114 protein-coding genes, 2 tRNA genes and 1 pseudogene (1 of these 117 running past the window's edge) are annotated in these 115,343 nt (G+C 43.1%); 37 read left to right on the top strand and 80 right to left on the bottom strand.

The features are described 5' to 3' along the window. On the bottom strand, nucleotides 1-45 hold the 5' portion of the coding sequence (locus B3S93_RS10390; protein WP_292401885.1) for an EAL domain-containing protein. It extends 2,772 nt beyond the left edge of the window; 45 of the gene's 2,817 nt are visible here — the first part of the coding sequence; it begins with the start codon at nucleotides 43-45; the stop codon falls past the left edge of the window. 16 nt (nucleotides 46-61) lie between these two features. Then, entirely contained in the window at nucleotides 62-532 is a 471-nt protein-coding gene (locus B3S93_RS10385; protein ID WP_292401882.1) for a type IV pilin protein, read from the bottom strand. Between the two features lie 337 nt (nucleotides 533-869). On the opposite strand from B3S93_RS10385, the gene B3S93_RS10380 reads away from it, so the two are divergent. From B3S93_RS10380 to B3S93_RS10360, 5 genes are all read left to right on the top strand, one after another. After that, nucleotides 870-1,307, top strand: a complete 438-nt coding sequence (locus tag B3S93_RS10380) for a YybH family protein (protein WP_292358077.1) — start codon at nucleotides 870-872, stop codon at nucleotides 1,305-1,307. A 10-nt stretch (nucleotides 1,308-1,317) separates the two neighbouring features. Beyond that, nucleotides 1,318-2,160 carry a YciI family protein gene (locus tag B3S93_RS10375; protein WP_292401879.1) on the top strand — a complete coding sequence of 281 codons (843 nt, stop codon included), beginning with the start codon at nucleotides 1,318-1,320 and terminating at the stop codon, nucleotides 2,158-2,160. A 1-nt stretch (nucleotide 2,161) separates the two neighbouring features. Beyond that, nucleotides 2,162-2,554, top strand: a complete 393-nt coding sequence (locus B3S93_RS10370; protein ID WP_292401876.1) for a YciI family protein — start codon at nucleotides 2,162-2,164, stop codon at nucleotides 2,552-2,554. Further along, a complete protein-coding gene (locus B3S93_RS10365; RefSeq protein ID WP_292401873.1) occupies nucleotides 2,551-3,024 on the top strand; it encodes a VOC family protein in 474 nt (157 codons plus the stop codon). The genes B3S93_RS10370 and B3S93_RS10365 overlap by 4 nt, the downstream gene beginning before the upstream one ends. Before the next feature lie 129 nt (nucleotides 3,025-3,153). Next, entirely contained in the window at nucleotides 3,154-3,495 is a 342-nt protein-coding gene (locus B3S93_RS10360) for a zinc ribbon domain-containing protein YjdM (RefSeq protein ID WP_292358070.1), read from the top strand. A 54-nt stretch (nucleotides 3,496-3,549) separates the two neighbouring features. Here B3S93_RS10360 and B3S93_RS10355 read toward each other — a convergent pair. Next, a pseudogene (locus tag B3S93_RS10355) lies at nucleotides 3,550-4,774 on the bottom strand (IS3 family transposase). A 98-nt stretch (nucleotides 4,775-4,872) separates the two neighbouring features. Then, complete coding sequence (locus B3S93_RS10350) at nucleotides 4,873-5,115, bottom strand: DUF4282 domain-containing protein (protein ID WP_292401870.1); 243 nt, start codon at nucleotides 5,113-5,115, stop codon at nucleotides 4,873-4,875. 333 nt (nucleotides 5,116-5,448) lie between these two features. Between B3S93_RS10350 and B3S93_RS10345 the strand changes: the two genes are divergently transcribed. Genes B3S93_RS10345 through B3S93_RS10335 form a run of 3 tightly spaced genes read left to right on the top strand, consistent with a single transcriptional unit; the run spans nucleotide 5,449 to nucleotide 9,054 of the window. After that, on the top strand, nucleotides 5,449-6,783 hold the full coding sequence (locus tag B3S93_RS10345) for a paraquat-inducible protein A (protein WP_292401867.1): 1,335 nt from the start codon (nucleotides 5,449-5,451) through the stop codon (nucleotides 6,781-6,783). After that, entirely contained in the window at nucleotides 6,784-8,454 is a 1,671-nt protein-coding gene (gene pqiB, locus B3S93_RS10340) for an intermembrane transport protein PqiB (RefSeq protein ID WP_292401864.1), read from the top strand. It abuts the gene before it with no gap. Between the two features lie 12 nt (nucleotides 8,455-8,466). Next, a complete protein-coding gene (locus B3S93_RS10335) occupies nucleotides 8,467-9,054 on the top strand; it encodes a PqiC family protein (RefSeq protein WP_292401862.1) in 588 nt (195 codons plus the stop codon). Nucleotides 9,055-9,104: 50 nt separating this feature from the next. On the opposite strand, the gene B3S93_RS10330 is transcribed toward B3S93_RS10335, so the two are convergent. The 5 genes from B3S93_RS10330 to B3S93_RS10310 form a co-directional block, all read right to left on the bottom strand. After that, on the bottom strand, nucleotides 9,105-10,466 hold the full coding sequence (locus B3S93_RS10330) for an NAD-dependent succinate-semialdehyde dehydrogenase (protein ID WP_292401859.1): 1,362 nt from the start codon (nucleotides 10,464-10,466) through the stop codon (nucleotides 9,105-9,107). A 14-nt stretch (nucleotides 10,467-10,480) separates the two neighbouring features. After that, the gene (doeA, locus tag B3S93_RS10325) at nucleotides 10,481-11,740 is read right to left on the bottom strand and encodes an ectoine hydrolase (RefSeq protein ID WP_292401856.1); all 1,260 of its coding nucleotides are present in this window, start codon (nucleotides 11,738-11,740) and stop codon (nucleotides 10,481-10,483) included. Continuing rightward, nucleotides 11,737-13,017: an aspartate aminotransferase family protein gene (locus B3S93_RS10320; RefSeq protein WP_292401854.1), complete on the bottom strand. Its 1,281-nt coding sequence runs from the start codon at nucleotides 13,015-13,017 to the stop codon at nucleotides 11,737-11,739. The genes doeA and B3S93_RS10320 overlap by 4 nt, the downstream gene beginning before the upstream one ends. 34 nt (nucleotides 13,018-13,051) lie before the next feature. Further along, complete coding sequence (doeB2, locus tag B3S93_RS10315; protein ID WP_292401851.1) at nucleotides 13,052-14,230, bottom strand: N(2)-acetyl-L-2,4-diaminobutanoate deacetylase DoeB2; 1,179 nt, start codon at nucleotides 14,228-14,230, stop codon at nucleotides 13,052-13,054. Nucleotides 14,231-14,467: 237 nt separating this feature from the next. Next, nucleotides 14,468-15,208 carry a ferredoxin--NADP reductase gene (locus tag B3S93_RS10310; RefSeq protein WP_292401849.1) on the bottom strand — a complete coding sequence of 247 codons (741 nt, stop codon included), beginning with the start codon at nucleotides 15,206-15,208 and terminating at the stop codon, nucleotides 14,468-14,470. A 234-nt stretch (nucleotides 15,209-15,442) separates the two neighbouring features. Here B3S93_RS10310 and B3S93_RS10305 point away from each other — a divergent pair, with 234 nt between their 5' ends. From B3S93_RS10305 to B3S93_RS10270, 8 genes are all read left to right on the top strand, one after another. Beyond that, the gene (locus B3S93_RS10305) at nucleotides 15,443-16,084 is read left to right on the top strand and encodes a 2OG-Fe(II) oxygenase (protein ID WP_292401845.1); all 642 of its coding nucleotides are present in this window, start codon (nucleotides 15,443-15,445) and stop codon (nucleotides 16,082-16,084) included. 3 nt (nucleotides 16,085-16,087) lie between these two features. Then, on the top strand, nucleotides 16,088-16,456 hold the full coding sequence (locus tag B3S93_RS10300) for a YidH family protein (RefSeq protein WP_292401841.1): 369 nt from the start codon (nucleotides 16,088-16,090) through the stop codon (nucleotides 16,454-16,456). 10 nt (nucleotides 16,457-16,466) lie between these two features. After that, a complete protein-coding gene (locus B3S93_RS10295) occupies nucleotides 16,467-16,799 on the top strand; it encodes an SMR family transporter (RefSeq protein ID WP_292358054.1) in 333 nt (110 codons plus the stop codon). Between the two features lie 215 nt (nucleotides 16,800-17,014). Then, on the top strand, nucleotides 17,015-19,273 hold the full coding sequence (locus B3S93_RS10290) for a lipopolysaccharide kinase InaA family protein (RefSeq protein ID WP_292401837.1): 2,259 nt from the start codon (nucleotides 17,015-17,017) through the stop codon (nucleotides 19,271-19,273). Nucleotides 19,274-19,435: 162 nt separating this feature from the next. Beyond that, entirely contained in the window at nucleotides 19,436-19,681 is a 246-nt protein-coding gene (locus B3S93_RS10285; RefSeq protein WP_292401835.1) for a DUF6868 family protein, read from the top strand. A gap of 168 nt (nucleotides 19,682-19,849) precedes the next feature. Then, nucleotides 19,850-20,263 carry a nucleoside diphosphate kinase regulator gene (gene rnk, locus B3S93_RS10280; protein ID WP_292401831.1) on the top strand — a complete coding sequence of 138 codons (414 nt, stop codon included), beginning with the start codon at nucleotides 19,850-19,852 and terminating at the stop codon, nucleotides 20,261-20,263. Nucleotides 20,264-20,291: 28 nt separating this feature from the next. Beyond that, entirely contained in the window at nucleotides 20,292-21,338 is a 1,047-nt protein-coding gene (locus B3S93_RS10275; protein WP_292401828.1) for an META domain-containing protein, read from the top strand. 2 nt (nucleotides 21,339-21,340) lie between these two features. Further along, a complete protein-coding gene (locus B3S93_RS10270) occupies nucleotides 21,341-21,580 on the top strand; it encodes a DUF2007 domain-containing protein (RefSeq protein WP_292358049.1) in 240 nt (79 codons plus the stop codon). Between the two features lie 3 nt (nucleotides 21,581-21,583). On the opposite strand, the gene ribF is transcribed toward B3S93_RS10270, so the two are convergent. Beyond that, nucleotides 21,584-22,519 (bottom strand): bifunctional riboflavin kinase/FAD synthetase, encoded by a 936-nt coding sequence (ribF, locus tag B3S93_RS10265; RefSeq protein ID WP_292401825.1) that lies wholly within the window; start codon nucleotides 22,517-22,519, stop codon nucleotides 21,584-21,586. 124 nt (nucleotides 22,520-22,643) lie between these two features. Between ribF and B3S93_RS10260 the strand changes: the two genes are divergently transcribed. The 5 genes from B3S93_RS10260 to folE2 are packed head-to-tail and all read left to right on the top strand — an operon-like array spanning nucleotide 22,644 to nucleotide 26,867. Beyond that, a complete protein-coding gene (locus tag B3S93_RS10260) occupies nucleotides 22,644-22,889 on the top strand; it encodes an exodeoxyribonuclease VII small subunit (protein WP_292358047.1) in 246 nt (81 codons plus the stop codon). Nucleotides 22,890-22,915: 26 nt separating this feature from the next. Then, nucleotides 22,916-23,782, top strand: coding sequence for a (2E,6E)-farnesyl diphosphate synthase (gene ispA, locus B3S93_RS10255; RefSeq protein WP_292402380.1), 867 nt, complete (start codon nucleotides 22,916-22,918; stop codon nucleotides 23,780-23,782). A gap of 15 nt (nucleotides 23,783-23,797) precedes the next feature. Beyond that, the gene (dxs, locus tag B3S93_RS10250) at nucleotides 23,798-25,621 is read left to right on the top strand and encodes a 1-deoxy-D-xylulose-5-phosphate synthase (protein WP_292401822.1); all 1,824 of its coding nucleotides are present in this window, start codon (nucleotides 23,798-23,800) and stop codon (nucleotides 25,619-25,621) included. A gap of 47 nt (nucleotides 25,622-25,668) precedes the next feature. Then, nucleotides 25,669-26,049, top strand: coding sequence for a 6-carboxytetrahydropterin synthase QueD (queD, locus tag B3S93_RS10245; protein WP_292358045.1), 381 nt, complete (start codon nucleotides 25,669-25,671; stop codon nucleotides 26,047-26,049). Between the two features lie 8 nt (nucleotides 26,050-26,057). Continuing rightward, nucleotides 26,058-26,867 carry a GTP cyclohydrolase FolE2 gene (gene folE2 / locus B3S93_RS10240; RefSeq protein ID WP_292358044.1) on the top strand — a complete coding sequence of 270 codons (810 nt, stop codon included), beginning with the start codon at nucleotides 26,058-26,060 and terminating at the stop codon, nucleotides 26,865-26,867. A 62-nt stretch (nucleotides 26,868-26,929) separates the two neighbouring features. On the opposite strand, the gene B3S93_RS10235 is transcribed toward folE2, so the two are convergent. Then, nucleotides 26,930-27,553: a retropepsin-like aspartic protease family protein gene (locus B3S93_RS10235; RefSeq protein ID WP_292358043.1), complete on the bottom strand. Its 624-nt coding sequence runs from the start codon at nucleotides 27,551-27,553 to the stop codon at nucleotides 26,930-26,932. A 59-nt stretch (nucleotides 27,554-27,612) separates the two neighbouring features. On the opposite strand from B3S93_RS10235, the gene mobA reads away from it, so the two are divergent. Genes mobA through ttcA form a run of 3 tightly spaced genes read left to right on the top strand, consistent with a single transcriptional unit; the run spans nucleotide 27,613 to nucleotide 30,846 of the window. Continuing rightward, nucleotides 27,613-28,728, top strand: a complete 1,116-nt coding sequence (mobA, locus tag B3S93_RS10230; RefSeq protein WP_292401820.1) for a molybdenum cofactor guanylyltransferase MobA — start codon at nucleotides 27,613-27,615, stop codon at nucleotides 28,726-28,728. Then, complete coding sequence (locus tag B3S93_RS10225; protein WP_292401817.1) at nucleotides 28,721-29,980, top strand: bifunctional molybdopterin-guanine dinucleotide biosynthesis adaptor protein MobB/molybdopterin molybdotransferase MoeA; 1,260 nt, start codon at nucleotides 28,721-28,723, stop codon at nucleotides 29,978-29,980. Before mobA ends, B3S93_RS10225 begins: the two co-directional genes overlap by 8 nt. Continuing rightward, nucleotides 29,980-30,846, top strand: coding sequence for a tRNA 2-thiocytidine(32) synthetase TtcA (gene ttcA / locus B3S93_RS10220; protein WP_292401813.1), 867 nt, complete (start codon nucleotides 29,980-29,982; stop codon nucleotides 30,844-30,846). Before B3S93_RS10225 ends, ttcA begins: the two co-directional genes overlap by 1 nt. Nucleotides 30,847-31,516: 670 nt before the next feature. Here ttcA and B3S93_RS10215 read toward each other — a convergent pair. Both B3S93_RS10215 and B3S93_RS10210 read right to left on the bottom strand, forming a co-directional pair. Then, the gene (locus tag B3S93_RS10215) at nucleotides 31,517-31,903 is read right to left on the bottom strand and encodes a VOC family protein (RefSeq protein ID WP_292401811.1); all 387 of its coding nucleotides are present in this window, start codon (nucleotides 31,901-31,903) and stop codon (nucleotides 31,517-31,519) included. Between the two features lie 203 nt (nucleotides 31,904-32,106). Continuing rightward, nucleotides 32,107-32,991 (bottom strand): DMT family transporter, encoded by an 885-nt coding sequence (locus tag B3S93_RS10210; RefSeq protein WP_292401808.1) that lies wholly within the window; start codon nucleotides 32,989-32,991, stop codon nucleotides 32,107-32,109. Between the two features lie 74 nt (nucleotides 32,992-33,065). On the opposite strand from B3S93_RS10210, the gene dapC reads away from it, so the two are divergent. From dapC to B3S93_RS10175, 7 genes are all read left to right on the top strand, one after another. Beyond that, the gene (gene dapC, locus B3S93_RS10205) at nucleotides 33,066-34,262 is read left to right on the top strand and encodes a succinyldiaminopimelate transaminase (RefSeq protein ID WP_292401805.1); all 1,197 of its coding nucleotides are present in this window, start codon (nucleotides 33,066-33,068) and stop codon (nucleotides 34,260-34,262) included. 16 nt (nucleotides 34,263-34,278) lie between these two features. Beyond that, nucleotides 34,279-35,100, top strand: a complete 822-nt coding sequence (dapD, locus tag B3S93_RS10200; RefSeq protein WP_292748751.1) for a 2,3,4,5-tetrahydropyridine-2,6-dicarboxylate N-succinyltransferase — start codon at nucleotides 34,279-34,281, stop codon at nucleotides 35,098-35,100. Nucleotides 35,101-35,251: 151 nt separating this feature from the next. After that, nucleotides 35,252-35,596 (top strand): ArsC family reductase, encoded by a 345-nt coding sequence (locus B3S93_RS10195; RefSeq protein WP_292748749.1) that lies wholly within the window; start codon nucleotides 35,252-35,254, stop codon nucleotides 35,594-35,596. Continuing rightward, on the top strand, nucleotides 35,586-36,728 hold the full coding sequence (gene dapE, locus B3S93_RS10190) for a succinyl-diaminopimelate desuccinylase (RefSeq protein ID WP_292748747.1): 1,143 nt from the start codon (nucleotides 35,586-35,588) through the stop codon (nucleotides 36,726-36,728). The genes B3S93_RS10195 and dapE overlap by 11 nt, the downstream gene beginning before the upstream one ends. A 5-nt stretch (nucleotides 36,729-36,733) precedes the next feature. After that, the gene (locus B3S93_RS10185) at nucleotides 36,734-37,021 is read left to right on the top strand and encodes a hypothetical protein (protein WP_292748745.1); all 288 of its coding nucleotides are present in this window, start codon (nucleotides 36,734-36,736) and stop codon (nucleotides 37,019-37,021) included. Between the two features lie 74 nt (nucleotides 37,022-37,095). Beyond that, nucleotides 37,096-39,222 carry a TonB-dependent receptor gene (locus B3S93_RS10180; RefSeq protein ID WP_292748743.1) on the top strand — a complete coding sequence of 709 codons (2,127 nt, stop codon included), beginning with the start codon at nucleotides 37,096-37,098 and terminating at the stop codon, nucleotides 39,220-39,222. Between the two features lie 107 nt (nucleotides 39,223-39,329). Then, nucleotides 39,330-39,683, top strand: a complete 354-nt coding sequence (locus B3S93_RS10175) for a hypothetical protein (RefSeq protein ID WP_292401796.1) — start codon at nucleotides 39,330-39,332, stop codon at nucleotides 39,681-39,683. A 45-nt stretch (nucleotides 39,684-39,728) separates the two neighbouring features. Here the strand turns inward: B3S93_RS10175 and B3S93_RS10170 are convergent, their stop codons facing one another. The 4 genes from B3S93_RS10170 to B3S93_RS10155 form a co-directional block, all read right to left on the bottom strand. Continuing rightward, nucleotides 39,729-40,490 carry an SDR family oxidoreductase gene (locus tag B3S93_RS10170; protein WP_292401792.1) on the bottom strand — a complete coding sequence of 254 codons (762 nt, stop codon included), beginning with the start codon at nucleotides 40,488-40,490 and terminating at the stop codon, nucleotides 39,729-39,731. Between the two features lie 383 nt (nucleotides 40,491-40,873). Continuing rightward, complete coding sequence (purU, locus tag B3S93_RS10165) at nucleotides 40,874-41,731, bottom strand: formyltetrahydrofolate deformylase (RefSeq protein ID WP_292401789.1); 858 nt, start codon at nucleotides 41,729-41,731, stop codon at nucleotides 40,874-40,876. Nucleotides 41,732-41,791: 60 nt separating this feature from the next. Continuing rightward, nucleotides 41,792-42,142 carry a nucleotide pyrophosphohydrolase gene (locus tag B3S93_RS10160; protein WP_292401786.1) on the bottom strand — a complete coding sequence of 117 codons (351 nt, stop codon included), beginning with the start codon at nucleotides 42,140-42,142 and terminating at the stop codon, nucleotides 41,792-41,794. Continuing rightward, nucleotides 42,135-42,899: an alpha/beta fold hydrolase gene (locus tag B3S93_RS10155; RefSeq protein WP_292748740.1), complete on the bottom strand. Its 765-nt coding sequence runs from the start codon at nucleotides 42,897-42,899 to the stop codon at nucleotides 42,135-42,137. Before B3S93_RS10155 ends, B3S93_RS10160 begins: the two co-directional genes overlap by 8 nt. 56 nt (nucleotides 42,900-42,955) lie before the next feature. Between B3S93_RS10155 and B3S93_RS10150 the strand changes: the two genes are divergently transcribed. Then, the gene (locus B3S93_RS10150; RefSeq protein ID WP_292748738.1) at nucleotides 42,956-43,126 is read left to right on the top strand and encodes a hypothetical protein; all 171 of its coding nucleotides are present in this window, start codon (nucleotides 42,956-42,958) and stop codon (nucleotides 43,124-43,126) included. Nucleotides 43,127-43,171: 45 nt separating this feature from the next. On the opposite strand, the gene fabB is transcribed toward B3S93_RS10150, so the two are convergent. The 6 genes from fabB to B3S93_RS10120 all read right to left on the bottom strand — a co-directional run bounded on the left by fabB (nucleotide 43,172) and on the right by B3S93_RS10120 (nucleotide 50,704). Continuing rightward, on the bottom strand, nucleotides 43,172-44,389 hold the full coding sequence (gene fabB / locus B3S93_RS10145; RefSeq protein WP_292748736.1) for a beta-ketoacyl-ACP synthase I: 1,218 nt from the start codon (nucleotides 44,387-44,389) through the stop codon (nucleotides 43,172-43,174). 9 nt (nucleotides 44,390-44,398) lie between these two features. Further along, the gene (gene fabA / locus B3S93_RS10140; RefSeq protein WP_292361527.1) at nucleotides 44,399-44,914 is read right to left on the bottom strand and encodes a 3-hydroxyacyl-[acyl-carrier-protein] dehydratase FabA; all 516 of its coding nucleotides are present in this window, start codon (nucleotides 44,912-44,914) and stop codon (nucleotides 44,399-44,401) included. A 149-nt stretch (nucleotides 44,915-45,063) separates the two neighbouring features. Then, nucleotides 45,064-46,383 carry a TolC family outer membrane protein gene (locus B3S93_RS10135; RefSeq protein ID WP_292748734.1) on the bottom strand — a complete coding sequence of 440 codons (1,320 nt, stop codon included), beginning with the start codon at nucleotides 46,381-46,383 and terminating at the stop codon, nucleotides 45,064-45,066. A gap of 141 nt (nucleotides 46,384-46,524) precedes the next feature. Further along, nucleotides 46,525-47,175: a response regulator transcription factor gene (locus tag B3S93_RS10130; RefSeq protein ID WP_292748732.1), complete on the bottom strand. Its 651-nt coding sequence runs from the start codon at nucleotides 47,173-47,175 to the stop codon at nucleotides 46,525-46,527. Nucleotides 47,176-47,190: 15 nt separating this feature from the next. Further along, nucleotides 47,191-48,519 (bottom strand): HlyD family type I secretion periplasmic adaptor subunit, encoded by a 1,329-nt coding sequence (locus B3S93_RS10125; RefSeq protein ID WP_292748730.1) that lies wholly within the window; start codon nucleotides 48,517-48,519, stop codon nucleotides 47,191-47,193. Between the two features lie 4 nt (nucleotides 48,520-48,523). After that, nucleotides 48,524-50,704, bottom strand: coding sequence for a type I secretion system permease/ATPase (locus B3S93_RS10120; protein ID WP_292358013.1), 2,181 nt, complete (start codon nucleotides 50,702-50,704; stop codon nucleotides 48,524-48,526). Nucleotides 50,705-50,827: 123 nt separating this feature from the next. On the opposite strand from B3S93_RS10120, the gene B3S93_RS10115 reads away from it, so the two are divergent. Continuing rightward, on the top strand, nucleotides 50,828-51,166 hold the full coding sequence (locus tag B3S93_RS10115; RefSeq protein ID WP_292401770.1) for a hypothetical protein: 339 nt from the start codon (nucleotides 50,828-50,830) through the stop codon (nucleotides 51,164-51,166). 61 nt (nucleotides 51,167-51,227) lie between these two features. Here the strand turns inward: B3S93_RS10115 and der are convergent, their stop codons facing one another. Genes der through B3S93_RS10100 form a run of 3 tightly spaced genes read right to left on the bottom strand, consistent with a single transcriptional unit; the run spans nucleotide 51,228 to nucleotide 54,440 of the window. Beyond that, complete coding sequence (gene der, locus B3S93_RS10110) at nucleotides 51,228-52,637, bottom strand: ribosome biogenesis GTPase Der (RefSeq protein WP_292401767.1); 1,410 nt, start codon at nucleotides 52,635-52,637, stop codon at nucleotides 51,228-51,230. 2 nt (nucleotides 52,638-52,639) lie between these two features. Continuing rightward, complete coding sequence (gene bamB / locus B3S93_RS10105) at nucleotides 52,640-53,809, bottom strand: outer membrane protein assembly factor BamB (protein ID WP_292358008.1); 1,170 nt, start codon at nucleotides 53,807-53,809, stop codon at nucleotides 52,640-52,642. Continuing rightward, nucleotides 53,799-54,440: a YfgM family protein gene (locus B3S93_RS10100; protein ID WP_292358006.1), complete on the bottom strand. Its 642-nt coding sequence runs from the start codon at nucleotides 54,438-54,440 to the stop codon at nucleotides 53,799-53,801. Before B3S93_RS10100 ends, bamB begins: the two co-directional genes overlap by 11 nt. A 294-nt stretch (nucleotides 54,441-54,734) precedes the next feature. Here B3S93_RS10100 and B3S93_RS10095 point away from each other — a divergent pair, with 294 nt between their 5' ends. Continuing rightward, nucleotides 54,735-55,919, top strand: coding sequence for an ammonium transporter (locus B3S93_RS10095; RefSeq protein WP_292358004.1), 1,185 nt, complete (start codon nucleotides 54,735-54,737; stop codon nucleotides 55,917-55,919). Between the two features lie 35 nt (nucleotides 55,920-55,954). Here B3S93_RS10095 and lpxA read toward each other — a convergent pair whose 3' ends face one another. From lpxA to rpsB, 13 genes are all read right to left on the bottom strand, one after another. Then, complete coding sequence (gene lpxA, locus B3S93_RS10090; RefSeq protein ID WP_292401765.1) at nucleotides 55,955-56,725, bottom strand: acyl-ACP--UDP-N-acetylglucosamine O-acyltransferase; 771 nt, start codon at nucleotides 56,723-56,725, stop codon at nucleotides 55,955-55,957. Then, nucleotides 56,722-57,171, bottom strand: coding sequence for a 3-hydroxyacyl-ACP dehydratase FabZ (gene fabZ / locus B3S93_RS10085; RefSeq protein ID WP_292401762.1), 450 nt, complete (start codon nucleotides 57,169-57,171; stop codon nucleotides 56,722-56,724). The genes lpxA and fabZ overlap by 4 nt, the downstream gene beginning before the upstream one ends. 99 nt (nucleotides 57,172-57,270) lie before the next feature. Further along, nucleotides 57,271-58,284, bottom strand: coding sequence for a UDP-3-O-(3-hydroxymyristoyl)glucosamine N-acyltransferase (lpxD, locus tag B3S93_RS10080; RefSeq protein ID WP_349677836.1), 1,014 nt, complete (start codon nucleotides 58,282-58,284; stop codon nucleotides 57,271-57,273). Nucleotides 58,285-58,294: 10 nt separating this feature from the next. Next, nucleotides 58,295-58,795, bottom strand: a complete 501-nt coding sequence (locus B3S93_RS10075) for an OmpH family outer membrane protein (protein ID WP_292357999.1) — start codon at nucleotides 58,793-58,795, stop codon at nucleotides 58,295-58,297. Between the two features lie 20 nt (nucleotides 58,796-58,815). After that, complete coding sequence (gene bamA, locus B3S93_RS10070; protein ID WP_292401759.1) at nucleotides 58,816-61,092, bottom strand: outer membrane protein assembly factor BamA; 2,277 nt, start codon at nucleotides 61,090-61,092, stop codon at nucleotides 58,816-58,818. 56 nt (nucleotides 61,093-61,148) lie between these two features. After that, complete coding sequence (gene rseP, locus B3S93_RS10065; RefSeq protein ID WP_292401756.1) at nucleotides 61,149-62,486, bottom strand: RIP metalloprotease RseP; 1,338 nt, start codon at nucleotides 62,484-62,486, stop codon at nucleotides 61,149-61,151. Next, nucleotides 62,474-63,664, bottom strand: coding sequence for a 1-deoxy-D-xylulose-5-phosphate reductoisomerase (gene ispC / locus B3S93_RS10060; protein WP_292401753.1), 1,191 nt, complete (start codon nucleotides 63,662-63,664; stop codon nucleotides 62,474-62,476). The genes rseP and ispC overlap by 13 nt, the downstream gene beginning before the upstream one ends. After that, a complete protein-coding gene (locus tag B3S93_RS10055) occupies nucleotides 63,664-64,560 on the bottom strand; it encodes a phosphatidate cytidylyltransferase (protein WP_292401750.1) in 897 nt (298 codons plus the stop codon). The genes ispC and B3S93_RS10055 overlap by 1 nt, the downstream gene beginning before the upstream one ends. Then, entirely contained in the window at nucleotides 64,481-65,224 is a 744-nt protein-coding gene (locus B3S93_RS10050; protein WP_292401747.1) for an isoprenyl transferase, read from the bottom strand. Before B3S93_RS10050 ends, B3S93_RS10055 begins: the two co-directional genes overlap by 80 nt. A 23-nt stretch (nucleotides 65,225-65,247) precedes the next feature. Then, nucleotides 65,248-65,805, bottom strand: coding sequence for a ribosome recycling factor (gene frr / locus B3S93_RS10045; RefSeq protein ID WP_292357988.1), 558 nt, complete (start codon nucleotides 65,803-65,805; stop codon nucleotides 65,248-65,250). A gap of 8 nt (nucleotides 65,806-65,813) precedes the next feature. After that, nucleotides 65,814-66,539, bottom strand: a complete 726-nt coding sequence (pyrH, locus tag B3S93_RS10040) for a UMP kinase (RefSeq protein ID WP_292357986.1) — start codon at nucleotides 66,537-66,539, stop codon at nucleotides 65,814-65,816. Between the two features lie 2 nt (nucleotides 66,540-66,541). Continuing rightward, nucleotides 66,542-67,423, bottom strand: a complete 882-nt coding sequence (tsf, locus tag B3S93_RS10035) for a translation elongation factor Ts (RefSeq protein WP_292357984.1) — start codon at nucleotides 67,421-67,423, stop codon at nucleotides 66,542-66,544. 104 nt (nucleotides 67,424-67,527) lie between these two features. Beyond that, entirely contained in the window at nucleotides 67,528-68,280 is a 753-nt protein-coding gene (rpsB, locus tag B3S93_RS10030; RefSeq protein ID WP_292357983.1) for a 30S ribosomal protein S2, read from the bottom strand. Nucleotides 68,281-68,542: 262 nt separating this feature from the next. Between rpsB and map the strand changes: the two genes are divergently transcribed. Further along, complete coding sequence (gene map / locus B3S93_RS10025) at nucleotides 68,543-69,310, top strand: type I methionyl aminopeptidase (protein WP_292401745.1); 768 nt, start codon at nucleotides 68,543-68,545, stop codon at nucleotides 69,308-69,310. A gap of 12 nt (nucleotides 69,311-69,322) precedes the next feature. Continuing rightward, on the top strand, nucleotides 69,323-71,923 hold the full coding sequence (gene glnD / locus B3S93_RS10020) for a [protein-PII] uridylyltransferase (protein ID WP_292401742.1): 2,601 nt from the start codon (nucleotides 69,323-69,325) through the stop codon (nucleotides 71,921-71,923). A gap of 28 nt (nucleotides 71,924-71,951) precedes the next feature. On the opposite strand, the gene B3S93_RS10015 is transcribed toward glnD, so the two are convergent. The 37 genes from B3S93_RS10015 to B3S93_RS09835 all read right to left on the bottom strand — a co-directional run bounded on the left by B3S93_RS10015 (nucleotide 71,952) and on the right by B3S93_RS09835 (nucleotide 109,645). Continuing rightward, nucleotides 71,952-72,635, bottom strand: a complete 684-nt coding sequence (locus B3S93_RS10015; protein WP_292401739.1) for a hypothetical protein — start codon at nucleotides 72,633-72,635, stop codon at nucleotides 71,952-71,954. Between the two features lie 1,390 nt (nucleotides 72,636-74,025). Further along, nucleotides 74,026-75,516 (bottom strand): LAGLIDADG family homing endonuclease, encoded by a 1,491-nt coding sequence (locus tag B3S93_RS10010; protein WP_292401737.1) that lies wholly within the window; start codon nucleotides 75,514-75,516, stop codon nucleotides 74,026-74,028. A gap of 811 nt (nucleotides 75,517-76,327) precedes the next feature. Further along, entirely contained in the window at nucleotides 76,328-76,531 is a 204-nt protein-coding gene (locus B3S93_RS10005) for a hypothetical protein (protein ID WP_292401733.1), read from the bottom strand. Nucleotides 76,532-77,175: 644 nt separating this feature from the next. Beyond that, entirely contained in the window at nucleotides 77,176-77,931 is a 756-nt protein-coding gene (locus tag B3S93_RS10000) for a metallophosphoesterase (RefSeq protein ID WP_292401731.1), read from the bottom strand. 21 nt (nucleotides 77,932-77,952) lie between these two features. Then, nucleotides 77,953-78,366: a hypothetical protein gene (locus tag B3S93_RS09995; protein WP_292401728.1), complete on the bottom strand. Its 414-nt coding sequence runs from the start codon at nucleotides 78,364-78,366 to the stop codon at nucleotides 77,953-77,955. A 2-nt stretch (nucleotides 78,367-78,368) separates the two neighbouring features. Next, nucleotides 78,369-78,662 (bottom strand): hypothetical protein, encoded by a 294-nt coding sequence (locus B3S93_RS09990; RefSeq protein ID WP_292748726.1) that lies wholly within the window; start codon nucleotides 78,660-78,662, stop codon nucleotides 78,369-78,371. A 28-nt stretch (nucleotides 78,663-78,690) separates the two neighbouring features. After that, nucleotides 78,691-79,683 (bottom strand): AAA family ATPase, encoded by a 993-nt coding sequence (locus B3S93_RS09985; RefSeq protein WP_292401723.1) that lies wholly within the window; start codon nucleotides 79,681-79,683, stop codon nucleotides 78,691-78,693. Continuing rightward, nucleotides 79,676-80,620 carry a hypothetical protein gene (locus tag B3S93_RS09980; protein ID WP_292401720.1) on the bottom strand — a complete coding sequence of 315 codons (945 nt, stop codon included), beginning with the start codon at nucleotides 80,618-80,620 and terminating at the stop codon, nucleotides 79,676-79,678. The genes B3S93_RS09985 and B3S93_RS09980 overlap by 8 nt, the downstream gene beginning before the upstream one ends. Before the next feature lie 489 nt (nucleotides 80,621-81,109). After that, nucleotides 81,110-81,679 (bottom strand): sugar transferase, encoded by a 570-nt coding sequence (locus tag B3S93_RS09975; protein WP_292401717.1) that lies wholly within the window; start codon nucleotides 81,677-81,679, stop codon nucleotides 81,110-81,112. 15 nt (nucleotides 81,680-81,694) lie between these two features. After that, the gene (locus tag B3S93_RS09970) at nucleotides 81,695-82,684 is read right to left on the bottom strand and encodes an NAD-dependent epimerase/dehydratase family protein (protein WP_292401714.1); all 990 of its coding nucleotides are present in this window, start codon (nucleotides 82,682-82,684) and stop codon (nucleotides 81,695-81,697) included. Next, on the bottom strand, nucleotides 82,684-84,129 hold the full coding sequence (locus tag B3S93_RS09965) for a phosphomannomutase CpsG (RefSeq protein WP_292401710.1): 1,446 nt from the start codon (nucleotides 84,127-84,129) through the stop codon (nucleotides 82,684-82,686). The genes B3S93_RS09970 and B3S93_RS09965 overlap by 1 nt, the downstream gene beginning before the upstream one ends. A gap of 8 nt (nucleotides 84,130-84,137) precedes the next feature. Beyond that, nucleotides 84,138-85,154: an EpsG family protein gene (locus B3S93_RS09960; RefSeq protein ID WP_292401707.1), complete on the bottom strand. Its 1,017-nt coding sequence runs from the start codon at nucleotides 85,152-85,154 to the stop codon at nucleotides 84,138-84,140. Further along, nucleotides 85,151-86,413 carry a hypothetical protein gene (locus B3S93_RS09955; RefSeq protein ID WP_292401704.1) on the bottom strand — a complete coding sequence of 421 codons (1,263 nt, stop codon included), beginning with the start codon at nucleotides 86,411-86,413 and terminating at the stop codon, nucleotides 85,151-85,153. Before B3S93_RS09955 ends, B3S93_RS09960 begins: the two co-directional genes overlap by 4 nt. A 6-nt stretch (nucleotides 86,414-86,419) precedes the next feature. Continuing rightward, nucleotides 86,420-87,331, bottom strand: a complete 912-nt coding sequence (locus B3S93_RS09950; protein ID WP_292401701.1) for a glycosyltransferase — start codon at nucleotides 87,329-87,331, stop codon at nucleotides 86,420-86,422. 20 nt (nucleotides 87,332-87,351) lie between these two features. Then, nucleotides 87,352-88,113: a glycosyltransferase family 2 protein gene (locus tag B3S93_RS09945; RefSeq protein ID WP_292401698.1), complete on the bottom strand. Its 762-nt coding sequence runs from the start codon at nucleotides 88,111-88,113 to the stop codon at nucleotides 87,352-87,354. Further along, nucleotides 88,110-89,222: a glycosyltransferase family 4 protein gene (locus B3S93_RS09940; RefSeq protein ID WP_292401696.1), complete on the bottom strand. Its 1,113-nt coding sequence runs from the start codon at nucleotides 89,220-89,222 to the stop codon at nucleotides 88,110-88,112. The genes B3S93_RS09945 and B3S93_RS09940 overlap by 4 nt, the downstream gene beginning before the upstream one ends. Before the next feature lie 50 nt (nucleotides 89,223-89,272). Next, nucleotides 89,273-90,208 carry an NAD-dependent epimerase/dehydratase family protein gene (locus B3S93_RS09935; RefSeq protein WP_292401693.1) on the bottom strand — a complete coding sequence of 312 codons (936 nt, stop codon included), beginning with the start codon at nucleotides 90,206-90,208 and terminating at the stop codon, nucleotides 89,273-89,275. Beyond that, nucleotides 90,208-91,062, bottom strand: coding sequence for a class I SAM-dependent methyltransferase (locus B3S93_RS09930; protein ID WP_292401689.1), 855 nt, complete (start codon nucleotides 91,060-91,062; stop codon nucleotides 90,208-90,210). Before B3S93_RS09930 ends, B3S93_RS09935 begins: the two co-directional genes overlap by 1 nt. Further along, nucleotides 91,052-91,639 carry an acyltransferase gene (locus B3S93_RS09925; RefSeq protein WP_292401686.1) on the bottom strand — a complete coding sequence of 196 codons (588 nt, stop codon included), beginning with the start codon at nucleotides 91,637-91,639 and terminating at the stop codon, nucleotides 91,052-91,054. Before B3S93_RS09925 ends, B3S93_RS09930 begins: the two co-directional genes overlap by 11 nt. Beyond that, nucleotides 91,618-92,391 (bottom strand): methyltransferase domain-containing protein, encoded by a 774-nt coding sequence (locus tag B3S93_RS09920; protein ID WP_292401683.1) that lies wholly within the window; start codon nucleotides 92,389-92,391, stop codon nucleotides 91,618-91,620. The genes B3S93_RS09925 and B3S93_RS09920 overlap by 22 nt, the downstream gene beginning before the upstream one ends. Nucleotides 92,392-92,454: 63 nt before the next feature. Beyond that, a complete protein-coding gene (locus B3S93_RS09915; RefSeq protein ID WP_292401680.1) occupies nucleotides 92,455-93,351 on the bottom strand; it encodes a glycosyltransferase in 897 nt (298 codons plus the stop codon). A gap of 24 nt (nucleotides 93,352-93,375) precedes the next feature. Then, the gene (locus B3S93_RS09910) at nucleotides 93,376-94,200 is read right to left on the bottom strand and encodes a glycosyltransferase family 2 protein (protein WP_292401678.1); all 825 of its coding nucleotides are present in this window, start codon (nucleotides 94,198-94,200) and stop codon (nucleotides 93,376-93,378) included. After that, entirely contained in the window at nucleotides 94,197-95,153 is a 957-nt protein-coding gene (locus B3S93_RS09905; protein ID WP_292401675.1) for a class I SAM-dependent methyltransferase, read from the bottom strand. Before B3S93_RS09905 ends, B3S93_RS09910 begins: the two co-directional genes overlap by 4 nt. 28 nt (nucleotides 95,154-95,181) lie before the next feature. Beyond that, nucleotides 95,182-96,042, bottom strand: coding sequence for a class I SAM-dependent methyltransferase (locus B3S93_RS09900; protein WP_292401672.1), 861 nt, complete (start codon nucleotides 96,040-96,042; stop codon nucleotides 95,182-95,184). Nucleotides 96,043-96,046: 4 nt separating this feature from the next. Next, nucleotides 96,047-96,949 (bottom strand): FkbM family methyltransferase, encoded by a 903-nt coding sequence (locus tag B3S93_RS09895; RefSeq protein WP_292401669.1) that lies wholly within the window; start codon nucleotides 96,947-96,949, stop codon nucleotides 96,047-96,049. A gap of 20 nt (nucleotides 96,950-96,969) precedes the next feature. Further along, nucleotides 96,970-98,469 carry a lipopolysaccharide biosynthesis protein gene (locus B3S93_RS09890; protein ID WP_292401666.1) on the bottom strand — a complete coding sequence of 500 codons (1,500 nt, stop codon included), beginning with the start codon at nucleotides 98,467-98,469 and terminating at the stop codon, nucleotides 96,970-96,972. A 100-nt stretch (nucleotides 98,470-98,569) separates the two neighbouring features. Next, nucleotides 98,570-99,625, bottom strand: coding sequence for a GDP-L-fucose synthase family protein (locus tag B3S93_RS09885; RefSeq protein WP_292401662.1), 1,056 nt, complete (start codon nucleotides 99,623-99,625; stop codon nucleotides 98,570-98,572). Next, a complete protein-coding gene (gene gmd / locus B3S93_RS09880; protein ID WP_292401659.1) occupies nucleotides 99,618-100,703 on the bottom strand; it encodes a GDP-mannose 4,6-dehydratase in 1,086 nt (361 codons plus the stop codon). The genes B3S93_RS09885 and gmd overlap by 8 nt, the downstream gene beginning before the upstream one ends. A 40-nt stretch (nucleotides 100,704-100,743) precedes the next feature. Then, nucleotides 100,744-102,648 (bottom strand): glutamine--fructose-6-phosphate transaminase (isomerizing), encoded by a 1,905-nt coding sequence (glmS, locus tag B3S93_RS09875; RefSeq protein WP_292401654.1) that lies wholly within the window; start codon nucleotides 102,646-102,648, stop codon nucleotides 100,744-100,746. A gap of 114 nt (nucleotides 102,649-102,762) precedes the next feature. Continuing rightward, complete coding sequence (locus B3S93_RS09870; RefSeq protein WP_292401651.1) at nucleotides 102,763-103,941, bottom strand: nucleotide sugar dehydrogenase; 1,179 nt, start codon at nucleotides 103,939-103,941, stop codon at nucleotides 102,763-102,765. A gap of 35 nt (nucleotides 103,942-103,976) precedes the next feature. Further along, nucleotides 103,977-105,914, bottom strand: coding sequence for a polysaccharide biosynthesis protein (locus B3S93_RS09865; protein ID WP_292401648.1), 1,938 nt, complete (start codon nucleotides 105,912-105,914; stop codon nucleotides 103,977-103,979). Nucleotides 105,915-105,960: 46 nt separating this feature from the next. Next, the gene (gene rfbD, locus B3S93_RS09860; RefSeq protein ID WP_292401644.1) at nucleotides 105,961-106,833 is read right to left on the bottom strand and encodes a dTDP-4-dehydrorhamnose reductase; all 873 of its coding nucleotides are present in this window, start codon (nucleotides 106,831-106,833) and stop codon (nucleotides 105,961-105,963) included. Further along, a complete protein-coding gene (rfbC, locus tag B3S93_RS09855) occupies nucleotides 106,834-107,379 on the bottom strand; it encodes a dTDP-4-dehydrorhamnose 3,5-epimerase (protein WP_292401642.1) in 546 nt (181 codons plus the stop codon). It lies immediately after the preceding gene. Then, nucleotides 107,379-108,260, bottom strand: a complete 882-nt coding sequence (rfbA, locus tag B3S93_RS09850) for a glucose-1-phosphate thymidylyltransferase RfbA (RefSeq protein ID WP_292401639.1) — start codon at nucleotides 108,258-108,260, stop codon at nucleotides 107,379-107,381. Before rfbA ends, rfbC begins: the two co-directional genes overlap by 1 nt. Continuing rightward, a complete protein-coding gene (gene rfbB / locus B3S93_RS09845) occupies nucleotides 108,257-109,327 on the bottom strand; it encodes a dTDP-glucose 4,6-dehydratase (protein ID WP_292401637.1) in 1,071 nt (356 codons plus the stop codon). The genes rfbA and rfbB overlap by 4 nt, the downstream gene beginning before the upstream one ends. Nucleotides 109,328-109,452: 125 nt before the next feature. After that, a tRNA-Arg gene (locus B3S93_RS09840) sits at nucleotides 109,453-109,529 on the bottom strand. Nucleotides 109,530-109,568: 39 nt separating this feature from the next. Next, nucleotides 109,569-109,645, bottom strand: a tRNA-Pro gene (locus tag B3S93_RS09835). Between the two features lie 141 nt (nucleotides 109,646-109,786). On the opposite strand from B3S93_RS09835, the gene folD reads away from it, so the two are divergent. Next, on the top strand, nucleotides 109,787-110,641 hold the full coding sequence (folD, locus tag B3S93_RS09830) for a bifunctional methylenetetrahydrofolate dehydrogenase/methenyltetrahydrofolate cyclohydrolase FolD (RefSeq protein WP_292357934.1): 855 nt from the start codon (nucleotides 109,787-109,789) through the stop codon (nucleotides 110,639-110,641). Between the two features lie 59 nt (nucleotides 110,642-110,700). Here folD and B3S93_RS09825 read toward each other — a convergent pair whose 3' ends face one another. The 4 genes from B3S93_RS09825 to B3S93_RS09810 all read right to left on the bottom strand — a co-directional run. Then, complete coding sequence (locus B3S93_RS09825; protein ID WP_292748717.1) at nucleotides 110,701-113,082, bottom strand: phosphoketolase family protein; 2,382 nt, start codon at nucleotides 113,080-113,082, stop codon at nucleotides 110,701-110,703. 13 nt (nucleotides 113,083-113,095) lie between these two features. After that, nucleotides 113,096-113,962, bottom strand: a complete 867-nt coding sequence (locus B3S93_RS09820; RefSeq protein WP_292401630.1) for an acetate/propionate family kinase — start codon at nucleotides 113,960-113,962, stop codon at nucleotides 113,096-113,098. Nucleotides 113,963-114,219: 257 nt separating this feature from the next. Continuing rightward, nucleotides 114,220-114,603: a DUF6173 family protein gene (locus B3S93_RS09815; protein WP_289285362.1), complete on the bottom strand. Its 384-nt coding sequence runs from the start codon at nucleotides 114,601-114,603 to the stop codon at nucleotides 114,220-114,222. Nucleotides 114,604-114,708: 105 nt separating this feature from the next. Beyond that, nucleotides 114,709-115,343, bottom strand: a 635-nt coding sequence (locus B3S93_RS09810; RefSeq protein ID WP_289285360.1) for a TOPRIM nucleotidyl transferase/hydrolase domain-containing protein, incomplete at its 5' end; no start/stop codon positions are given.

The following is a 115,343-nucleotide window of genomic DNA, read 5'->3' as shown; positions in this document are numbered from 1 at the left end:
CCGGCGAGCAACTTTATTACGATGTGGTGACGTTTTTTTTATCATCAAGTATTTATCAAGCCTAAAAATCAGCCGCGAGGCCTATAAATCGTCCATCTCGGGCCAATATAACGTCATCCAGACTATCTTTTTGAGATACCTGTTTTTTGGTTTGACCATCTTTTCCCACGCTGTAGAGATCATATTGCGTATTAATTGGATTGATATTGCGATCTTTTCTGGAGGGCCCTCTTGATTGTGGCCAATCATCAGCAATATTTAAATAAATGTATTTGTTACCCCAAGGATCAACTCCATTGTCAGGTAAACTGCCAGCAATATCATCCAATTTGTCGGGATAACGCTGATTTTGCAGATAGTAACGTTCGATAACGGATTGGATAGTGACAATTTGCGAAACAGCCAATGCATTATTCGTTTTATCAATATAGTTTTGGTAGCTGGGTATCGCGATAGTCACGATGACCCCAAGGACAGCAATCACCAACATCAGTTCGATTAGCGTCATTGCCTTTTGTGAAGTTATATTCAACTTCTTTAGCCTCACAGGAAATCCTTCTTTAGATTGTCTTAGTAATTATCGAATTATCTTCCCTGATAGACTCAGTTAAATGCTAGCACCTATGCTACTTATATTTAGGTATTGGTTCACAAATCCGTTGTCTGTAAGCCTTCTGGCAGAGACAGTTTAACCAGGTAAAAAAAACCTGCTATAACCTGAATTAATACTTTTTGCCGATACATTACAATTAGCTAAGTTATCGGCTTGAAAAAAGAAATCTGTATTTTTTCTGACTGTCGATTTTACGTTTGCTTATTCGACTAGTTGATAAGACCACTATTCTGAGTCTTATAACAAGGAGAAATATATGAACGTAAAAAATGAAGTTGAACAACAACTGGAAAACTGGAAAAAAGCGGTTATCAGCCAGGATCTCGAACAAATCATGGCTTTTTATGCGGAAGACGTGCGAGCGTTTGATGCGATTGCCGAATTACAGTTTACCAATCGCAGAAAATACAAAGATCATTGGCAGCACTGTTTGGAATTGTGCACGATGACTAAATTTGAAATTGGCCAGCTTGATATCAACCAGGATGGTGAGCTGGCGGTATGTGCTTTTCTGAATCAATGTGGTGGCATGGATGAAAAAACTGGTGAAGAACAGGTTGGCTGGATTCGCGGTACTCAGGTTTATCAAAAACGTAACGGCCAATGGTTGATTATTCACGAACATTTTTCATTACCTTTTGATATGGCATCCGGCGCCGCTCTGTTTCATCTCACACCAGAATCAGCCTGGTAAGGAGCACACCATGAAATTTATGATTTTACGTAAAGCCGATGCCGATACTGAAAAAGGTGTGATGCCCAGTGAACAATTATTATCGGCCATGGGCGACTACAACATGCAAATGGCTCAGGCTGGAATATTAAGAACCGGGGAAGGCTTGAAACCGACCCGTGACGGAGCACGCATTAAATTTCAGCAGGGTAAGCCATTAATTACTGACGGCCCATTTACTGAAACCAAAGAATTACTCGCCGGTTACACTATTATTGAGGTCAACTCCATACAGGAAGCTCTGGATTGGGCCACACGCTGGCCAGTGGAAGATGCTGATGGCAACGTTGAACTGGAAGTCAGACAACTCTATGAAATGAGTGATTTTGCTGATGGGCCGGGTTTGCAAAAACATATCGAGCTTGATCAAAAAATCCGTAAACAACCACTTTCTACTAGTTCTTATCTGTTGTTTGATGGCAACTGCCGTGAAGCTTTTGCGTTTTATGCAGAGGTGTTAGGTGGCGATATTGTCATGATGATGACCGGAGGCGAATCACCGATGGCAGATGACATGCCTGCCGAGTTCGCTGACAAGGTTATGCATGTCTCTCTCCAAGTCGGCAATTGGATGTTAATGGGATCAGATTGCCCACCCGGCATGTTTGAAAAACCACAAGGTTTTCATGTACAGATTGCTTTTGAAGACGAGCCGCAAGCTGAAATCACCTTTAATCAACTGGCCGAAGGCGGCATGGCACATATGCCCTTTGAGCCAACATTCTGGGCCAGGCGTTTTGGCATGCTGGTGGATCGATTTGGCACGCCGTGGATGATTAATTGTGGCCAATGCTTACAAGGTGAGGAGGATTGAAATGAAATATCTGGCTTTGGTGTATTACCAGGAACAGATCATGAATCAAATGTCTCAGCAGGAATGGGACAGTCTGAATCAGGAATGTATGGCTTGTGGTGAAAAACTGCAAAGCACTGGTCATATGCTGGATGGTTCAGCGTTGCAGTCGGTCGAGACGGCCACCACTGTTCGTGTACGTAATGGAAAAGTGACGGTGACCGATGGACCTTTTGCCGAAACCAAAGAACAACTTGCCGGGTTTTATCTATTGGAAGCGCGCGATATTAACGAAGCTATTCAACTGGCGGGCAATATTCCACCAGCACGTTATGGCAGTATTGAAATTCGCCCGGTGCGTGAACTGCAAACCGAAGACAATAGCAGTGGCGGTAAAGGAGATTCATCACCATGACGCAAAAACTGCAAACCTGTCTGTGGTTTAACAGCAATGCCGAACAGGCGGTGAATTTTTATCTGTCAGTATTCGGTGGTCGCGAAATGGACCGGCTCTATTACAATAGTGCGGGCCCCGGACCTGATGGTTCAGTGCTGTCTATCACATTTGAACTCTGTGGCCAGAAATTGATCGCTCTCAATGGTGGCACGGATGTGGCATTTAATCATGCGATGTCATTGCTGGTCCGCTGCGATAATCAAAGCGAAATCGACCTGCTTTGGGATAAGTTACTGGTCAATGGCGGCAGGACATTGCAATGTGGTTGGGTTCAGGATCAGTTTGGTGTTTGCTGGCAGATTGTGCCCGCTATGCTGGATAAAATGCTGCAGGATAAGCTGGGTGCTCCGGCCGTCATGTCGGCATTACTGACCATGAATAAACTGGATATCTCTCAGTTGGAACAGGCCTACCAGCAAGACAACTAACATTGTGAAGCAATGACCTGACATCATTTGCTTAGAAAATGGTGTGAAGGTTTTACAGTTCATTTATCAGCAAAAAACTGTCTGCTGGCGTACTATAGCGCGCTATGCCAACGTAGCCTGAGGTTTGAAATGAGCGATTTACCTAATTGTCCGAAGTGTGATTCCGAATATGTCTATCAAGATGATCATATTCTGATTTGTCCGGAATGCTCTTATGAATGGTCAGCAGATACGGCAACTGACAAGGTCGAAACATCAGATGAGATCCTGGATGCCAATGGCAATGTGTTACAGGATGGCGATAGCGTGACTGTCATCAAGGATCTGAAAGTGAAAGGTTCTTCGCTGGTGGTAAAAGTCGGCACAAAGGTCAAAAACATCCGTCTGGTCGACGGCGATCACGATATTGATTGCAAGATTGATGGCATCGGTGCGATGAAACTTAAATCGCAGTTTGTGAAAAAAGTCTGACGCTTCGACAGCATCTTTGTGTCTTGTCCTGAAATAAGTTGACACTTATTTCGATTAAAACGCCCGATGCACCGCATCGGGCGTTTTGTATTGTAGGGCCATGTGCGGCCGCCTCTGATTATATAGCTGGATGGACTGTTTAACCATCATCGCCGCCTCGTTAAGATCTTTGGGTATTTGTAGAAGATATTCATTCTTCAAAATACCATTAACCTCTCTGCTAGGGCATTCTGATAGCAGTCGTATCCATCTGTCATCGAACAGGTGACGCTGTACTTCTGATGAATCGCCTGATAGTGCCCTGAGCAGTACTGGATACCTCTATCAGAGTGATGAATGAGAGGCTTGTCCGCGCATTGCCTTTGCTTCAAGGCCAAGACATACGCCTGTGACACCGCATCAGCGCGCAATGTGTCATGCACGTGATACCCGAGAATTTTTCGCGAGAACGCATCGGTGACAAGACTGAGGTAGGCTTCACCCTGGCGCACCGGCAAATAGGTTATATCCGCTACCCATAACTGTTCAGGGCGCTGCACAAGCGTCTGATCTGCGCCGGGTTTGGTCAAGTTAGGATGGCAACGAAAGCGATGATGACTTTGCGTGGTTTTATGGTAAGCCCGTTTTACCGGGACTAACAGCCGGTGTTCGCGAAGCAGGGCAAACAATCTGTCCCGCCCCGGGATGTAGTCGATTCCAGCCTGTTTCATCAAATGATGCAGTTTGCGTCCACCTAGGCGAGGCTGAAGCATCCGCTCTTCACTCACAAATGAGAGAATTGCCACATTGCGCTCAGCTACCTGTGCTGCACGGCTCCAGTAACGGTAATAGGCTTGGCGAGTGATCCCTAAAAATTGGCAGGCATGCGCAACCTTTAATTGGGCGACGATTTTTTGTTGGATGACCTGCCGAGCGGCTTTTTTACCACTTTCACTCCATAGTCTTTCTTCAAGACATCCACAACTGCTTCAAAAAATTGTGCTTTTTGCTGGCTAACTGCCAGCTCTCGTTCAAGCTCTTTAATCCGCTGCTCTGGTGTCAAAGTAGTTTTTTTATCAGACATAAGTACTCCTTGCCTTGCCTGATGGTTGGGAGTTCCGCCTGACCAATCTAACCGACCATGCTTACGAAGCCAAACTAAAACCGTACATTTGCCCTGGATGCCATAGCGAGTCTGAGCTTGTTTATAGGTCATCTCCCCCTTTTCGATCTGGTCAACAACGGCCAATTTAAAGGCTAGGGAGTAATCACGCTGGGTACGCTTTTTATCAGGATTCATAACACTCTCCAATTGTCTTTATTGAAAAGTGTCAACCTTATTTAGGACGGGTCATTGCAGCAATTTAAGGGCTCGATTAGAGCCCTTTTTTGTGGAGATTATTGATCGGCTAGTTTTTTCATATTTTCATTAATTTTGAATAATACGATCAACAGCTCACACCAGATGCGCGCACCAACAGCTCCCGCCAGCATGGTAAAGATTCCCATAAGAAAACTGCCAAAACCACCCGTAAACATCATACCTAAACCAGAAACCAGCGCGGCGCCTAATAACAACCAGTAAACCAGAGTAATGATTTTAGGCGTTAGCATTGAATCTAAAAACAGGATATCTCTCACTTAGTTTTCTCCTTAACATTTAATAATAAGTGGATGATCAACCAACATCCCTTTCAGTTTTTGTTTTACTCCAGAGCCTGAGGTGAGATACATGGATGTATCACAAACAGCTGTCATACTGCTTTAGTTGACGTCTTTTCAGCTCTTAACCGGCGAAGATAAAAGATCAACAAGCCCTAGTTTGGCAATAAATGAACATCATTTTCAATTCCGTGTCATACCAAATAGGATTGGAATTAACCTCTCTCTACTGATGCCCAACATATCTATTGCCAACGCGTATAATGCCAGTTCTCTGCTTACATTTCTTGGTCGACGTCACGGAAAAATGAATTGAAACAACCCGCAACTGTCGAAAACATGCCTGATGATATTGCTCCCTATTCACCGGAAAGCCGTGTTTCATTAAGAAGAATGCGTGCCTGTCATGAGTGTGATTGGGTGGTGGTATTACCTGCATTACGTCCTGGTGAGCATGCCACCTGTCCTCGTTGCGAACATATATTGGTACGTCGACATTTTCGACCAGCTCAGCGCAGTATGGCTTATGCCATCAGTGCATTAATTGCATTGATTCTGGCAATCTCGTTTCCTTTTGTGAGTTTTGAAGCCAGAGGCATAAGCAACAATATTGAGCTTACTCAAACCGCCACCAGTATGATTGGTTTCCATCAACCCATGGTTGCACTCATTGTGGCACTAACGATCATTGTATTGCCGGCAGTTTACCTATCAGGGGTGATTTGGTTGCAATTTGGTTTGCTCCGGGGAGATCCATTTCCATTTAGTCGTGGTATTGCCCGTTCACTAGCACATATGCATCCCTGGATGATGGCGGATGTATTTATCATTGCCGCCCTAGTCAGTTTGATAAAAATCGCTGGGATGGCACAGATTGAATTAGGAATTTCATTCTGGGCATTTTGTGCCTTTGCAATTTTACTGTTAATGACCACGCGCTCTATTGATGCCGACTGGATGTGGTTTTCACTTGCGGGTGAACCTCAGGCCCCAAAAGGTATTCGCACAGGCGAAACGGCAGCTTCACAAGGTTTGGCAGGTTGCTCAACCTGTGATTTGATAAATGAACTGTCCGAGTCCGGTCATGGACATTGCCGCCGCTGTGGCGAACCGCTGCATCTCCGTTTACCACATAGCCTGCAACGTACCTGGGCGCTTTTGGCGGCAGCAATTGTGATGTACATTCCTGCAAATGCCTATCCTATTATGACAACAACGGTGCTGGGCCAGACCCAACCGGCAACCATTATTGGTGGCATTATTGATTTGTGGCAAAAGGGCTCCTGGCCAATTGCAGCAGTAATCTTTTTTGCCAGTATTCTGGTTCCTGTCGGCAAGATGCTGGCGTTGATCTGGCTGTCATTTGTGGTACGTAAAAGTAGTGAACTCAGCGCTAATAGCCGAACCAATTTATATCGTATTACCGAATTTATTGGTCGCTGGTCCATGGTAGATTTATTTGTAGTCGCTATACTGGTGGCATTGATTCGGGCAGGAAACTTAATGTCTATAACCCCAGGTCCGGCAGCACTAGCATTTGGCGCTGTCGTTATTTTAACCATGTTAGCAGCGATGACATTTGATCCACGCCTGATATGGGATACACCTACTACAAGCAAAAAAAACAGCACTCCAAGGAAACCGTGAATGAGTGATTCCCCTGTCTCTAATGAAGACAATCTGACTGACCAGCATCGAGCAAAATCAGGCAGACAGTCTCGTCTTTCCCCCATCTGGATTGTGCCGATTGTCGCAGTCATGATTGGTTTATGGCTGATATATGACAACTACAGTCGTATAGGGCCCAGAATTACCTTAACGATGTCAAATGCAGAGGGGATAGAAGCTGGCAAAACCATGATCAAAACGCGCAATGTGGATATTGGTCAGGTTGAACAGGTGCGTCTATCAGAAGATTTAACCCATACATTAATCATTGCGCGTATTAATCCAGAGGCCGAACCGATGCTGGTCGATGACTCCCGCTTCTGGGTCGTAAAACCGCGTATAGGTCGAGAAGGGATCAGTGGCCTTAATACAGTTCTATCTGGCGCTTATATTCAATTACAACCCGGTGAAAGTAAGATCGAACAACGTGAATTTGAGGTGCTTGAACAACCGCCTATTTCAACTCTCGGTGTGCAAGGTTTACGCATTAATCTGATCAGTCAGCTGGGCAACTCACTACGAGTAGGTGACCCCGTGACTTATCAGGGGTTTAATGTGGGCAGGGTTGAAAGCGCTGAGTTTGATAGCGAAAAGCGTGAAATGCGCCACCAGTTATTTATTGAAAGCCCTTACGATGTTCTTGTCACCGAAGGAACCCGTTTCTGGTCTGCCAGTGGCGTCGATTTAAAATTGGATTCCGAAGGTTTCAAAATCAATATTGCCTCATTGGAAGCATTATTAGGCGGTGGCGTGACATTTGGAGTCCTTGAGGATTTACCAGTCGGTTCTCCTGCCCCACCCGATAGTATTTTTACCCTTTACGGTGATGAGGAGAGTGCACGTCAGGAAGCTTATACTCAATACCTTGAATATGTACTGTTAATCGAAGATACCGTCCGTGGCCTTTCCAAAGGGGCGCCGGTTGAATTTCGTGGCATTCGTATTGGTACCGTTTCGAGTGTACCCTGGAAATTCACCTCACCCGAACGCAATGCGCAGAGCGGCTTTGCTATTCCGGTGTTAATCCGCCTGGAACCTCAACGCTTAGGCGGTAGTGAAAAAGTTGATATCAAAGACTGGGCAGCTCGCTTCGACCGCATGTTGAATGCCGGATTAAGAGCCACACTCAAATCAGGTAATCTGTTGACCGGATCATTATTCGTTGATCTTAACTTCCAGCGTGATGATACCTATGAGTTTGTTGCCAGAACGTTTGAAGGGCATCAGGTTCTGCCAACCAGTTCAACAGGCTTGGCGCAAATCGAACTGAAAGTGTCGAATTTGCTGGATAAACTCAATCAACTGGAAGTTGAACCGATTCTAACCGGCATGGATCGTAATCTGGAAAGCTCCGAAACCATGTTGAACGAAATCAGGGTGTTAACCGCCAGCATTCAAACTTTGGTCAATGCTTCTGAAACGCAGCAAATCCCTGAAAATATTAATCAGACACTGACCGATATTCGAGCCACTTTGCAGGGACTCTCGCCTGATTCATCTGCTTATCAAGAGATGACGGGCACCCTGCAACGTTTGGAAAAACTGCTGCGTGATCTTCAGCCAGTCGCACGTACTTTGGGCGAACAACCCAACGCACTGATTTTTGATCGTCGTGAAAGCGACGATCCTCTACCACGAGCACCAAAATAATCGGGATTATTTATGTTGATAACAATCAATAAATTGTTTTTTAGCTTATTGCTGGTATTGAGTTTACTTGCTTGTGCCAATCAAGCAATTAATACACAACGATATACCCTGCCAGAAACCTTTCAATCCTCTGATCAGGCTTCAACGCCTGATGCACAAGTCCTTGTAATAGGCTCTATTAGCCTGGCTGAGTTTCTTGACAGCGAACAGATTGCGTTGCAAATGGATGACATTACTCTGCATCAAGCCAATGAGCATCTTTGGGCAGAAAACCTGGGCCAACAAATACGGCGTGGATTGCGTAGTCGATTGAGCAAACAACTCCCAGAGTTGCTGGTGCTGTCAGATAGTCGGGGATTAAAACAAACGGCGTGGAATTTACAATTGGATATTGAGCAGTTTCATGGGCATTTTACTGGCAAAGCGGTGACCAGCGGACAATGGCGTTTACGCGATCACACAGGCGAATTGATTGTCCTCTCACCCTTTCACATTGAAACAACTCTGGCAGCGGATGGTTATCCAGCTTTAGTGCGGGCATTAGGTAGCAACTTGGATAAATTAGCTGAAAAACTAGCTACTGAAATCACAAAATATTGATTTAAATTGGGTGAGATCAATATGATCTCACCCTCTGAACCTGATTGAAATTACTTAATCCACACCTGTTTGGCGTTCACAAATTCATGGATTCCATGTGGCCCGAGCTCTCGGCCAAAACCGGATCCCTTGATTCCACCGCTGGGCAATCGAGGATCGGTTTTCACAATGCCATTTATTGCAACCTGACCAGATTGAAGCTGCATGGCCAGATGCGAAGCCAATTCGGCATTTTTAGTCCAGATGCTTGCGCCTAAACCGTATTCCGTGTCATTGGCCATTTCCAGTGCGTGTTCGTGATCTTCTGCTTTAATCACCGCCATAATTGGCCCAAAGGTTTCCTCACGAAACGCACACATTGTGGGAGTCACTTCAGTCAGCAAGGTGACCGGGTAGAAAAAACCATCGGTATCCGGTAATTCGCCTCCTAATAAACATTTCGCACCTGCCGCAACGGTATCTTCCACCTGACGATGCAGATTCAGTTGCAAATCCTTGCGAGCAATCGGCCCGATATCGGTACTAGGTTGTAATGGATCGCCCATTTGCAATTTTTTGAGTCGATTTAATAGTAGTTCGACAAAATGGTCGTAGATTTCAGCCTCGACAATAATTCGTTTTGCGGCAATACAGGACTGTCCTGCATTAATGATTCGTGACAGAGTCACCACATCCGCGGCCGTTTCCAGATCAGCATCAGCCAGAATAATACTGGGATCCGAACCACCCAGTTCCAGAACACAGGGTTTGATTTCACTGCCTGCAATTTCAGCTACTTTCCGGCCTGCACCACCAGAACCGGTAAACGAAACAGCCATTATGCGTGGATCCCGAATCGCTAATTCTACTTCTGGGGTTTCCAGGGGCAAATTCACCATAATATTTTCCGGTGCGCCAGCTTTAACAAAGGCATTTGCGATTGCCTGGGCTGTTTGCGGCACATGGGGATCGTGTTTCATCACACAAGTATTGCCTGCCATCAGCGCGGGTGCCAGATAGCGGAATGCCAGCCATAATGGTGCATTCCAGGGCAGAATGCCCAGCAATGTGCCCAAAGGTTGATAACAGACATAACTAAGTGATGCATCCGATTCGATAGTGTCTCTGGCCAGAAACTTTTCGGCATTATCGGCATAGAATTCTGCACAAAAGGCTGCTTTTTCAACCTCTGGTACCCCTTCTCTTATTGGCTTACCCATTTCCAAAGCCATCAGTTGTGCCAGATCATGTTTTTCTGCACGTAACTGTCTGGCGACTGCACGCAACACTTCACCACGTTCCTCAAAACTGCGATCACTCCAGTCAGCATAAGCTGCACTGGCCTCACCGATTCGGGCATACATTTCATGTTTTGTGAGACAGGGGAAACTATCGATTTTTTTTCCGCTATACGGATTTGTTGCTGTTAGCATGTTGACCTCTTTAATTAGCTAGCGGATTTCTGAGAACGCTCAATTTGTTTGTCAGCTTTCACTTCGCTTTTTGGGCTTTTATCAACCGAGATGAGCTTTTGTTTGCCCTGATCGGCTTTCACCACAAAATCCCGATCCATGGTGAAAAAGGACTCGCAGCCATCTTCGGTAATATGAATGGTGTCAGAGATACCACAGGTTTTATCCCCATCAATGCCCCACATCCACGGGATAATGTGAAACGTCATGCCAGGTTTCAGCACAGCAGATTCACCTTGTTTGAGACTAACGATATACCCTTCATCCCAGCTGGGTGGAAAGGCGATACCAATTGAATAACCCGACCGGGTCACCAGCCGTGCACCAATATCATTTTTAGTAATGATATTACGAATCATATTGTCGGCATCGGATACGGTCATGCCAGGCTGAAAATTCTTATGTACTGCGTCCAGCGCCATTTTCATAATTTCCTGGGCTTTATACATTGATGGGCTTAATGCACCCAGAACAATTGTGCGCATCATTGCGGTGTGATACCGGCGATAACATCCCCCCACCTCAAGAAAAACATGTTCATTTGGTTGAACAATACGGCCTTCCCAAGTGGCATGACCAATCATGGTGCGTGGTCCGGAAGTCACATACGGCATCACCGCAGGTGGTTCACCTCCTGCTCTAAACATTGCTGCGCTGATTGCCGCACCAATTTCATTTTCAGTAACGCCTTCCTGCACAGCGTCAATACCGGCTTGCATACCTGCTTCAGTGGCTCTGGCAGCATTCTGCATCAAGGCAATTTCCATAGCTGATTTGCATACCCGCCCTTCCTCTACGATGCCAAAGCAATCCAGTAGTTTGCCATCGGTCAAAGTGGTATGAATGCAGTCCTGATGATAGGCAGGGAAAAAGTAGCTGTTACGTTCATATCCAATGCGTTTTTTATCCAGTCCAAACTCACGCAGTGCATCGACCAGCATCTGAATGGCATCGCCAGTATCAGGATACGGCCGGGTAATCTCTACCCAGGTCCGATGGATTACATTAGATTCTTCCAGTTTACGGGTAATCATGAACGGTTCATCTTCCAACGGCACTACCAATGCCTGAAAAAATGAATAGCCAGTCGTCTGATAATCCGTCAGATACATAATATTTTCAGGATCGGAAATGACCACAGCATCCATATGCCGTTCGGCAATACGTTCTCTTAACTCGCGTAGTCGTCGCTCGTATTCTTCAAACGGAAAAGTCATATCATCACGCTGTCTCATGCGGCTTCCTCCATTTGCATGACTCTGTCTGTTACTTCAACCAGAATATCCAGTCCCGTCTTTAAGTCAGATTGGGGCGTGGTTAATGGGGGGATCAATTTGACAACACGGCCACCGGTACCACAGCTGGCAATCAGTAACCCGGCATCAAAACACTGATTCACAATCGCTTTGGCTCTATCTCCATTGCCGACGTCCAACCCCAGAATCATGCCTTTACCGGTCACATTCACTTCCGGATACCGCTGCGCCAATGGTGCCAGTGCTTCAGCCATTTGCTGGCCGTTGGTTTTGACTTCTTTCATCAACTCATCATTGTCAAAATAAGTCAGTGCCTGATCACCAGCGACAAAGGAAATATCCTGGCCTCTGAAAGTGCCAGTATGTTCACCGGGCGACCAGTGTTCATCAAGTTCCGGCTTCACCAGATTCATCGCCATCGGTGTGCCCATGCCACCAATACCTTTGGCCAGGCAGATAATGTCAGGGTCAATACCCAGATCATCAAAACTGAAAAACGAACCGGTTCGGCCAACGCCCACCTGAATATCGTCGACGATTAATAATGCCCCGACTTCTTTGGCCAATTTTGCCAGGGCCTGCAACCATTCTTTTGATGCTACCTTCACACCGCCTTCTGCCTGTATCGTTTCAAGTAAAAATGCTGCGGGCGGAGCAATACCGCTGGAGCTGTCTTTATAGATTGCTGTTAACTGATCAATACTTTGCATTCCACAACCCAGTTCACAGCCCGGACATACCTCTTCACAGCCAAAGGCAAAATGTTTCACATGGTTCAGCGGCACACCGGCTGCATTACGGAAGTACTGATTTGCCGTGGCGCTCAGTGCCCCCAGTGTCATGCCATGAAAGCCATGACTGAAAGCCACGACATCCTGACGACCGGTAACTCTTCTTGCCAGTTTCATTGCGGCTTCCACCGCATTGGTTCCGGTAGGCCCCATAAATTGCATTTTATGCGGCATATTGCGAGGTTTCAGAATGGTATCGGTGAAGTGCTGCATAAACTGTCGTTTAGCAGTGGTGTGCATATCAAGGCTGTGCGTCACGCCATTTGATTGAATGTAATCGACTACCGCTTTGGTCATACGCTGATTGTTATGACCGAAATTTAACACACCGGCACCCGCAAAAAAATCAATATATTCCTTGCCGCTTTCATCAGTCTGGCGGGCATTAACCGCTTTATCGAATACCACCGGATATACTCGGCAATAAGCGCGGATCGCAGACTCTCTTTCTTCAAAAATACTCATTTAAATCTCCTCTTGAACACGTCACTGGGACGATTTAGGGCAGTTCCTCCGGAACAGGTACGCCAACTCCGACCAGGCGCGAAAACAATCGTGTGACCGCCGGTATCAGGCGATCGTTAAAGTCGTAATAAGGGCTGTGACATGGCACCTGGTGATCGGGGCCATCATCACTGCCAATCAACGCAAATGCGCCGGGAATATGCTGCAGGTAATAACTGAAATCTTCGGAGGCCATAATCGGTGTCGACGTAACAAAATCCAGTGAATCAGAACCGTTAATGTCCTGCCATAACCGCCGCATGTTTGTAGCCTGTACCGAATGATTAATGGTTGCGTCATAGCGGGGAAAATTTTCCACTTCAGCCACCACACCATAACTCGCGGCAGTTTGCTGGCTGATCTCAGTGATAAACCGATAGATTTCATCACGGGTTTTTCTGTCTGGGACCCGGATGCTGCCGCCGAGAACAGCATTTTGCGGAATCACGGTAGGCGCACTTGACGCTTCGATTGAAGTGACACTGATCACCGCAGCCTGCTGAGGCGCTAGCCGACGACTGATAATCTGTTGCAGGTTAAGGGTAATCGCACTGGCCGCTAACACTGGGTCACGGCACAGTTCCGGCTGGCTGGCATGGCCGCCTTGCCCGTGCAGCGTGATTTTAAATGTGCCATTTCCACACATCACCAAACTATCGGGACAAAGCATTTGACCAAATGAAATAGCCGGCCAGTTGTGCCAGCCATAAATTTCGTCAACCCCCTCAAGCGCGCCATCGTTGATCATTTCTCTGGCACCATGTCCCCCCTCTTCGGCGGGCTGAAAAATCAGGCTGACCGGTCCATTCAGTTGCGCTTCGTGATACTTAAGCCATTTTGCTGTCGCTAATAAGGTTGCAGTGTGACCATCATGACCACAGGCATGCATACACCCCTCATTCATTGAGCTCCAGGCTTTTAAAGTGGCTTCGTGAATAGGTAATGCATCCATATCACCGCGCAAGGCAATGTGCGGCCCAGCCGTTCCATTAGGATTCAGTACACCGACCGTGCCAGTGCCTGCACAGCTACGCCAGCTAATATTCAGTGAGCTGAGAATTTCGCGTACACGCTCAGCGGTGCGATGTTCCTGCCAGCCCATTTCCGGATGAGCATGGAGTTCGCGGCGGATTGTTTCAGCTGTGGTGATAGTGTCTTGCCAGACATCTGACATGAGCCCTCCCCTGTTTTGGACCGAGCAACAAAATTGTCGGGTGATCCGTTATAAAACCTTGTCTGTTAACAATGTGACTTTTTAGTGCAATTTGCAATGCAATATTATGGTTCTGCTGCAAAGCCAGCATTTTTTAAATGAAAGGCAATTGCTATGCCACTAGTGACTGGTTGAATAATATTTGGTTCAACTAACGTGTATTCTGGATCAATTGAATCTCACAACCACTTCATTTTACTACCAATACTTTTCTATGCTGATATGACCTGGTTCGCGTCGGCTATGCTTTGTGAGCCCGCGTTTTAACAGCACATTCATCGTATCCTGCACCATATCCGGGTTACCACAAAGCATGACATGACTCTCATTATCGATACGTCCGCCAGCACGTAACTCAAGTTTGGAGTCCATTATCGCTGCAGGAATCCGCCCCGGAATAGCGTAGTCACATGCCTCTCGACTGACCATTGGAATATAACTGAATTGATGGGTATGCTTTTCGGCGATGTTGCGGATCAGTTGTTGATAGGTCAACTCTTCCATATAGCGCACAGCATGGACCAGCGTTATCCGTTCAAATTGTTGCCACACCTCGGGTGTTTTAATAATGGATAAAAAAGGACCAATGCCGGTACCGGTCGCCAGTAAAAATAACTTTTTGGCTGGCGGCAGTTGTTTAAGGGTTAATAACCCTGTGGCCTTGGTAGCAACCTTGATGCTATCTCCAGGATTAAGCTTTGCCAGCTTTGTTGAGAATATTCCGCCTGGGACTTCAATAAAATAAAAATCCAGCGGTTGTTCGCCAGGTGCATTCACCAGCGAAAATGGTCGACTGACCTCTTCACCGTCAATGTCCAGTGCCAGTCGGGTAAATTGTCCGGCTTCAAACGATGCCAGGGGGGCCTCAACCCTCAGAGAATGTATAGTGGAGGTCCATTGTTTATTTTCTACCACCCGACCTTCTTGCCACTTTGACATGGATATCTCCTGATTAGCGTTTATTGAATGACCATATCAACTTCTACTAGGTTGCTGCAAAACAGAATCATTAATTTATTCATCGATTCAATTGCGTCGCAATTATCTTGATTCACTATTACCATTGCTAGTGAATAAAATAACGGATGTATTCCACTTCAGTAACCAGATTGTATGGCTATTTTGTACTATCATATGTAGTAATTACCTTTACATGCATTAATGAGAAATCCTATGAATTCAGTACTGGATATGCAGGCCTTAAAAGCTGCAACAGTTAACACCGTACCTTTCCCTTTTTTCAAGGTGGAGCGATCGATCCGTCAGGATGTGCTGGAGCGTGTGATTGGTGATTTCCCTGACATCGGTGACGGGGGCAGTTTCAACGTTGATGATGTGTCAGTAAATCCTGATTTCAAAGCGTTCCTTGACTCCATCGACAGTCCAGAATTCAGACAAGTTATCTGTGAAAAGTTTGATGTCAAAGTGATGGATCTACCGATGATGATGACCTTAAGAGGCTATTCACGACAAAAAGACGGGCGCATTCACACAGACTCCAAAACCAAGCTGGTCACCATTTTAATTTATCTGAATGAAAGCTGGGATGCTGCCACGGGACGCTTACGAATTTTAAATAATGCACAGGATATGCAAGATTATGTCGATGAAATTATTCCCGGTCCTGGCTCATTAGTCGCGTTTAAAGTGACTGATAACTGCTGGCATGGCTATCCTAGTTTTGAAGGTACACGCCGCTCTATCCAGATAAACTTTCTGACCAGCGAAGCCGCTGGCAACAAACATCGTTTTTTTCACAAATTAAGCGCCAAGCTTAAAAACTGGTTGAGAAAACGCAAAGTAAAGGCGGTTTAATCAATGTCCTATCTTCAGGATCCGCGAGTTTTATTCGCTGCAGAGCGCACATTACTCGCCTGGAATCGCACTGGATTGACGTTTATCATGTTTGGTTTTTTGATTGAACGTTCAGGTTTGTTGATTGAAGTATTAGCAAATGGTCAGGAACACTTGAACACCACCATGACTTTTGTCATAGGACTGGCGTTTATTCTACTTGGCAGTGTGACCACCTTGTATGCTGCCAGACAATTTCAGCGTGTGTTAAAAACACTTGGGGAATCTGAATTTCCCGAAGGGTATCGGACGCAATGGGGCGTCATTGTTAGTTTAATTGTTGCATTGCTGGGTAGTCTGTTGGCTATCAGCCTGTTCCTCACCTACAATTGAGTCCCATAATATGTCTAAATGGTTATTACTAAGTATTGCTATTATTGCCGAGGTCTTCGGAACCAGCTTTCTCAAAGCTTCTGAGGGGTTTACCCGATTCTGGCCATCTGTAGCTGTTATCGTAGGTTACATCGTCGCTTTTTACTTTTTAGCTTTATCATTAAAAGTCATTCCTGTCGGTATCGCCTACGCGATCTGGGCAGGTATTGGAGTGGTATTAATCGCTTTAATAGGTTGGATTGTGTTTAGTCAGAAGCTGGACACCCCTGCCATCATTGGCATTTCAATGATTTTAGGCGGCGTAGTGGTGTTAAATGTCTTTTCCAGTAGCTTGACGCATTAAACTCTTCAAGTCAGCCTTATTTCAGGAGATAGTTTCCAGCAGGATTCGGGGTATATCCGCCCTACTGCGTTAGAAATGACTTATGTAGAATACCAACACCTCACGCCCACTTGGACAAAATAAGCTTCCAGCAGTGATAGCTATGACACAAACCCAAGCATGATGTATTTCTGCTTTAAAAAGCCCAATGCAGGGCATCACTTTTCGGATTTTTTATGAGCTCGTCAGACCCATCGCAAAACAAAATTGAAAACGGCCCATTAATGGATGCAAATTCATTGGGTCATGCATTACGTTACGCATTTGCTGGCCGGCTGGCGTTGCCTGATGGACATTTACCAGAAGCCCAACATATCGTCCCGAACGATTTTGTTGGTGTGGGCGTCACCACCTCCGAGGATCCCGCTGTCGATGATTATATTCTGCAGCAACTTGCTGAGCTGCAGATTAAACAGGTCCGCCTCGATTACACATATGGTGATGAAGGTGGCCCGGTAACACGGTTACTGGAACGGTTACTGGCGACCGATATCAAAGTGCTATTACATCTGGTTCAGCCCTTTACTGAAGCGCAACAAATGAAAACCGGCAGCGCACAACTGCGCTGGCGTGAATTTGTGCAAACCGCCGCCAGCCGGTTTGGGTCACGAGTCACAGCGATTGAAGTGGGCTCAACCAGTAACCGTCGTCGCTGGGCGGGTTATGACACCGAAAGTTTTTTTAATGCCTGGCGGATTGCCTATGAAGAAATAAAATCCCGTCATATCAAGATTGCCGGACCGAATATTTCTGATTTTGAACCGTTGCATAACATTGCTGTATTAACCCGCTTACGCCGTGATAATCAATTACCCGATATCCACACCAATAATCTGTTCAGTGAGCGGGTGACCGAACCGGAACGCTTTGACCATCGTATTTTTGGCACTAAGCTCGCCATGCGTTTAAAAGTGAATCTGGTCAAAAAAGCTCGGATTCTGAAAAAGATCAGCAATGATTTTGGGGTAACTGAATTTATATCGCCAGCAGCTTTCTGGACATTACCGAGGATTCGGCGGGTTTTGGTCAATGGCGAAGAAAAACAAGCAGATTATTTAAGTCGTTACCTCACTTTACTCGCTGCTTCCGGTGCAATGCAGCAGGCTTATTGGGGACCATTCATTTGTCATCGAGAAGGACTAATTGATGACGGTTATGAGGTTTACCCTGAGCTGGAACGCATTACGCATTACCGCTCAGTACTGGGAAAACGCGAGGATTTCCGTCTGCGTCCGTCATTTTATGCGATGCAGAATTTTATTCGATTGATCCCTGGCAGTTTGTATGAAGGGCCATTAGCGACGGCCGAAGCCATTGAAGTTCATGCATTTCGAAACAACGATAAATTAATCCATGTGTTATGGACCGCAAATGGTCAGGCAATGCCAATGCATGCCTTATATGCTCCTGCACAACTGGAGGATGTTGAGATTATTTCCCGTGATGGAACGACTGTCAGTGAAAAACCCGAGTTTGTCACCGAAACTCCCGTATTCCTCTGCTGGTCATCTGATACAAAAATTCAGTTAAAAGCAAGTCCTAAGGCCCGGGAACGCATATCATTATATCGTCATGCCCCTGGTAAAAATTTGTACGGATTTGAGCAGGATGGCTGGAAAGGTGTACTGATTGCTGAAAATGCTTCACAGGCGGAAGAGCTGAAACTGAAGCTACACCCGGCCTATCTTCCCAAAGCAACCGAAGCAAACACCTTACGCAAAGCCCGAAATATTATCTGGCGTATCGATAATCTGCTGGATCAGACCGTTGTCGCAAAAAAACCATTACGTATGCCAGCACATAAACGGCTGCTTGATAAATTTAAACCGTGTAAGTCCAGACGCAGCTGGAATGCCGCAGCCGAATTATTACGCCGAGGAATTCCCACAGCTCTGCCTATCGCCTACTTTGAACAGGCAGATGATAAAACACTGACTGAAAACTATTATCTGTGCGACATGGTTGATCATGACTTTTCCGCCAGGGATATTTTGACGGCATTTAATGAAGGTGCAACCGAATACCAGGGTGTCAGAGAAGACGATTTATACGAGCAACTCAGTCAATTCCTGTTGGATTTGCATGGGCGTGGGGTGTTTTTCCGGGATTTGGCTGGCGGGAATATCCTGATAAAAAAACAAGCCGGGGATAAACTGGGCTTTACGCTTATCGATATCAACAGGGCGCGTTTTTTCAACCGTAATGCGACATTATCCGAGCGTTTGTCGGATCTCACGCGGATTTGCAACAAACTACACTGGTCAGGGCGGGAAAAACTGGTTGGACATTATCTTCAACATACCAAGTATAAATTGCTGTTTAACTTCCGTTGCCGTTTACCGTTTTACCTTTATGATTTTAAAGTTAAATTCAAACGTCGCTATGGACGCAAGGCTATTAAACGCCTGTTCACTAAACTGCGTGGCAACCATTAAAAGCCGGTGACTTTTATTCAGTAACAACTCGGCGTAGATTGAGGTCTGTTGATCATTAACGATAAATAGATCCTAGGGCTTGTTGAACTTTCATAGCCGCCTCTGTTGTGACTCTGAAAGATCAACAAGCCCTAGAGTTCTGCTAATTAAGGAGAACCTGCAATGACGCTGGAAAATGTTACTTTTGTTCTCGGCTGGACCACATTTCTAAACTATCTGGCATTGATATTCTGGTTTACGTTTTATGCTGTAGGCAGTGACAGAATTTACCGGTTACATAGTCGTTGGTTCGTCATGACTCGAGAGCAATTTTCACAACTGCATTATCTAGGCATGATGATTTATAAATTAGCCATTTTTTTGTTTTTGCTGGCACCTTATATTAGCTTGAAATTTGTGCCATCATAAGCTCGCCTGTTACGGGCTGTTGATCGTTCAACTTCAACAGCGGTGGTGACTCTGCAAGAGCAACAGGCCCAGATAACCAATTATTTTCCCCAACTTCACCTCAACTGATGCCGTCAAAACATGTCGGTAGCTTTTGTGCGTGAATAAACTTGTTTAATGGAGTTTATTGTGAATTCACAACCTGACATTATTATTTCTGAACTCGATTACAGCCGTATCGACAATTTATTGCGGGCTACACCAGGCATTGCGACAAATATCAAATCAGCATTGTTAACCGAACTCGAGCGTGCTGAGCTGGTTGCTCCAGAACAGATTCCGGCAAATGTGGTGACAATGAATTCTCAGGTAAAATTTTCAGTTATCTCTACCGGGGTAACTTTTACGCTGAAATTGGTCTATCCAAAAGATATGGATGACTCTGGTAACACCATCTCAATTTTAGCGCCGGTCGGCAGTGCCATGCTGGGATTGAAAGAAGGCGATGAAATTGACTGGCAGGATGGTCATGGTGGAATGTTGCAAGTCAGAATTGAAACCATAGAATACCAACCAGAGCGTGCAGGTGAATATCACCGATAACTCTGATCAAATGCATCTGGAGTTTACTATGTTTAAAAAGTGGCTGGCCCTGCTGTTGATTTTGTTTTTCAGTGCTTGCAGTACTGAAGAAGCTGATGAACGTCACGTGATTATTGACGATTTTCCGGCCAGCTACAGCGGCACTTTGCCCTGTGCTGATTGCCCGGGTATTGATTATCGTCTCAATTTATTCGCAGATAAAAGCTATTATCTGCAAATGCATTATCAGGATTCAGGCGAAAATTCGACCTTTTATCAACTGGGGCAATGGCAGCAAAATTCGGATCAGTTGAGGCTGCTTTCGGACGATCCACAGCAAACAGCTTTCCAGATTGAAAAAGATGGCAACATTCGTCTTATGGATCAGGAGTATGTTTTGATTAACAGCCCTTTGAATTATGAACTTCAACGGGACAATGACTTTTACGCGGTCTATCCGAACATGCAGTTTCACGGTATGTACAACTATATGGCGGATAGCGGAGTCTTTAAGGAATGCCTTACCGGTCAGCGTTGGTTTGTCGCCCAGGAAGCGGATAACGCAGCACTTGAATCGCTGTATCTGGAATATATCGAAGCGCCTAATCAACCAATATTAGTTGAAGCAACCGGTCACCTTGAACCAAGAGCCAACAGCAATACTGGAATATTGCAGCCAACGTTGATTGTCACAAAGGCCGATGATATATGGCCTGGAGAAACCTGCGGTCAATTAGGCTTCAATGAAAGTTTGCTGAATACATACTGGAAACTGACCCGATTGAATGATGAGCCCGTTGACGTTTATCAAGATCAGCATGAACCCTCGCTTATTTTAGCCACTGAAGATAATCGTCTATCGGGATCGGATGGCTGTAATCGAATCATGGGGACTTATCAACTTCGTGAAGACAAGCTGAAATTCAGTCGTATTGCCAGCACGATGATGGCGTGCCCTCAAGGTATGGAAACGGCTCAGGAAGTTCATTTTATGCTCGAAAAAGTGCGTTATTGGCAAATTGAAGGACAACATCTTGAGCTGGCTGATGTGGAAGGTAATGTGATGGCCCGATTTGAAGCAGTACATCTGCAATAACCATGAAGTTAATCTTTCGCGGATCTAATATTCTAGAAGCCCATATTGTTGCAGGCTTGCTGGATGCGCATGGCATAGAATCACATGTTGCAGGACATTATCTGCAAGGCGCTGTAGGCGACTTACCTGCCACTGATTTCGCCCATGTATTGGTAAATAATGACGATGTCGAAGCAGCAGAAAAACTGATTCGGGATTATGACGCCGGTAAATTTGCCAGTGGTGAAGACGATGGATCTTAATTCTTAATTAGGCTGAAAAAAGTTTTTAGCCTGCGCAGAATCGATATGGATCTGTTCAATCAGCTGTTCCAAACTGGCAAATTTCTGTTCTTCACGCAGTTTTTTCAGAAAATAAACCTGTACGTGCTCACCATAAATATCACGTTTAAAATCAAAGAGATGTACTTCAAGTAGTGCCTTATCGCTACCTGAAATAGTGGGTCTGACACCAATATTGGCCACACCATTTACCGGCTCTTCATCAATGCCATAAAGTTGTACCGCATAAACACCGTTTAACGGTACTTTTGCTCGATGCAAATGAATATTGGCTGTCGGATACCCCATTTTACGGCCACGTTTATCACCATGCGCGACTCTGCCACTCATCCGGTAAGGACGACCTAATAACTTCTCAGCCACTGCCAAGTCACCGTCCTGCAACGCTTCGCGAATTCTTGTACTACTAACTCTCATGTCATCAATGGCGAAAGTATGCATGTTAACAACCTGAAAACCATGCTGTTTCCCTACTTGTTGCAATAAGGCAAAGTCACCCTGTCGATCTTTACCAAAACGAAAATCATCACCAACAACCAGGTAACGAACATTCAGGCCTTCAACCAATAATTTCTGGATAAAGGTTTCGGCCTGCATTTCAGCTAATTGACGATTAAACCGCAACACACAAAGTTTCTGGATTGAGTAAGCTCGTAGCGCCTCAACCTTTTCACGAAACCGCGATAATCTGGCCGGTGCTTTTTCCGGCACAAAATATTCAAACGGTTGCGGTTCAAAGGTGATGACCACCGCGGGCAAATTAAGCATATCCGCTTTCATTGCCAATTGCGTCAGTACAGCCTGGTGCCCCAGATGTACACCATCAAAGTTACCAATCGTCGCCACGCATCCTTGTGCAGGATCGGGCAAATTGTGTAAGCCGCGGATGATTTTTGGCATGAATAGTTCAGTGTAAAAGGAAAACACAACAGACTAACGGGAAATTAGCAAACATTCCAGCGGGCATGTAAGCTTCGATTAACTTATAATGTGTCGTTAACGCGAGATTTGTACAGAGGCCAATATGGTGGCAAAACGCAAAAAACTTGAATATGAAGCGGCAGTCAGTGAGCTTGAATCACTGGTAGAACGCTTGGAAAAAGGCGATATCAGCCTTGAAGAATCATTAAAACTTTATGAACGCGGTGTATTACTTACCCGTGATTGTCAGGAAGCATTACAAGCTGCCGAGCAAAAAGTACAAATGTTATTACAGCAATCCGGCCAGTCTGCTTTAGTGGATTTTGATCCAGACTCCGAGGCATCGTGACAAAAACGTTTTCGCTTTCTGACTGGATGTCTTCGCACCAGCAACGTATCAGCCTGGCTTTGCAACAACGATTACCCAATCAAAACGTTATAGCCGCTGCACGGTTATCAGAAGCCATGCACTATGCAACGTTGAACGGAGGGAAACGTTTGCGGGCCATGTTGGTTTATGCAACAGGTGAGGCATTTAATGCCAATACTGATGCCCTGGACTCAGCGGCCTGCGCCGTTGAGATGATTCATGCCTATTCCCTGGTTCATGATGATATGCCAATGATGGATGATGATGATTTGCGCCGAGGTAAACCCACTTGCCATAAAGCCTATGATGAAGCAACTGCTTTATTAGTGGGTGATGCATTGCAAAGTCTGGCGTTTGAATGTCTGACCGAAAACGATTTGCCGGCAGATCAGCAAATCGCTATGGTTAAATGCCTGGCACAGGCTTCCGGTGTTATGGGAATGGCCGGGGGCCAAGCCATCGATCTGGCTTCGGTGGGTAAACAACTTAACCAAACAGATCTGGAAGCCATGCATTTATTGAAAACCGGCGCTTTGATCCAAGCCAGTGTTTTGCTGGGAGCTTACTGTGGTAAAAATTACAGTTCGATGGATTTAAAATATCTCAACAATTATGCCACAGCTATTGGCCTGGCATTTCAGGTGCAAGACGATGTATTGGATGTGATCGCGGATACTGCTACCTTGGGGAAACAACAAGGTGCAGATATTGCTCGAAACAAACCTACCTACCCCGCTTTAATGGGACTTGAAGCCGCCCAGCAAAAGGCGCAGATGCTGGTGAAAGAGGCATTGACAGCATTGAATAATCTCGGAAATGAATGTTTAGCTCTGCGGGCACTGGCAACGTTTGTCGTGCAACGAACCTTTTAATCACATTGATTTAACATGACAAGTTTACTTGCACAAATCGACTCCCCTGCCCAATTACGTCAATTAGAACGTAAACAATTGGATCAATTAGCGATCGAAATCCGCGAATTAATAATTGATCAGATTCAGCAAACGGGGGGACATATTTCGTCAAATTTGGGGGTTGTCGAGCTAACATTGGCTCTGCATTATGTGTTTAACACCCCTGAAGACCATTTGGTCTGGGATGTTGGTCACCAGAGTTATGCTCATAAAATCCTGACAGGACGTCGAGACCAACTGCATACCATGCGTCAACCCGGAGGACTTTCCGGTTTTCCCAAGCGCAGTGAAAGTGACTATGACAGCTTTGGTGTCGGTCATTCCAGTACATCAATCAGCGCCGCTTTAGGCATGGCGATTGCCGCTCGGGCCAGCGGCTTACCAAGTCGTTCTGTGGCCATTATCGGTGATGGTGCACTGACAGCAGGTCAGGCATACGAGGCGTTGGCTCATGCCGGTGATCTGAATGCTGACATGCTGGTCGTACTCAATGACAATGAAATGTCGATATCCAAAAATGTCGGTGGCATGGCTAATTATTTAGCCCGACTACTTTCTGGTCGTTTTTATCGCTCTGCCCGCGAAAGCAGCAAGAAAATGCTGGAAAAAATTCCGCCTGCGTGGGAGTTCGCAAGACGTACCGAAGAACACGTCAAAGGCATGATGGTGCCAGGTACGTTATTTGAAGAAATGGGGTTCAATTATATTGGCCCGATTGATGGCCATGATCTTGACACCTTGATTACCACGTTAAGCAATCTGCGCAACAGCAAAGGTGCTCAGTTCCTGCATATTGTGACCAAAAAAGGTAAAGGCTTCGAACCTGCTGAGCAGCAACCCTGTAAATATCATGGTGTAAGCCCTGCCAATAGCAATAAAAAATCCGGTCCAACCTTTACCCAAGTATTCAGTCAATGGCTGTGTGATATGGGAGCAGCTTCTGAAGATCTGATTGCGATTACACCCGCTATGTGTGAAGGCTCCGGTCTGAATGCTTTTGCTGAACGGTTTCCAGAAAGATATTTTGATGTCGGCATTGCAGAGCAACATGCCGTTACGTTAGCGGCAGGCATTGCTTGTGAAGGCAAAAAACCGGTAGTTGCCATTTATTCAACCTTTCTGCAGCGCGCTTATGATCAATTGATTCATGATGTGGCTCTGCAAAACCTGCCGGTGTTATTTGCTATTGATAGGGCGGGATTGGTAGGCGCTGATGGGCCAACACACGCCGGAAGTTTTGATTTAAGTTATCTGCGTTGTATTCCGAATATGCTGATAATGACACCCAGCGATGAGAACGAATGTCGGCAAATGTTAACCACCGGATATCATCATAATGGCCCTGCCGCAGTGCGGTATCCTCGCGGTTGTGGCAACGGTACGGCGATAGAACCACAACTGAATAGCTTGCCCATCTGTAAAGCACAAACCCGTCGGACAGGCAAAAAGACCGCCATTCTGGCTTTTGGCACCTTATTGCATACAGCACTTGACGCTGCAGAGCAAATTGATGCCACAGTGGTGAATATGCGTTTTGTTAAACCATTGGATACCACGCTACTGGATGAAATTGCTGCCAGTCATGAATTGATTATCACTATTGAAGAAAATGCACTGATGGGCGGAGCTGGTAGCGCGGTAAATGAATATTTTCAACAGCAGGGTATTGAGACACATTTGCGGATGATGGGCTTGCCTGACCACTTCATTGAGCATGGTGATCATGACCAGATGCTCAGTGCCTGTGGGTTGGATGCAAGTGGCATTATCGATACCATCAATCGTTATTTTGCGTAATAATAGCCTGTTCGATAGGTTAATTCCCGAGTATAATAGTCAACATTATGAGCGCCACCTATACCTTAAAAATTCTGGCTGATTTTGCCTCTGCACATACCCTTAGGGACTACCCTGGGGATTGTCGTCGCATGCATGGCCATAATTGGAAACTTGAAGTCGAAGTCACTGCCAATGCACTTAACCAGCATGGTATGGGCATGGATTTTAAAACCATTAAAACGGCGACTCGTGAGTTAGCAAAAACACTGGATCACCGTTATCTGAATGATATTCCCCCGTTTGATGAGATTAATCCTACGGCAGAAAATATCGCCCAGTTTTTTTACCAGCGCCTTAGCGATACGCTAAACACCGACACAGCCAGAGTCTCTGGTGTCACGGTATGGGAAACCGACCGTGCCTGTGTCAAATATAGTGAGGATTAACCCGAATCATGACCGATCAAAACAAGCCAATAGCTGCAGCAGAAATCGAAGACGTTCAGAATATCAAAGATAAACGTCACATTGCGATTGATAAAGTTGGCATAAAAGATATTCGCCATCCTGTTGTGGTCAGTGATCGCACTACCGGTGAACAGCACACTGTTGCCAATTTTAATATGTATGTGAATCTGCCACATCAGTTTAAAGGCACACATATGTCACGTTTTGTTGAGATTCTTAATCAACATGAACGTGAAATTACCGTTAAGTCATTTCATACCATGTTGGGCGAAATGACTGAACGTCTGGATGCTGAATCCGGCTACATTGAAATGAGCTTCCCCTATTTTGTAAATAAAGAAGCACCGATTTCAAAAGTCCGCAGTCTGATGGATTATCAAGTAAGTTTTATTGGTGAAATTGTTGCCAAGAAAACCAGCATGACTGTCAAAGTCATTGTGCCGGTTACCAGCTTGTGCCCATGTTCAAAAAATATTTCGGATTACGGTGCACATAATCAGCGTTCACATGTCACATTGACCGTGAAAACAGATAGCTTTATCTGGATTGAAGACTTGATTGATCTGGTAGAAGACGAAGCGTCATGCCAAATCTATGGTTTGTTGAAGCGTCCGGATGAAAAATATGTCACCGAGCATGCTTACGACAATCCGAAATTTGTTGAAGATATGGTTCGCGACGTTGCAGCGCGTTTAAATGCCGATAGCCGTATCAAAGCATATACAGTCGAATCAGAAAACTTTGAATCGATTCATAATCATTCAGCCTATGCGTTGATCACTCAGGGTTTTGATTGATTTACTGAAGATGCCTTTTACTAATTAAGCCAGTTGCACCCGCAACTGGCTTTTTTATTTGACTAGAATTTTTGGCGTAAATCCAGCCGTTCGCCTTTGCGTTCCATATCAAACGCATTTAGAAAACTCATTCCCAATAAAGCCCGTTGTGGTTCTGGACCATCAATCACGACAGCCGCAACATTTTCCAGTGAAATATCACCTAGTTGCACAGATTCCAGTTCGATACTGTAAGCAAGTTCAACACCAGAAGCGGTTCTGACACCAATCTGGTTCGCGTTAAGATAATCTAAGCCTAACCGTTTTGCAGTCTCACCATTTATAGCAATGACTGATGCTCCAGTATCCACCATAAAATCTACTGTATATCCATTAACTGAACCACTGGTCAAATACATCCCATTGGTCGGCCATATACTCACTACAGGCATTTCAACAGGGGCCGAATACATAGCACCAACCCGATTATTCAGTTCAAATACACCCTGCCTGCCTGCAATATCCAATATTGCCTGATTGCTGTTTGCGCTGATTAAGGTCACGCCTTCCGGAGTTCGCTGTCCAACAGATAAAAAATGTTGCTGCTGATTAATTTCCAACACGGCATGATCGCGATATAGTCCCATAACCAGAATCTGCAAATCCTGTGACCATACGTTCTGTGGAATACACAGTATAATGAACATTGATATTGTTAATTTATGCATTGTACCCACTCAACAAAAAGCCATTAACTGCAAACAGCATGACTGAATCAACTTACCCTACCGTGACCGGCATCATTCTCGCCGGTGGCGAAGCACGCCGTATGGGCGGTAATGACAAGGGCCTGATACCTTACGTAAATCAGCCGTTGATTGCGCATGTCATTCATCATCTTGCACCTCAGGTTGAGCAGTTGCTCATCAACGCTAATCGTAATATAGAGCGTTATCAACAATTTGGCTATCCTGTCATCAGCGATTCGCTTTCCGGCTTTCAAGGACCATTGGCTGGCATGCTGGCCGGAATGCAAATGGCAACCACCGATTATATTCTGACGGCTCCCTGTGACAGCCCCTCTCCCAGTCCGAAGTTACGACAACGCATGCTGGAGAGTTTATTATGCTCATGTAAAAAAATCGCTGTCGCCACCGATGGCAAGCGTATTCAACCAGTATTTTCATTATTACACTGTGAACTGGCAGAGGATTTACAGAAATATCTCGCTTCTGGGGAAAGAAAGATTGATCGCTGGTTTAAGCAACAGGGAATGATTGAAGTAGATTTTTCTGACCAACCTGAGAGTTTCACCAATTTCAATCATCCGGAAGACCTGCAATCACCTGCCTTGTCCTGTTCAGTACCTATATTGGGAATTGCCGCATTTAGTGGCACTGGCAAAACCACCTTACTCACCCAGTTGATTCCTAAACTTCGCTCTGCCGGAATACGCTTAGCGGTTATAAAACATGCGCATCATCTATTTGATATCGATCAGCCCGGTAAAGACAGTTACCGAATTCGTGAAGCAGGTGCCAGTCAGGTACTAGTGGCCTCCCGAAAACTGCTGGCACTGATGCAAACCAATGAAAATGGACAACAAGAACCACTTTTATCCGACTGTCTGGCGCGTCTGGATTTAGAGAATTTGGATTTGATTCTGGTCGAAGGCTTTAAACAGGAAGCAATACCGAAGCTGGAATTACATCGCGCAAGCATTGGTAAACCTCTGTTGTTTCCGGAGGATCCCAATATTATTGCCATTGCCACTGACTCCGAACTGACAATTGAACCTCAAATACCCGTATTGAATTTAAACGATTTTGGCGCCATCCTGAACTTTATAAACAACTATATTCGGCAATACCACCATGACTGACTTTACGCCCCAACCAAGCTGCGCCACTCCTGAACCCGTTAACACTCTGAGAGTGGAAGACGCCAGAGAGAAAATTCTGCAGCAGATATCAGCAATCAGCTGCTGGCGAAAAGTCGCATTGCGCGATGCGCTGGGACAGGTATTACATGAAGATGTGATTTCACCGCTATCCGTCCCTCCGCATGCTAATTCGGCAATGGATGGTTATGCGGTACGTGGCGAAGATTTGAAGCATCAATTAATCTCATTAAAACGGGTGGGCAGTGCCTTTGCTGGCAAACCTTTCGACAAAACCGTTCATACCGGTGAATGTGTAAGAATCATGACGGGTGCAATGATGCCCAAGGGTTGTGACACGGTCATCATGCAAGAACAAGCTGAAGTTAATAATGATCTGATAACGCTGCACGGAGAACATCATAGCGGCGAAAATGTGCGACTCGCCGGAGAAGATATTCAGACCGGCGCTGTGGTGCTTACTGCAGGACGTCGAATTACCTCAGCCGATTTAGGCTTACTGGCGTCATTGGGATTTGCAGAACTAAAGGTTCGTCGTCGAATTCGGGTGGCATTTTTTTCTACTGGTGATGAACTACGTTCGCTTGGCGAAACTTTGAACCCCGGCGATATTTATGACAGTAACCGTTATACCTTGTATGCCATGCTGACACGTCTGGATGCTGAGATCATCGATATGGGAGTCGTTACCGATAATCCCGACACATTACGTGAAGCTTTGCTGCAGGCCGCCAAGGAAGCCGATGTGGTGATTACCTCTGGTGGTGTGTCAGTGGGTGAAGCCGATTATGTTAAGCAATTGCTGGATGAACTCGGCGAAGTGCATTTCTGGAAAATCGCAATGAAACCCGGCAGGCCGCTTGCTTACGGCAAAATTGCAGATGCTCATTTTTTCGGTCTGCCCGGTAATCCGGTTTCGGTGATGGTAACTTTCTATCAGTTTGTACAACCTGCTTTACACAAGTTGGCGGGTGCCATTTATCACGCGCCAATGGTATTACAGGCGATTGCAGCTGAGAATATTCGTAAGCGCCCTGGGCGGTTCGAATTTCAACGGGGATTATTACGCAGCAATTCTGCCAATCAATTGGAAGTTACGATGACCGGCGAACAAGGCTCCGGCATTCTGCATTCCATGAGTCATGCCAACTGTTTTATTTTACTGGATGAAGATTGTGACGGTGTAGCTGCCGGTCAATCTGTCACCGTGCAACCCTTCGCAGGTCTGATCTAATGTCTGAAAATCAATTGAAACAACAACACGAATTCAACAAATTACATAAACGGCTACGCCGCCAGGTCGGCCAGGCAATTGCTGATTACGACATGATTCAGGATGGCGATAAAGTCATGGTATGCCTGTCAGGTGGTAAAGACAGCTACACCATGCTCGATATTTTGCTGAATTTACGCGATCACGCACCAATTGATTTTGAGTTGATTGCGGTCAATCTTGATCAAAAGCAACCCGGATTTCCAGAGCATGTATTGCCAGAATATCTCAGTAAAATCGGCGTGCCATTTCATATTATCGAAAAAGATACCTACAGCATTGTTAAGGAAGTGGTTCCTGAAGGCAAAACCACCTGTGGTATTTGTTCGAGACTACGTCGTGGATCGTTATACGGTTATGCGCGTCAGCATGGCATCACAAAAATCGCCTTAGGCCATCATCGTGACGATATTATTGAAACGCTTTTTTTAAATATGTTTTATGGCGGCAAGACCAAAGCCATGCCGCCCAAACTGCTGAGTGATGATAAAACCAATATTGTTATCCGACCACTCTGTTATGCCAAAGAGTCGGATATCACCCGCTATGCTGAAGCGAGAGCCTTCCCAATCATTCCATGTAATTTATGTGGCTCTCAGGAAAATCTGCAACGTCAGGTGATTAAGGAAATGCTGCAAACCTGGGAGAAACAGCATCCCGGTCGTGTTGAGAATATTTTCCGTAGCATCCAGAATGTGGCCCCCTCACAATTGGCAGATCAGCAATTATTTGATTTTAAGGGACTTGAGCAATTTCGCCTCGAACCAACAGGTGATGAAGATTCGGCCTTTGATGAGCAGATCATTCCTGCATTAGCACGAGTGTAATTTCTTAATACCAGCATAGTAAGTTATGCACTTTCCGATGGATTGTTACAGTGCTCTTACAACATACTTTGCTAAGTCATTGAATGTACACAAAACAACCATATGTTATTGATTTTAAATGAATTTTAAATATGGTTATTTTTTAACCATTTAGTGCAGCTCTGTTAAAGAATAATGACTTAGCGATTTTCAACAATGTTAACCACAGACTTATCCACAGAAATTGTGAGTAAGTCGCTAAGCCATTGATCATCACTTTTAACTAATTGACTAGCAGGCTATTACAACAACAAAAATGAATATTTCAAATATTAAACACTGAAAGAATCAAATAGCAGGATGATTTAAAGTTAGCTGTGTGAAAAGCAAAAATAAATTTTATGGCACAATCTTTGATTTTTAATGCTGCCAATCGCAGTAAGTTATTCACTTTTTCCTAAATTGTTACAGTGCTGTTACAACAAGTTTTGCTAAGTTGTTGAATATACAAAATTGTTACATAACCATTTGATTTTATTTATTTTTTGCAACTGGTTAAATTTTAACCATTTTGAACAGCACTTTTATAGATTAACGACTTAGCGTTTTTCACCATTGTTACACACAGACTTATCCACAGAAATTGTGAGTAAGTCGCTAAGCCATTGATTGTTTCTTTTAAATGCCTGAGTTACTTAACGGGCGGAGTAAAATCTTCTGCAAATTCCAGTGCATTTCCATCTGGATCACGGCAGAAAAAAGCAGCCCGACCGGACTTGCTGCGTGAAAATTCTACACCTGCCTGTTCCAGCCGTTCGGCAAGTGCCTCAAGATCTTCGACAAGCAATGCGACATGACGATCCCGCCCTCCATGTTCCGGACGACCATCTGTCGAGTCAGGATTGGGTAATACCATCAAATGTAATTGTTGTTTGTTATCCAAATCCAGCCATGCGCCGTCATAGGCAAATTTAGGGCGATTCGAATTGAGAGGGATTTGCAAGACATCACAGTAAAACTTCAGCGACGTAGCTAAATCAGCCACCAGAAAACTGGCATGCGCTATAGACTTAATCATAAACAATTCCTGCAAATTAAAATAAAAACCAAGGGCTATTGCTCTTTTAGAGTCTCCTCTGAGCAGAGTCGTTTCTTTCAACCAGGCCTATTGGCGTGGTGTAACCATTCTACATAAGTCATTTCCAACACAATAGCGCGGAAAACAGTCCAAGACTGAAAGGGTGAAACAAAGTGGTTAATCAAAATAAATTGGCCGCAGGCTTAGCGATTGGCTTTTTCTACCTGAGCAATTCCGAATGCAGCAACAAAAATAAATGCCCCACCCAGCCATTCCTGAACGGTCATCATTTCTGTAGTGAGTAAAGCTGAGGAAATCGCGGCAACAATCAATTCAAACAACATGATAACTGCTGCCAGATAAACCGGCATTCTGGCAAGTCCATATAGAACGGTCATTGTCATGGCGATGATAATTCCGCCCCCCACCAAAACAGCACTTAGCCATACAGATAGACCCACTGAGGGTAAGGAAGCCTGCTGTAATAGCAAAACGACTATTGATACCGCGACCACTCCCCATAAAATGATGGTAGTTTTTAAAGCCATTGGCACTGCCGCCAGCTTTCGACTCAACACATTGTTCACCGCAAAACACAGACTGGCAAACAAGGCCAGCCAATCTGCTAGCCCATGTGGCCATGGAAATCCCACTTCGGGTCGCCATAACATTAAGACCGTGCCCCCCATCGCCAGCACAAACATAATAATGGCTGCCAGAGACAACTTTTCACCTAGCCACCAGCGACCTAATATCACAGACCATAACGGCGATAAGTAAAACAACAACATCACCCGCATTACCTGACCTTCATTCAACGCGACTAAAAAAGCAAGATTGGTCATACCTGCCGCCAGGGCCAGCCAAAGCAGATCGGCAGGAATATGTTTCCAGCGATAACGGTTTTTGATAAAAATCGGCAGACTGGCGATGCCTGCTGTGAGGTACATAATCAACGTCACCCAGACCACCGACATGCCAGCCTGTTCGAACAGGCGCATCGGATACCAGATAATGCCCCACATTGTGGCAGCAAATAACAGACTAAGGATTGCAAGCTTGGATTCTATTGGATTAATAGTGTTCATAATGATGCTTATAACACGACAGTCAGTTGAAGCGTTATAATGGCCGAATTTTTGTTATCCGGCGATATGTATTAATGAATCCAGATCTGGCCCTATTACACCCTTATCCTTTTGAGAAATTAGCCGAACTGCAGCAAGGTTGCCAACCGCCGAGTGATCTGCCGCATATTTCGTTATCCATTGGTGAGCCAAAGCATCCTACTCCCGGTTTTATTACTGAAGCGGTCATTAGTCATTTGCATGGCTTATCGGCCTATCCAACAACGGCAGGTAGTATCGAATTACGCCATACCATTGCAAACTGGCTGGATCAACGATTTCAGTTAGCAGGACATATCGACCCTTTATCGCAGGTTCTGCCGGTTAATGGCACCCGAGAAGCATTATTTGCCTTTGCTCAGGCGATTATTGATCGTCGTAAAGATCCACTGATTGTCATGCCCAACCCGTTTTATCAGATCTATGAGGGTGCGGCATTTCTGGCAGGAGCAGAACCCTATCTGCTTAACTGCACTGAAGAAACCAGCTTTGTACCCGATTTTGATGCTGTTCCCGCAAGTGTCTGGTCTCGCTGTCAGTTGTTATATTTATGCAGCCCGGGCAACCCGACTGGTGCGATTGTTGATGCAGAAACGCTGACCAAACTGATTCAACTGGCCCATGAATACGATTTTATTATTGCGGCTGACGAATGTTATTCCGAAATCTACTTTGATGAAGCCTTACCACCAGTAGGTTTATTACAAGCAGCTGTAGCAGCTGGCTATAACGATTTAAGCCGCTGTGTCGTTTTTCACAGCTTATCCAAGCGCTCTAACGCGCCAGGATTAAGAAGTGGTTTTGTGGCAGGCGATGCCAGTGTTATGAAATCCTTTCTGCGTTACCGTACCTATCATGGCTGTGCGATGCCACCATCAACCCAGTCTGCTTCTATTGCTGCCTGGACAGATGAAGCGCATGTGGCACACAACCGGCACCTGTATAGAGAAAAATTCGCAGCCGTACTCGACATTCTGTCCCCGGTGATGAATGTCACCCAGCCCGAGGCAAGTTTTTATTTATGGGCAGAAACACCGATTGCCGATACCGATTTTGCTCGCGGCTTATTTGATCAATATAACGTCACCGTATTGCCGGGACGTTTTTTAGCCAGAGATACCAAACAGGGTAATCCTGGCGTTAACCGGATCCGCATGGCATTGGTTGCACCTCAAGATGAGTGCGTCGAAGCGGCTATGCGGATCCGTGACTATATTGAAACCTTATCTTAATAATTTGGAGAAACCGATGAGTGATATCCAGCAGATTATCGAAACGGCATTTGAACGCCGTGCAGAAATCACCCCAGCCAATGCTGATGCGCAAGTACGTAATGCCGTCAATGAAGTTCTGGGAATGCTCGACAGTGGTAAAGCCCGTGTCGCAGAAAAACAAAATGGTGATTGGGTCGTCAATCAATGGCTGAAAAAAGCCGTTTTATTGTCGTTCCGCCTGAATGATAACCGCCCGATGTCTGGCGGTGAAACACAGTATTTTGACAAGGTTGAACCAAAATTCGCCAACTTTACCGAAGCTGATTTCAATACTGCCGGTGTGCGTGTGGTTCCTCCTGCAGCAGCACGTCGTGGTTCATATATCGCACCAGGCGTTGTTTTAATGCCCTCTTACGTCAATATCGGTGCCTATGTTGATTCCGGCACCATGGTTGATACCTGGGCTACCGTTGGCAGCTGTGCACAAATCGGTAAAAACGTCCATTTATCGGGTGGTGTGGGTATTGGTGGCGTACTTGAACCTTTACAAGCCGGCCCGACTATCATTGAAGATAACTGCTTTATCGGTGCCCGTTCTGAAGTGGTTGAAGGCGTGATCGTTGAAGAAGGTTCAGTGATCTCAATGGGTGTTTACATTGGTCAAAGCACCAAGATTTTCAACCGTATGACCGGTGAAATCAGCTATGGTCGTATTCCGGCTGGTTCTGTAGTCGTTTCGGGTAACCTGCCTTCTAAAGATGGCACTTACAGCCTGTACTGCGCTGTTATTGTAAAACAGGTTGATGAAAAAACCCGTGGTAAAGTCGGTATTAACGAATTACTGCGTGATATCTAAATAGTTTTAATTGGCGGTAACAGCATAGAGCCGTTACCGCCTTTTCCACTGCTACATGCAGTGAAGCCAATGATGCAAAATGAATTGATATACTGTATCATTTACCATCAATTCGCCTACCCTGTGGGCTTTTTCAGGTGAAACGGCAACGATGAAATTGTTTGGCATTAAAAATTGTGACACGGTCAGAAAAGCCAGACGTTGGCTGGATGGTCACCAGATTACATACCACTTCCATGATTTTCGTACCGATGGTTTGGATCAATCCATCATCCAACAGTGGTTGAATTACGTCAGCTGGGAACAGCTTATCAACAAACGTGGCACCACTTGGCGCAAGCTTGAAGACCCGCGTAAAGATGAGCTTGATCAACAATCTGCTGTCGAGTTAATTCTCTCGCATCCCACACTTATTAAACGCCCGGTTATCGAAGATGCATCCGGTGTATCAATAGGTTTTAATGAATCTGATTTTCAGGCCCGATATGCAAAATAATCTTTCTGACACTGTTCAGCTCACCATTGACTTGATTCAACGTGACAGCGTGACACCTGTTGATAAAGGCTGTCAGATCATGCTGGCAGAACGGTTGGCGAATAGTGGCTTTAATGCTGAATACCTACGCTTTGGTGAAGTAGATAATCTGTGGTGCCGCCGTGGACATAATGGTCCATTATTTGTATTTGCCGGACATACCGATGTTGTGCCTACCGGACCGGTAGATAAATGGAGCCACGAACCGTTTGCCGCCAAAATTGAAGACGGCATTTTGTACGGCCGCGGTGCAGCAGATATGAAAGGCAGTATTGCCGCTATGGTGACGGCTTGCGAACGTTTTGTTACTGAGCACCCTCAGCATGCTGGCAGCATTGCTTTTTTACTGACTAGCGATGAAGAAGGTCCGGCCACTGATGGTACCGTTAAAGTTATTGAAACATTGCAGGCACGTCAGGATCATATCGACTGGTGTGTCGTCGGCGAACCCACCAGCACTGATAGAGTGGCAGATGTAGTTAAAAACGGTCGTCGTGGCTCGTTAAATGGCTATCTGACAGTTCAAGGCAAGCAGGGCCATATTGCCTATCCTCACCTGACTGATAACCCGGTACATAATCTGGCCCCGGCATTGGCTGAACTCTGTGCGGTGCAATGGGACCAAGGTAATGCTGATTTCCCGCCTACCAGCTTTCAGGTATCCAATCTGAACAGCGGCACTGGTGCGACCAATATTATTCCCGGCACAGCAGAAATGATTTTTAATTTCCGTTATTCCACGGAAGTGACCCACGATGAACTGCAACAAAAGGTCGAGGCGATTCTCGATAAACACGCTGTGGCATATCAATTAGATTGGGTGTTATCGGGTAAACCCTTCCGCACAGCAGGCGGTAAATTACTTGAAGCCGTACAGGTGGCAGTTAAAACCGTCACCGGTTATGAAACAACTCTATCTACTTCTGGTGGTACATCCGATGGTCGTTTTATCGCGCCAACTGGAGCACAGGTAATTGAACTGGGTCCGTTAAACGCGACCATTCACCAAATTGATGAACATGTGTCGGTTGCCGATCTGGATACATTGTCGGCTATTTATCAGCAGTTACTCACTGAATTGCTGGTGAACTAATCCCTATGCAAATTCGGCATACCAAACATCTGTTATGGCTCTTTGCAGCAGCATTATTGCTGATGCAATCCATAGCCGTTTGGCACGATGCCGAACATGCGTTTCATGATCATATAGCATTATGTGATCAGTTAAATGTTGTCAGTCATACCCCATCTACCGATAACCACAATCAGCTGAAAATTACTGTCTGGCAACAATATTTTCAATTTCAATCTTCTGTAAGCCTCCCTGCTCGTTTCGAAGATTTTTATCTTTCATTCGCGATTCGCGCTCCCCCCATTTTCTCATAGCGTTCAAATTTAACTGAATGCCATTTTTCTATTCAGAAAATGGCTACTGATTTCTGCTATGAGGATTATTCGTAATGAATAAAAAACCTATTGTATTGCTGCTTGCTGCCGCACTCTCCCCTATGGCTTCTGCCGTGTTAGCTGCTGAAGATACTGTTGATATCCCACGCCTGGTGGTCACTTCTGATCCATTAGGCAACCGTACCTCTGATGAATTGATCCAGCCTGTGACGGTTATTGCCGGTGATGAACTCAATAAAAAACGCTCCAGCACAATAGGCGAAACATTGGATGGCTTACCAGGCGTACATAATGCCGACTTTGGTCAGGGCGTAGGACGTCCTGTAGTTCGAGGTTTACAGGGATCCCGTGTAAAAGTGCTGGAAGATGGCTTAAGTACTTCCGATATTTCTGGTGAAGGTGCGGATCATGCTATCGGCATGGATGTAGGTCGCGCCGATCAAATTGAGGTTTTCCGGGGTCCGGCGACATTACTCTATGGCAGCGGTGCTGCTGGAGGGGTTATCAATGTTCGCAGTAATCGATTTAATCCTGAGTTTGGGGATGCTCCAAGAGTAGATGGTCAGATGTCATACGGCATCAATGGACATGATCGCCAGGGACGTTTGGGACTGGAACTACCACTGGGAGACAGTTTTGTATTGCGGACGGACTATGGGCTTCGTCGTACCAGTGATTTTGATATTGATGGTTATCAGCAAAAAGACCAGCAGGTCGGCCGTAAAGATAAATTACAAAACAGTGAAGTGGAAAATGATGTGTTCTCTATCACCGGCTTGTATAAAGGTGACTGGGGCTTTGCCGGTTTGGGCTACAGCACTTGGGAAACTCAATATGGCATTCCCGAAGTCTTTTTAGGTCAAGGTGAAGAAGAGCGAGAACAGATTCGCGCGAAAAACGATCGTTTTGATTTTCGCAGTGAAATGAATGATCCGTTACCAGGTTTCAGCGCTGCCAGGCTGAAAATGGCCTACACCAGCTACCGTCAACAGGAAATTGGTTCTGAGTTTGATAATGGTGCCTTCGTTGAAAGCGCAGTTGAGACACGTTTCAACAATAACGAAACTGAAATGCGTCTGGAAATGGTGCATAACCCGATTGGCGATTGGGAAGGTGTGGTCGGTCTGCAATTTAATGATCGTGACTTTGAAGCTGAGGGCGAAGGTCACGGCCACGGGGATGGTGATGAACACGGTGGTGGCTTTTATATCCGCGGTAATGACACACGCACTGTCGGTTTATTTGTCCTGGAAGAACTACCCACACATTTTGGTCGCTTTGAAGTCGCTGCACGGGTCGATCATGTGCGCTCCAGTACAGACGATCTGGATGAGGCCAGAGATATTGATTTGCCAAGTGGTGAAGAGCTACAACAATCCGCTGTATTAGGCAGTAATAGCTTTACTCCTTTCAGTTTATCTGCAGGAACGCTTGTTGAGGTAGATCCGGCCCATCATTTCAGAATGTCCGTTACCCGTTCGCAACGTGCTCCATCGGCAGAGCAACTCTATGCCTTTGGTAGTCATGCTGCGGCCGGAACAGTTGAAATTGGGGATCCTAACTTAGGCAAAGAAACCTATACCAATTTTGAAGTCGGTTTTGATCGTCATGTAGGGGCATTCCGCTATGAGCTGACTACTTTCTATAACTATGTCGATGACTTTATTTATTTAGCAGCACAAAATGATGGGACTGGCCAAGCCATTGAAATTGAGGGCGATACGCTGGTATTTAATGAACAACAAAATGCCAAGTTGTATGGTGCTGAATTTAGTGCCATAACTGACTTAATTGACGGGCCTATTCCACTGAGCATGCGTCTGTCTGCCGATCATGTACGCGGCAAACTCAGCAATGGTGAAAATATTCCTCGCATGAGTCCAACACGCTTAGGCATTGGATTTGATACATCTTATGCTGACTGGGATTTCAGTCTCGACTACCGTCGGGTCTTTAAACAAACCAAAACCGCTGTGACTGAAAGCAATACGGACGGTTATAACCTGGTTTCGTTTGATGCCAATTGGTCCCCAGCAAGTTTAAAAGGTGCTGAAATCTTTATTCAGGGACGTAATTTGCTGAATGAAGACGGTCGTCGGCATACCAGCTTCTTTAAAGATGAATCGCCTATTCTGGGACGAACCATATACACCGGTATTCGTTTCGACTTTGGCGGTTAACCGTTAACCTTATGCTCAAACTGAAAAGGCCCGCTTTGTCGGGCCTTTTTTGTGGAGCAAGAGTCAGTATTCTGCTAGATTGAGGTATTTTTTACGGATAAATCTACATGGCTTTAATTGAAACGGGTGATGACATCAGCAGCATTAAACTGATCTATATCTTTAATCTGGTGGGTTCGCTTATCTACCCCATGCTGGTGATGGGCGCTCTTGTCGCCTATGAAAAAAAAGGCAAAGCGCCAGATTGGCTACAATCGCATTATCTGTTTCAAATAAATGGTTTTTATATCAGCCTCATATTGCTGATGGTTTCCTGGGGACTTTTATATCTGGGAAATTTATACGGGTTAGCCGTGATGGTTGTTTGGATAATTTGGAATATCACTCGCAGCGTCAAAGGACTGAAAACATTAAAAGCCCAACGTCCTATATTGAGTCCTAAAAACGGTTTGCTGGGCTGATATTGGGGCTTTTTTATTTTTTTCATCCATTACGATAAATAAGTCTTAGCCACGATAAATCGCTAATGGTCCTGTTGCTTGTTGGGTGGGCATAATTTCCATTGTGGTGACATTCATATGCGCTGGCGTATTAACCAACCACCAGATGGTATCGGCAATATCCTGAGCCGTTAATGCAACCGTATTTTCATAGACTTTTTCAGCACGCTGCTCGTCGGCTTTAAAACGTACCATTGAGAACTCAGTTTCGGCATTACCTGGTTCAATATTAGTGACCCGGATCTGTGTGCCCAATAAATCTGCCCTCAATGCCAAAGAAAACTGTCTGACAAAAGCCTTGCTGGCACAATACACATTACCGCCTGGATAGGGCCAGTTTCCGGCGACAGAACCGATATTGATGATATAGCCCCTGTCTCTTGATTGCATGCCCGGCAAAACCAGTCTGGTGCAACGCATCAAACCTTTGATATTAGTATCGACCATACGTTCCCAATCTTCGGGATCAGTTGCGTAAGCGGGTTCTAGTCCTAACGCAAGGCCTGCATTATTGACTAGAACATCAATCTGTTGAAATTCCTCTGGTAGCTCGGCAAAAGCCTGTTCGGTCGCCTGCCGGTCACTGATATCAAAACAACTAATGCAGACTTGTGAGGCTCCACCTAACTCCGCTTGCAGGCTTTGCAAACGTTCCATGCGCCGCCCAGTAATAATCAGGCGCCACCCTGCTTTAGCAAATAACCTGGCGCACGCTTCACCAAATCCTGCGGTAGCGCCGGTAATCATAATGATTGGGGATGAATTCATTTTTTGCCTTTAATACTATTATTTGAAGCACAGAGACACAGAGTCATATGTATCCGCAGATGAACGCAGATTAAAAAATTTACAATAACATCCCTGTTGACTATGCGACTAAAAAATATGGGTTAGATAATGATATGTATGAAGTTCATTTAAATTTTAATCAACGTACTAGATCGCTTTTAATCATCTGCGAAAATCTGCGTAATCTGTGGATATCAACTATCAAAAACTCCGTTCGTTCTGTGTCTCTGTGGTTAACCCCACAAAAACTTAGTTGTTATAAACTTTATTAGCCGCTGACATGGATGAAAGATACCAGTAAATATTGATAATTTTGTCATGCCTCCACTCTTATTCTATTTATATCAATCGGAACAAGACTATCAGGCACCTTCAGCAAAAACGATAGTGCGGCGGCCACTTACAATAATGCGATGCTCGATATGTGCTTTCACAGCACGTGCCAAAACCAGACGTTCAATATCCTTACCGATCATCACTAGATCTGCCGGGCTATTATCATGACGAACCCGTTCGACATCCTGTTCGATGATTGGCCCTTCATCAAGTTCCGCTGTCGCGTAATGTGCGGTGGCACCGATTAGCTTCACTCCACGTTCGTATGCTTGATGATAAGGCTTGGCGCCCTGGAATGCGGGCAAAAACCCATGGTGAATATTGATGACCTTGCCGGCAAACTCTTTAACAAACTGCTCTGACAAAATTTGCATATAGCGCGCCATCACCACCAGATCAATCTGATACTCGGAGAGTAATGATTTAATCTGTGCTTCCTGTTGCTGTTTGGTGTCCTTGGTGATGGGCAGATGATAAAACGGTTTTTTGAACTGACGCGCCATATTCTCCAAATCGGGATGATTACCGATAATGACAGGAATGTCGCATTTCAACTCGCCTTCCAGCTCACGCAACAGCAAGTCATAGGGACAATGCGAAGCCCGGGTCACCAGCAAGGCTACGCGGTATGGCACATCGGTGAAATGCACTGACCAGGTCAGTTCCATGGCTGCTGCTAACGAGCTGAATTGTTGATGAAGTATTTCATGGGATAACTGAGCTTCATCTTCCACCTTGAGACGCATGAAATAACGACCGTGCTCGGTATCGGTATATTGCTGACAGTGCAGGATATTGTAACCACGCTCAGCAAAAAAACCGGTTATACCGGCCAGCAAACCTTTCTGGTCGGCACATTGAATCAGCAACACGATGGCTTTCATGAAGAAACGACCTCTACGGACAGAAAATCAAAGCGCAGATGCTAGCACTTTGTAGCAGCATTATGAATATTCATTATATTTGTCCGCCCGGCCTTTGACTTTATCCACCGGATATTTAGCCGCATTTTTCTGCATTTTACGTTGTATGGCCTGTTCAATATCGATATTCAGATCGTGACAAAGATAGCTCAGATATACAGCAACATCGGCTATTTCATCTTCCAGATCTTCACGTTTATCAGTCTCCAGCATTTGCTTAATTTCGGTCTTGTTACGCCATTGAAACCATTCCAGCAGCTCAGCCGCTTCGATGGATAATGAAATCGCTATATCTTTCGGATTATGAAACTGTTCCCAGTCTCGTTCACGACGAAATTCAATTAGCTGTTTTAATAAATCGGCATTAATCATCTGCAAGAAACCTGTTTACCTGCTGAATAAAAATATCGGGTTTTTCGGCATGCACCCAGTGTCCGGCACCATCGATCACCACATGTTCTGCCTGAGGATAAAGCGTCTTAATATGCTGCCAATCTTTATCAGTTACATAATCAGACTTTCCCCCACTGATAAACAGTGTCGGTGTTTCCACAGAAACATCTGGTTCTACACTTTGGAGCAAACCTAGATAACTGCAAAATAAAGCCTGCAAATTAATACGCCAGCTAAACCCTTGATCACCTTTTTGCATGTTCAGCAATAGAAACTGACGCACCATAGGATCAGGCAGTGTATTTGCCAAGGCTTCACTCGCTTCTGTTCGTGATGAAAATTTTGACAGATCTAATGCCATTAAAGCTTTAAAAATAATACTATGCTCATCAGGATATTGGCGAGGAGCAATATCAACAACGATAAGTCTGCGTACACGCTCAGCAAACGTCTGGACAAATTGCATCGCTGTTTTTCCACCCAGCGAATGTCCCATAAGATCGATTGTTGATAACGCTAATTCATCCAGTAAATTCAGCAGATCTTCTGCCATTAAATCAAAAGTTTGCTTTGGATGATGAAAGGATTGCCCATGATTACGCAGATCAACACTGATAACCTCTCGCTCTGCTGATAAAGCTGAGGCGATGCTACGCCAGTTATCTGATGAACCGAATAAACCATGCAGGATTACTAATGGCTCACCCTGCCCAATAGATTGATAGTGTAATCTCATAGTGACTCACGTTAACACGTTATAATGTGTGATTGAAAAATTTGGAGAGAGTGAACGTGGATGAAGCAATTTTGATGATTCTGGTCAAACAATATGCTGATCGATTTGGCATCACCTTCAGTTCAAAACATTTGGACGATGAGGTAAAAAAACAGCAATTAGTGAGTTTGATGCAGGAAGCATTAGCGGGTAAGCGTGGCCCTGTGACTGATGCGGACATAGGCTAAAAAAAACACCCTTAGCATTTTGCTAAGGGTGTTTTTGTATCCAGTTTAGATTTTTTCGAACACCAGACAGGCGTTGGTTCCGCCAAAGCCGAAACTATTCGACATCACGGCCTTAAGATCGGCATTATCTTTACGATCCAGCACAATTGGCATGCCCTGCGCCTGTTCATCCAGATTATCAATATTGGCAGAGGCAGCCACAAAATCATTTTCCATCATCAGTAGACTATAGATAGCTTCCTGAACGCCAGCCGCGCCTAAGGAATGTCCGGAAAGTGATTTAGTTGAACCAACCAGTGGTATCTGTGTTTCCGCAAACACTTTTTTAATCGCACCTAATTCAGCCAAATCACCGACCGGTGTACTGGTGCCATGCGCATTGATGTAGTCAACTTTGCTATTACGCATGGTCGACATGGCCATTTCCATGCAACGTTGCGCGCCTTCGCCAGAAGGAGCCACCATGTCATAACCATCAGAAGTGGCTGCATATCCTGTCAGTTCCGCGTAAATTTTGGCACCACGCGCTTTGGCATGTTCATATTCTTCCAGAACCAAAACACCTCCACCGCCAGCAATAACAAAACCATCACGATCGGTGTCGTATGCACGGGAAGCCTTTTCGGGCGTATCGTTATATTTGGTCGATAAAGCTCCCATCGCATCAAACAATGAACTCATGGTCCAGTGTTCCTCTTCCGCACCACCAGCAAACACAACATCCTGTTTGCCCAGCTGAATTTGCTCCATAGCATTACCGATGCAATGGGCACTGGTGGCACAGGCGGAAGACATCGAATAGTTAATGCCTTTGATTTTGAAAGGTGTTGCCAGACAGGCGGAAGTGGTACTTCCCATTACCTGAGTGACACGATAAGGACCCACCCGTTTCAGGCCTTTTTCGCGGAGAATATCCGCTGCTTCAACCTGATTGGAAGAGGATGCACCACCGGAGCCCATCACCAACCCTGTTTTCGGGTTGGAAACATCGCTTTCGCTTAAGCCTGCATCCTGAATCGCATGTTTCATTGCGATATAGGCATACGCTGCCGCATCCCCCATAAACCGCAACACTTTACGATCAATAAATTCTTTAAAATCAATATCAAAAAACCCCGCTACATGGCTTCGAAATCCCATATCAGCATATTGCTGCTTAAAGCGGATACCAGAACGACCGGTGCGAAGTGATTCAGTAACGGTGGCGAGATCCAACCCCAGACAAGAGGTGATCCCCATACCAGTAACAACTACACGTCTCATTGTCTTGTCCTAAAAGTTGTCAGTTGAAGTAAACAGACCAACTCGTAAATCTTTGGCAAAGTAGATATCGCGACCATCTACCGATACTGTGCCATCTGCAATGGCCAATACCAGCTTGCGTGAAATTACTCGTTTCAAATCAATACGGTAAGTCACTTTTTTGGCAGTAGGCAATACTTGTCCGGTGAATTTTACCTCACCTGAGCCCAGCGCTCTTCCTCTGCCGGGATTACCATCCCATGCCAGAAAAAAGCCCAGTAACTGCCACATGGCATCTAATCCCAGGCAACCCGGCATAACAGGATCTCCCGGAAAATGGCATTTAAAAAACCATAAATCCGGATGAATATCCAGTTCAGCAATGATTTCACCTTTCCCATAGGCGCCACCATCATTTGAAATATGACTGATGCGATCCATCATCAGCATATTCGGTACTGGCAGTTGGGCATTACCCGGGCCAAACATTTCTCCATGGCCACACTGCAAGAGTTCCTCGAAGGAAAAAGATGATTGCTTACTCATGAAATTTTAAAATAACCCTACAAATTAAGCACGACATAATAGCATGATAGTTTGAATGCAGAAAAAGATGCAGCTATCAACGCACTGGTTCTAAAAAAAAGCCACACCCTACGGCATGGCTTATCGATTTTATTGAGCTGTGGAGATGATTATTTACGATTATCAGCAACTGTGGTTGCTGCTGCCGGCGCAATTATCTCAAGACTTTCCAGTAATAATCCAATACTGTTGAGCACCCGATACATCGTAAAAATTTCATCATATTGAGCATTCGTCAGAGCAATCCGCGCCCGGAACAATTCATTCTCGGAATCCAGCAAATCCAGCAATGTGCGCTGTCCAAAGTTAAATTGTTGCTGATAGGCATCACGGGTTTTTTCAGCAGCTGCAGCATATTCTTCAAAGTATGACATTTGTCTCCGAACTGTTTCCAGAGCATTCCATGATAATCGGACACTCTGCTCGACCTGACGGTGTGTATTATTGCGAATTTCAGCCGCCTGATTAATCAGAAACGCCGTCTCCTCACGTCTTGCCTTATCTTTTCCACCATTCAGTAAATTGTAGCGTAGTCTGAACATGGCTGTGACGTCTTTATCAGTTCCTCGAACCCCATCAATATCATGGTCATTACGAGTGCCTAATTCAAAATCAACACGTGGTAAAAAAGCAGCTCTTGTAACGTCATGTTGTGCATTGGCCGAAGCGACATCAGCTTGAGCAGAACGTAAGGTCGGGTGATTCTGAATGGCGATATTGACCGCATCTTCAACTGTCAGTGGCAAAAGCGGTTCAGGTGACGGAGGCGGTGACAATGAGGATGGTGCTTCGCCAACGACACGTAAATAATTGGTTTCGGCATCCCGCAAATTGCTTTGCTCAGCCATTAAATTGGTTTCCGCTAATGCCAGACGGCCCAAGCTTTGATCCATATCTGCCCGGCGTCCTACGCCACGTTCACTGCGTAAGGTAATCTGATCATGGGTACGTAAATGAGATTCCAGATTGGTTTGCGCTAATTCCACCAGTTTCTGCCGGCGCAACACATTAAGATAAGCTTCCGTGGCCTCTAAAGCAGTGTTTTCAGCCACACTGTAAACTGAATGTGCTCGTGAATCGGTTCTGGCTTTTTGACGTTCAACCTCATTTTTAGTCAAGCTGCCATCGTAAAGCATTTGCCGTAAATTCAAGCTGGCTTCATCACGATTTAAATGAATCTCACCATCACCACGGTTGCGGGAAGCTGGATTATCGGTTGACTCCCAACCGGTTCCGAGCCCCAAATCAATTGTTGGGAAATAACCTGCCTGTGCCTGATCAATTTCTTTGGAAACCGCCTGACGCTCACTTATTGCAGCTAAGACATCCGGATTGGTTTTCAGCGTGGTATGAATTGCTTCCTGTAATGTTTCAGCTTGCACAAAGCTACAGCAAAGCAATGATGGGATTAAAAAAAGCGCTTTGTTCATATTCTTTTCCTAGTTCAAAGCAGTAATTAGTATTCTTTATTAAGGGTTAATACCGATTACAGCTTCTCCCCCCCCCAAATAATACTTACTAGTCCATTACCGGCCGATTGTAGTCAAAACAGTTCAAATACACAATCAACTCTATCGAAGATCCCTAAAGACGATGGCCAGAGAAAGGCGATCCGGTAAACTCATTTTCTGAAAAATGGTCGTTAAGTGGGCTTTCACTGTTCTTTCAGTGATATTCATATTTCGAGCGATCATTTTGTTGGTCGCACCATGACTAACCATCTTGGCCACTTCCAATTCTTTTGGAGAAAGTGTTTCTGCTGCTTTACGCTGTTTTTCACTCACTTCCGGAATATGACTGATTTCATCTATCAGACCAGATATCACATGACGCTCGACCCAAACTTCACCGTTCAAAATTAACAACAAAGCTTCCTGTAGTTTGCTCATCGGCAGATTTTGATTGAAATAGCCACGAGCGCCCTGCTTCAATGCGGCTATTTGTACCGGAATAGGACGTGGAGGACCAATCACCAGAATTCTGCTATCCGGGCAGAGCTTTTTGAGTTCACTGATAACCTGATCAGGATTGTCATCCAGCAGAAATTGATGACATAGTACAAATTCTGCTGTTTGTTGCTTTAATGCGTTGAATAAACCGTTAATATCCTTATAAAGGCAAACGTCGTACAAATCTGGCAAGGCATCGGTTATGACACGCGCCACATCCGCATCTGCGGTAGCCAGATAAAGACTTTTTTCAGTCTCTGTAATTACAGTCATTGTTCAACCTTAACCTCAACGCTCTCTCAACGCTTCATTTTTAGCTTTCAGTATGGGCTTTAATAAATAATCAAGTACGGTTTTTTCACCAGTCAAAATATCTACGGTCACCGTCATCCCCGGAATAATTCCTAATTCACCCATACTACTTTTTATAAAATTTTGTTCCGTGCGTAAATAGATAAGATAAAAACTTTCATCTTCTTCATTAGTGATCGTATCCGCACTGATTCGTACCAGCTTTGCATTTAGTCCACCATAAATTGAAAAGTCATACGCTGTAAACTTTATTATTGCTTCCTGGCCTGGTCTTAAAAAAGCAATATCTGCTGGTCGTATCTGAGCTTCGATAAGTAAATTATCTTCTAAAGGAACAATTTCTACCAGATCCATACCTGGCTGGATGACTCCACCTATAGTATTGATCATCAAGCGTTTGATGGTTCCTTTCATTGGTGAACGTACATTCGTCCGGGTTACCCGATCCTTTAATGCCGATACAGATTCTTCAGTGCGTTCCATTTCAGCGCGCACCTCACTGAGCTCTCTTGCTGCTTCTGACTCAAACCGGGTAACTGCTTCATTTATTTTCTGCTGAACTTCATCAATCGAAGAGCGAATACGGGGAATCGCCAGACGATTTGATTCCATTTCACCCCTCAAATCATTGACGGTACGTTTCAGTCGCAATATCTCAACTTCTGACATGACGCCGGCGGCCAGAAGAGGTTCGGACATTTGTAATTCCTGATTACTCAACTCAAAACTGCGACTGAGCTGCTGTTGCCTGGCCTGTTTTTCAACCAGTTCCTGCCTGCGTTGTTCAGCTTGTCTTTTTAAAACATCAATCGTGCTTTGCAATTGTAATTGTCGTGATTGATACAATCCCCGTTCTTCTGCTGCCAGCTCAGGCTGATTGATCATCAGTTCTTCGGGAAGCTCCAATGGCTTGCCCTCACTTTCTGCACTCAATCTGGCCGTTCTTGCCAACAGCTCCCAGTAAGTTAATTTAGATTCTCGAAATGAAGATGAAAAACGTGTGTCATCAATCTTTAACAGCACATCGCCTTTTTCAACCATTTGTCCTTCACTCACCAGAACATCCGCCAGAATGCCCCCTTCGAGATTTTGAATTATCTGAACTTTGCTGGAGGGAACTACTTTTCCCTGCCCGCGGGTAACTTCATCAATTTCTGCAACACTCGCCCACCATAAAGCAATGCCTATAAAAGCTGCGATCAGCAATAATAGGATATGGCCTCCCCAATGGGTTGAGGCCATCGTCGCTGCGCTGATTTCAGACATGAAATTGACATCGTCATTATTTTTTTTAAACCAGGCCATCCAATTACCCTTTCGAAACCCGGATATGTCCGCTTTTTAACGCAGCAAGAATTTGTTCACGTGGTCCATCGGCCACTAAATTACCCTGATCCATGACTAACACCCGATCTACCAGGCTCAATAAAGAAGCACGGTGTGTTACCAGAATAAGCGATTTATCTTTGATAATTTCACCCAGTTTGGTTTTAAAGCGTTCTTCACTACTGTTATCCATGGAATTGGTTGGCTCATCCAATACCAACACGGGAGGATCCAGTAATAAAGCCCGCGCCACGGCAATACTCTGACGCTGTCCACCTGACAGGCCTTCACCACGCTCACCGACAGGCATATCGAACCCTGATGGATGCCGATTGATAAATTCAGTTACGCCAGCTATTTCAGCCGCCCTTAATACCGCAGCATCATCAGCAAAGGGAGCACCCAAAGCGATATTGTCGCGCACGCTGCCATAGAACAGCATGACATCTTGAGGAACATAGCCGACAGAACGGCGTAAATCAATTGGATCAATCTGTCGCAGATCGGTCTCATCCAGAAGCACTGCACCCTCGGCAGGTTCATATAAACCTAGAATCAATTTCTCTATCGAACTTTTCCCGGAACCGATTCTGCCGATTATGGCAACTTTTTCACCCGGTTTAATTTTAAAGGAAATATCGCTTAATGCGTCTATGGCCTGCTCTGGGTAGCGGAAGCTGACTTGTTTGAATTCAATACCACCCTGGAATTTCTCACGATGCAGAAATTCCCGACCGCTGGGACGTTCAACCGGTAAATTCATCATATTGTTCAAAGAACTTAACGCGGCTTTTGAATGATGAAAACGCGTTAAAATGCCTGCCAGCTGCCCCATTGGTGCCAGCGCCCTGCCTGCCAGTATGGTGCTGGCAATCAAGGCACCCATGCTGATTTCGTTCTCACTGATTTTGTAGACCCCATAAACCACCACGGCAATAGTGGTCATTTGCTGAACAAAACTGGTTAAATTTACCGCTGCTGATGACAGCAGTTTGGCCCGTTGACTGTACTTGGAAATAGAGCCGGCAGTTTGCTCCCATTTACGTTGTAACGGGCTCTCTGCCCCCAGACTTTTGATCGTTTCGAGGCCGGTTAATGTTTCTATAAGTGTGGCGCTTTTTTGTCCAGCATGACGAAATAACTGCTTAATTGCCCGACCTAACGGTATCTGAATGATTAAACTAATCAAAATCGTAATGGGAATAACCGCCAACGGAATATAGGCTAAATCACCGGCAATCATCCAGATAACGGCTATAAACAAAAAGGTAAACGGTAAATCAATCAGCGTGGCAAGCGTGGCCGAAGTAAAAAAGTCACGAAATGACTCAAACTCTTGCATGCTATTAGCAAAGTTACCTACTGAATTGGGCCGAGCAGCCATTTTGATGCCCAGTACTTTTTCAAAAATCGTGGCGGATAAAATAACGTCTGCTTTTTTGCCGGCAACATCAATAAAGTAACCACGTAATGTGCGTAGTAACAAATCAAAGACAAACACAATCGCCAGACCAATCGCCAACACCCACAATGTAGCCAGCGCATTGTTGGGTACGACCCGGTCATAGACATTCATCACAAACAACGGTGAAGCTATGGCAAATAAGTTGACCAGAATTGAAGCCACGAATACTTCGCTGTAGATTGGCCAATAACGTGTCAGCGTTCCCCAGAACCAGTGTCTGGCCCGAGGGATGGCCGAGTTTTCACTGCGGTTATCAAAATGCTGAACTGCTCGTATGAAAATAGCGTAGCCAGTGTAATACTGCTGTAACTCGTTCAATTCCACGACAGTTTCAGCGTCGCCATTTTCAGGATAAATGACCGTAGCCTCTTTGCCGTTTAGCTTCAGTAAAATACAGGCATTGCCATCATTCAGAAGTAATACAGCTGGTAGCACCAACGGAGAAATTTTACGTAGTGGGCGTTTTATGACTTTTGAAGAAAGCCCTGCCCGTTCAGCCGCTCTGGAAAACAATTCTGGAGACAGTCGGTTATCCACTAAAGGAAGGCCTGCTACCATCGAATCAGGGCTATGTGGTTTTCGTAAAAGTTTGGTGAGAACCGTCAGACATGCTAATAGCGGATCATCATGAGTCAGATAAGCCGATTCAGCTTTCCATTGCCGATTCCGTTCTTGTTCAGTGGTTGCTTGATTTTCCATTTAATCCAACGACGCTACCCAACTCAAAATGTGATGAGTTTCACAGTTTTTTTCTTTACTGTAAACCTATGACCGCTTACTCTTTCCAAAGGTAGCATATCAAGAATAATCGGGAACAATAAGATGGTATACGTCGATCGCGATGAAAAGGGTCACATAATTGGAGTTTTTAATTCCCCACAGAGCGATGATAGTCACTACATCTCTCCACAAGCCCCCGAATTACTTGAGTTCCTTGGTCAATCCAACCGCCAGGAAGATATTCAAACGATACTTACAGCCTCAGACATGGCGATGGTAAGGGTTATTGAAGATCTGGTGAACACGCTGATAGACAAAGGGGTGATTTTATTTACTGACTTACCTGAGGCAGCGCAACAAAAATTAGTTCAGCGTGAAAAGATTCGCCATCATCTTAGTTCATTGGAAAATTTAATGAACGAAGATGAAGGCTTGCTATAGGGCTTGTTGATTTTTCATATCCACGACTGCTGGCAGCGATGGAAGATTAACACTCCCAAAGCTATTTCTTTTTAATCCGACTGGCTATTATTCGCTTGCGTTTTTCCTGTGGATTCTCTGCCGGCTTCTTCCGTTCTCTAAACGGATTATCACTGGTCTTAAACTCAATCATCACCGGTGTTCCCTGCAATTTGAGTGCAGTACGGAAATAATTTTCCAAATAACGTCGATAGCTGTTTGGCGTCGCTTCTGTCTGATTACCATGGATAATGATACGGGGAGGATTTTTACCGCCTAAATGGGCATAACGGTATTTAATCCGGCGTCCGTTAACCAATGGTGGTTGATGATCGGCAACAGCCTCTTCCAATACTCTGGTTAATTGTGGCGTAGGAATTTTAGCTAAGGCTGAGCCATACGCAGTTTTTACAGATTTAAGTAATAAGCCAACACCACTGCCATGCAAAGCCGAAATGAAATGCGTCTTGGCAAAACTCAAAAACGGCAAACGACGCTCAATATTGGTTGCAACCCATTCACGTTCCTGTTTCTCTAGACCATCCCATTTATTGACTGCGATAACCACAGCGCGGCCACTTTCGATAATCAGCCCAGCCAGATGCAGATCCTGATCCACAACACCCTGGTGCGCATCTAATACTAACAAAACCACATTAGCCGCCTCGATGGCTTGCAGGGTTTTTACAATGCTGAATTTCTCCAGCGCTTCGGAGACCTTGGAACGGCGTCTGACACCTGCTGTATCGATTAGGATGTAGTTCGTGCCATCCTTTTCAAATGGAATATAGATACTATCCCGGGTAGTGCCCGGTTCATCAAAAGCCACAACACGGTCTTCGCCGAGCAGACGATTGACCAGCGTTGATTTGCCTACATTTGGTCTACCCACAACGGCGAGACGAATATCACCTGACGTATCTTCTTCTTTTTCATCTTCTTCAGATTCAACAATACGAATAGCGGGTAAATCACGCATAAGGGTATTCATTAAATTACTGATGCCACGTCCTTGAGTCGCAGAAATGACTTCCGGTTCACCCAGCCCAAGCCGATAAAAATCTGCTGCCGCCAGCTCTTTTTGCTCGCTTTCAGTTTTATTGATAACCAGTAAAACCGGCTTACCAACATTGCGTAACTGTTTTGCTATCAATTCATCAGCGGGGACAACACCGGTTTTGCCATCAACTACAAATAGAATCAGATCGGCTTCCATAATCGCCAGTTCAGCCTGTTTGCGCATCAGGTCTGACATATCGTCACCCTGTATGGTCAAACCACCTGTATCGATAAGAATGAATTCCGCTTCATCATGACGCGCATTGCCGTATATCCGATCACGGGTCAAACCGGCATGATCTGCTACCAACGCATTGCGCGTCTTGGTCAGACGATTAAATAACGTGGATTTGCCAACATTCGGCCGCCCAACAAGAGCAATAACAGGTTTCACAGTTAGGGGATCCGAATGGCGGAAAGCTTGCCGCCTGTAGTCATGACGTAAAGCACACCATCACGAACGATGGGTTGGCTGCGAATAGGATCTTTATCCAGTCTTTGACGAGCAACAAAACGACCATCGGAACGTGCCACCCAGTGTAAATAACCTTCAAAGTCACCTACCACCACATATTCACCGGCAATGACTGGCGCGGTAATGTTTCGTCTTAGCAATAATGTCTGACGCCATAAAGAATCACCAGATCCGTCAGCGATTGACCATAGATAACTTTGATCATCACTCACATAAACAGCATCCGTTGACGCTACCGCAATACCGGTTGCAGAGGACATTTCTCGGTCCCATAGGGTTTGTCCGGTATCCGTATCCATTACTGCTAAATTACCCTGAAAAGCGACAACATAAATCATACCGTTTTGGATCACCGGGTCGGCATCGATATCGACCAATCGCTCTAACTCAGTACGACCACTTGGCACAGCGACACTTTTTTCCCAGATAACTTTGCCATCATTGAGAGAGAGTGCAACTAACTTACCATTATCATATCCAGCAAAAACTGTTTGTCCGTCAATCACAGGAGCGCTAACACCACGAAGACTCAAAAGTGGTACGGCGCGTTGATAATTCCACAGAATATTGCCGCTGCTTGCTGAAATCGCTGTTAAACGACCATCTGCTGTTCTCACAACAACGCTATCGCCACCGACTTTTGCCGGGGCAAGGACTTCACTGCTGAGACGCTGACGCCAGAGTTCATCACCGGTGCTGTCATCCAAAGCGACTACTTCCCCACTCTGAGAACCAACAACGATCAGACCTTCTCCGCCACCAACACCCGACGCAACAGGCATATCTAATTTGCTGCGCCATTCACGTCGGCCATTTTCAATATTATGGCTGCGAACATCTCCTTCATGATCCACGGTGACAATGGAGTCACCTTGAATCCAGGGCGCAAGATTTGAATACTCTGATCCAGCACCATCACCAGTACCCGTTGACCAGAGAGTTTTGGGTTCGAACTCTACTTGAAATTCAGTAAGTTCAGTTGGCGGAGCTTCGTAACTGTCAGCCGCAAAGAATTCTTTTACTGTTCCACAACCAGCAAGCGCCATCAGAGCAAAGCCAACAACGGTATTTCGGATTACATTAGCTTTCATTAATAACGGCCACATCATCACGCTTCATTTCCAGGAGAGTTTTACGAGGGTCATCAGCATCCATACTTGAAATAGATTCGACATAAGCTTCATAGGCTTCTGTTTTATTTTCCTGTGCAAGATAAATATCACCTTTGAGTTCAGCAAATAAAGAAACAAATCCTTCAGAAACAGTTTGTTGGGTCAATTCCAAAGCTTTTGCGTATTCGGCCTGATCAACCAATACACGAGCCATACGTAATCTGGCCAAATCTTTCTGGGCGTTCAGTTTTGCCTGATCAACAGTCCACTGTAAATATTCCAATGCCGCTACAGTTTGGTCATTGCGCACTTGTTCAGCAGCCAGCTCCAGCGAAGCAAATGCAGCATATGGAGTAGCAGAATGTGTTTGCATGAGTTCCTGGGTCAAGTCTTCAGCAGCTGTTAAATCAGCATTACTGATGTTCATCTGAACTTGTTGGTACATTGCTGCAGCCTGCTCAGTCTTGGCTTGTTGAAAATTAATCCAATAACGACCACCAAAAATTATTGCACCACCTAAAACCACACCGGTTACTACTGAACGGCCGTTTTCCCGCCACCAATTCTTTATCGCTTCGCCTTTTTCATCATCCGATGCGTAGATATCCATCGTTTTCTCCTTGCTTACAGCAATTTAAGGATAGTTAAGCCATCACTTTTTCGTAAGTGAATTAAAGTGCCAGATTATACGTGTTTATCCGCTGATTGTGCTAACCATGGCAGCACCAGCCAATCGCACCATATAAGTGCCATTAAATATAAAATCGCACCATAACAGTTCAATTTATAAGAATTCACTGAATAGCAAAAACTCTAGATGCTTGTTTTATATGATTTTGTCTAAATTGGTGCAAGTCTTGCTATTTTGGTGCTTGCTCAACACTAATTATAAGGAAAACTAATTGTGCAAAACGCAAGCGACGTACTTTTTATATTAATAGGCGCCATTATGGTGCTTGCCATGCATGCTGGCTTCGCCTTTCTTGAAGTCGGTACCGTAAGGAAAAAAAATCAGGTTAATGCTTTGGTCAAAATTATCACTGACTTTGGCGTTTCCACTATTGCTTACTTTTTTATCGGCTATGGAATTGCTTATGGTTTGAATTTTTTTGAACCTTCGCCATTACTCACCGAAAACAATGGCTATGCCTTAGTGAAATTTTTCTTTTTATTAACATTTGCCGCAGCAATACCTGCCATTGTCTCCGGTGGTATCGCCGAACGGGCAAAATTCAATCCTCAATTGATTGCCACATTTTTGATTGCAGGCTTTGTCTATCCAGTATTTGAAGGCATCAGCTGGAATGGCTTATTTGGTATTCAGAATTGGCTGGAAAATCAATTTGGCGCGGCGTTTCACGACTTTGCCGGTTCTATCGTAGTTCATGCTGTTGGTGGATGGATAGCCTTGGCAGCCGTTCTGTTGCTAGGTCCAAGACACGGACGTTATGGCAAGCAAGGCGAAATATATGCTCACCCACCATCAAATATTCCTTTTCTGGCGCTAGGCGCATGGATCCTGACCGTAGGCTGGTTTGGTTTTAATGTAATGTCGGCTCAGGAAGTTGAAGGCATCAGCGGGCTGGTAGCCATTAACTCATTAATGGCGATGGTTGGAGGTACTCTGGCAGCCTGTTTTATTGGTCGTAATGACCCAGGGTTTGTCCATAATGGTCCACTTGCCGGTTTAGTGGCAATTTGTGCTGGCTCAGACATCATGCACCCCCTTGGTGCATTGGTAACAGGTTCGCTTGCCGGAGCTATTTTTGTCATCACTTTTACTCTGGCACAGAATAAATGGAAAATTGATGACGTTTTAGGTGTATGGCCACTTCATGGGTTATGTGGCGTATGGGGGGCTATTGCTGCCGGTATTTTCGGAAAGGTCGCCCTGGGTGGAATGGGCGGGGTCAGCCTGGCTTCTCAGTTTATCGGAGCGGCCATTGGTGTAGGTATTGCGTTTATCGGTGGTCTTATTGTCTATGGCGGTTTGAAAGCCACTATGGGACTTAGATTAAGTACAGAAGATGAATTCAATGGGGCAGATTTGAGTATTCATAAAATCAGCTCAACCCCGGCAAACGATTAAGGTTGCTTATCAACTCATCGTCATCCGGTAGGAAACTACCGGATGATGCCACCTTGTTGCTTATCCAGAAACTCCATAAAGATTGTCAGTTCTTCAGCTTCCTGTTTAATACTATGCAAGCGTTCTCGTGCTTCTTCCATGCGCAAACCTGAACGGTAAACCAGTTTGTACGCCTGACGGATATTGCGAATCTGGTTATCAGTAAAAGCGCGTCTCCGCAGTCCTTCAACGTTAATTCCGACAGGTTCAGCCATGTGTCCGGAAACCAGAACATAAGGTGGAACATTGCGAGATATAACGCTGCCCATCGCACTGAAACTATGTGATCCAAGATGATTAAACTGACTCACCAGTGTAAACCCTCCAAGGATAACATGTTGATCAACAATGACATGTCCCGCCAGAGAGGCGTTATTAGCAAATATATTGTCATCGCCAATAATGCAGTCATGGGCAATATGCACATAGGCCATGATCCAGTTATTACTGCCGACTCTGGTAACTCCACCACCCTGCACTGTACCGCGATTGATGGTCACAGATTCCCGGATCAGATTATTATCACCGATTTCCAGTAGAGTTGGTTCTCCGTGATATTTCTTATCCTGAGGTTCTTCACCTATCGATGAGAACTGAAATATACGATTATTACGACCAATTCTGGTCGGACCATTTATTACCACATGTGAGGCTATTTCGGTACCTGAAGCGATTTCGACATTCGCTCCGATAATACTGTAAGCACCGATGATCACATCATCAGCAATTTTGGCACCAGGATCGATTAAGGCTGTTTGATGAATCACGAAGGCATTTCTTGGTTAACACACATAATATCAGCACTGACAACGACTTCGCCGCCAACAGTAGCCTGAGCGTAAAATTTCCATAAATTACGTTTATTTTTAATTAACTTTACTTCTAAACGCAACTGATCACCCGGTTCGACAGGTTTTTTAAAACGTGCGTTATCAATGCCTGCCAGATAATACAGGGCATCATCAGAACGAATTTGGTCTGCCGTTTTAAAGGCCAGTAATCCTGTAGCCTGAGCCAATGCTTCAAGAATTAACACACCAGGCATAATCACACGTTGTGGAAAATGTCCGGTGAAGTGTGGTTCGTTAAAGCTGACATTTTTGATACCAACCAGATGCTCACCTGGTGTAAATTCAATCACCCTGTCAATCAACAGGAAGGGGTATCGATGTGGCAGTAAGCGTTGAATCTCATGTATGTCAATGGTGTTCAATCTGATTATCCTTTAGGATTTATATTTTTGCGTGCAGTAATCTTACGTTGAGACACTGATGCGGTAAAGCCAAGCCAGCCATCCAGCAATGAAAATCCATTACTCCAGCTTGGCCTCCAATTGTTTTATTTTGTCATTTAATTTATCAAGTTGTCGGTATCGAATAACATTACGATGCCAATCTCTGGTCGGTTCTGCTGGAATACCTGATGAGTAGGAGCCTGCTGTCAGTATTGATTTAGTCACCATACTCATACCGGTTATTTGCACGCCATCTGTTATTTCGATATGTCCGGCAATCCCTGTTCCACCACCAATCGCACAATGCGATCCTACGTGCGTACTACCAGAAATACCGACACAACCTGCAATAACAGTATGCTCGCCAATAAAGACGTTGTGACCAATTTGGATTTGATTATCCAGCTTCACACCATTACTGATAATAGTGTCGTCAATTGCGCCACGATCAATCGTCGTGTTCGCCCCGATTTCGACATCATTACCGATAATTACTGACCCGACCTGAGGTATCTTCAGCCAGAGACCATTTTCATTCGCAATACCAAAACCATCTGCACCAATAACAACCCCAGGATGAATACGGACACGCTCACCAATATGTACTTTTCGGCATAAAGTCACATTGGCAATCAACCTGCTATCAGCGGCAATAGAAACATTGTTTTCGATAACACAGCCAGGACCGATATCGACATTGTCACCAATTTGAACGTTGTTGCCGATATAGACCTGTGCTGATATACGTGCCGATTCCGCTATTTGACAGTTTTCGCCAATGACAGCGCTCGGATGAATACCTATTGGAGACTGCTCTTCGGGATATAACAACGAGGCAGCTTTTGCATAAGCAACGTAAGGATCTTTGATGACCAATGCATTCGTCTGAAGTTCAGCCAAATCATCAGGTGACACAATCACACAACCTGCTGAAGTTGATTTAAGATACTGACGATATTTGGTATTTGCCAAAAAACTGATGTCAGTATCCTTTGCATTCTGCAGGGTACCGACACCGGTTATCACTTTGTCTGCATTGCCAACCAGTTTTGCACCAATTTCAGATGCAATTTTTGCTAAAGTCCACACCACATCCAGATTCTTATTTCGCTTTAAGTTTTTCCAGCACTTTAGAAGTTAAATCTGCCTTTTCACTGGCAAAAATGACACCTTGATAAAGCACCAAATCATAGGATTCTTTTTTGGCAAGCTCGACGATGGTTTCGGCGATCTCTTCTTCTAACTTGCGTAATTCTTCATTGCGACGAATAGACAAGTCTTCACTGTACTCATCCTGAAGGCGTTTCAGTTCACGTTGATCATTAATGATCTTGCGCTCCTGGACCTGGCGGTCCTCATTACTGAGAACAGCAGCGTCACGGTTTAGTTTTTCCTGAGCTGCACGTAATTCTTTGTGTTTGTTTTCGAGTGATTTGCTACGAGCTGAAAATTCTTTTTCCAAACGGGCTAAAGCACGTTCTTTTTGGGGCGATTGATCTAATACAACACTGGCATTAACCACGCCAATTTTCATTTCTTCAGCAAATACTGGGCTAACCATTAAAGAAGCCAATATAAGGCCAACAATCTTGATTTTTTTCACTCTTAACTCCGATAGTTAAATTAAAATGTCGATCCTAATGAAAACTGGAACACTTCCGTTTCATCATCCGGCTGATCACGCAAAGGAGCAGCAATACTAAACGACATTGCGCCAAATGGTGAAATCCAAATCGCTGATAAGCCGGTTGAATAGCGCAGCAAGTCAGCTTCAAAACTTTGATCGACATCATATACGTTACCCACATCCACGAATGTGCTCAAGCGGAAAGAGCGTAAAGCTTTTTTCATGAATGGGATGGGGAAAATAATCTCTGCACCGCCGGTGACCATTAAATTACCACCCAAAGGTTGGTCAGCTTCTCTGACGCCCAGTGTATTCGCTCTAAAACCTCTTACGCTACGAATACCACCGGCATAAAAGTTCTGGAAGAAAGGAAACTCGTTACTATCACCATAGGCTTTACCGTAGCCAAGGTCAGTCCGCAACGCAAATGTAAAGGTATCACTCAGTGGTGTATACCAGTTATTGCGATAGCGTAGTTTATAATACTGTAAGTCGCCGATAGGTGTGGCAACCTCAGCAGAAAGACTTTGTGATAACCCTTTTGTAGGTAATATTGCATTATCACGGGTATCGCTGGACCACCCCAGTGTTACCGGGAATGCATGGAAAGAATCACCTTCAGTTTCGATAAAATCATCATAACGGGTAATATCATTATTGCTAGGAACATCCAGCTGGGTATTTTCATAACCGAAGGCCAGATTAATGCGGTTGTTTTCCGAGATAGGAATACCAAAATTAATGTCACCACCGAATACGTCCGTGGTGTAATTTGCAATATTCGCTTCAAAGGCATCGGTTTCACGGTAAAACAGGTTAAAACCCTGACTGATACCATCTACTGTCGCAAATGGATTGGTGTAACCAAAGCTGTAAACAGTATTAACCCGGCTGTTGTTAAAACCGAAACGAATATGTTTACCACTACCCATAAAGTTCTTCTGGGTCACATTGGCATTAAAGATAATGCCGTCAGACTGCGAATAACCAATACCCGCTGACAAGCTGCCTGAGGCCATTTCGGTTACATTGAAATCCAGATCGACCTGATCAGATGTTCCGGCAACAGGCAGAGTTTCAACGTTTACATCTTCAAAATAGCCCAAACGTGAGATACGTTCTCTTGACCGTTCAACATCACCGGTAGAAATCCAGGCGGATTCCTGTTGACGCATTTCCTGACGCAGTACCTCATCACGGGTTTTACTGTTACCAGAAATATTGATACGGCGCACATAAGCCCGACGGCCGGGATCAACAAAGAAAGTCAGATTAACTTCGCGTGTTTCACGATCAATATCCGGGACTGCGTTAACGTTGGCAAAGGCATAACCATCATTTCCCAGTCGATCAGTCAGCCTTTCAGAACTTGAAGTAATGGCTTTTCTGGAAAACACTGAGTTTTTACGAATGGTGACCAGATCAAATAACTCTTCTTCCGGCACAATCAGATTGCCCGCCAATCTTACTTCATTGATTTTATAACGTTCACCTTCCGAAATATTTATCGTAATGAACATCTGTTTTTTATCATCAGAAATCGTTACCTGAGTGGACTCGACTGTAAAATCAACATAACCACGATCCAGATAAAAAGAACGCAAAGACTCAAGATCAGCTGATAACTTTTGCCGTGAGTACTGATTATCTTTGGTTAATGATGATAGCCAGCCCCCCGTTGTCGATTCCAACTCGTCCAGCAACTCGTCTTCATCGTATGATTTATTGCCGACAATGTTGATCTCACCAATCGTCGCAACCACGCCTTCAGCCATGTTAATACGGACGGCTACCCGATTACGCGATAGCGGAGTAACCTCAGAGCTAATATTCACACCATATTTACCACGACTGAAATACTGACGTTGTAACTCCAGCTCAACCCTTTCCAGCATCGCCTGCTCAAATACCTGACCTTCAGCAAAACCAATCTGACGCAATGATTTTAATAATTCATCACTGTCCAAATCTTTGTTACCAATAAACTCAATACTGGAAATCGCTGGGCGCTCAATTACTGTGATGACTAAAACGCCTTCATCGCGTTCAACCTGCACATCATTAAAGTATTTTGATTTAAACAGTGAGCGAATGATGCCTCTAACATCATTTTCAGTCAGTTCATCACCGACTTTAACCGGTAAAAAGTTGAAAACGGTACCTGCAGAGATTCTTTGCAACCCCTCCACCCGGATATCTTTGATAATAAATTCCTCGGCCCAAGCTGCGGAGGATAACAAGATGAGCGTCAATGCTGTGATGATTTGTTTCATTGTTGTTTTACAGTCAGTCAGCCGAAGAAATCGTAAGTGTACCTGCAATGTTTCGATTAGCCAATGAGTCGGGCGATGTCATTTGTAAAAGCGAATACCATTAGCAGAAGAATCAGGAATAATCCTATTTTTTGTCCCTGGATTTGTACTGATTCGGGCAAAGGCTTGCCACGAACCCATTCAAAAAAGTACATCAGCAAATGGCCACCATCAAGTACCGGAACTGGAAGTAAATTCAGAATCCCTAAACTGATGCTGATCATTGCCAGAAAACTGATAAAAGCAATTAAGCCCTGTTGCACAGAATCCCCGGCAAACTGGGCAATAGCAATAGGCCCGCCAAGATTGTCACTGGAAACCGTACCTATAAGCATGCCCCATAAGCCACTTAAGGTGGTGACACTGAACTGCCAGGTTTGGCTGAACGCCTGGGGGATCGCCGCCAATGGGCCATAACGTAATTCTGATCTTAATTCTGCGGGGATTTCATAGCCTTCGGTATTGACTGCCGCACCTATCCGACCGACATTATTTTCATCTGCGACAGGAGTAATATCGAGCTGTTCAACTTGTCCATCACGAAGAATTTCAATACTCATTTCTTCATCAGCACTGCTTTGAATGAGAGCGACCCAAGCCTGCCAGCTGGATAATTGTTTTCCATCAGCTGAAATTAATTCATCACCTGTTTGTAAGCCCGCCCTTTCCGCCGGGCTATCAGCCACAATTTCACCCAGAATCGGGGGCATATCGGGTTGCACGGTTTTGATACCTATCTGACTAAACAGTGATCCAGCATCATCCAGCCCAAGTTTTGGCAATGTTAGTTGTTTGGTACTTTCAATATCAGTAATGCGGGTAGTCAGGGTAACGGTTTCACCGGACAGCGCGAACTTCAACCATTGCTGAAACAAGCTGTTAACTGTCGGCGTTGCTTTGCCATTGACGGCTATAATTTCTTCACCAGGGATGAGCTGTGCCATCGCAGCTGGAGAATCAGCTGTTACATCATCAATGATCGGCTTTAAACCGGGCACACCGGTAACCATGATGACCCAATAGGCAAAGACGGCAAATAACAGGTTTGCGATCGGTCCGGCAGATACAATTGCAACCCGGTTTCGTAACGGTTGACGATTAAATGCCTGGTCAAGCTCTGCTTCCGCTACTGGTGCTTCTCGTTCATCCAGCATTTTGACATAGCCACCTAATGGCAATGCTGCGATGACAAATTCAGTGCCGTTTTTGAGTTGTTTTGACCAGAGTTTTTGTCCAAAGCCAACTGAAAAGCGTAGTACTTTCACGCCACATCTTCTTGCCACCCAATAATGGCCGAATTCATGGATGACCACCAGCAAGCTGAGGGCAATAATAAAAAAGATTAATGATTGCATAAAATCTTAGTCTGCTTTTGGGCAGCCTCTCTTGCCAGCTTATCGGCAGACAATATCTGTTCCAGTGAATCAGCTGATGTTGCAGGTATGCTTTCCAACACGTCCGCAATGACCCGGGCAATATCAGTAAATTTGATTTGCTGTTGCAGGAACGCTTCTACCGCCACTTCATTTGCCGCGTTAAGAATGGCGGTGCTGGTACCACCGATGTTCAATGCCTTATAGGCCAGTGCCAGACAGGGGAAACGTTCAAAATCTGCAAAGGCAAAATCAAGTCTCCCTGCTTTGACCAAATCCAATGGTTCAACACCTGAATCAATTCGTTCTGGCCAGGCCAGGGTATTGGCAATAGGTGTACGCATATCGGGATTGCCCATCTGCGCCAGCACTGAGCCATCTATATAATCTACCATTGAATGAATAATACTTTGACGATGCAATACAACTTCAATCTTGTCACTCGGCATACCAAACAGCCAATGCGCCTCAATAACTTCCAGCCCTTTATTCATCATGGTGGCTGAATCAACCGAGATTTTCTGCCCCATCGACCAGTTGGGATGGGCTACCGCTTGTTCGGGTGTTACTGCTTCCAAATCTGCAATATCCCAATCACGGAATGGACCACCTGACGCGGTCAAGATAATACGGCGAATACCTTTGTTATCAAACTGATACTGTTGGCTTTCGCCTACAGGCATACATTGCCATATGGCATTGTGCTCACTATCAACAGGAAGCAAAACAGCATTATTTTCCTGCACTTCGCGCATGAGTAATGCACCACTCATCACCAAGGCTTCTTTGTTTGCCAGCAGGATTCTTTTTCCTGTTTTGGCTGCTGCCAGAGTTGGCAATAACCCAGCAGCGCCCACAATAGCGGCGACCACGATATCCGTTTGGTCAGTACTGGATATTCTCTCCAAAGCCTGCATACCGCTTTGTACTTCAATGGCCACGCCAGCAGCATCGAGTTTGGTTTTAAGTTTTTCAGCAGAATCCGGGCATAGCATCACCGCGACTGCGGGCTGAAATCGCAGACATTGCTCAAGCAAAGCATCCACTGATTTATTCGCTGCCAGCGCATAGACCCGGTACTTTTCGGGATGGCGGTTTAACACGTCCAGGGTACTGATGCCAATGGAACCGGTCGATCCCAGAATAGTAACTTGCTGCATCAAAACTGCCCTGTCAACCATATTAACGCAGCAAAGAAAGGTACAGCAGCCAGCAGACTATCCACGCGGTCCAGCATTCCACCATGCCCCGGTAATAAATGGCCGCTGTCTTTTATCTGATAGCTTCGTTTAAACAAGCTTTCAAATAAATCACCACTAACGGAAATGAGGCCAGTTAAAACACTGATAAAAATCCATAATGGCAGTGATACAAACTTAGAAATGCCCATAAAATAGGACAATATGCTCCAAAGCATGACCAACACTATTGCCCCTATAAGCCCTTCAAGTGTCTTATTAGGACTGATCGCTTTAGCAAGGGCATGTTTACCCCAACGCTTACCCGCAAAATAACCACCCGTGTCTGCAAGCCATACACTGATTAATACATATAACACCAGCCATGGACCGTTGCCGGCAATACCGTGTAACCAGACGGCACTGTAAACAAATAACAAAGCAACTAGCATGCTGAGTAGATAAGTCACGAATTTATTATGAAAAAGCTGAGCGAGAGAGTTGGGTAATGGCCGGTGGGCAAATAAAACAATGATAAAACTGATCAGCATCCAAAAGACCAAACCAGTTAGCAGCATATAATTTATCCCTGCCATCGCCAATAGCGCCAACAGAGCGGCAATGAACGACAAACTGGCAAGCACTTTGATGAGCGGTTGCATCTGCGCCATGGAAAGCCATTCCCACATTGCCATCAAGGTCACCACCGTGAGCAAGCCAATCATCCCCATAGTCGGTAACAGCAAAATTGCCATCACAACTAAAGGAATCAACAAAGCGGCAGTTAATAAGCGCTGTTTAAGCATCTTCTTGCCCAGTGAGTTGCTCTGAGGTTCGACCAAACCGACGCTCCCGGCTGGAAAATGAGTCAATCGCATTATCCAGATCCTGAGCTTTAAACTCAGGCCATAGTTTGTCGGTAAAATAGAGTTCGGTGTAGGCCAGCTGCCACATCAGGAAGTTACTGATGCGCTGTTCTCCCCCCGTACGAATAAACAAATCCGGTTCGGGTAAATCTGCAGTAACCAGGTGGCTGGCAATGACACTTTCGTCAACCTGTTCAGGTTGCATTTCACCGGATTTAATTTTGAAAGCAATTTGTTGGACCGATTGGGTGATATCCCAGCGTCCACCATAGTTAGCTGCAATATTGAGAATCAAACCATCATTTTCTGCGGTTAATGCCGTCGCATCCACAATCCGCTGCTGTAATGCATCTGAGAACCGGCTCAAATCACCAATAATATTTAAACGGATATTATTTTTATGCAGCCGTTTAACCTGATTATCCAGTGCATGACTGAATAACTCCATCAATAAATTGACTTCTTTACCGGGCCGACGCCAGTTTTCGCTACTGAAGGCAAACAAACTGAGGACTTCTACTCCACTCGCCACACAGTGTTTAACAATACCTTCCACCGCTCTGACGCCAGCGCGATGCCCCATAAACCTGGGTTGTAACCGTTGTTTCGCCCATCGACCATTGCCATCCATAATGATAGCAATGTGTCTCGGAATGGAGCGATTAGAAGAATTCATCAGTTTGGCTAAACCATAATGGCTTAGACTGCCATCAAATCGGTTTCTTTTTCAGCCAGTACGTCATCAATCTGTTTGATAGTGCTATCGGTCAACTTCTGGATAGCTTCCTCAGCGCCACGTTGCTCATCTTCAGAAATAGCTTTTTCTTTCAACAAGTCCTTCAGACTGCCGTTTGCATCGCGTCGAATATTACGTACCGCAATACGTGCATTTTCAGCTTCAGACTTAGCCACTTTGACCAAATCCTTACGACGCTCTTCTGTTAACGGTGGGATTGGTATACGAATGGTCATGCCGGCGCTGTTTGGGTTGACCCCCAAATCAGAAGTCATGATGGCTTTTTCAATCACCGCCACCATGTTTTTTTCCCATGGCGCAACTGTGATCGTTCTTGAATCTTCAATGCCGACACTGGCCACCTGACTGAGTGGAACGTCGGAGCCGTAATATGGCACTGAGACATGATCTAATAAACTGGTATGTGCACGCCCTGCACGGATTTTCGCCAGTGCAGTACTCAGAGCGGCAACGCTTTTCTGCATCCGGTCTGCTGCATCTTTTTGAATATCATTAATCATGATTTGTCCTATTTCACCAATGTTCCAACATTTTTACCGTAAAGAATATCTGTCAGATTACCGTACTTATGCACATCGAATACTCGTAATGGCATCTTCTGTTCCTGACACATCACCACTGCTGTGGTGTCCATTACGCCGAGTCGATTATTGATCACTTCATCATACGATAAAGTGTCATAACGGACGGCATCTGGATTCTTACGCGGGTCTGCATCATAGACGCCATCAACCTGAGTAGCTTTCAGCATCAGTTCGGCACCAATTTCAACAGCACGTAAACTCGCCGCTGAATCGGTCGTAAAAAATGGATTACCAGTCCCGGCAGCAAAAATAACGACCCGACCTTTTTCCAAATGCCGAATAGCACGACGACGCAAATAATCTTCGCAAACTTCATGAATACGGATTGCAGACATGACACGACAGAATGTTCCATTACGCTCCAGAGCATCCTGCAGTGCCAGTGCATTTAATACTGTCGCTAACATACCCATATGATCAGCACTGACTCTATCCATACCGCTGGCAGCTAAACCTGCACCACGGAAAATATTGCCACCACCGATCACAATACCGAGCTGAACCCCTTGGGCATTCAGCTCGGTTATTTCTTGGGCAAATCGGGAAATCACTTCTGGTTGAATGCCATACTCAGCATTCCCCATTAAAGCCTCACCACTCAGTTTGAGTAAGACGCGCTTATAAACTGGCTGACTTCCCGTTTCTGTCATATTTAGTTTCCCCGTGCCTGAGCCATAACCTCTTCTGCAAAGTTATCGACTTTCTTTTCGATACCTTCACCGACTTCAAAACAGGCAAAACCTTCAACCGTTGCACCAGCTTGTTTAACCAGTTTTTCAACTGTGACATCAGGGTCTTTAACAAATGCTTGTCCGAGCAGACTGATTTCGTTAACAAACTTGCTCATACGACCTTCAATCATTTTTTCAACAATTGCTTCAGGCTTGCCGCTTTCGCGCGCCTGAGTTGCCACGATATCGCGTTCTTTCTGTAACAGATCTTCTGACAGTTCATCAGCTGATACGGCTTGAGGACGGCTGGCAGCAACATGCATTGCCAAATCTCTCGCCAGTTCTTCATTTCCACCGTTCAATTGAACCAGCGTACCGATACGATCACCGTGACGGTAAGCACCAATTACACCATTATCAGTATTCATCAAAGTAAAGCGACGGATTTGGATATTTTCACCAATTTTCGCAACCAATGACTGACGAACGGTATCAACACTTTCGCCATTGCTCAGAGGCAATTGCAATAATGTTTCCAGATCCGCTGGTTGAGCTTCCAGAACTTTTTGTGACACGGCACTAACGAAGTTGATAAAATCATCTGCCTTGGCAACAAAGTCAGTTTCAGAATTCACTTCCAACATAACCGCTTGTTTGTTATCTGCACTGGTTTCAATTGCGATAATACCTTCAGCAGCGATACGGTCAGATTTTTTATCGGCTTTGGCCAGACCAGATTTACGCATCGCTTCAATTGCGGCATCAATGTCACCGTTCGATTCAACCAATGCTTTTTTACATTCCATCATGCCGGAGCCAGTACGCTCACGCAGTTCTTTTACTAAAGCTGCAGTTATAGCCATTTTTTGTAACCCTTAAAATCAATTTTTGTGAACGGCCTGTTTTCAGACCATACATACAACACAGGCCCGCTTTACAGCGAGCCTGTTTAAGTCATTATCAGAGCTTATTCAGCTGCTGCTGGAGCATTTTCTTCCGCAACTTCAACAAACTCTTCTTCGGCATTACCCGTGGTGACCGATGCACGGCCTTCCAAAACGGTATCAGCAATGTTTGCTGTGTAAAGACGGATGGCACGCATTGAATCGTCGTTACCTGGGATGACATAGTCCACACCATCAGGATTACTGTTGGTATCGACAACAGCAATTACAGGAATACCCAGTTTGTTTGCTTCTTGAATCGCGATACGCTCATGATCAACGTCGATAACAAATAAAGCATCAGGCAGGTTACCCATTTTTCTGATACCACCGATACTTTTTTCCAGTTTTTCCTGTTCACGTGACAGGTTCAGAACTTCTTTCTTTTTCAAACCTTCGGTTTTACCTGATTCAATCATCGCCTGAATGGCTTCAAGACGTTTGATTGATTGGCGAACAGTTTGATAGTTTGTCAGCATGCCGCCTAACCAGCGACGGTTGACATAAGGCATACCACAACGTTCAGCATCTTCACGGATAGCATCCTGTGCAGCACGTTTGGTGCCGACGAATAGAATACGACCTTTTTTAGAAGCCAGTTTACTGACGTAGTTTAATGCATCGTTGAACATTGGCAGACTGTGCTCAAGGTTAACGATATGAATGTTGTTACGCTTACCAAAGATGAAAGGACCCATTTTCGGGTTCCAGTAACGTGTTTGGTGACCGAAGTGAACGCCTGCTTCAAGCATTTGGCGCATTGTAATTTTAGCCATGATTATACCTATATATATGGGGTTAAACCTCCACGTACCCCAGCTATCGACTGATCTGAATTTACAGACAGCACCCCGAAAACTGTGTCGGCACGTGTGTGATTTTGCCTTTGCTAAGGCGCGCATATTATTCCACAGTTACTGATTAAAACAAAGCATATACCGTCGACACAGTGGATTAAGCCAGTTTGCTGGCAGTTCAGCGGTTTTTGCGGCAAACTATGCTTTCTCTTTTTATCGTTAACAGTAATCAGGATCTGGCATGGGCGTGACCATTAAAACAGCCGAAGAAATCGAAAAAATGCGTGTGGCAGGAAAACTCGCCGCAGACGTTCTGACCATGATCGAACCACATGTGGTTGCGGGAATCACCACTGATGAATTGAACATTATTTGTCATGATTATATTGTTAATGAACAAAAAGCCATCCCTGCCCCACTAAACTATCATGGCTTCCCTAAGTCTATCTGCACCTCAGTCAATCATGTTATCTGTCACGGTATCCCCAGTGATAAAAAGCTCAAAGATGGCGACATCATTAATATCGATATAACGGTTATAAAAGATGGTTATCACGGCGATACCAGTAAAATGTTTCATGTGGGCAAGACCTCGATTCTGGCGCAACGCCTGTCTCGAGTAGCCCGTGAATGTATGCTGATAGGGATTGATATGGTTAAACCCGGCATCAAGCTGGGTGATATTGGTCATGCTATTCAGCAACACGCGGAGAATGAGCATTTTTCAGTTGTCAGAGAATATTGTGGACATGGCATTGGGCAGGTCTTTCATGAAGAGCCTCAAGTTTTGCATTACGGGATGCCGGATACCGGGATGACATTACAAACCGGCATGACATTTACCATTGAACCGATGATCAATGCAGGTAAACGACAGGTACGTCAGCTTCCGGATGGCTGGACCGTAGTGACCAAAGATCGTTCTTTGTCTGCACAGTGGGAGCACACTATTCTGGTGACTGATGATGGTCATGAAATTCTAACCCTTCGGGACGAAGAACGCTCATAGGAGCAATCAACCATGGCAATTGCTGCTCAATCTGTCTGGGAGTTTGGCCAGGCGGATAATGCGACAGGCTGTCGCGATATTCTCGCCAAAGCCTCACAACACCTAAAAAAATGTTTTTTTGAAGATCAGGCAGATATTGATTGGCTGGTACATCAGCAAGCGCATTTTGTAGATGAGGTCCTGCAGTTTCTATGGCAAAAACATCTGGCGACTGAAACGACTGTCAGTCTGATTGCCGTTGGCGGTTACGGACGAGGTGAATTACATCCACACTCGGATATCGACCTACTGGTATTACTGGATGATTCAGTGGCTGAAACACCTCCTGAAGCACTATCTGTATTCCTGACCCAACTGTGGGATATCGGTCTGGAGATTGGTCATAGTGTTCGTACCATTGGCGAATGCCGCCAGCAGGCAGAAGACGATATCACTATAGCCACCAATCTGCTTGAAGCACGGTTTTTATCCGGCAATCGGGTGTTGTTTGATCAATTACAGCAATTAACTGTTTCCAACAAAACCTGGGATAACCGGCTTTTTTATGAACGGAAAAAACAGGAACAGATCCAACGTCATCATAAATACAATGATACCGGTAATAACCTTGAACCCAATCTAAAAGAATCGCCAGGTGGTCTTCGGGATATTCAGGTTATTAACTGGGTGGCACAACAGCATTTTGATGTCCGAAACCTGCAAGGTCTTAAGTCCAAGGGATTTCTGGCAGAGAGTGAGTTCGAGGTACTGCAACAGTCACGGCGTTTTTTATGGCGTGTACGTTTTGCCCTGCATCATCAGGCTGGCCGTAAACAAGAAAAATTGATGATTGATCATCAGCGTGAACTGGCCAAGCAACTGGGCTATGTTGAAACCAACAGCCGTATGGCTGTTGAACATTTCATGAAAGATTATTATCGGACAGTCCGTGCAGTGGGTCAGATGAATGCCCTGCTGTTACAACTGTTTGAAGAGAATATTATTCTGGCGGATGAGCCTCGGGACATTGAACCGATAAATCGTCGTTTCCAATCCCATAATGGATATCTGGAAACCATTAACTCTGGTATTTTCGCTTACTATCCCTATGCTCTGCTCGAAGTGTTTTTGATTTTGCAGCAACATCCGCATATCAAAGGAATTCGTGCCTCGACCATTCGTCAGATACATGCCCATCTGCATTTAATTGATGGACGTTTTCGTGCCGATATCAGAAATCGCAGCCTGTTTATGGAAATCATCCGTCAACCAAAAGGGGTGACCCATGAATTCCGACGCATGAACCAGCTCGGGGTTCTAGGTGCGTATTTGCCTGAGTTTGGTCGAATTGTCGGGCAGATGCAGCATGATTTATTTCATGCTTACACCGTAGATGAACACACCCTGTTTCTGGTGGGAAATTTACGTCGATTTTCCTGCTCCGAATTCAAGGATGAATTTCCGCTTTGTTCAGAAGTCTTCTATCAACTGCCAAAACCTGAATTACTTTACATTGCCGGCATTTATCATGATATTGCCAAAGGTCGTGGTGGCGATCACAGTATTTTGGGGGTTCAGGATGTAGAGCGATTTTGTACCCAGCATAATCTGAGTGATTACGATACCAGCATTGTCACTTTTCTAGTTCGTCAACATCTTGCAATGTCGTCCACCGCCCAGAAGAAAGATCTGGAAGATCCAGAGGTCATTCAGGACTTTGCTGAATTAGTTGGCAGTGTGAACAGATTAAATTATCTGTATCTGCTGACGGTGGCAGACATTCGGGCAACCAATAATAATCTTTGGAATGGCTGGCGTGATTCGTTACTCAAGCAGCTTTATCACAGTACCCATCAATGGTTGGAACATACCGAAGCCCAGGCGAAAAGTACTCAGGAGAAAAGCCATAAAAAGTATCAGCTGGCATTAGATAAACTCACTGAAATGGGATGGCCACCACAAGACATTACGACTTTGTGGCACACCTACGAGCTAGATTATTTTCTTCGACATTCAGTTGAGGAAATCGTCTGGCAAACCAATGGCAGATTGGAAAATCCAGATCAAGAACCCTTGATTCTGATTCGTCCACACAACGATAAACTAACACTTGAATTATGTATATTCACGCATGATCGCCGAGGTCTGTTTGCAGCAATGACAGCCTGTCTGGAACAGTTGCAACTAAATATCTTGGATGCAAAAATCAACATCGGTAATGATGGCAATGCCTTAAATACCTTTATCGTTAATGGTGCACAACTACGTTATGAAGACATAACCAACGCCCTGCATAAACAACTGGCTCGTGACAAATTAACTTCAGGCTATAAACCGCAATTAATGCCACGAACCACAAAATTGTTTAAAACTGAGCCGGTCATTAAGTTTTCAGCAAATCCTCAAAAAACACATACTGTCATGGAGCTTTATACCCATGATCGACCTGGATTGTTATCCACTGTAGCTCAGGTTTTTTTGATGCATCAAACACAAGTTATTAATGCCAAAATGGTCACTCTGGGCGATCAGGTCGAAGATGTCTTTTTTATTACTAATTTTCACGATCAATCATTAAATGATAGCGAGCAAAGTAATCTATTAACTGATCTCAAAGAACAACTGTTACTATAATAACAACATAAAACACAATCTATCTAAACTAATGCTCATCGGGATAATAGTAGTCATTATCATTGAACTTCCGACTATCTACTTTGAAAGCTGAGGCTCTTAATAATTTAAACCCTAACGACTCTTTCTTACCCTTTACCACAGCATCGTTCGGAAAACGTTTCAATAATTTGTCAAGTCTATCGATCTCTTCTTGAATTATTTGTTGGTATCTTGCCCGAATATACGTCTGTACATTTAATTGATGATTACTTCCATCATGGAAAATGGTAATCCTAGGCTGCCAAGTATATTGAGCATATTTGTTAATACACTCTGCTTTATTAACTAAACTGACCTTCATCTCACAAAGTGCATGAAAAACACGGTGATGAAAAAAAATGTGGTTTCCTTTCCTGTGATAAAGATTAGGTTTAAATGTATATGTATCTATAAAAGCAGCAATAGAACGGTTTTCGTGAGGCACTAATGTTTCTGGCAAATCCTCAGTATTTTTGAATCCACTCCAGCTTTCGGGTATATAAGACAAATCCCATACTCCATCTTCATATATTTCTTCCGGCATATGGAATTCATCACATCCATCAATTAATGGAGAGACTCTGTATTCTTTTTTGAAAACTTCTTTATCTGGGATAATTTCATTTACAAGACCAATAAATAAATGATTTGCATAAAAAAATGCATTTCCTGCTGTGTCTAAACTTGTCATAAGCTTCTCCTAATGAAAAAACCTAGACTAGCTTATGAAAAGTAAATTGCAAGAATATTTTACAATACAAAATTTTGTATTTATAAGTTTGTATTTATATCACTGTCAATTATGTAAATTTAAAATGTTAAAGCGACATTTTATTGCTGGTATAAACTGCCTTTTTGTAAACGCGCAGGCGACATAATATTTTGTCGCATTAACGTAAGTAGTAATGTTAATACTTGCATAATTAGCATTTGCTTATACATTAATTTTTAGCAGTTAACGCTTGTAAGTGCCTTTTTGTGAAAAATATGAATAAATTTGCTTTTTTCAGTTAAATCTTCGTCAAAAAAATTTCTTCTTACGAGCATGAGATGAGATATTCTGAATTTTTTTGCGCAAAATTTGATTCGCGTATTTTTTTCGAGACAAAAATCTAAATTGTTATATTTTGATAATGTTCGGATAGGGGTTATATGTTCGATATGGGTTTCGATATAACTCAACGCATAAAAAATATCGATTCCTGTCTTAGGCTTGAGATCCTCGACTCGATTAATACATAGCTAACAAATAGCTAATTAAAATTTCCTACTTGAATATTCTTATTTTGGCCAACTGCTAATCAAGCCAGATTCCCATTGATAATAAAGTTAAGCGACGTTTTTACTGCCATGTTCGGGTGATCGACCAAGCGACATAATATTTTGTCGCATTAACGTAAGTAGTCGTTATATTTGATCACTAAAGAGGTTTTCAAAAATTATGACATGAACCCTTCTTTTTCTGTAGCTTGAATTTCCTGAAAAAAGTTTAACGATAGAGGATTAATGAGCTTAAGATAACATCAATGTACAACCAAGTTGACTGTGTGCTGTTATTAATAAGTTGATTAAAACTCACTCACAAAAATAGCTGCAAATGGTTTGGGCATTCTCTCACGAAAATACCCCTTTTGATTGCTAACAAGCCTATACCCGTTAATATCCATATCTTCATTTGCATGTGTATGGACAACACCAGACATCAGCATAGTTAAGTAAATCATCACAATCCGAAATAAATGCAGCCACCATCTCATCCATCTGAAAATCAGGATGATGGCACAACAAGCTTGGTGCATGATGCGTCACAACGTCCGTCTTACCATCAAATGGCTCTTTGAGCTGCTCATGCAGATATAATTTGGATTTCTGTTGAAGTAATAACGCATCTTTTTACCACTAGCTGTGACCTTCGAAGTCTTTCCATAAAGCTGAGGACTAGGATTTTGACGGGCTTAGGAAAATAGCGATCTTATAAACCAACATAAATGGATTCAATTTTTGCCCAGCTGGTAAAAGGTAAAAAATATGGTTGCTTTTAAGCCGGCCAATGGCATTCTGTCAGTGAGGGCGCCTTCAATTTAAAAATGATTATTATTAAGCGATAGAATTGAGCCAAGACAATGCCAATTTGACGTCGAGTTTCTTGAACCATTAACAATTCTATGAATGTAAGCTCTGCGGATTTTCGTTTGTTTTGCAAAAGCCCTTTTGGTTGAACATATGACATCGAACGTTGAAGTGTTGAAAAAAACGTACTTTTCATAATTATGCTTGAGCTTGCTTGTCAGCAAAGAACTTACCTTTTTGAAGTTGTCATCCTTAATGGTGCTATGTAATAAATCTATTGTTTCATTGAATATACCTTTGCTGTACTGATCCCACATCTCGAGCGCTTTTAGAAGTTTTCTCTTCATGATGGGGGTATTATCACAATTTCTGTATATATGAATGAGCAAAAGAAATGAAGAACTCCTTCCCGCTACCCCTGCCGAATATGTACTGCCTTTATCAAGAACTTTACTGACACTGAGTTTCAACCTTTTGGCTAATTGATCAATAAGTTCGTCGGCGACCTTTGACGTACAACTGAAACTAACAGAGGGGTGGTTCTTATTTTTCGTTATACAACCATCTCCCTCCATAAATCCTCTGAGAAATGAAAAGAAAATAGAATCATTTGCTTTCAGAATACATTCTGGCAAACCATGATTTACCTTTTCTTTATTTCTCGGAAGGCCAAGATTACGCTCTAAATATTGAACGAAATCTGTTCTGCAAATAGATAGCCCTACCTGATCATTTTTGCTGAAGCGACCATTGTCGAGTTTGCTTTTTATTGTATAAATTTTCGGATATTTAGAGCCCTCAAGGACAAGACTCTTCGAGATCGTCTCAAGATATTCTTGATCATTTTGATTTAGCCTGATACTTACATTGTGGCCGTTACTAATACTGCCATCAGACCAAATAATGCCCCAAAGGTGGGCATTGAGGAGATTAATTTCTTTGAGGTCTCTGTAGTCGAATATCGCGTTGTGAATAAAATTCAACTCATGATCCTTGTAACCACAAGTTCTCAAATCATGTAGTATTGTTGAGTTTTTAGTTTTTTCAGAATCAGCAATTTCAGGAACAGTGTATCCTCTATCAAACTTTTCCTTGACCCTTTTTCTTCTTTGTAGAGTTTCTTTACGCTGCTTTTTTTTTGAACAAAATCCTGCTCTTCTCAGCATCGCATTAATGGCATTTTTAGACCGCTTAACTATGTCAGCTACTTCTACTATGGCTTCATCTCGGTCAGCGCCTGCTTCCAATAGAAGACTATAAATACTGACCACTGTCTGTCTTAAGTATTTTCTCTGACTAACTAGCCTGCGACTTTTTAGTTGTGCAGACCATTGTTTATAAGAGATTAATGTTTCTCCTCTTCGCAGGTTGTATTTTATGATCAACTTTGGCACGTCAATTTCCGGGCCCAGTATGAGTGAGACATATTCTTTGTATGCTTCATCAAATTTAACGTCGAAAGCTTCCTTCTCAGAGATGACTGGTCTTCCAATGTTATTCATCAGTACTCCTAATATTTAAGTGAAACCGAGACGAGACTGGATGAGTCAAGCATGTCAAATATTAACTTAGCTTCTGGACATAATTTGCCTGGCTCATCAAGGAAGGAATATGTTGAGCCCGAAATCGTACTACCGGAGCTATTTGCTGAGTTGTAACTGGCAATTTGTGAGCTTATGCAATAAGTATTTCTCTGGTGGTCGTACCCTAAAAATTTCTAAATTATTTTGCCCTCCTTTTCAATAATGATAATGTTCCACTGGCTAATAGTAACTGCTGCCGAATCTAAAATTTCCATTGTTAACTTCCTCATAAAGTTTGAATTGCATTTTTATAAGGACATTATCGGAATCAGATTTCAAGCCCCTTTATTAAAATTGCAAGGTTAGATTTTCGAAAATAAAAGGGATTGATTCGATAGCTAAAATTAAAAATTATTTAAAATCAACCGGTTATCAAATGTGCTAATTGTGTAAGATATACACACCACAAAATATTCATAATAATCAGTGACTTACATTTTTCATCATTTTCGGGAAAGGTGTCAAAACTAGGTCTTTTTTGCGCAAAATTTTCCACATAAAATTCTGAAAATGATGTTACTTTTTTGATAAACGATAATAAAATTTTACACCTGTGGCCTTGCACTCCTGGTTTAACAATTTTAGTTGTTCGTGCAAATATGCCAGAGTGGCCAGTGATGCTGAAGACAAGCTCAAAGCGCTGGAATGAGAAAAACGCTAACTGAAGATCTTGCGTAAATCAGCTTTTTTGCTCAAGCGCAACTCGGCCGTAAACCGGAGTGATGGTCGACTATATCGACCAATAGCGAGAAATGTACATTTCTCTTGCGACAATTACCTTGTCCGAACTGGCCACCGTAGTTGACGCTTTATCAATACCATGCAGGTAATTGACGCTAAGGGCACGTGTGCCTTTGTTAGCGTAAACTCGATCAACCTCCAGAACAAAATCAGTGACGTAAAATAGCGCTAAACGATTATCGTAAAGACTCACCAGTAACCGGCTGTCAATGAGGCGTTATGGGATGGTGTATGTCACATGTTTGACAGAGATAGTGCTCGTGAGAGAGACCATCGCTCGGTGTAATTGACACTCATAGGCCTAGGGAGTGCTTGTAATTGCCGCATGTGGTTGATTGGATTTATCAATACGCCGGGCTGAGCGCTCGGAAATGCTTGCTTTCGCCGCAGTGACAACTTGGCTGTTTCGTTTTCTATGATTCATATAAATCTTGACCTGTTGATCCGTGATTCGTAGTCCCGGCACATTGAACTCCTCTGTTCTACTACACCAAACCTTAATCAGATCAACCGGCCAAGATAATTGCCGCTAGACCGGGCAACGTAATTGTCGCTTAATAGACTACTGCAACGTTCGCCACTCTCATATTGATATGAGGTTAAGCGGCGTTTTATTGTCATGTTCGGATGATCGCTCTGGAGACAAAATATTTTGTCGCATTAACGTAAGTACTAGTTCTACTTGATCATAAAAGACTTTTTCAAAAATTATTACGTTTTCGATTATATTTATGTATGTGGCTTTCACTTGAACAAGGTTGAATATGAAGGCTCTCAATGGAGAGAATTTGCCAACATCCCTCCCAAAATGTTGCTAGTGACTTTATCATTAGAGAATTAAATCTTAATCAGTAAGTCTGACTCGAATGGTTTAGGCATCCTTTCACGAGAGTACCCCTTTTGATTGCTCACAAGCCTGCATCCATAAATGTATCTATCCACATTTGCATGCGTATGGCCAAAGCACCAGACGTTGGCATATTGAAGTAAATCATCACAATCTGAAATAAATGCTGCAGCCATCTCGTCCATCTCAAAATCAGGGTGATGACAAATTAAGCTCGGCGCATGATGCGTCACAACAACCGTCTTACCCTCAAATGGTTCTTTGAGCTTTTCATGCAGGTATAACTTGGCTTTCTGATGAAGTAACAACGCATCTTGTGCAGTAAAACGGTTATCGCCGTATTTAATAAATCTATGGTCGTTTAAATAAAACGAAATAAAGTCCATCGTTTTCTGTTTATCGAAACGTCCATCAAGCGCATAGTCCGTCCATAACGTAGAACCTATAAACCGAACACCATTTAATGTTATCTCGTCATTATCCAACAGGTGCAACTTTGAATGAGATTGTGCGAATAACCGCATTTCCTTACGCAGCAACCCAATATCATAACGATAAAACTCATGATTACCCGGTACATAAATGACATCTTTATCAAACTTTTTAATAAGCTTTACGGCATACTGAAGCCCTTTCAATCCGGTGTTAATGTCCCCTGCCAGAATAATAAGATCAGCATCTGATTCAGACGGAATGAAGTAGTCTCCCATCTCAAGATGTAAATCCGAGAAAAGTTGAAATTTCATAAATGCCTTGACGTGTAACGATTAATTAGCGACGTGACCGATGTGATTGCTACAGCGCGTCATCACATAACCGTCCACAACCACCATCTTTCCCTCATCCCCACAACACTCACAGATTGATATAGAAGCCAGTTGAGCTTTTTCAATCAATGCATGTAACTCGGGGCTGCCATTTTTCATATAGACCCTCAGTCCGCCAAATTTTTCTTTCACCTGATTGATCATTGGTAGTTTACTGTCTGGTACGCCAGCCTGCTGTTGCAAACGAGCATTTTTTTCGAGTGAATCTGAGAGGTTTATGAGTAATTCGAACCAGCCTGAGCCACAGAGAAATCCCCAAACCATCAACGTTCGATTTTCAGTGTCTGCTGCATCTCGATAGCGGTAAATGATAGGACACTTTGAATAGAGTGCATCCGTTAACGTCTTATGCATGACTAAAACTCGTATTTTAATTTGATGTTCACTTCTTTCACTTTGCAGAAATCGTCATAGATCTTCTGAGCCTTCGGGTGAAGCTTTCCGGGCGGCGTCAGAAAGCAATATCGAGAACCCGTTGTCGTGATTCCTCTATTGGTATGGGGGTCATACTCTTTTATGGCAGAGCTAAAACGAAACTCTCCTGTATTTATGTCATAACCCAAAAACTTCTCGATAATGTCGCTCTCATACTCAATGATCAGAATATTCCAGTCTGTCATCACAATGCTTCCAGGAGGAACGTTAAACATATGATTGCCTCTGCTAAAATGTGACCGATTAATGAAGGTTTTTTTTCGGTTTGGGCTTTGTACTATCACCCTGTGTATGTTTAACGGCTTTCGTGATGTGAAATTCAGTTAACTGACGAGACTTATCTTGCACGCCATAAAACATAGCTAATCGCAATATCTCATTTAACTGACGAACGTTTATTTGTTGTAGCTGTAAGGCATTGAGTGCATCCGTACCTAGAGTCGCAGTCATAATAGGTTCAATTTCAGACTGCTTGATCAAACTATCAAGCGCATAAGGGGCAATTTGTCTCAATTGCTCTGGAGTTGGTTCAGAGACGGTGATCTTCTTAAATCGACTTAAAATCGGCTCTTCAATATGATTGACGTTATTGGCGGTGGCGATAACGCAAATATGTGAGGCATCCATCGGCACTTGCACAAACTCATCCTGAAACTCTCTTGCCGCTTCGGGCTCAAGTAGCGTCAACAAGGCATTAGTAGCATCACCCCCATTTGACGTTTTCTGACCTGCTTTATCAATTTCATCCAGAACTAATACAGGATTAGCCCTGTGATTTTGCAAAAGATGCGATGCAACGATACCGGGCTTGGAATTTCCCCATTGCGAAGATGAACCAGACAACACCATCACGGCGGTGACTGTCGACAGATCTATTTTTTCAAATCCCACGCCCAATAGCTTAGCCAGTTCTCTTGCATAAAGCGTTTTACCTATCCCTGGTGGGCCCAGCAATAATAAAGGCGAGAAATAGCTACCTTTTGAAGTGCTCGCAGCAGAGAGTATGAGTTGTTGATTAATGTAGTCTGTTGCTTCAGAAAAGTTGGGGAATTCACGCCGTAATTGAGACACAATTTCTTTTATTTGTTCGATACTGAGCTGCGACCGAATTCGGACCTCAGGTAATCGCTCAAACATCATTTTGGTCTGCTGGACAACATCCTTGGAGAGAGTTTCACGTCGCTTTAATAAGGCTTGTTTATCGTATAAACGGATAAATGGTGTTTTCTTAGTCATTTTCCTGCTCTCCTTTTAAGTCATAAATCGCCTGAACAGCCCGATAATGTCTATCCAATATGCTTAGAAGGTAATAATTGCTATTGAAAGTCTCGATTAGATCATCTTTAGCACTTTTTTTGGAGTGGAAAGATGTCCGGTTATCTAGTGCCCAACTTATCCTTGCCTCCTTGGTCGGCGGGGATAATGCTAATGGGGATGCGTTTTTCTGATTGGTTAAATCAACGAGTTTATTCATCATTACCGTCGATAGACGACACATTTCATCCCAAAGTGATCTTGAAAAAATAATGGGAAAATCAGAATCGATGACGACTTTTGAAAGCTCACCTCGTTCGAGATGCTGACTCGCTTTCTCAGTAGCTAAGAAGCGCTGATAGTTTTGTTGAGTGAAAATCTCTTCAACTTCTTGACTGCATGGATGACGCAAAGCAAATTCATTCCAAAGCGTAAATTCATCGTGGGATTTGCCAATGAATAGAAAATTATGACGACAAAAAGAAAGAACATGAAAACAATTAGATGTGCTTTTAAATTCCTTTCTTAACAATTTGCTCGCTTTACTCTGATAACGCGGATAGGGATTTTGTTGGAAAGTGTTAATAAGGCTTTTAGCTTGATGAAGAACAGATCCTATTGACGTATTACCACCGTCCTCACCCGGTAACATAAGAGTGAAGCGTCGATTTGCAAATCGTGTGGCTAAAATAATTTTGGCCAGACGATGTAAATCACCTGACGTTTCTCCAAGTTTATATCGCGAGCCCGATTGAGTCGTTGCTATATGCGTTTCTATATCTACTGCAACAACCGGGGTACTCACCCTGGCTTGTTCTTTTTCTACATCAAAGCCAGCAACAGACAACTCCGAACTGAACCTGACAAAAGCCCAATTTTCAAATTTTATGGCTTTCCCGACCGTCTCTTCTTCTTTCACTTCATTCTCCTAAACCACTCCAACTGGGAAAGAGAATAATGAGGGTTGAGCAGAAATGTCAAGGAATATTTATATATATATCATACACTTATTGTGTAACTCTAATATGTTACATTAGGTTTAATGGTGATTTATGTAACAACTATTGGTTACGTTTTCAATAGATTCTGATACTTCTTTCCTCCAATTGACCACTCTTGGCCTGCGCCTTTGAATCTGACCTTTCCCCCAAATCTAGGCACCTTTGGGTCAAAAGTTGACCAAATCTCATCAAAGGAGTGGTACTAATTCAGGGAGAAGGCCAGGCGCAAGTATTCACCACACAATGGCTTTGGACATACAATAATGAACAGCCTACTTCAGCAATTGGTCGAGTGCCACCAAGATATTTACTGAGTCCGGGTTAACTCTCTACTATTAACTGCGGTTATTAATGGGTGGATTACAGTAATCTTCACAGAGGGATGGATGCAATTAAGATCACCGCGATTATTTCTCTTTACGAACCCTATCGCCTTTACCCTTACCAAAAACTGTTTGAGTAATGAAATTTAGATAATTGGCGATAGTTATATGTTTAATCATCTGCGCATCAGTTTCTGAAAGCAATTTGGGTGTCGACATATCAATATTATTAATTTGAGCGAGTCCAGTAATGCCTGGCCTAACTTTAAACACTCCTTTCGCTTCGCGCTCTTCAATTAATTCAAGCTGGTTAAAAAGACATGGTCTGGGCCCAACCAGACTCATTTCCCCTTTCAACACATTCCATAACTGTGGCAACTCATCCAGCTTGGTTCGTCGCAGAAAACGACCAAAGGGAGTAATAGAAGAGGCTGAGGCCAGATGACTGGCGACATGCGCCGTATCTTGTTTCATAGTGCGGAATTTGACTAATGTAAAAGGCTTTTGATTTAGGCCCACACGCTGTTGCCTGAATATGGGGGAACCAGTATCAAACCAACCGATAATGATCAGAATTAATAAAATTGGCAAACCGATCAACAGGCCAACAACAGAAAAGATAATATCCAGTAAACGGATAACAACTCGGGTCATGAATTACTCGTTTTATTATTTGCGATTAAAGCGTTTATTTTTATCCAACTTAGCCATTTTTTTAAGCTGTTGATCCATTGTTGTAACGGGTTTCCAGCCAAGCAAATGTCGGGCTTTTCTGTTATCTACCTGCAAATCTGCGAACAAACGAATCGCTAAAGCGGATTTACCCAGTAATTTCGCAGTATTTTTCATCAATCCTACCGGCACGGGAATCAATTTTGCTGACATCCCTTGGGCAGCAGCAACTTTTTTAAGCAATTCACTCATAGAAACAGATTCATCATCGGCAATCACAAACGTTTGATTTCCCGCCGCTGGCGCATCAAGACACAACGTAATGAAATCCGCCAAATTATCCAGGGCGATCATTGAACGTTTGTTATGTACTGCACCAAAAGGCAACGGTACGCCCCTTTTCGTCCACTTGAGTAAACTTGCAAAGTTACCAGGCGCATCAGGTCCGTATACCAAAGGAGGCCTGATGATGACCCATTCCATCTGATTTGAAAATTGGTGATTTGTTATTAGTTGCTCAGATCGCCATTTTGAAACTGCATAAGGTTCCTGAGGGTTTGGAGTATCTTGCTCTGTGAATGGTGTCTGACTGGTTTGATTGCCATTGACACCAATCGAGCTAAGAAACAAAAACCGTTTAACATTGTATTTAGAAGCTAGTTTTGCCAGCTTGAAAGTTGCTGAAGCGTTAACTGCATCAAAAAGTGATTGATCGTTAATTGGGTCGTCACTTGTAATATGGGCTCGTCCAGCAAGGTGAACTAATACATCAGAAACTGATAAAAAAGTCGCTAATTTGGTCTCAAACTCATTATCGTCAGCCTCAGCGAACTCCGACAAATCGCCAATCACGACCTGGGTTACCGATGTTGGCAATTGCTTAGTTAATTTCCTAACCGCAGCAATAACATTATGTTGATCTGCCAGCAATGAATCTATTAGGGCTTTGCCGACAAACCCTGTTGCGCCTGTTACAAAAACCTTCATCAGCTATGAATTATCTGTTCGATTTCTGCCACTTTGGCTTTCATCAAAGCCTCATCAGCCCGAGTTTCAACATTTAGACGTAACAATGGTTCAGTATTAGATGAGCGTAAGTTAAATCGCCATCGGTCAAACTCGAGGCTTATTCCATCTGTTTTATCAATCAATGGATTTTCAGCAGAAAAATGTTGAAGAATTTTATCAAGAATGACATTAACATCTGCTACCCGATAATTAATTTCACCACTGCACGGGTATTTCGCCATTCGCTCATTAACCAGTTCAGATAAAGGCTTGCCTGCTACACTGATTAATTCAGCTACCAACAGCCAGGGAATCATGCCGCTATCACAATAGGCAAAATCCCTGAAATAATGGTGAGCGCTCATTTCACCACCATAAATCGCATTTTCCAGACGCATACGTTCTTTGATGAAAGCATGGCCAGTTTTGGATTGAATAGGTTTGCCACCCGCCGCTTCAACCTGATCGATGGTGTTCCATGTCAACCGTGGATCATGAATGATTTTTTCACCCGGTGACTTAAGCAAAAATGCTTCAGCCAATAAACCGACAATGTAATACCCTTCGATAAAGCGGCCATTTTCATCAAACAGAAAACACCGATCAAAATCCCCATCCCAGGCGATACCAATATCGGCTTTATTAGCAATGACTGCATCAGCAGTTGCTGCACGGTTTTCGGGTAATAAAGGGTTAGGAATACCATTCGGAAAATTGCCGTCAGCTTCATGATGCACCTTAATAAACTCCACTGGCACATTAGCGGGTTTAAAGTATTGTTCAATAGCATCAATTACATGTCCAGCGGCACCATTACCCGCGTTCACAACCAGCTTTAACGGTTTAAGTTTTGCCAGATCAATATAGCTCAGCAGATGCTCAACGTAGGGTTGAAGTATCGATTGCTGTTTGTATTTATTGGCATTATTCGTTCCACTGAAAACAGTGTTTTCAGATGTAATAGTGGCAGAAGTATTAACCTTATCAGAGACAACTGCTTTTGATGTGTTAAAAGGGGAATCAATACGTTTGGCCAAATCACGGATTTCATTTAAGCCACTATCACCACTTATCGGCAAAGCACCACGCCCCACCAGTTTCATGCCGTTATAGTCCATGGGATTATGGCTTGCCGTCACTTCAATACCACCATCAACATCCAGATAAAATGAGGCAAAATAAATCTCTTCTGTGCCTACCATACCGATATCAATAACTTCTGCTCCGGCGTCCATCAGGCCTTGAGCCACAGCCAGTTTTAATGGTTCACTGGTATGCCGAATATCGCCACCAACCACAACCCGTCTGGCATTTAAATTTTTAGCATAGGCATATCCAATTCGATAAGCGACATTGGGGTTAAGCTCTTCACCTAGTTTTCCTCGAATATCGTAGGCTTTGAAGCAACTTATATTTTGACTCATCAATTTTCTCATTCAAAAAAGTTTGGGAATAGGTAAAAGAATCTAGCTACAGCATAACTTGAGAAGACTACAATCATGCTGATTTGAATCAAAAGTTGTTGTTTAGCTCTAGCATTTAAATATACCCAACTAAGTAGTAAAACTGTACTGATTAAAAATAATTCACCTAGTCGTGCCCCCACAGCAACATTATCATGTAAAAGACACATAATAATTACTCCCAACATTGCGATTGAGGCCATCACACTTTTAAAAGGATCTGTCAAAATTTCATCCCTAAGGTAAAAATAAATACCTGCAACAAGCAAATAATAAAAGCCTATAAAATAAAAATACAAACCCGTTGAATTTTGCTGCTGAAGTAATTCAGGGCGTGCATAAAATTGGTATTTATCAGTAAAAATCATAGAAAATCTTATTAGCCAGTCAAAAGCTGAAAAGTCAATCCAAATCAATATTGGGGAAAGTATAAAAATCCCTAGCACCACAAAATTTAACTGTCTAACCCAATACAATGGATAAATAATCATGAAAGCAATAGTGGTCAGATGAATTTGACTTGCTAGTCCAACCAGTAAAAAACTTAACGAGATGCGTTTATGCTGCAAAAAATAAAATGCCGGAATAACCAATGCTGTTGCATAAGCCACGCGAAGAACTGTTGTATCAAAAAGGAAAAAATATAAACAAAAATAAAAAAAACATGCTGCAGGGACAGAATCCACTATTTTAGACAAATAATTTAATTTAATGACCAATGTTATTATAGTCACAATCCCCATGAATAATGAGAAACCAATTACTTCCCCACCAAGCTTTGATAAGACAAAATATGCTGGCTCTTTAAATATAGAGAACTCGGAAAGCATTTGTGTCCAACTCTTTTGATTATCAATAGAAAACAGCCACTGATAATTACTCCAGTCCTTTGAAGCTGATTGACATAAGTAAACCGCTATTAATCCTAATATGAAAAATAATATATATTTAAATCTAATCTCTGAAAAAAAATTATAATTTATCAATTTCGCATCATCCTATGAGCAACTAAATACAACATTGTCATTTCTATAAATAATCGTGTTGACCAAACTGCTGCGGCCCCATACACACCAAATTTTCCGTATATAAATGGAGCGAAAATAAGGTATAAAATTCCTTCACTCATGAAAATTAAACTCAAAAGCTTTGCTTTCCCCTGTGCGTATAAAAATACAAGTGGGAGCTGTGCAATAGAGGCAAAAACAACACCTAGAAGCAATATTAAAGAGATATTACTTACTAAACCGAGAAATTCAACATTAAGCAAAAATGGCAATATGCCATAAATTATACTCACTACTGCAAGTGCAAATAATAATGTAAGAATTGTAATTTTTTTCAAAGAAGTGAAATGGATGTTCTTAAAATCAATTGAAGAGAACTTCTCAGAGGCAAAGTATGGCGTAAGAACAATCGCTATAGACCATGGAATAATAAGATATCTACTCATGATATCCTGGCTAGCAATATATACCGATAACTCAGCTTGTGATACGAAACCCGCAACAAAAAATCTATCGGCATAAATAAATGCCGTTGAAAAAAAACCCGATATAGCAGCCCAAAATGCATAATTTTTGATTTTGGATACTAAAGAAAGGTCTACATGAACCCAACTTTTGAAGTTTATTATTCTTGTTAATTTTATATATATTACAAATGAGAGATAACGTGAAAAAGTAATAGCACAAGCTAACAAAACAATTGAGTCTTGGTTAAACGAAACTAATATTGGAAGCAAAAATAAACTTGTACCAGAGAATATTTTTGCTAAATTCGCCTCTTTGAATGCACCAGCACCCTCAAATCTTCCCCTTAATACGCTCATCATTACTGAGGGCAGGACTCCAAAACCTGCAATCTGAAAGGCAAGGATAATTTCTTTAGTTTCTGCTTTTGATACATGTAACCAATAGTCAACTAAATAAGGGCTAAGTAAAAATATAAATAATGATGTAGCACTTCCAATTACAAATGCTATAGCAAGGCTAGTACTTGTAAGTATTTTTACTTGTTGAGGGCATTGATATTTATCTTTTGGCACAAAAAAGTGCATTGCACGAGCTAAGCCAAAATCGTATACAAAGAAGAATAGGTTTAATGAAAGTAATAGTGATAAGATCGCAAATCTTTCAACACCTAGCAAATAAATAAAAACTGGAATTGATGCCAAAGCAGCTAAAGCTGGTATAGCTCCTCCGGCAAAACTCCAAATAGAGTTTTGGTTAAGTCGAGTCAACATACAGTGCTAAAACAGAAATAAACCACAAGCACAGTAGAGCATTACTCTATCCATTTTGGCTCTTCGTGCTTCAGGAAGTAACGCCATTAGTTTTAGTCGATTTGCAAAAGTATCTGAACTAACAATACGGCATACATTTAAGACTTCTTCATCTGATGTAATTTTCTCTACGATACGAGAAATTTTGATAACTTCCTGTCGATACCAACCGTCGTTTATTTTTGACAATCTATTCAACTTTGCCTGCCACCCCCGGTTTACCCCCATCACGTTGTTCTCATGTTGGCGATATTTAAGTGAGGGGACTGGGTCAATTGTCCAGTTTTTTTTATTTGCTCTGGCAACTGCATAAATAAACCAATCATGCAGATCTGGCCTATCTTCTTTCTTTAAATTTTCAAGCGAATTTTTTATAAGCGTAAATAGGCCGGGTGTAAATATATAGCTGCATCCAGGACCAGCCGATTCAAATAAAAAATCAAACTTTTTCATTTCATCAGACTTAATGATCCGTTCTTTTTTTCCATCAGGCCAAAATGCTATGACATCCGAAGAGACTCCATCAGAAGATGTTAACTTTAGAGATTGAATTTGATTATTTAATTTATCTTCGAACCATATATCGTCTTGATCGGCAAGTGCTATATAGTCAGCACTATCCATTTTAATGTTTTCAATTAAGTGATAGAAGTTTCCGGCAGCTCCTCGAGTAGAACTGTTATTGAAATGTAACTCAATGTTTTCATTAGTGCTTGCCAGTTCTTCTAACCATTCATAGGTTCCATCCGTCGAACCATCATCAGAAATAACTAAATTAACATGAACAGACTTTTGTAACTTAATACTTTCGATTTGTTCTTTGACCCAGCGTATTCCATTAAAAGTTGCCATTAAGACAGTTACTTTTGGTAATTCCATATAATCTTGATTACATAACATTAAAGTTTTTTTGGCCTTAGAAAAAATTGCTTAACCCTGTCAACGAGTTTGTTAAAAAAGAATTTTAAACGACTATTATGTTCATAATAGTCATCTAAAACGCTGAGAATTTCTTTATTTTGTTCTAAAATATTTTTAATACTTTTGTTTGTTGCGCCGCCCATTCGCATTTTTATTAATACGTTTGGTAAATAAACTGTATTAATTTTATGTTTTTCTAATAGTCGAAATAATAGCTGCATATCTGCAGCAAGCTGATAACGTAAATCAAATACACCATATTTTTTATATATGCTGCTTCTAACAAAAAAAGTCGGGTGTGCTGGCATCCAACCCAATTTGAAGGCTCCCGGCTGGAAGGGATTAGACTTCCAATATCTTATAATCTGGCTGGTATCATTCGTATCGACATAAACAAGATCAGCAAAGCAAGCATCTATCTGAGTGTCTAGGAAAGACTTTGCCACTGTATCAATCGCTGAAGGCGTTGCATAAAAATCATCAGCATTCAAAGTGCCGATAACATCACCTGTTGCCATAGCGATCCCTTTATTCATTGCATCATAGATACCTTTATCTGGTTCAGATACAAAACGTGTGACACTAGGTGCATTAGCAATAATGGTCAATGTCCCATCAGTAGAACCACCATCAACGACAATATGTTCAATATTAGGATAATCTTGACTGGCTACAGAATGAATTGTGTCAGATATTGTTTTAGCACTATTGAAGCAGACTGTGATTATTGATATTTTCATATTTTTTTTGCAGAAGCCTCAATTACAGTTGTAAATTTATCTGCAAAGCGTGACATAAATAATTCAGATCTTTCAGCAGCTCCTTTCAAGTTTCCAATACGCTCATCAATCGAAATACTTGGCAATCCGCTCATTTTTTTTGCTAACTGTGATGGCTTATCCTGTGCAAAAAAAAGGGCATTTTGTTCTGCTTGTTCACGATGAACATTTATATCCGATAAAAGCATTTCGACTCCAAGAGATTTGGCTTCCTCAACAGTTGTACTCCAGCCTTCAAATCGTGATGGATTAATAAGAGCCGCTGCACTCAACATTAAAGCCTGAACATCATCATAAGGAATCATGCCTAAAAGACGAAAATTTTCCTCGACTGATTCTGCAGCAATAAGTGATAACAATTTTGGAAAATAATCTGGATCACGTGAATCTTCATGGTTACCAGATACCGCAACGACAATATCTTTACCCTCACGTTTAGCAATACCAAGGGCTTTTATTACACACTCATGATTTTTATGCTGCCAGAACTGGTTGGGTAAATAGAAAAAATGTCTGGGTAGATTATATTTTGCTAATAAAGCTTCAACATCAAACTTTACAGGGCGAACTGGCACACTAAAATTAACCACATGTAGTCGCTCATCGGATAATTTGTAAAATCGTTGGAAATCTTTTGCTGCATCGTTACTACTAAGCATAATATGACGTTTCGCATATACTTGCATGCGAAAACCAATCTCTCTTTTCCAGAATGCAAAGAAACCAAAATAATGCCTAAGCATGCGATGTTGTAAATCTGGAATCCATGCAATTGTTGGTATATTAAAGCGCCACCCATAAAAATCAGCGGCCTCAAAGACCACATTGATCTTATGCATCTTAAATACTGCCAGTGCACCAGCATCACAACCAGTCACAATGGCTTTCAAAAGACGCCGTTTTTTTTGGGAACGATTGAACACCTGAGAATGAACAATTTTCAGCCCATCAACTGCATTAAATCTCTCAAGCACATCTATTGCAACATCATCACCAAGAAATAAAATCGGTTCGACTCGCTGGTTTTCGAATTCTAGCAATGCGCTGAGCAGATTTACTTGATAGTTCAACCCCCCCATCCACGCGTTCCCACCTATTAGCGTAAATGCTACACGATGTTTCAAGTCAATTTTCTCGCTTTGTACCAGGCCACTACTTCAGATATGCCTTGCTGTAATGATATCCTGGGCGAGAAACCCAATTCATTTGCAAGCGAAATATCACCAACTAAACTTTTAGGGTCACCTTTACGAGAAATGCCATTGAACTTAACCTTATGATTTTGTCCCCATTGCTCACAAACCATAGAAGCGATTTCAGCTATGGAGGTTCCGATCCCTGTCCCGCCATTGACCACAGTAAATTCATTTGATGATTTATGCACCAATAACCAAAGTAACTGCGTTGCATCGGAAATATGTAACCAATCACGAATTTCGTTTCCAGTCCCATTTAACGTTATATCAGTTGATTTAGACTTTTCAATTTTTTGGCATATATCCCACAAGAGCTGTTTCTCCAACCCCGGTCCATAAACAGAAAAGAATCTGGTAACAGTAACATCTAAACCAAAGCTATCACGATAAGAACTGAAAAGTGATTCAAGCATCCATTTATGGAAACCATAGGGAGAAAAGGGCTTACCGTTATCACCTTCACTAATGGGGCCATTGAAGGCCGAACCATATACCGCGGCGCTAGATACACCTATTACTCGACTCGCCGGAGAATTCTGTCTTACCCATTCCAAAAGACGAGCCGTTGTATCTACTGTTCGTTGAAAATCTTCGTAAGGATTTTGTATTGATGGGCCAACAGCTGAACCACCAGCGAGATGAAAAACAACATCTGGTTTTCCAAAATCAGCAACCAGCTGACTCATTCCTGCAAAGTCTATTTCTGCATTTAGCCAATGACTAAAGCCCCAAGCTCTATAATCATCATCCGTCCAAAACCCATGTCCAATTCCGTAAACTTTTGTATTTTGCTTCGCGATAAATTTGGCAAGATTACGACCTATAAATCCCTTCCCACCTGTAATCCAAACTGTAGTCATTACTGCTCCTCGGGCTTGAAGCAGACAAATGAATATAACCTGCCAGGTCGCCTATCTACAAAAGAGAGATAACGAAGCAGACTACGATAAAAAATATCAATATTAAGGATGCGTGATAGATTGCCAAACACTGGTATTTTACTGATCCTCTGTTGTATTTCAGCTTTCAGCGATGCTTCTGTGTAAGGGGCGAAATTAATAACACTATCGAAAGAACGGAGAACGTGTTTGACCTCAAACCCGGCTTTTTTCAGGGCTGCAAGATACTCTTGAGATGTGTAGGCATTCTCACCACCATACAATGAATGTAAAGGATGCACATCAAAAAACGCAGCTAAATCTTTTTTTGATGAAATTACATGGTCTCTAACAGCTATTAAACTGCCGCCAGGCTCTAAAACACGAAATAATTCTGCACATAACTGTTCAAGATCATTTGCATGGTGCAAAACTTGTCGGGCAAAAACCAGCCCAAATGTATTTGATTCAAAATTAATTCTCTCGCCAAATTCCTGAGAGACAGATATAGGCAAGTTATTATCCATAGCAAGAGTTTTGATTGCTCCAGCACCAACAAGCTCACTACTATCTGGTTCTAATGCGGCTACCTGCCAGCCATCACGAGCTAAAGCATAACTGGCAATCCCACGCCCTGCCCCAAGGTCCATTGCAAAACCTTTTGAATCTGGAACATACCGGCTTATAGCTTGCCACTCCGGGCTATTATAATATCTCTCCACAGCTTGCTGGACGGATGGATCATAGTAACAATCCCGAACTAATTGCTGTTTATCAGGCTGATTCATTAACCATGAAACTGCAGCCTCCCAGGAGACAAAGTTTTTATCGTTCATCGGGTCCTAACTCTCTGATTATTTTGGCTGGGTTGCCAGCAACAATAGTCCATGGTGGCACATCTTTAGTCACCACAGCCGCAGCCCCGACGATAGCACCTTCGCCAACGGTTACACCCTTTAAAATGGTTGCCATTGCACCAATCCAAACATCATCAGCTATCAAAATTGGAGACTCATTAAGGTCTATTGAAGATGGATGACCAACACTTGCAATATTCATGAACTGCTCATGCCTTTCTGAGGCGCGTATTGGGTGAGTATGACTATCAAAAATATTGACATTGTGTGAAATCAATACTCTGTTACCGATGGTGATATGGCCAGCCGACCAAATCTTAGAACCTTCTCCCACATAACAATCCTTTCCAACAACAATTTTTCCTCCATGAGCAAACACCAAAAGTTCACCCAGAATATGACTATTTGAACTAATTGAAATTAATTCTGATTTTCCTGGTATGTTAATAATTTTTGCAGAAGGGTAAAGCACAGCACTGGCTGCTCCAGTGAATCCTCTAAACTGTAGAAGCTTTCTGATAAACGCTTTAAAAGCTATTTTGTAAGTTCTAAACATACGATTGCACGTGAAGCGGCAGCATAGTCATTGCCGTAATCTTTCTCGGTGTGGATATCAAAATAAGTAGCATTACTGGCAAGTTCTCGTGAAGAATTTACCCAACCGCTTCCTTGGTACTGAAAATAGTTTTCTTTTATTTCCGTAGGAGAAAAAGTTGTCTTGATACTATCCACCATTTCACCATTAAATATCTGAAACCAGCCACGCACTTTATGCTCACCGAATGGTACGCTGAGGAACAATTTTCCACCTGGTTTGAGAATTCGATGAAACTCTTTTATTGCAGCAAGATAACCCTCTCCATCACTCTCACGCTTTGCTTCATCACTGGTATACAACATCGTATTATCCAGTCCTATATGTTCTACTGTCGAAAGACTGGTGATCCAATCAAAATAATCATTTCTAAAGCAAGTGTTTCTTAAATCTTCATAGATGTATGAAATCCCTTTATTCCAGAAAGCATCTTGCTCTGGTGCCAAAGTTGATATAAATAGATTCTTATTCTGAAGTTTATGGTGATCGAGAAGAAACGAATAGTTGAGAATCGAGCCAGCATCAAGGATTCTTCCTTCTGAATTTGGCAATGACTGGAAAAACCACAGATATTCAACAATCCTTTCATCAAGCCTAAAGCCGTATCCAATAGGTAATTTTGTTATATCCAGATGAGGATCAAGGATGGCCCTCCTAATATTTGAAAATTTGTACGGAACGTAGCCTAGTTTCCAAGGTTTTTTTCCAAACATTGGATACATCCAACTGCAAGTTGAATGATATATTTTTTTTATAAACTTTCGCATTTTTATACCTTAGAAGAGCTTTATTAATCGACTTAGAAACGCTTTAATACTGAATTTTGGCTTGGGAAGCTTTTCAATAAGTTCACTAAAAAAGGGAGATGTCACACTATTAGCAGGAAACGTTTTTACCTCAAATTTAGTATCTATAGGCGTATCATCAAAACCAGTAGCAACGCAATTTACACCACTACCATCAAACCCTGAGTTTTCCACTAAACTTTTTCTAGGGTATAACACCAGTCCTTTTTCTTTAAAAACACTCAAGTACCAACGTATTGCCCATGAATCAACCTTATCTTTTTTTTGTGCTTCTAGCATTTTAAAGTATGGATAGCGTCCATCCAAATCAAACTGCTTTTTTAGATCAGGATCATTTTTAATAGTTTTATAACCACTGGCTGTTTTATCAAATTTTTCCCATGAGCTTTGCCATGTTGCCCAGCCCCAAGAGGTTGTCATAGGCAGAAACAAAGCATCTTCTTTTATTTGAATTTCGACAGGAAACATATAACCAGATATCTGCATGACTTGTTCATCGTGCACATATCTCTCCAATCCTGCGTTCATATATGCCAGAAAATGCGGTGAAACATGCAAATCATCTTCCAAGACAACAACCTTGCCGAATTCATTACATATGCGGGTTACACCATCAATGACAGAATTTGCCAGGCCCCAGTTACTTTCCCGCTCATTAACCGTGACGGCTTTAAAACCGGAAATTTGACGAATGTATTCTCTTACTTGCTTAACGGCTTCTTCAGCACTTTTGTCCTTAGCTGCATCCGAAAAAACAAATAAATCAGACCTTGCGGCTTCAGGATTTTTTAATAACGAAGTTACAGTTCTAAGAGTATGTTCTGGTCGGTTGTAAACAAACAAGACTATTGGAGCGTATGCATTCATGAGTGGAAGTTGCAATATAAAAGTCTAATAAACATTACCGCCACCTTTAAGGCGATGCAAAATACCACGAGTTACATATTTTAAATCCCCACGAGCAACTAACTGCAGGAAACGTTTTATTTTATAAAACTTTTTTTTCCATTCAGGCATAAAAGCGTGATGGCGTGAACGAATCATATGGTGAATTTCTAAGTTCTGAACCGGCATTTTCTGTGTTTTTGCCAAACCATGTATTCTAAAAGCACCAAGGCATTGGTTAACACTAATTGCCTTTGTGTGTTTTGTTAATCGTAAAAACCAGTCAAAATCAAATCCCAAATGCAAAGACTCATCCATCATACCTAACGCATCATGCATATCCCTGCGCCAGAATGCGGCTTGATTGGAGAGAACCATACCCTCGGCCACCATTGCCTCGTAAGTTGGCGTTACGTAATGCATATCCCTAATCAACCTATCCTTTTCATCAATAAGGTTCACGTCCCCTATAATAAGTCCGACTTCTGGATGCGTTTGAGCGGCCACTGCAGCAGATTTGAATGCACCAGGGTAGTAAATATCATCTGAGTTCTGCCAGGAAACCCATTCTCCCGTTGCAATTTTCAATCCCTTATTAATTGCGTGAGATTGCCCATTATCCTTTTCACTAGCCCAAAACTTGAGGTATTTCTCATACTTCTGAATAATTTCAACACTACCATCAGTAGAGCCACCATCCATAATGATGTATTCTAAATTAGGATAGTTTTGATCCAAAACGGATTTAATCGTCCGCTCAAGAAATTCGGCTTGATTAAAGCTTGGGGTTATTACAGTGATTTTTGGATAGGTTTTTAGATAATTTTTCACAGCTGCTTCTTTTTCAAAATAATAAGGTAATTATCGCCAATACCAATTGAATCAAAGAGACGTGTAATCAACTGAGGAATACACAAGAACCAAGTTGCGAGAATAACCCTCTGTAGAAACTTCTTACTACGGGTAGATTTAACAGCAAAAGAAGCCCAAAATGCTGATGGTACACCTTGTTTTGGATAGTGGATTACATGAAGTAATTGATACATAAACCATTCAGAACGAGTTATAGTTTCAATACTCTCAACAGTAAAACCATACCTTTCACCTAAAAGATGCACCGAGTCAATTGACAAAAAATGTTGATGGTAAGGTGTATGCCAATTCAGCCATTTTTTTCTAAACAGCCGACTTCCCCATCCATTGGCATTAGGTGTACTCAGCACGCATCTTCCCCCAGGTTTGAGCACCTCGGATATCATGTTGAAAGTTTCATGTATATCTGGAACATGCTCTATGACCTGATTCATTGTCACAAAATCAAAGAAATTAGATGCGTAAAGGGATGAGTCAAATATACCCACGTGAATTTTAAAACCATACTTTTCTGCAATGATCTCAACATTACGGTCAGCATCGACTCCGTAAACGTCACATGACTTTTCATTTTGAAGGTACGCTAACGTTTCACCATAGCCACAGCCGATATCCAAAACTTTAGAGTTTGGTTCAACAGACTGACATGCAGACGCTCTGCCACCGACAAGCCAGTTGTATAATTTCCCACCTGCCTTGTATGCTCTGAAGTTATCGGGATTAAATGATTTTCTAGGATAGAAATCTGTGTACAAATCCCCAAGCTCATTGATTTTCGGAGCAGTTTTTAAGAATTGATGCTCACAGTTTTTACATTGCAAAAGCTCAAATAATCCCTTATGACCATACCGATCATCATAAAGCAGGTGTTTTTCTATAGTTTCAGCATGTTGACAAACAAGGCAATCCATATTTTTCCATTAGTTAAATTTCGATAAATTATGTTTTTGTAAGTACGTAAAGGAAATGATCTGGTCCCATAGAAGGTAAACCACGATATTTTCCAAAAGGATATTTAATCAACAAGCTAATGATTATTCTTAGGAAATTCCGCCTGTATGATTTAGAGGCATATGTTGGAAGAGCTAAGTCAAGCTTAAAGCCTTCAATATTTGATAGATATTTTTTTGAAACAAATGATATGTGCTCCGGATAACTGCAATACCACCATTTAGAACCAGATATAACAGCAGATATTGAATTTATATTACCAGTCAAAAGTATGAGGCTACCTGAATCTTTCAATTTTTTTCTACACAAATTTATAAATTCATTTGGATAATGTAAGTGCTCAATCAAATCAAATGCAGTAATTACATCTATTGATTGATTATCAAGATGCTCCAGACTCTCATAACTTTCATGCTCCTTTTGCTTTAAGGTTTCTCTGCTTTTTTTAGAAAGTTCGATTCCAATTGTTTTTGCACCTAAGGCTTTTGCAAAATCTAAAAGCTCACCGGTATTACAACCTACATCGACAATCTTGGAGTTTCTTGAAATATACGAATAAAGTACGTTAATAATCTCTGATGATTTATTTTTTTCCAACACTGCATTTGACCATCGATTACCACTATTTGAATTTGAGTAAAGATCAATCAAATCTATATTTTGGACAGCATATTGAGTAAAACCAGACCTACAATGTTTACATTTCATCAAAAAGGCTGGATAGAGAAGTTCAATAGTGTTTGACGAAAACAATACAGGTTTCCCATATTCAATTTCACCAACTTTTTCAATTATTTCGTTTCCGCAAAAGGGACAGAATTGGTAAACAAAGTCATTTGAAACTTTCATGATATTATTTTTTTAGTTCTGTTGCAGAAGCAATCACATTAATACCTGAGTCGGATTTTATTTTGCTTACACTATTTAGGATTTCTGGAACTTCCAAAAAGGTTGTCTCATCATAAAATTTGTAACCACATTTTATTAAGTAAGATAAAAGTTCTTCAATACTATCTCCTTTTTCTTTAAGCCAACTTGGAGCGAGCTCCATCAAAATGATTGGCTTAAAACTCTGCAGTATTCTTTCAGCACCCTTAAGAACTTTTACCTCAAAACCATCAACATCAAGCTTAATCACATCCACATGTGGAATGTTTTCTTTTACGATAAAGTTATCCAACGTATCGACTTTGACACTGACCTTTTCGCATGCACTCCACCAACTTTCACTAAGACCACCATTTTCATTAACCGGATTTTCGGATGTTGTTTTGAAGCTAGCTCTTAATGAAAACTCCGCATTTTCATCCGTGTAATCACTTAGCGCAATTGGATGTATCAGGACATTTGAGAAATGATTTAATGCCAAATTTTTTCTGAGTTTATCTAGCGCCCATGGCACTGGCTCAATTGCATAGACTTTACCTTTGTCACCCACTGAATTTGCAAGAGGTAAAGTGTGACTTCCTACGTTTGCCCCAATATCAATGACAATCATTCCAGGCTTACAAAGGAGCTTAAGTGCTTTAGTAGTATCCGGTTCCCTACTTTGATTAAAGTAAATTGCGGAATCTATGACTTCTGTTAAATCTAGCTCGTAGTTGATTCCATCAACATTTTTTATTACAGTTCTATTTTGAATGTCAGATCTAAGAAATTTGTAATAGGAGTTTTTCAATAATCCGCTCATGAGCTTATAAGGCAATTTTCGATAAAGCTTGACTAAATTAGTCACAATTTTTTGTTTATTAATCAATTTTATTTCCTGGTTTGGAATCAAGTTAATTTAGTAGTCAACGATGATGCTATTTTTTTTAGCATTTTCGTTGTCAAAGGCTCTCTAAAAAGTAATATCAAAAGAAACAGCAGAATTATGCTTTGGGTAATTACAAGCATCAAATCATCTCTAAATTGAATGTAAGAAATTAGTGATAGTGTGCTTAAAAATAATGTTAATAAAAGTCTCGGGATAAGAGCCCTCATCTCTTGATTCAGCTCAGGAATAGTACCGACCTTTTTGAGGTATCTTAGGTATTCCATAACAGCATTGTAAATTATTGCGGCCGTAAATCCGACAGCACATCCCATGACACCTATAATAGGGATAAACACAATAGATCCAATAATATTAAATATTGCTAATGTTAGGTTCATTCTAAATATAAACGCTAGGTCGCGCATGCCAATTAAGGCAAAATACAAAGGCGCAATGAAAATTATCACCATACTAGCTGGAATCATTAAGAATAAGAGTTCTGGTAGATTTTCCGTATCTTCATTAAGCCAGAAGTGGGTAAGAAAAACTATAAGTACACCGGCAATTGCATGCATTAAAGATGCTGGAATCAAACCAAAACGTAGAGATTTTATATATTCTTGTCCTGAATTAAGCCGCATTTCATTAGTAAGTTGAAGGAATGTACGAAAAGCGCCTCCAAATAAACCTTGTATACCTGTTATAACCTTCATTACCACTTCATAAACGGTAACACTTGCAGAGCCTACAAATATATTTAACAAGTATTTATTCAACGGATCGACGAATACCACTACAAGCCTTGAACCTTGCAGCGACAGACCTTCTTTCATTAAATTTGGCAATATTTTCACTATGTTTTTTTGTGGTAAATACGCTGATACAAACCCCATTTTTATTCGAAAATATGTTGAAAAGTAAGTATCAAGTAGTAATCCTGAAACAAAGATTAGTACCATACTGGAAATAGTTAGCTGTTCAGCCTCAAAAAATACAAACAAAAAAATTAGAAAAGCTAATATGGGACCAAACATTTGTGTTCTTGCAGCCAAATCAAAACGCCCAAGACTTTCGATTACTGCAATATTTGCCGCATTCACCATTTGCGAAATTAAAAGAATAAGAACAAATAACAACGCTCTGTTCAAATCATTAATAAGCTCTATATCATTTCCAAAATATACAAAGCTTTCAATAAAATCAGAGCCAAAAAGGATGACTAATAGCATGAAGAAAAAGCTTGCAAACACAGTAAATAACCATACTGCAGAAAATAGCTTTAACAGATGTTGATTTGAGTCTTTTTGTATTTTCAAATCTGCAGCATGTGTCACTACAATTGTGTGAATACTATTTACAAAGGTCAGGTAAATAGCTGATACCGCAAGCATCAGAGCAAAATAACCATAAAAGGCCGCTCCCACAATCTTGATCGCTAGGAATAGGTTTGCCATACCGAATATGAGTCTTATCCCAGCTGAGAAAGCCCCCCATGATGCATTGCTAAATAAACTAGGCATCAAGATTACTTTTTTTGCACAAGAAATTGATTGTGTGGGCAGGTATTAAATTGAGATTGAAGAGTTTCAAAAAATTTATACTTTTAAATTTGATTAAGTATTAATATTTGGAGTAAGCATCAGTAACACCTTGATGCAAACTCGTCCCGCACTGGCAGCCTAGCTCCTTTGCAAGATCAACACTTAAAAGCTTCCGCAAAGTACCATCGGGTTTAGAAACATCAAACTCAATCTCACCTTTAAATCCAATAGTTTCTTTGATCATTTCTGCTAATTTTTTAATCGTTATGTCTTCACCCACACCTATATTTACAACAGGTGCTACACCATCATTACGGTTGGTACCTAATAACGGCTGATACTGTTTATCATCAAGATTCATCAAGTGTACACAGGCATCAGCCATATCCTCATTGTGCATAAACTCACGCTTTGGTGTGCCTGTCCCCCAAATCATAACTGCTGGAGTTTGTTGTTTTTCACAAGCTGTTAATATTTCTGTTCTGTAAGGTTCAGGCAATTTTCCATATTTTTGTTCATCTTGCAGGATTGCGTTTTCATCGCCTTCGCCAGCCAATTTAGCCAAATGAAATTTACGGATAAGCGCCGGTAAAACATGTGAATTATTTAAATCATAATTATCGCCAGGCCCATAAAGATTGGTTGGCATGGCTGCAAGATATTGCGTTCCATATTGGCGATTATAACTCCAGCACATCTCAATGCCGGCAATTTTTGCCAATGCATAAGGTCGATTGGTTTCTTCAAGAGGTCCTGTTAATAAATATTCTTCTTTCAATGGCTGCGGTGCATTTTTAGGATAAATGCAGCTCGATCCCAAGAACAGTAAGCGCTTTACATTATTTAGGTACGCATGATGTATTACATTATTCTGAATGGCTAAGTTGTCTCGAATAAATTCAGCTGGATAAGTATTGTTAGCGTGGATACCACCTACTTTTGCTGCAGCAAGAAACACATAGTCTGGTTTTTCAGTCTTGAAGAATTCTGCTACTGCTTTTTCATCAGTTAAATCTAATTCGGTATGGGTTCTTTTGAGTATATTACTGTACCCCTTATCCTCAAGGTTTCGAACAAGTGCTGAACCGACTAAACCACGATGACCAGCAACATAGATTTTGTCTGAATTATTCATGGTAGTCATATGCGGTAAAACCATGTTTTTTGACTAATTCGTCACGTTGGGCAGATTTATAATCTTCAAGTACCATCTCTGCTACTAATTCTTCAAAACTAATTTTAGGTGTCCAGCCAAGTTTTTCTTTTGCTTTAGATGGGTCGCCTAATAAAGTTTCGACCTCTGTTGGACGGAAATAACGCGGGTCAACCTGAACAATAGATTTTCCTTCAGCGTCATAGCCCTTTTCATCAATGCCTTCCCCTTCCCAGCGAATAGAAATACCCAGTTCTTTCGCTGCGGTATTGACGAAATCACGAACGCTGTATTGCACGCCTGTAGCAATTACAAAATCTTCTGGCTTATCTTGTTGTAACATTAACCATTGCATCTCAACATAATCTTTGGCGTGTCCCCAGTCGCGTAACGCATCAAGGTTTCCCAGATACAAGCAATCCTGTAATCCAAGCTTGATACGGGCTAATGCGCGAGTGATTTTTCGGGTGACAAAGGTTTCTCCCCGGATTGGACTTTCATGATTAAACAAGATGCCATTACAGGCATAGATGCCATACGCTTCGCGATAGTTTACTGTGATCCAATAACCATACAATTTGGCAACTGCGTAAGGACTACGTGGATAGAAAGGTGTCGTTTCTTTCTGAGGGGTTTCCTGTACTAACCCGTATAGCTCAGAAGTGGAAGCCTGATAAAATTTGGTTTTCTTTTCGAGCCCCAATATTCGAATCGCTTCAAGAATTCGCAGCGTGCCAATACCATCGGCATTCGCTGTGTATTCCGGGGTTTCAAAACTGACCGCAACATGACTCATTGCGGCCAGATTATAGATTTCATCGGGCTGAACTTGCTGGATAATACGAATCAAATTAGTTGAATCAGTCAAGTCACCATAGTGCAGAATGAAATTTTTATTATCGACATGAGGATCCTGATACAGATGATCAACGCGGTCAGTATTAAACAACGAAGCTCGTCGCTTTATGCCGTGCACAATGTAGCCTTTTTCTAACAACAGCTCCGCTAGATAAGCACCATCCTGACCAGTGATACCAGTTATTAATGCAACTTTTTCCATTTAAATCTCTGCTTATTTTTTATTTGTTTACTAGATTAATTTATTCGACAGTAACAGACTTCGCTAGATTACGTGGTTGATCAACATCTGTGCCTTTTATTAAAGCAACGTGGTAACTTAACAGCTGCAGCAAGATGTTGTAGGTTATCGGGGCGGTAATGCGGCCTACATTCGTGGTCGCTTTAATAACCTTAAAACCCGACTCAGAACTGATATCTGAACGCTCATCTTCAAACACAATCATCTGACCACCACGGGCTTTTACTTCATGAAGATTGGATTTGAGCTTTTCCAGCAAATCGTCCAGAGGAGCAATAGCGATTACCGGCATATTTTCATCAATTAGTGCCAACGGACCATGTTTAAGCTCACCTGCAGGATAAGCTTCAGCATGAATGTAGCTTATTTCTTTAAGTTTTAAAGCCCCTTCCAACGCTATTGGATACATCGTACCTCGACCCAAAAAGAGTGCATGCTGTTTATCTGCAAAAGCCTGAGCAATATCCTGAATCTCCTGTTCATGCATCAACGCATTCTGGATCAGATTGGGTAATTTTTGCAGGCCTTGAGTAATGTGTTTCTCACGTTCTCGTGTAATACGTTTTTTGACTTTGCCAATACAGGTGAGCAATAAGGCTAGTGCCACTAACTGTGTGGTAAAAGACTTGGTGGAAGCAACACCGATTTCCGGGCCGGCATGGGTGAGATAACAAAGATCAGCTTCACGGGTCAGACTGCTTTCTGCCACATTGCAAATGGATAAAGTTTGAATATTTTTTACCGCGTAGGAATCAGGACAATCTACAGCATAGGCTTTAATTTGCTGTAATGCAGCCAAGGTGTCGGCCGTTTCGCCCGACTGGCTGATGGTGACAAAAAGCGTGTTATCTTCGATGACTGGATTTCGATAACGAAACTCACTGGCCACTTCAACTTGGCAAGGAAGACGAACAATATCTTCAGCCCAGTATTTTGCCACCATGCCCGCATGATAACTGGTACCGCAGGCAATAATATGCAGCCGTTCAATACTTTTGAAAATGGATTCGGCGCCGGGACCAAAAGTAGAAACCAGCACCTGTTCCTGCGTTACTCGTCCCTCAAGAGTGTCAATTACAGCTTGTGGCTGTTCGAAGATCTCTTTGTGCATGTAATGACGATGCTCGCCCAGCTCTACCGCAGTGATATTTAGCGAAGATTGTTTGATCGGGCGGTCAACTTTCTCACCGGTTACGGAGCTGTAAATTTCAATGCTCTCGCGTGTCAGTTTAGCAACATCGCCATCTTCCAGAAAAATGAAGTTCTGGGTAACGGGTAGTAAGGCAGATACATCAGAAGCAATAAAATGCTCACCGATCCCAATTCCAATCACTAATGGGCTGCCTTTGCGGGCAGCTATGAGGGTATTCGGCTCATCGGTGGCAATAACACCAAGCGCATAAGCCCCTTCAAAATCTTTAATAGCTTCCACCACGGCGTCAAACAGGGAAAGATTATTGCGGCTGGCAGTTGGAGAAGCATCACCGTATAAATATTGATAAATGGAGTGGGCGACCACTTCTGTATCGGTTTCAGAGGTGAAACGATACCCCTGGTTTGTCTGTAGCTGTTTTAAAACCTGATAGTTTTCAATGATGCCATTGTGGACAACAGCAACACGGTGATTGCATATATGGGGATGGGCATTATTTTCGGAGGGGATCCCATGAGTGGCCCAGCGAGTATGGGCGATGCCCATTTGACCGGAAAAACTGCTGTTTTCGCCATCGATCTTGGCTTCAAGCTGCTTAATTTTACCAAGCGAACGAACCCGATGAATATTGGCGTCAGCATCCATAAGCGCAACACCGGAAGAGTCGTAGCCTCGATACTCCAGCCGGCGTAGCCCTTCCATCAAGATTGGCGCTACATTTCGCTCAGCAATACCACCGACTATTCCACACACTGATTGCTGTCCTCCAAATAAGCAAAAAAGGATTATACATCAGCAACCTTATAAATAATGCTCTTCTATCATCAATAAAACGTATTAGCTGTTGAGTCTTTCAGACAAAAGGGATTAATCCTGGCCAAATAAATCGCGGGTATAAATCTTTTCTTTTACATCCTGAATATCATCAGTAATGCGATTGGCAATAATAAGAGAAGATTGTTGTTTGAATGCTGCCAAGTCATTGACTACTTTTGAACGGAAAAACTCGGCTTCTTCCAACACCGGTTCATAAACGATAACTTCTATACCCTTTGCCTTAATACGTTTCATAATGCCTTGTATAGCTGAAGCTCTGAAGTTATCTGACCCCTGTTTCATGACCAGTCGATAAATGCCCACAACTAGAGGATTTTTCTTAATAATCTGTTCGGCAATAAAGTCTTTGCGGGTGGTATTGGCATCCACAATAGCCCTAATCAAGCTATTGGGCACAGTGTCATAATTGGCCAACAGTTGTCTGGTATCTTTTGGCAGGCAGTACCCACCATAACCAAACGAAGGATTATTGTAGTGATCTCCAATGCGAGGATCCAAACCAACCCCTTCAATGATTTGTCGGCTGTTCAGGTTATGTGTTTCAGCATAACTGTCGAGTTCATTAAAATACGCGACCCGCATCGCCAGATAGGTATTGGAAAATAATTTGATCGCTTCGGCTTCGGTAGGATCAGTAAATAACACGGGCACATCTTTCTTAACTGCGCCTTGCAACAGTAAATCAGCAAACAAACGTGCACGATCGCTCTGTTCCCCTACGACAATGCGTGAAGGATATAGATTGTCATATAACGCTTTACCTTCGCGTAAAAACTCAGGCGAAAAGAAAATTTTATCTGTGCTAAATTTGGCTCGAACAGTTTGAGTGTAACCCACCGGAATAGTTGATTTTATTACCATAACAGCTGATGGATTTATCGCCAGCACATCCTGAATAACCGCTTCAACTGAATTGGTATTAAAGGTATTCGTTACCGTATCGTAATCAGTTGGCGTAGCAATAATGACAAAATCAGCTTTTTCATAAGCTTTTTGCTTATCCGTTGTGGCATTTAGATTGAGCGGTTTATTGGCCAGAAAATCTTCGATTTCTTTATCAACAATGGGTGATTTTTTAGCGTTAATCAGATCAACTTTTTCAGGGACGATGTCCAAAGCAGTTACATGATGATGCTGAGCCAGCAAAACGGCCAGTGATAAGCCAACATAACCTGTTCCAGCAACTGCAATATTGAGTGTTTTTTCCATAATACGTCTCTTAAAAGTTATAAAACTCGTGGATATTACTGATTGATAACCGCTTTATTGCTCAGCCAGTCCTCAATCCCGCATTGGGGCATAAATCCATCTACATATTTGCTGAGCAGTACCCGGACCTGCTCATAATCTGCAACGCTGACAGCATGCTGTAAATCAGTCAGAATTAACTGTAAATCCTGCCAGGCAATCACCCGCTCTTCGGCTCGCATAATTTTCTGGTGTGCCGTTTGGCTGACATTTTCACCAATTAGCAGCTCTTCAAATAACTTTTCGCCAGGACGCAGGCCGGTAAAGGTAATTTCAATATCACCGTTGGGATTTTCAGAATTCTTAACCGTAAAGCCACTGAGATGAATCATTCGTGTTGCCAGATCAACAATTTTTACTGCTGACCCCATATCCAACACAAACACATCACCTCCCTGCCCCATTGCACCAGCTTGTATTACCAGTTCGGCAGCTTCGGGAATGGTCATAAAATAGCGAATGATTTGCGAATCCGTAACCGTAACAGGGCCACCCTTGGCTATCTGTTCACGAAATAATGGCACAACTGAACCGGATGAACCCAGTACATTACCAAATCTTACCATTGTAAATCGGGTAATAGAGGTTTCTGCCAAAGCCTGCAAAACCAGCTCGGCCATCCGTTTGCTGGCTCCCATGGTATTGGTAGGTCTGACAGCTTTGTCCGTAGAAATCAACACAAATGTTTCAACGTTTGCCGCAATGGCGGCCTGGGCACAATGTAATGTACCGAAAACATTGTTACGGATTCCTTCACCCACATTTTTTTCAACCATTGGCACATGTTTATACGCTGCGGCATGGTAAATAGTTTGTACCGCAAAATGCTGACAGATTGATGTCAAACGAATCCGATCAACAACCGAGCCCAGTAAAGCAATTACTTCTACTCCGCTCTCCAAATTACAGAGCTCCTGTTCGATTTGATATAACGCAAATTCACTGATTTCGAACAATAACAATCGGCTGGGTTTGAGTTTGATGATTTGCCGTGTTAACTCGGAGCCAATCGAACCACCGGCACCGGTGACCATGACGCATTTACCGGTGATATTCGCTGTTAATAATTGCGGATCAGGGGCAACGGCTTCTCTACCCAGTAAATCTGCAATATCCACTTCCTGAATATCTGAAACTTCCAATTTACCTTCGGCGATATCGGTAAGATCTGGCAAGGTACGGATATGTACGGGTAATTCCTCGAGAGAACGCAGAATTTCACTTCGCCGACTTCTGGAAGCTGATGGCATGGCCAATAGCACATCACGTACATGAAATTTATCAATCAGTTTCACCAGATCACGAGGACGATATACAGTCAACCCGTTAATTTGCTGGCGATACAGCGTAGGGTCATCATCAATAAACGCAACTGGACGTAATTGCCGTCCCATTTTCAATAATGCTGACAGTTGAGCCCCTGCTCGTCCGGCCCCATATATTAAAACGGGAGGAATATATCGTTTGTTATCCAACTCTGCCAATGGACTGCGGGTTGTGGTGATAAACAACCAGCGTGCATATAAACGCAGTCCACCTACTGCCAAAAATAGTAATAGCGCATTGATAATATAAATTGTTCTGGGTACTAAGCCGGCATATGGTCCAGATAATACGACAACAGTGGCAAAAATGACGGTAAACAGGCCAATTGCCTTAAAAATTGTCCACAGGGCATCAAGACCAATATATCGAACAATTGCCCGATATAATCCCAATTTAATAAAAATCGGTATCGCAATAAATGGCGCGAGAAAAAATAACCATAACTGGGAAACTGGCGGTTGATACAGCGTACTAAGTCGCAACGAAAATGCCATCCATAACACCAGCATCACCACGATGTAGTCGATGAAAATACTCAGTATGCGTTTAGTGGTTCGCGGACGGCTTAAAAACCACTGCATTAATTTGTTATACGTGGTTTGTATCACTGACCTTTTCCTCGATTTTTCGTACTGGCAAATCTGAACTGAGTATTTATGACTGTAAAACCCATTGTAAGCTTACCTGCCAATCAGGTAACTGCAGACCAAAATGGCGTTTTAATTTTGTATTATCCATGCAGGAATTTAATGGTCGCTTGGCAGGGGTAGGATATTCTGCCGTGGGTATGCCGGTTACTTCTGGAACACGTCGACCATCAGCTTCTGCTATCTGAAAGATAGCCTCGGCAAATCCTTTCCAACTGGTTTGACCTGCTGCGCTTAAATGATAAACACCACTATTTTGCTTCCAAAATGCATCATCATTATGTGCCTGAGCCAATGCTTGAGCAGTGACATCAGCAATATGTCTACTCCACGTTGGAGTACCAATCTGATCATCTACAATATTCAATTGCTCACGTTCTTCAGCCAGTCTTAACATTGTATTCAAAAAGTTATGACCTCGCCGATCATATACCCAGCTGGTCCTGAAAATCAGATGATCACATCCAGTGGCAACAATTGCCTGCTCCCCTTCCAGTTTTGTCAGACCATAATGGCTTAATGGACCGGTAGCATCGGTCTCTACCCAGGGCGAAGCCTTACTGCCGTCAAACACATAATCCGTTGAAAAATGCACCATGGGAACCGATAAATTGTTGGCTTCTTCAGCCATCACAGCCGGGGCAATAGCATTAATTTTTTGGGCTAATTTAGTTTCCTGTTCGGCTTTATCTACTGCAGTATAGGCCGCAGCATTTACAATCAGATCCGGCTGAACAGCATGAATCGTCTCACGAATTGCGGTTATATCCGCCAAATCCAGTGATTGTCTTGTCGTAGTGTGTAATTCGCCCAGGCAGGCAAGACTACGCTGTAATTGAAAACCAACCTGTCCCTGTCCGCCAATCAGTAATATTTTCACTTAAAAGGCCTCAGCCAGTTTAAACGGGGTACCTTGTTGATCTTTAGTAGACAAAACCGGTGTTATGTCCTCTAACGGCCAGTCAATTGCCAGATCAGCATCATCCCAGGCTACCGTTCTTTCATATTCAGGTGCGTAATAATCGGTTGTTTTATAGAGAAAATCGGCACTGTCGCTTAACACCAGAAAACCATGGGCAAACCCGGCGGGCACCCAGAACTGTTCCTGACCCTCAGCAGTTAAAACCGCTCCGGTCCATTGACCATATGTCGGTGAATCACGACGCATATCAACGGCTACATCAAACACTTTTCCTGCTGTTACCCGAACCAATTTTCCTTGTGGTTGCTTGATTTGATAATGCAAACCACGTAACACGCCTTTCGCTGAACGCGAGTGATTATCCTGCACAAAATCAATATCCAAACCGAGTAAATCCTGAAAGGTTTTTTTGTTATAACTTTCCAGAAAAAAACCGCGTTCATCACCAAACTTTTTGGGTGTCAGTAATTTAACGTCAGGAATATTGGTCTCGGTGACTAACATTAGTAAATTGTCTCATTTATGATATTTAACAAATATTTACCATAACCACTTTTCAATAATGGCTGTGCCAATTGTTCCAGTTGTTCAGCATCAATATACCCCATGCGGTAGGCAATCTCTTCGGGACACATCACTTTTAACCCCTGCCGTTGCTCAAGGGTTTGAATGAACATTGAAGCATCCAATAAGGAATCATGGGTTCCGGTATCCAGCCAGGCCATACCACGGCCCATTACCTGTACATTAAGCTTGCCGTTATCCAGATAAGCCTGATTCACATCAGTAATCTCAAGTTCACCACGAGCGGAAGGTTTGAGATTGCGGGCAATCTCAACGACCTGATTATCATAAAAGTATAAACCTGTGATGGCATAGCGCGATTTAGGTTTAGTCGGTTTTTCTTCGATACTTAATGCTTTACCGTTTTCGTCAAACGCTACGACGCCATAACGTTCAGGGTCACTCACCGGGTAGGCAAAAACGGTCGCACCTTCTTTATTGTTATCAGCATCTCGCATCATATCGGCCAAATCATGACCGTAATAGACATTATCACCCAGTACTAAAGCGCAATCATCATCTCCGATAAAATCAGCGCCAAGAGTAAAAGCCTGGGCTATACCTTCCGGTTTATCCTGAACAATATACTGTAGATTCAAACCCCACTTACTGCCATCTCCGAGTAACTGTTCAAGGCGTGGCGTGTCTTGAGGGGTGGAAATAATACAGATGTCCCGCATACCAGCCAGCATCATGGTGGCCAGCGGATAATAAATCATCGGTTTGTCATACACCGGCAGCAGTTGTTTACAGATGGATTGGGTTACTGGATATAACCGTGTGCCGCTTCCCCCTGCCAGTACGATTCCCTTACGACTCATTTATTATCTCCCAGTCCAAGTCTTTGTTGCTGATAACTACCATCCATCACGTTTTCACACCATTGGCGATTATCCAGATACCACTGCACTGTTTTACGTAACCCCGTGGCAAATGTTTCCTGAGGTTTCCAGCCCAGTTCCCGTTCAATTTTGCTGGCATCAATGGCATAACGCGCATCATGACCAGGACGATCCGTAACAAATTCGATTAAATTTTTATGTGGCCGATGGGGTGAATCAGGCAATAGTTCATCCAGAATCTGACAAATCAGTTGTACCACTTCCAGATTGGTATGTTCATTAAAACCTCCGACATTATAGCTTTCGCATAACTTGCCTTCCGCCAGCACCAGTCTTAAGGCTCTTGCATGATCATCTACATATAACCAATCACGGATATTTTCGCCTTTACCGTAAATAGGCAATGGTTTACCAGCAAGCGCATTGTTAATTACTACTGGAATCAATTTTTCGGGGAACTGATACGGCCCGTAGTTATTGGAACAGTTAGTCATTAACACTGGCAAACCATATGTATGGTGCCAGGCACGAACCAAATGGTCACTGCCAGCTTTGGTGGCAGAGTATGGTGAATTGGGCTGGTAAGGAGTTGTTTCAGTAAACAGACCCGTTTCGCCTAATGTGCCATAGACTTCATCAGTTGAAATATGATGAAAGCGGAACTTCCCGGCATCATCAGCGGATAATGATTTCCAGTATTTTCTGGCCGCCTCAAGCAAAATATATGTACCAACCACATTGGTTTGCACAAAATCTGCGGGGCCATCTATCGAACGATCAACATGCGATTCGGCAGCAAGATGCATCATGGCACTGGGTTTATATTGGGTGAATATTCTATCCATTGCCTCAGCATCACAGATATCAGCTTGTTCAAAATAATAGTTTGGCGAAGCATCAATCTCGGTTAGTGATTCGAGATTGCCAGCATAGGTCAGTTTATCGATGTTAATAACGGTGATGTCGGTTTCGGTAATTAATTGACGAATCAATGCAGAGCCGATAAAACCGGCACCGCCAGTTACGAGCAGGGTATTTTTATTCACGTTGCTGAGTTCACTTTTCAATTTGAGAAATTCAGATATGCCGTCCTTGGTCACGTGAAAGTTAGCACCGACAAGGGCTAAAAATCAACTTGAAAGTTTGTCGCAGATTTTGAAATAGAGAGAGATGGTACGCCCGGCAGGACTCGAACCTGCTACCCTCGGCTTAGAAGGCCGATGCTCTATCCAGATGAGCTACGGGCGCATTAATAACTAAGTGAGGATAATTAAGCAGTCAATAAAGTGGTCGGGGCAGAGAGATTCGAACTCCCGACCCTCTGGTCCCAAACCAGATGCGCTACCAGACTGCGCTATGCCCCGACTTATCCAAGGACAGACATCCTCGAAGAAGGCGAAATAATACGCTGATGCCGATAGCGAGTCAACAGCACATTTATATTTTTTGCCGTGGCTAACGCAACGTGCGATCATAGCCGCTTTTGAAAGGCCGGAACCCACAGAATGACTGCTCAAATCATCGACGGAAAAACAATTGCTGCCGAGCTAAAACAGAAAATCAAAGCAGCAACCCAAATGCGTCTCGCTACCGGAAAACGCCGGCCTGGACTTGCTGTAGTCCTGATTGGCGACAATCCGGCGTCCCAAGTCTATGTGGGTAGCAAGCGTCGTAGTTGTGAAGAGGTGGGCTTCAAGTCCGAATCATTTGATTTACCTGAAACCACTACAGAACAAGAACTGCTAGACCTGATTACACAGCTGAATGAAGACGATGAGATTGATGGCATTCTGGTGCAACTGCCTTTGCCAGCACATTTCAATACTGATGTCATTATTGAACATATTGCACCGCACAAAGATGTGGATGGTTTTCATCCTTATAACATCGGTCGCTTGGCTCAACGTAATCCACTTTTACGTCCATGCACACCGAAAGGTGTGATTACCATGATGCAATCTGTTGGAATTGATCTTAGAGGTAAAGAAGCAGTAGTCGTTGGGGCTTCCAATATAGTGGGTCGTCCAATGGGACTTGAACTGTTACTGGCTGGATGCACGACTACCGTTTGTCATCGTATGACAAAAGATTTGGAATCCCATGTTCGTCGTGCAGAAGTGTTGGTTGTCGCGGTAGGCAAACCCAACTTTATTCCGGGTGACTGGATCCGCGAAGATGCCGTAGTGATTGATGTGGGTATTAACCGACTGGAAAACGGGAAGTTAACAGGCGACGTTGAGTTTGATAAAGCCAGCGAAAAAGCAGCCTGGATTACACCTGTTCCGGGTGGTGTCGGTCCTATGACTGTGGCTACATTGCTCGAAAACACATTATTTGCTGCCGATCAGTTACATCAATAACAGCTGAGGCCAGTCCTGATGCCCCTCCAACACTGGAGGGGCAAACTGTAAAACCCAATCTAACCATTCCATTGCCAATCACGGATCTCCGGTAAATCCTGTCCATGCTCCCGAATATAGTCATCATGTTCTGCGAGCTTCTGTTGAATAAATAACTCGATTTCTGACACTTTATCATCGGGCAGCTCTGTTAAATGTTTGACGGCATTTTCCAGTAGGTGAAAACGATCCAGACCATTAATAACTGCCATATCAAATGGCGTGGTGGTGGTCCCCTCCTCTTTGAAGCCATGGACATGCAGATTTTTATGATTGGTGCGGCGATAAGTTAACCGGTGAATCAGCATTGGATAACCATGGTAGGCAAAAATAACCGGTTTATCTTTAGTAAATAATGCATCAAATTCATCTTCTTCAAGACCATGAGGATGTTCACTGGGTGATTGTAATTTCATCAGATCCACCACATTAATCACCCTGACTTTCAGCTCCGGTAAAAACATATTCAGTAATTTTACTGCAGCCAGTGTTTCCATCGTCGGTACATCACCACAACAAGCCATCACCAGATCCGGTTCGTTGCCATTATCATTACTGGCCCATTGCCAGACACCTACACCAGCGGTGCAATGTTTTACTGCCGACTCCATATCCAGCCATTGTGGAGAAGATTGTTTACCGGCCACAACCACGTTTACATAGTTACGACTGCGCAGGCAGTGATCAGTAACGGATAACAGTGTATTGGCATCAGGCGGCAGATACACACGTACCACTTCGGCTTTTTTATTCACTACATGATCAATAAAGCCGGGATCCTGATGCGAAAAGCCATTGTGATCCTGACGCCATACATGTGATGACAATAGATAGTTTAATGAGGCAACAGGTTTACGCCATGGGATCTGATTACAGATTTTCAGCCATTTGGCATGCTGATTGAACATCGAGTCGATGATATGAATAAACGCTTCATAACAGGAGAAAAAGCCATGTCGCCCTGTCAATAAATAACCTTCCAGCCAGCCCTGACACTGATGCTCACTGAGCATTTCCATCACTCTGCCATCTTTGGACAGTTTCTCATCACCCGGAATCATTTCCCCCATCCAGGTTCTGCCAGTGACATCAAGCACATCCTGCCAACGATTGGAGTTATTTTCATCGGGACTGAACAAGCGGAAGTTCTTGGCATCAAGATTCTGTTGCATCACATCGCGCAGAAATTTACCCATTACCCTGGTAGCTTCGCCTTTCGTGCCTCCGGGCTTTTTGACTTCTATGGCATAGTCACGAAAATCTGGTAAAGCTAGATCCTGCAGTAGCTGGCCACCATTTGCATGTGGATTTGCGCCCATCCGTCGATCACCCTCAGGCGCCAAGGCTGCCAGTTCCGCTTTGAGCTTGCCGCCATCATCAAATAGCTCTTCCGGCTTATAGCTTTTCAGCCATTTATTAAGGATTTCGACATGTCCTTCCTTATCCATATCGCCCATGGGCACCTGATGAGAGCGGAATGTGCCTTCGGTTTTTTTGCCATCGACTTCTTCTGGACCTGTCCAACCTTTTGGCGAACGTAAAATAATCATTGGCCAGCGGGGACGTAAATGTACACCATGTTCACGCGCATCATTCTGGATATGACGGATTTGTTCCATGGCTTTATCCAATGTTGCCGCCATCAGTTGATGCATCTGCTTTGGATCATCGCCTTCGACAAAATAAGGCGTATAACCGTAACCATAAAACAAGGCTTCCAGCTCATCATTGGGGATACGTGCCAGCACTGTCGGACTGGCAATTTTGTAACCATTGAGATGCAATATCGGTAATACCGCACCATCATGTTCAGGGTTCAAAAATTTATTGGAATGCCAGCTGGTGGCTAACGCACCCGTTTCCGCTTCACCATCACCGACCACACAGGCCACAACTAAATCTGGGTTATCAAATGCCGCACCATAGGCATGAGATAAGGCATAACCCAATTCTCCACCTTCATGAATTGAGCCCGGGGTTTCCGGAGCAACATGACTGGGTACGCCACCCGGAAAGGAAAATTGTTTGAACAAACGTTTTAAGCCGGCTTCATCCTCGGATATGTCCGGATAGGTTTCACTATAAGTACCTTCCAGATAGGTATTAGCAACCAACGCCGGTCCACCATGACCAGGCCCAGCAATGTAGATCATATTAAGATCACGTTTTTTGATAACCCGGTTTAAATGCACATATATAAAGTTGAGTCCGGGTGTGGTGCCCCAATGTCCCAACAGCCGTGGTTTGATGTGTTTTGCCTGAAGAAGTTGTTTTAACAATGGGTTGTCATACAGATATATTTGTCCCACTGACAAATAATTTGCGGCGCGCCAGTAGGCATGCATTTTATCCAGTAAGTCCTGATCCAGTGGTTGTAATGTATTTGATGGTTCAAATGTCATTTTGCTTTTCCCCTTAATGATTCAGGTTCAATAGATCGCACATCGATTGCGCAATCATTAATTCCTCGTTTGTCGGGATGATCCAGACAGTAACTTTGCTTTGTGATGTTGAAATGCACAGAGCATTTTGCTGATTTAATTCGTTATTCAGTTCAATGCCGATAAATGCCAGTTGCTGACAAATCTGTGTCCGGATTTCCGCTACGTTTTCACCAATCCCTCCAGAAAATACCAAGGTATCCAAACCGCCTAAAGCAGCAGCATAAGCACCAATCTGCTTTCTGGCCTGATAGCAAAACACGTTTATGGCATCTTCGGCATTTGGGTCAGTCGACCGTTTTTCCAATAGCTGCTGCATATCACTGGTAGTGGTTGAAATCCCCAGCAAACCAGATTGCTGATTAATCATTGTTTCAAACTGTTCAGCATTCATGCTTTCACTTCGGTTAAGAACACCAAATAAACCCGGATCAAGATCACCACTGCGAGTCCCCATTACCAGGCCCGCTGCTGGCGTCATCGCCATTGTGGTATCAATAGATTGCCCATTTGTGACAGCTGTCATGCTGGCACCATTGCCCAGATGCGCCAAAATTATCCTGTCGTGATTCGCTTTTTTAGCATTTTGCTGTTGTAACACCTGCATTAAATATCGGTATGACAGGCCATGAAATCCGTATCGATAAATACCTTTTTCATAATACTGACGGGGAATGGGGAGTAATTTGGCAACTGTTGGCAGATTCTGATGAAATTCAGTATCAAAACAAACCATTTGTTTTAACTGTGGGAAATGCTGGTCAAATGCTTCAATTAATTGGCTATTTGCAAAACAGGGTTGGAAATCATGCTTTATAACTCCATATATATAATTCACCATACTTAATGTTTAGGTTGGAATTAAGGTCAGAAAACTATTCAAAATAAACAACATGGTTGGTTGGAACTCTGTCCTGATTGGCTTAAATCAGATGTCTAGACGTGATGAGAAACTAGTCAATATGAAAATATCTAAGTACACGGCCTGAGTTAAATTATTAAGAGCTAAATCCAGACTGGGTAACGCTTAAATGAGATTTGCCTATATGACGCACTGTTTCATTAGCCGAAGTGTTAGCGTAGGACTGTATTGGCTTGTTATGACTTCGTTTCGTCGTATTCTTCCCAACTCATGAAACCAATAGGTCTTTTGGGCTGTTCTATATTCTCTCTCTTCAAAGCTATAAGCAAAATACTGATCTGAGAAATATGCTGAACTAGCTCTACAGGTTCTCCATTCTCGTTCTTTCCTTTGAATGAAATTAGCGAAGGATTCCAGTACCCAATATCTTCAATATGGAATGTTACAGACTGGCCGAAGTTGACCAACCTAGCTCCAACCTCATGCTTATCATCTAACGATCGGTGAAAATCATTTATCCACTCTATCAAGCGACGGTGGAATTCATCTGCTAAATTCTGATCTTTAAAAGGCATAAAGTGTGCGGGTGTAATTCGGGGGGGCAAATCTTCCATATCCATTAATTTGTCCTTTGCAGCATGTGCGCTTATGAAATAGAGCCAAAGGCACGATGTTAAGTTTGTAGCCGTTTTTAAACCGTCCGTAGAATCGGGGTAACACCTGACCTAACTCAAGAATTGGTTGATCGCCTTGAAAGCAGCTTCAAAACGATCCAAAGATTCATTAATCTCTGGTGTATCACCATCAAGAAGGTCTGGATGTCGTAGTAACCAATCTGCAGGAATAAAGTGTCCGAACTCAGGGGTTTCTGGAGGCAGTGTTCGACACGCTGCTTCTACCTGCTTGACTAGACGCTCAGTATTTGGTTCTGCATCAGCGACAGACTTTGGCGAGATTTGTTGTTTCTTGTTTAAGTTAAGGGCTAAATTGACAAGGTTGCAATAGAACCCTGGAGCGAAAAGATCCTCGATGTCGCTTTCGGATTTATCGGTAAAATCAGCTGCTGTGAGGACCTTCTCCGTCGTCAGTATTTGACTCTGCCGCAATCGTTCTATCTTTGACTTGTCTCCCTTCCCGTAATCACACAGAGCAACTATGTTGAGGTTGTTACCGGCAAATAACGAGGCAAATGATGAGACCTTATCCAGCCCACCTGTAGGGCAAATAGCCCATCGCGGATCCAAATATTCTCTATTTCTAGACTGAAGTGCCTGCGACATAACTTGAAGATAAACTACGTCTGATGGCCCCTCAACTAGAACGCAATTCTTACCAATAAGGGGTCCTAGGGATTTTGCCT

It is taken from the genome of Methylophaga sp. UBA3613, from assembly GCF_002375415.1.
In the GTDB taxonomy this organism is placed as follows: Bacteria; Pseudomonadota; Gammaproteobacteria; order Nitrosococcales; family Methylophagaceae; genus Methylophaga.
This window is presented reverse-complemented; position numbering and strand designations above follow the sequence as displayed.

Bases quoted from the DNA above. Each gene is read 5' to 3' on its own strand.
- B3S93_RS09890 (WP_292401666.1), bottom strand. From the start codon at position 98,469: ATGCCTAGTTTATTTAGCAATGCATCATGGGGGGCTTTCTCAGCTGGG.
- B3S93_RS09945 (WP_292401698.1), bottom strand. From the start codon at position 88,113: ATGAAAATATCAATAATCACAGTCTGCTTCAATAGTGCTAAAACAATA.
- bamB (WP_292358008.1), bottom strand. From the start codon at position 53,809: ATGAAAGCTAATGTAATCCGAAATACCGTTGTTGGCTTTGCTCTGATG.
- gmd (WP_292401659.1), bottom strand. From the start codon at position 100,703: ATGGAAAAAGTTGCATTAATAACTGGTATCACTGGTCAGGATGGTGCT.
- B3S93_RS09935 (WP_292401693.1), bottom strand. From the start codon at position 90,208: ATGACTACAGTTTGGATTACAGGTGGGAAGGGATTTATAGGTCGTAAT.
- B3S93_RS09955 (WP_292401704.1), bottom strand. From the start codon at position 86,413: ATGTTGACTCGACTTAACCAAAACTCTATTTGGAGTTTTGCCGGAGGA.
- ttcA (WP_292401813.1), top strand. From the start codon at position 29,980: ATGTCTGAAAATCAATTGAAACAACAACACGAATTCAACAAATTACAT.
- dapC (WP_292401805.1), top strand. From the start codon at position 33,066: ATGAATCCAGATCTGGCCCTATTACACCCTTATCCTTTTGAGAAATTA.
- B3S93_RS10290 (WP_292401837.1), top strand. From the start codon at position 17,015: ATGAGCTCGTCAGACCCATCGCAAAACAAAATTGAAAACGGCCCATTA.
- B3S93_RS10170 (WP_292401792.1), bottom strand. From the start codon at position 40,490: ATGAATTCATCCCCAATCATTATGATTACCGGCGCTACCGCAGGATTT.
- B3S93_RS10100 (WP_292358006.1), bottom strand. From the start codon at position 54,440: ATGGATATCTACGCATCGGATGATGAAAAAGGCGAAGCGATAAAGAAT.
- B3S93_RS09820 (WP_292401630.1), bottom strand. From the start codon at position 113,962: ATGGTGAATTATATATATGGAGTTATAAAGCATGATTTCCAACCCTGT.
- B3S93_RS09815 (WP_289285362.1), bottom strand. From the start codon at position 114,603: ATGGATATGGAAGATTTGCCCCCCCGAATTACACCCGCACACTTTATG.
- B3S93_RS10365 (WP_292401873.1), top strand. From the start codon at position 2,551: ATGACGCAAAAACTGCAAACCTGTCTGTGGTTTAACAGCAATGCCGAA.
- B3S93_RS10155 (WP_292748740.1), bottom strand. From the start codon at position 42,899: ATGAGATTACACTATCAATCTATTGGGCAGGGTGAGCCATTAGTAATC.
- B3S93_RS09885 (WP_292401662.1), bottom strand. From the start codon at position 99,625: ATGAATAATTCAGACAAAATCTATGTTGCTGGTCATCGTGGTTTAGTC.
- fabA (WP_292361527.1), bottom strand. From the start codon at position 44,914: ATGAGTAAGCAATCATCTTTTTCCTTCGAGGAACTCTTGCAGTGTGGC.
- B3S93_RS10175 (WP_292401796.1), top strand. From the start codon at position 39,330: ATGGCTTTAATTGAAACGGGTGATGACATCAGCAGCATTAAACTGATC.
- B3S93_RS10195 (WP_292748749.1), top strand. From the start codon at position 35,252: ATGAAATTGTTTGGCATTAAAAATTGTGACACGGTCAGAAAAGCCAGA.
- tsf (WP_292357984.1), bottom strand. From the start codon at position 67,423: ATGGCTATAACTGCAGCTTTAGTAAAAGAACTGCGTGAGCGTACTGGC.
- B3S93_RS10295 (WP_292358054.1), top strand. From the start codon at position 16,467: ATGTCTAAATGGTTATTACTAAGTATTGCTATTATTGCCGAGGTCTTC.
- dxs (WP_292401822.1), top strand. From the start codon at position 23,798: ATGACAAGTTTACTTGCACAAATCGACTCCCCTGCCCAATTACGTCAA.
- ispA (WP_292402380.1), top strand. From the start codon at position 22,916: ATGTCTTCGCACCAGCAACGTATCAGCCTGGCTTTGCAACAACGATTA.
- rpsB (WP_292357983.1), bottom strand. From the start codon at position 68,280: ATGGCTAAAATTACAATGCGCCAAATGCTTGAAGCAGGCGTTCACTTC.
- mobA (WP_292401820.1), top strand. From the start codon at position 27,613: ATGACTGAATCAACTTACCCTACCGTGACCGGCATCATTCTCGCCGGT.
- B3S93_RS10370 (WP_292401876.1), top strand. From the start codon at position 2,162: ATGAAATATCTGGCTTTGGTGTATTACCAGGAACAGATCATGAATCAA.
- rseP (WP_292401756.1), bottom strand. From the start codon at position 62,486: ATGCAATCATTAATCTTTTTTATTATTGCCCTCAGCTTGCTGGTGGTC.
- B3S93_RS10380 (WP_292358077.1), top strand. From the start codon at position 870: ATGAACGTAAAAAATGAAGTTGAACAACAACTGGAAAACTGGAAAAAA.
- B3S93_RS10010 (WP_292401737.1), bottom strand. From the start codon at position 75,516: ATGAATAACATTGGAAGACCAGTCATCTCTGAGAAGGAAGCTTTCGAC.
- B3S93_RS09920 (WP_292401683.1), bottom strand. From the start codon at position 92,391: ATGTTTGGAAAAAAACCTTGGAAACTAGGCTACGTTCCGTACAAATTT.
- B3S93_RS09985 (WP_292401723.1), bottom strand. From the start codon at position 79,683: ATGACTAAGAAAACACCATTTATCCGTTTATACGATAAACAAGCCTTA.
- B3S93_RS10375 (WP_292401879.1), top strand. From the start codon at position 1,318: ATGAAATTTATGATTTTACGTAAAGCCGATGCCGATACTGAAAAAGGT.
- frr (WP_292357988.1), bottom strand. From the start codon at position 65,805: ATGATTAATGATATTCAAAAAGATGCAGCAGACCGGATGCAGAAAAGC.
- dapE (WP_292748747.1), top strand. From the start codon at position 35,586: ATGCAAAATAATCTTTCTGACACTGTTCAGCTCACCATTGACTTGATT.
- B3S93_RS10050 (WP_292401747.1), bottom strand. From the start codon at position 65,224: ATGAATTCTTCTAATCGCTCCATTCCGAGACACATTGCTATCATTATG.
- doeA (WP_292401856.1), bottom strand. From the start codon at position 11,740: ATGAGACAGCGTGATGATATGACTTTTCCGTTTGAAGAATACGAGCGA.
- folD (WP_292357934.1), top strand. From the start codon at position 109,787: ATGACTGCTCAAATCATCGACGGAAAAACAATTGCTGCCGAGCTAAAA.
- B3S93_RS10310 (WP_292401849.1), bottom strand. From the start codon at position 15,208: ATGTCAAAGTGGCAAGAAGGTCGGGTGGTAGAAAATAAACAATGGACC.
- B3S93_RS09995 (WP_292401728.1), bottom strand. From the start codon at position 78,366: ATGCATAAGACGTTAACGGATGCACTCTATTCAAAGTGTCCTATCATT.
- ispC (WP_292401753.1), bottom strand. From the start codon at position 63,664: ATGCAGCAAGTTACTATTCTGGGATCGACCGGTTCCATTGGCATCAGT.
- B3S93_RS09900 (WP_292401672.1), bottom strand. From the start codon at position 96,042: ATGAAAGTTTCAAATGACTTTGTTTACCAATTCTGTCCCTTTTGCGGA.
- B3S93_RS10360 (WP_292358070.1), top strand. From the start codon at position 3,154: ATGAGCGATTTACCTAATTGTCCGAAGTGTGATTCCGAATATGTCTAT.
- B3S93_RS09990 (WP_292748726.1), bottom strand. From the start codon at position 78,662: ATGTTTAACGTTCCTCCTGGAAGCATTGTGATGACAGACTGGAATATT.
- pyrH (WP_292357986.1), bottom strand. From the start codon at position 66,539: ATGACAGAAACGGGAAGTCAGCCAGTTTATAAGCGCGTCTTACTCAAA.
- doeB2 (WP_292401851.1), bottom strand. From the start codon at position 14,230: ATGTCAGATGTCTGGCAAGACACTATCACCACAGCTGAAACAATCCGC.
- rfbC (WP_292401642.1), bottom strand. From the start codon at position 107,379: ATGTTAGTCACCGAGACCAATATTCCTGACGTTAAATTACTGACACCC.
- ribF (WP_292401825.1), bottom strand. From the start codon at position 22,519: ATGCCAAAAATCATCCGCGGCTTACACAATTTGCCCGATCCTGCACAA.
- B3S93_RS10225 (WP_292401817.1), top strand. From the start codon at position 28,721: ATGACTGACTTTACGCCCCAACCAAGCTGCGCCACTCCTGAACCCGTT.
- B3S93_RS10235 (WP_292358043.1), bottom strand. From the start codon at position 27,553: ATGTTCATTATACTGTGTATTCCACAGAACGTATGGTCACAGGATTTG.
- B3S93_RS10120 (WP_292358013.1), bottom strand. From the start codon at position 50,704: ATGGAAAATCAAGCAACCACTGAACAAGAACGGAATCGGCAATGGAAA.
- map (WP_292401745.1), top strand. From the start codon at position 68,543: ATGGGCGTGACCATTAAAACAGCCGAAGAAATCGAAAAAATGCGTGTG.
- queD (WP_292358045.1), top strand. From the start codon at position 25,669: ATGAGCGCCACCTATACCTTAAAAATTCTGGCTGATTTTGCCTCTGCA.
- B3S93_RS09925 (WP_292401686.1), bottom strand. From the start codon at position 91,639: ATGTTTAGAACTTACAAAATAGCTTTTAAAGCGTTTATCAGAAAGCTT.
- B3S93_RS09950 (WP_292401701.1), bottom strand. From the start codon at position 87,331: ATGGAATTACCAAAAGTAACTGTCTTAATGGCAACTTTTAATGGAATA.
- B3S93_RS10275 (WP_292401828.1), top strand. From the start codon at position 20,292: ATGTTTAAAAAGTGGCTGGCCCTGCTGTTGATTTTGTTTTTCAGTGCT.
- folE2 (WP_292358044.1), top strand. From the start codon at position 26,058: ATGACCGATCAAAACAAGCCAATAGCTGCAGCAGAAATCGAAGACGTT.
- B3S93_RS10180 (WP_292748743.1), top strand. From the start codon at position 37,096: ATGAATAAAAAACCTATTGTATTGCTGCTTGCTGCCGCACTCTCCCCT.
- bamA (WP_292401759.1), bottom strand. From the start codon at position 61,092: ATGAAACAAATCATCACAGCATTGACGCTCATCTTGTTATCCTCCGCA.
- B3S93_RS10130 (WP_292748732.1), bottom strand. From the start codon at position 47,175: ATGACTGTAATTACAGAGACTGAAAAAAGTCTTTATCTGGCTACCGCA.
- B3S93_RS10115 (WP_292401770.1), top strand. From the start codon at position 50,828: ATGGTATACGTCGATCGCGATGAAAAGGGTCACATAATTGGAGTTTTT.
- B3S93_RS10320 (WP_292401854.1), bottom strand. From the start codon at position 13,017: ATGAGTATTTTTGAAGAAAGAGAGTCTGCGATCCGCGCTTATTGCCGA.
- B3S93_RS10270 (WP_292358049.1), top strand. From the start codon at position 21,341: ATGAAGTTAATCTTTCGCGGATCTAATATTCTAGAAGCCCATATTGTT.
- B3S93_RS10055 (WP_292401750.1), bottom strand. From the start codon at position 64,560: ATGCGATTGACTCATTTTCCAGCCGGGAGCGTCGGTTTGGTCGAACCT.
- B3S93_RS10330 (WP_292401859.1), bottom strand. From the start codon at position 10,466: ATGCTAACAGCAACAAATCCGTATAGCGGAAAAAAAATCGATAGTTTC.
- B3S93_RS10125 (WP_292748730.1), bottom strand. From the start codon at position 48,519: ATGGCCTGGTTTAAAAAAAATAATGACGATGTCAATTTCATGTCTGAA.
- B3S93_RS10305 (WP_292401845.1), top strand. From the start codon at position 15,443: ATGAATTCAGTACTGGATATGCAGGCCTTAAAAGCTGCAACAGTTAAC.
- B3S93_RS10135 (WP_292748734.1), bottom strand. From the start codon at position 46,383: ATGAACAAAGCGCTTTTTTTAATCCCATCATTGCTTTGCTGTAGCTTT.
- pqiB (WP_292401864.1), top strand. From the start codon at position 6,784: ATGAGTGATTCCCCTGTCTCTAATGAAGACAATCTGACTGACCAGCAT.
- B3S93_RS10000 (WP_292401731.1), bottom strand. From the start codon at position 77,931: ATGAAATTTCAACTTTTCTCGGATTTACATCTTGAGATGGGAGACTAC.
- B3S93_RS10210 (WP_292401808.1), bottom strand. From the start codon at position 32,991: ATGAACACTATTAATCCAATAGAATCCAAGCTTGCAATCCTTAGTCTG.
- purU (WP_292401789.1), bottom strand. From the start codon at position 41,731: ATGAAAGCCATCGTGTTGCTGATTCAATGTGCCGACCAGAAAGGTTTG.
- B3S93_RS09975 (WP_292401717.1), bottom strand. From the start codon at position 81,679: ATGACCCGAGTTGTTATCCGTTTACTGGATATTATCTTTTCTGTTGTT.
- B3S93_RS09825 (WP_292748717.1), bottom strand. From the start codon at position 113,082: ATGACATTTGAACCATCAAATACATTACAACCACTGGATCAGGACTTA.
- B3S93_RS10260 (WP_292358047.1), top strand. From the start codon at position 22,644: ATGGTGGCAAAACGCAAAAAACTTGAATATGAAGCGGCAGTCAGTGAG.
- rfbA (WP_292401639.1), bottom strand. From the start codon at position 108,260: ATGAGTCGTAAGGGAATCGTACTGGCAGGGGGAAGCGGCACACGGTTA.
- B3S93_RS10160 (WP_292401786.1), bottom strand. From the start codon at position 42,142: ATGATTAATGCCGATTTATTAAAACAGCTAATTGAATTTCGTCGTGAA.
- B3S93_RS09915 (WP_292401680.1), bottom strand. From the start codon at position 93,351: ATGAATGCATACGCTCCAATAGTCTTGTTTGTTTACAACCGACCAGAA.
- fabB (WP_292748736.1), bottom strand. From the start codon at position 44,389: ATGAGACGTGTAGTTGTTACTGGTATGGGGATCACCTCTTGTCTGGGG.
- B3S93_RS10185 (WP_292748745.1), top strand. From the start codon at position 36,734: ATGCAAATTCGGCATACCAAACATCTGTTATGGCTCTTTGCAGCAGCA.
- dapD (WP_292748751.1), top strand. From the start codon at position 34,279: ATGAGTGATATCCAGCAGATTATCGAAACGGCATTTGAACGCCGTGCA.
- B3S93_RS10285 (WP_292401835.1), top strand. From the start codon at position 19,436: ATGACGCTGGAAAATGTTACTTTTGTTCTCGGCTGGACCACATTTCTA.
- B3S93_RS09965 (WP_292401710.1), bottom strand. From the start codon at position 84,129: ATGAGTCAAAATATAAGTTGCTTCAAAGCCTACGATATTCGAGGAAAA.
- B3S93_RS09970 (WP_292401714.1), bottom strand. From the start codon at position 82,684: ATGAAGGTTTTTGTAACAGGCGCAACAGGGTTTGTCGGCAAAGCCCTA.
- B3S93_RS10335 (WP_292401862.1), top strand. From the start codon at position 8,467: ATGTTGATAACAATCAATAAATTGTTTTTTAGCTTATTGCTGGTATTG.
- B3S93_RS09930 (WP_292401689.1), bottom strand. From the start codon at position 91,062: ATGAACGATAAAAACTTTGTCTCCTGGGAGGCTGCAGTTTCATGGTTA.
- glnD (WP_292401742.1), top strand. From the start codon at position 69,323: ATGGCAATTGCTGCTCAATCTGTCTGGGAGTTTGGCCAGGCGGATAAT.
- B3S93_RS09870 (WP_292401651.1), bottom strand. From the start codon at position 103,941: ATGGAAAAAACACTCAATATTGCAGTTGCTGGAACAGGTTATGTTGGC.
- B3S93_RS10015 (WP_292401739.1), bottom strand. From the start codon at position 72,635: ATGACAAGTTTAGACACAGCAGGAAATGCATTTTTTTATGCAAATCAT.
- B3S93_RS10300 (WP_292401841.1), top strand. From the start codon at position 16,088: ATGTCCTATCTTCAGGATCCGCGAGTTTTATTCGCTGCAGAGCGCACA.
- B3S93_RS10215 (WP_292401811.1), bottom strand. From the start codon at position 31,903: ATGATTAAGTCTATAGCGCATGCCAGTTTTCTGGTGGCTGATTTAGCT.
- B3S93_RS09905 (WP_292401675.1), bottom strand. From the start codon at position 95,153: ATGGATTGCCTTGTTTGTCAACATGCTGAAACTATAGAAAAACACCTG.